General features: G+C 43.6%; 110 protein-coding genes, 1 tRNA gene and 1 pseudogene. 37 read left to right on the top strand and 75 right to left on the bottom strand.

Annotation, left to right across the window (positions count from 1 at the left end; translation table 11 throughout):
- Nucleotides 1-66: 66 nt before the first annotated feature.
- Nucleotides 67-156 (bottom strand) — tRNA-Ser (locus ACNQO6_RS10950).
- Nucleotides 157-416: 260 nt separating this feature from the next.
- Here ACNQO6_RS10950 and rnr point away from each other — a divergent pair.
- Nucleotides 417-2,855: a ribonuclease R gene (gene rnr / locus ACNQO6_RS10945; RefSeq protein WP_440208958.1), complete on the top strand. Its 2,439-nt coding sequence runs from the start codon at nt 417-419 to the stop codon at nt 2,853-2,855.
- A gap of 59 nt (nt 2,856-2,914) precedes the next feature.
- On the opposite strand, the gene ACNQO6_RS10940 is transcribed toward rnr, so the two are convergent.
- Nucleotides 2,915-3,328, bottom strand: a complete 414-nt coding sequence (locus tag ACNQO6_RS10940) for a putative four-helix membrane protein (protein WP_440208957.1) — start codon at nt 3,326-3,328, stop codon at nt 2,915-2,917.
- Nucleotides 3,329-3,640: 312 nt separating this feature from the next.
- Here ACNQO6_RS10940 and ACNQO6_RS10935 point away from each other — a divergent pair, with 312 nt between their 5' ends.
- The 3 genes from ACNQO6_RS10935 to ACNQO6_RS10925 are packed head-to-tail and all read left to right on the top strand — an operon-like array spanning nt 3,641 to nt 6,389.
- Nucleotides 3,641-5,680: a M3 family metallopeptidase gene (locus ACNQO6_RS10935; RefSeq protein ID WP_440208956.1), complete on the top strand. Its 2,040-nt coding sequence runs from the start codon at nt 3,641-3,643 to the stop codon at nt 5,678-5,680.
- 38 nt (nt 5,681-5,718) lie between these two features.
- Nucleotides 5,719-5,925 (top strand): YheV family putative metal-binding protein, encoded by a 207-nt coding sequence (locus ACNQO6_RS10930; protein ID WP_004775846.1) that lies wholly within the window; start codon nt 5,719-5,721, stop codon nt 5,923-5,925.
- Nucleotides 5,926-5,936: 11 nt separating this feature from the next.
- Nucleotides 5,937-6,389, top strand: coding sequence for a hypothetical protein (locus ACNQO6_RS10925; RefSeq protein ID WP_440208955.1), 453 nt, complete (start codon nt 5,937-5,939; stop codon nt 6,387-6,389).
- A gap of 50 nt (nt 6,390-6,439) precedes the next feature.
- On the opposite strand, the gene ACNQO6_RS10920 is transcribed toward ACNQO6_RS10925, so the two are convergent.
- On the bottom strand, nt 6,440-7,354 hold the full coding sequence (locus ACNQO6_RS10920) for a DMT family transporter (RefSeq protein WP_440208954.1): 915 nt from the start codon (nt 7,352-7,354) through the stop codon (nt 6,440-6,442).
- 112 nt (nt 7,355-7,466) lie between these two features.
- Between ACNQO6_RS10920 and ACNQO6_RS10915 the strand changes: the two genes are divergently transcribed.
- Nucleotides 7,467-8,246, top strand: coding sequence for an AraC family transcriptional regulator (locus ACNQO6_RS10915; RefSeq protein WP_440208970.1), 780 nt, complete (start codon nt 7,467-7,469; stop codon nt 8,244-8,246).
- Nucleotides 8,247-8,337: 91 nt separating this feature from the next.
- The gene (locus ACNQO6_RS10910) at nt 8,338-9,213 is read left to right on the top strand and encodes a DMT family transporter (protein WP_440208953.1); all 876 of its coding nucleotides are present in this window, start codon (nt 8,338-8,340) and stop codon (nt 9,211-9,213) included.
- 60 nt (nt 9,214-9,273) lie between these two features.
- On the opposite strand, the gene ACNQO6_RS10905 is transcribed toward ACNQO6_RS10910, so the two are convergent.
- The 6 genes from ACNQO6_RS10905 to ACNQO6_RS10880 all read right to left on the bottom strand — a co-directional run bounded on the left by ACNQO6_RS10905 (nt 9,274) and on the right by ACNQO6_RS10880 (nt 14,830).
- Nucleotides 9,274-11,478, bottom strand: coding sequence for a TRAP transporter large permease subunit (locus ACNQO6_RS10905; RefSeq protein ID WP_343580088.1), 2,205 nt, complete (start codon nt 11,476-11,478; stop codon nt 9,274-9,276).
- 183 nt (nt 11,479-11,661) lie between these two features.
- Nucleotides 11,662-12,240: a rhombosortase gene (rrtA, locus tag ACNQO6_RS10900; protein ID WP_440208952.1), complete on the bottom strand. Its 579-nt coding sequence runs from the start codon at nt 12,238-12,240 to the stop codon at nt 11,662-11,664.
- Between the two features lie 76 nt (nt 12,241-12,316).
- A complete protein-coding gene (locus ACNQO6_RS10895; protein ID WP_440208951.1) occupies nt 12,317-13,420 on the bottom strand; it encodes a hypothetical protein in 1,104 nt (367 codons plus the stop codon).
- A gap of 359 nt (nt 13,421-13,779) precedes the next feature.
- Complete coding sequence (locus ACNQO6_RS10890) at nt 13,780-13,983, bottom strand: hypothetical protein (RefSeq protein ID WP_343580085.1); 204 nt, start codon at nt 13,981-13,983, stop codon at nt 13,780-13,782.
- A 207-nt stretch (nt 13,984-14,190) separates the two neighbouring features.
- Nucleotides 14,191-14,586, bottom strand: a complete 396-nt coding sequence (locus ACNQO6_RS10885; RefSeq protein WP_343580084.1) for a hypothetical protein — start codon at nt 14,584-14,586, stop codon at nt 14,191-14,193.
- Nucleotides 14,573-14,830 (bottom strand): FAD assembly factor SdhE, encoded by a 258-nt coding sequence (locus ACNQO6_RS10880; protein ID WP_343580083.1) that lies wholly within the window; start codon nt 14,828-14,830, stop codon nt 14,573-14,575. Before ACNQO6_RS10880 ends, ACNQO6_RS10885 begins: the two co-directional genes overlap by 14 nt.
- A 188-nt stretch (nt 14,831-15,018) precedes the next feature.
- Here ACNQO6_RS10880 and ACNQO6_RS10875 point away from each other — a divergent pair, with 188 nt between their 5' ends.
- The gene (locus tag ACNQO6_RS10875) at nt 15,019-16,191 is read left to right on the top strand and encodes an acyl-CoA dehydrogenase family protein (RefSeq protein ID WP_005227399.1); all 1,173 of its coding nucleotides are present in this window, start codon (nt 15,019-15,021) and stop codon (nt 16,189-16,191) included.
- 90 nt (nt 16,192-16,281) lie between these two features.
- Here the strand turns inward: ACNQO6_RS10875 and ACNQO6_RS10870 are convergent, their stop codons facing one another.
- From ACNQO6_RS10870 to ACNQO6_RS10715, 32 genes and pseudogenes are all read right to left on the bottom strand, one after another.
- Nucleotides 16,282-16,746 carry a DUF2059 domain-containing protein gene (locus ACNQO6_RS10870; protein WP_440208950.1) on the bottom strand — a complete coding sequence of 155 codons (465 nt, stop codon included), beginning with the start codon at nt 16,744-16,746 and terminating at the stop codon, nt 16,282-16,284.
- 124 nt (nt 16,747-16,870) lie between these two features.
- Nucleotides 16,871-18,361 (bottom strand): flavin-containing monooxygenase, encoded by a 1,491-nt coding sequence (locus ACNQO6_RS10865; protein ID WP_343580081.1) that lies wholly within the window; start codon nt 18,359-18,361, stop codon nt 16,871-16,873.
- A 219-nt stretch (nt 18,362-18,580) separates the two neighbouring features.
- Nucleotides 18,581-19,078: an N-acetyltransferase family protein gene (locus ACNQO6_RS10860; protein ID WP_440208949.1), complete on the bottom strand. Its 498-nt coding sequence runs from the start codon at nt 19,076-19,078 to the stop codon at nt 18,581-18,583.
- Nucleotides 19,079-19,266: 188 nt separating this feature from the next.
- Entirely contained in the window at nt 19,267-19,632 is a 366-nt protein-coding gene (rplQ, locus tag ACNQO6_RS10855; protein WP_004641032.1) for a 50S ribosomal protein L17, read from the bottom strand.
- 18 nt (nt 19,633-19,650) lie between these two features.
- The gene (locus ACNQO6_RS10850) at nt 19,651-20,658 is read right to left on the bottom strand and encodes a DNA-directed RNA polymerase subunit alpha (protein WP_004660372.1); all 1,008 of its coding nucleotides are present in this window, start codon (nt 20,656-20,658) and stop codon (nt 19,651-19,653) included.
- Nucleotides 20,659-20,676: 18 nt separating this feature from the next.
- Nucleotides 20,677-21,303, bottom strand: a complete 627-nt coding sequence (rpsD, locus tag ACNQO6_RS10845) for a 30S ribosomal protein S4 (protein ID WP_005238565.1) — start codon at nt 21,301-21,303, stop codon at nt 20,677-20,679.
- A gap of 12 nt (nt 21,304-21,315) precedes the next feature.
- Nucleotides 21,316-21,702, bottom strand: coding sequence for a 30S ribosomal protein S11 (gene rpsK / locus ACNQO6_RS10840; RefSeq protein ID WP_004281491.1), 387 nt, complete (start codon nt 21,700-21,702; stop codon nt 21,316-21,318).
- Nucleotides 21,703-21,721: 19 nt separating this feature from the next.
- A complete protein-coding gene (gene rpsM / locus ACNQO6_RS10835; protein ID WP_000090816.1) occupies nt 21,722-22,078 on the bottom strand; it encodes a 30S ribosomal protein S13 in 357 nt (118 codons plus the stop codon).
- 107 nt (nt 22,079-22,185) lie between these two features.
- Complete coding sequence (rpmJ, locus tag ACNQO6_RS10830; RefSeq protein ID WP_000867907.1) at nt 22,186-22,302, bottom strand: 50S ribosomal protein L36; 117 nt, start codon at nt 22,300-22,302, stop codon at nt 22,186-22,188.
- 21 nt (nt 22,303-22,323) lie between these two features.
- The gene (secY, locus tag ACNQO6_RS10825; RefSeq protein ID WP_171067087.1) at nt 22,324-23,643 is read right to left on the bottom strand and encodes a preprotein translocase subunit SecY; all 1,320 of its coding nucleotides are present in this window, start codon (nt 23,641-23,643) and stop codon (nt 22,324-22,326) included.
- Nucleotides 23,644-23,688: 45 nt separating this feature from the next.
- Entirely contained in the window at nt 23,689-24,129 is a 441-nt protein-coding gene (gene rplO, locus ACNQO6_RS10820) for a 50S ribosomal protein L15 (RefSeq protein WP_005227407.1), read from the bottom strand.
- A gap of 3 nt (nt 24,130-24,132) precedes the next feature.
- On the bottom strand, nt 24,133-24,309 hold the full coding sequence (rpmD, locus tag ACNQO6_RS10815; RefSeq protein WP_000849088.1) for a 50S ribosomal protein L30: 177 nt from the start codon (nt 24,307-24,309) through the stop codon (nt 24,133-24,135).
- 6 nt (nt 24,310-24,315) lie between these two features.
- Nucleotides 24,316-24,813: a 30S ribosomal protein S5 gene (gene rpsE / locus ACNQO6_RS10810; RefSeq protein ID WP_004657688.1), complete on the bottom strand. Its 498-nt coding sequence runs from the start codon at nt 24,811-24,813 to the stop codon at nt 24,316-24,318.
- Between the two features lie 2 nt (nt 24,814-24,815).
- Complete coding sequence (gene rplR, locus ACNQO6_RS10805) at nt 24,816-25,166, bottom strand: 50S ribosomal protein L18 (protein ID WP_004775881.1); 351 nt, start codon at nt 25,164-25,166, stop codon at nt 24,816-24,818.
- A gap of 14 nt (nt 25,167-25,180) precedes the next feature.
- Nucleotides 25,181-25,714 carry a 50S ribosomal protein L6 gene (rplF, locus tag ACNQO6_RS10800; protein ID WP_004657685.1) on the bottom strand — a complete coding sequence of 178 codons (534 nt, stop codon included), beginning with the start codon at nt 25,712-25,714 and terminating at the stop codon, nt 25,181-25,183.
- Between the two features lie 13 nt (nt 25,715-25,727).
- A complete protein-coding gene (gene rpsH, locus ACNQO6_RS10795; RefSeq protein ID WP_343580079.1) occupies nt 25,728-26,123 on the bottom strand; it encodes a 30S ribosomal protein S8 in 396 nt (131 codons plus the stop codon).
- Between the two features lie 11 nt (nt 26,124-26,134).
- Nucleotides 26,135-26,440 (bottom strand): 30S ribosomal protein S14, encoded by a 306-nt coding sequence (rpsN, locus tag ACNQO6_RS10790; RefSeq protein ID WP_004877616.1) that lies wholly within the window; start codon nt 26,438-26,440, stop codon nt 26,135-26,137.
- A gap of 9 nt (nt 26,441-26,449) precedes the next feature.
- A complete protein-coding gene (gene rplE, locus ACNQO6_RS10785; RefSeq protein ID WP_004877617.1) occupies nt 26,450-26,986 on the bottom strand; it encodes a 50S ribosomal protein L5 in 537 nt (178 codons plus the stop codon).
- A gap of 15 nt (nt 26,987-27,001) precedes the next feature.
- Nucleotides 27,002-27,319 (bottom strand): 50S ribosomal protein L24, encoded by a 318-nt coding sequence (gene rplX, locus ACNQO6_RS10780; RefSeq protein ID WP_416689365.1) that lies wholly within the window; start codon nt 27,317-27,319, stop codon nt 27,002-27,004.
- A gap of 9 nt (nt 27,320-27,328) precedes the next feature.
- Nucleotides 27,329-27,697, bottom strand: a complete 369-nt coding sequence (gene rplN / locus ACNQO6_RS10775; RefSeq protein ID WP_004657680.1) for a 50S ribosomal protein L14 — start codon at nt 27,695-27,697, stop codon at nt 27,329-27,331.
- A 92-nt stretch (nt 27,698-27,789) separates the two neighbouring features.
- Nucleotides 27,790-28,047 carry a 30S ribosomal protein S17 gene (rpsQ, locus tag ACNQO6_RS10770; protein WP_004657679.1) on the bottom strand — a complete coding sequence of 86 codons (258 nt, stop codon included), beginning with the start codon at nt 28,045-28,047 and terminating at the stop codon, nt 27,790-27,792.
- The gene (rpmC, locus tag ACNQO6_RS10765; RefSeq protein ID WP_000849927.1) at nt 28,044-28,241 is read right to left on the bottom strand and encodes a 50S ribosomal protein L29; all 198 of its coding nucleotides are present in this window, start codon (nt 28,239-28,241) and stop codon (nt 28,044-28,046) included. Before rpmC ends, rpsQ begins: the two co-directional genes overlap by 4 nt.
- Complete coding sequence (gene rplP, locus ACNQO6_RS10760; RefSeq protein WP_440208948.1) at nt 28,241-28,654, bottom strand: 50S ribosomal protein L16; 414 nt, start codon at nt 28,652-28,654, stop codon at nt 28,241-28,243. Before rplP ends, rpmC begins: the two co-directional genes overlap by 1 nt.
- Nucleotides 28,594-29,410: pseudogene (rpsC, locus tag ACNQO6_RS10755) on the bottom strand (30S ribosomal protein S3). Before rpsC ends, rplP begins: the two are co-directional and overlap by 61 nt.
- A gap of 1 nt (nt 29,411) precedes the next feature.
- Nucleotides 29,412-29,741 (bottom strand): 50S ribosomal protein L22, encoded by a 330-nt coding sequence (rplV, locus tag ACNQO6_RS10750; protein ID WP_004657676.1) that lies wholly within the window; start codon nt 29,739-29,741, stop codon nt 29,412-29,414.
- Between the two features lie 11 nt (nt 29,742-29,752).
- Nucleotides 29,753-30,028, bottom strand: coding sequence for a 30S ribosomal protein S19 (gene rpsS, locus ACNQO6_RS10745; protein WP_004775885.1), 276 nt, complete (start codon nt 30,026-30,028; stop codon nt 29,753-29,755).
- Between the two features lie 13 nt (nt 30,029-30,041).
- Nucleotides 30,042-30,866: a 50S ribosomal protein L2 gene (rplB, locus tag ACNQO6_RS10740; protein WP_004660349.1), complete on the bottom strand. Its 825-nt coding sequence runs from the start codon at nt 30,864-30,866 to the stop codon at nt 30,042-30,044.
- An 11-nt stretch (nt 30,867-30,877) separates the two neighbouring features.
- The gene (gene rplW, locus ACNQO6_RS10735; RefSeq protein ID WP_004641070.1) at nt 30,878-31,198 is read right to left on the bottom strand and encodes a 50S ribosomal protein L23; all 321 of its coding nucleotides are present in this window, start codon (nt 31,196-31,198) and stop codon (nt 30,878-30,880) included.
- Entirely contained in the window at nt 31,195-31,797 is a 603-nt protein-coding gene (gene rplD, locus ACNQO6_RS10730; protein ID WP_004641072.1) for a 50S ribosomal protein L4, read from the bottom strand. The genes rplW and rplD overlap by 4 nt, the downstream gene beginning before the upstream one ends.
- Before the next feature lie 11 nt (nt 31,798-31,808).
- A complete protein-coding gene (gene rplC / locus ACNQO6_RS10725; RefSeq protein WP_004657674.1) occupies nt 31,809-32,447 on the bottom strand; it encodes a 50S ribosomal protein L3 in 639 nt (212 codons plus the stop codon).
- A gap of 58 nt (nt 32,448-32,505) precedes the next feature.
- Nucleotides 32,506-32,817, bottom strand: coding sequence for a 30S ribosomal protein S10 (gene rpsJ / locus ACNQO6_RS10720; protein ID WP_000070912.1), 312 nt, complete (start codon nt 32,815-32,817; stop codon nt 32,506-32,508).
- Nucleotides 32,818-33,043: 226 nt separating this feature from the next.
- Nucleotides 33,044-33,772, bottom strand: a complete 729-nt coding sequence (locus ACNQO6_RS10715) for a type 1 glutamine amidotransferase (protein WP_440208947.1) — start codon at nt 33,770-33,772, stop codon at nt 33,044-33,046.
- A gap of 169 nt (nt 33,773-33,941) precedes the next feature.
- Between ACNQO6_RS10715 and ACNQO6_RS10710 the strand changes: the two genes are divergently transcribed.
- From ACNQO6_RS10710 to ACNQO6_RS10685, 6 genes are all read left to right on the top strand, one after another.
- On the top strand, nt 33,942-35,135 hold the full coding sequence (locus tag ACNQO6_RS10710) for a PLP-dependent transferase (protein ID WP_440208946.1): 1,194 nt from the start codon (nt 33,942-33,944) through the stop codon (nt 35,133-35,135).
- Nucleotides 35,136-35,156: 21 nt separating this feature from the next.
- Nucleotides 35,157-36,707 (top strand): helicase HerA-like domain-containing protein, encoded by a 1,551-nt coding sequence (locus ACNQO6_RS10705; protein WP_440208945.1) that lies wholly within the window; start codon nt 35,157-35,159, stop codon nt 36,705-36,707.
- Between the two features lie 141 nt (nt 36,708-36,848).
- Nucleotides 36,849-38,060: an NO-inducible flavohemoprotein gene (hmpA, locus tag ACNQO6_RS10700; protein ID WP_440208944.1), complete on the top strand. Its 1,212-nt coding sequence runs from the start codon at nt 36,849-36,851 to the stop codon at nt 38,058-38,060.
- A 79-nt stretch (nt 38,061-38,139) separates the two neighbouring features.
- Nucleotides 38,140-38,592: an RrF2 family transcriptional regulator gene (locus ACNQO6_RS10695; RefSeq protein ID WP_440208943.1), complete on the top strand. Its 453-nt coding sequence runs from the start codon at nt 38,140-38,142 to the stop codon at nt 38,590-38,592.
- An 84-nt stretch (nt 38,593-38,676) separates the two neighbouring features.
- Nucleotides 38,677-39,453, top strand: coding sequence for a ribosome biogenesis GTP-binding protein YihA/YsxC (gene yihA / locus ACNQO6_RS10690; protein ID WP_440208942.1), 777 nt, complete (start codon nt 38,677-38,679; stop codon nt 39,451-39,453).
- A gap of 132 nt (nt 39,454-39,585) precedes the next feature.
- Complete coding sequence (locus ACNQO6_RS10685; protein ID WP_440208941.1) at nt 39,586-40,527, top strand: metal-dependent hydrolase; 942 nt, start codon at nt 39,586-39,588, stop codon at nt 40,525-40,527.
- Nucleotides 40,528-40,585: 58 nt separating this feature from the next.
- Here ACNQO6_RS10685 and ACNQO6_RS10680 read toward each other — a convergent pair whose 3' ends face one another.
- Both ACNQO6_RS10680 and ACNQO6_RS10675 read right to left on the bottom strand, forming a co-directional pair.
- The gene (locus tag ACNQO6_RS10680) at nt 40,586-41,827 is read right to left on the bottom strand and encodes a dicarboxylate/amino acid:cation symporter (RefSeq protein ID WP_440208940.1); all 1,242 of its coding nucleotides are present in this window, start codon (nt 41,825-41,827) and stop codon (nt 40,586-40,588) included.
- Between the two features lie 130 nt (nt 41,828-41,957).
- Nucleotides 41,958-42,830, bottom strand: coding sequence for an acyl-CoA thioesterase (locus tag ACNQO6_RS10675; protein WP_005282967.1), 873 nt, complete (start codon nt 42,828-42,830; stop codon nt 41,958-41,960).
- A 277-nt stretch (nt 42,831-43,107) separates the two neighbouring features.
- Here ACNQO6_RS10675 and plsB point away from each other — a divergent pair, with 277 nt between their 5' ends.
- Entirely contained in the window at nt 43,108-45,654 is a 2,547-nt protein-coding gene (plsB, locus tag ACNQO6_RS10670; RefSeq protein WP_440208939.1) for a glycerol-3-phosphate 1-O-acyltransferase PlsB, read from the top strand.
- Nucleotides 45,655-45,694: 40 nt separating this feature from the next.
- Here plsB and ACNQO6_RS10665 read toward each other — a convergent pair whose 3' ends face one another.
- Both ACNQO6_RS10665 and ACNQO6_RS10660 read right to left on the bottom strand, forming a co-directional pair.
- Entirely contained in the window at nt 45,695-46,675 is a 981-nt protein-coding gene (locus tag ACNQO6_RS10665) for a putative solute-binding protein (RefSeq protein ID WP_440208938.1), read from the bottom strand.
- Nucleotides 46,676-46,802: 127 nt separating this feature from the next.
- Entirely contained in the window at nt 46,803-47,621 is an 819-nt protein-coding gene (locus tag ACNQO6_RS10660) for an NAD-dependent epimerase/dehydratase family protein (RefSeq protein WP_440208937.1), read from the bottom strand.
- Nucleotides 47,622-47,639: 18 nt separating this feature from the next.
- On the opposite strand from ACNQO6_RS10660, the gene recG reads away from it, so the two are divergent.
- On the top strand, nt 47,640-49,685 hold the full coding sequence (gene recG / locus ACNQO6_RS10655; protein ID WP_440208936.1) for an ATP-dependent DNA helicase RecG: 2,046 nt from the start codon (nt 47,640-47,642) through the stop codon (nt 49,683-49,685).
- Entirely contained in the window at nt 49,678-50,361 is a 684-nt protein-coding gene (locus ACNQO6_RS10650; RefSeq protein ID WP_440208935.1) for a ComF family protein, read from the top strand. The genes recG and ACNQO6_RS10650 overlap by 8 nt, the downstream gene beginning before the upstream one ends.
- Here the strand turns inward: ACNQO6_RS10650 and ACNQO6_RS10645 are convergent.
- Both ACNQO6_RS10645 and ACNQO6_RS10640 read right to left on the bottom strand, forming a co-directional pair.
- The gene (locus ACNQO6_RS10645) at nt 50,315-50,710 is read right to left on the bottom strand and encodes an NUDIX hydrolase (protein ID WP_343579823.1); all 396 of its coding nucleotides are present in this window, start codon (nt 50,708-50,710) and stop codon (nt 50,315-50,317) included. The two genes, ACNQO6_RS10650 and ACNQO6_RS10645, sit on opposite strands and share 47 nt — an antisense overlap.
- Nucleotides 50,711-50,720: 10 nt before the next feature.
- Complete coding sequence (locus ACNQO6_RS10640; RefSeq protein ID WP_032868638.1) at nt 50,721-51,305, bottom strand: TIGR00730 family Rossman fold protein; 585 nt, start codon at nt 51,303-51,305, stop codon at nt 50,721-50,723.
- A gap of 172 nt (nt 51,306-51,477) precedes the next feature.
- Here ACNQO6_RS10640 and ACNQO6_RS10635 point away from each other — a divergent pair, with 172 nt between their 5' ends.
- Nucleotides 51,478-52,494 (top strand): CorA family divalent cation transporter, encoded by a 1,017-nt coding sequence (locus ACNQO6_RS10635; protein WP_005227453.1) that lies wholly within the window; start codon nt 51,478-51,480, stop codon nt 52,492-52,494.
- A gap of 44 nt (nt 52,495-52,538) precedes the next feature.
- On the opposite strand, the gene ACNQO6_RS10630 is transcribed toward ACNQO6_RS10635, so the two are convergent.
- The 8 genes from ACNQO6_RS10630 to dxs all read right to left on the bottom strand — a co-directional run bounded on the left by ACNQO6_RS10630 (nt 52,539) and on the right by dxs (nt 61,770).
- On the bottom strand, nt 52,539-52,826 hold the full coding sequence (locus ACNQO6_RS10630) for an STAS domain-containing protein (protein ID WP_440208934.1): 288 nt from the start codon (nt 52,824-52,826) through the stop codon (nt 52,539-52,541).
- 11 nt (nt 52,827-52,837) lie between these two features.
- Nucleotides 52,838-53,470 carry an MlaC/ttg2D family ABC transporter substrate-binding protein gene (locus tag ACNQO6_RS10625; protein ID WP_343579821.1) on the bottom strand — a complete coding sequence of 211 codons (633 nt, stop codon included), beginning with the start codon at nt 53,468-53,470 and terminating at the stop codon, nt 52,838-52,840.
- Between the two features lie 19 nt (nt 53,471-53,489).
- On the bottom strand, nt 53,490-54,164 hold the full coding sequence (gene mlaD, locus ACNQO6_RS10620; protein ID WP_009514011.1) for an outer membrane lipid asymmetry maintenance protein MlaD: 675 nt from the start codon (nt 54,162-54,164) through the stop codon (nt 53,490-53,492).
- Entirely contained in the window at nt 54,164-54,943 is a 780-nt protein-coding gene (mlaE, locus tag ACNQO6_RS10615) for a lipid asymmetry maintenance ABC transporter permease subunit MlaE (protein ID WP_005227460.1), read from the bottom strand. The genes mlaD and mlaE overlap by 1 nt, the downstream gene beginning before the upstream one ends.
- Nucleotides 54,940-55,758, bottom strand: a complete 819-nt coding sequence (locus ACNQO6_RS10610) for an ABC transporter ATP-binding protein (protein ID WP_005227462.1) — start codon at nt 55,756-55,758, stop codon at nt 54,940-54,942. Before ACNQO6_RS10610 ends, mlaE begins: the two co-directional genes overlap by 4 nt.
- Before the next feature lie 418 nt (nt 55,759-56,176).
- Nucleotides 56,177-58,063 (bottom strand): DEAD/DEAH box helicase, encoded by a 1,887-nt coding sequence (locus ACNQO6_RS10605; RefSeq protein WP_343579816.1) that lies wholly within the window; start codon nt 58,061-58,063, stop codon nt 56,177-56,179.
- An 847-nt stretch (nt 58,064-58,910) separates the two neighbouring features.
- Nucleotides 58,911-59,741, bottom strand: coding sequence for an inositol monophosphatase family protein (locus ACNQO6_RS10600; protein WP_005227466.1), 831 nt, complete (start codon nt 59,739-59,741; stop codon nt 58,911-58,913).
- A gap of 133 nt (nt 59,742-59,874) precedes the next feature.
- On the bottom strand, nt 59,875-61,770 hold the full coding sequence (gene dxs / locus ACNQO6_RS10595) for a 1-deoxy-D-xylulose-5-phosphate synthase (protein ID WP_440208933.1): 1,896 nt from the start codon (nt 61,768-61,770) through the stop codon (nt 59,875-59,877).
- Nucleotides 61,771-62,074: 304 nt separating this feature from the next.
- Here dxs and ribA point away from each other — a divergent pair, with 304 nt between their 5' ends.
- The 3 genes from ribA (at nt 62,075) to hemF (ending at nt 64,266) form a co-directional block, all read left to right on the top strand.
- Entirely contained in the window at nt 62,075-62,677 is a 603-nt protein-coding gene (ribA, locus tag ACNQO6_RS10590) for a GTP cyclohydrolase II (RefSeq protein WP_038346448.1), read from the top strand.
- Nucleotides 62,678-62,718: 41 nt separating this feature from the next.
- Nucleotides 62,719-63,204 carry a DUF4844 domain-containing protein gene (locus ACNQO6_RS10585; RefSeq protein ID WP_440208932.1) on the top strand — a complete coding sequence of 162 codons (486 nt, stop codon included), beginning with the start codon at nt 62,719-62,721 and terminating at the stop codon, nt 63,202-63,204.
- A 120-nt stretch (nt 63,205-63,324) separates the two neighbouring features.
- A complete protein-coding gene (gene hemF / locus ACNQO6_RS10580) occupies nt 63,325-64,266 on the top strand; it encodes an oxygen-dependent coproporphyrinogen oxidase (protein ID WP_005282929.1) in 942 nt (313 codons plus the stop codon).
- 54 nt (nt 64,267-64,320) lie between these two features.
- On the opposite strand, the gene ACNQO6_RS10575 is transcribed toward hemF, so the two are convergent.
- Nucleotides 64,321-64,902, bottom strand: a complete 582-nt coding sequence (locus ACNQO6_RS10575; RefSeq protein ID WP_440208931.1) for a histidine phosphatase family protein — start codon at nt 64,900-64,902, stop codon at nt 64,321-64,323.
- Nucleotides 64,903-65,059: 157 nt separating this feature from the next.
- On the opposite strand from ACNQO6_RS10575, the gene aroE reads away from it, so the two are divergent.
- Complete coding sequence (gene aroE / locus ACNQO6_RS10570) at nt 65,060-65,848, top strand: shikimate dehydrogenase (RefSeq protein WP_440208930.1); 789 nt, start codon at nt 65,060-65,062, stop codon at nt 65,846-65,848.
- Nucleotides 65,849-65,907: 59 nt separating this feature from the next.
- Here aroE and ACNQO6_RS10565 read toward each other — a convergent pair whose 3' ends face one another.
- On the bottom strand, nt 65,908-68,232 hold the full coding sequence (locus ACNQO6_RS10565; protein ID WP_440208929.1) for a hypothetical protein: 2,325 nt from the start codon (nt 68,230-68,232) through the stop codon (nt 65,908-65,910).
- A 239-nt stretch (nt 68,233-68,471) separates the two neighbouring features.
- Here ACNQO6_RS10565 and ACNQO6_RS10560 point away from each other — a divergent pair, with 239 nt between their 5' ends.
- Entirely contained in the window at nt 68,472-70,295 is a 1,824-nt protein-coding gene (locus tag ACNQO6_RS10560) for an acyl-CoA dehydrogenase C-terminal domain-containing protein (RefSeq protein WP_343579805.1), read from the top strand.
- 61 nt (nt 70,296-70,356) lie between these two features.
- Here the strand turns inward: ACNQO6_RS10560 and ACNQO6_RS10555 are convergent, their stop codons facing one another.
- Complete coding sequence (locus tag ACNQO6_RS10555; RefSeq protein WP_343579804.1) at nt 70,357-71,028, bottom strand: hypothetical protein; 672 nt, start codon at nt 71,026-71,028, stop codon at nt 70,357-70,359.
- A gap of 346 nt (nt 71,029-71,374) precedes the next feature.
- Between ACNQO6_RS10555 and ACNQO6_RS10550 the strand changes: the two genes are divergently transcribed.
- Nucleotides 71,375-71,644: a PspC domain-containing protein gene (locus ACNQO6_RS10550; RefSeq protein WP_343579803.1), complete on the top strand. Its 270-nt coding sequence runs from the start codon at nt 71,375-71,377 to the stop codon at nt 71,642-71,644.
- A 62-nt stretch (nt 71,645-71,706) separates the two neighbouring features.
- On the opposite strand, the gene ACNQO6_RS10545 is transcribed toward ACNQO6_RS10550, so the two are convergent.
- The 4 genes from ACNQO6_RS10545 to ACNQO6_RS10530 form a co-directional block, all read right to left on the bottom strand.
- A complete protein-coding gene (locus tag ACNQO6_RS10545; RefSeq protein WP_440208928.1) occupies nt 71,707-72,810 on the bottom strand; it encodes an HPP family protein in 1,104 nt (367 codons plus the stop codon).
- 120 nt (nt 72,811-72,930) lie between these two features.
- Complete coding sequence (locus tag ACNQO6_RS10540) at nt 72,931-73,347, bottom strand: lysozyme inhibitor LprI family protein (protein ID WP_440208927.1); 417 nt, start codon at nt 73,345-73,347, stop codon at nt 72,931-72,933.
- A 132-nt stretch (nt 73,348-73,479) separates the two neighbouring features.
- A complete protein-coding gene (locus tag ACNQO6_RS10535) occupies nt 73,480-74,271 on the bottom strand; it encodes a TIGR03915 family putative DNA repair protein (RefSeq protein WP_440208926.1) in 792 nt (263 codons plus the stop codon).
- A gap of 2 nt (nt 74,272-74,273) precedes the next feature.
- Nucleotides 74,274-75,536, bottom strand: coding sequence for a putative DNA modification/repair radical SAM protein (locus ACNQO6_RS10530; protein ID WP_440208925.1), 1,263 nt, complete (start codon nt 75,534-75,536; stop codon nt 74,274-74,276).
- A 294-nt stretch (nt 75,537-75,830) separates the two neighbouring features.
- Between ACNQO6_RS10530 and glyQ the strand changes: the two genes are divergently transcribed.
- Together glyQ and glyS are read left to right on the top strand one after the other, a co-directional pair.
- Entirely contained in the window at nt 75,831-76,820 is a 990-nt protein-coding gene (gene glyQ, locus ACNQO6_RS10525) for a glycine--tRNA ligase subunit alpha (protein WP_440208924.1), read from the top strand.
- Nucleotides 76,820-78,889 (top strand): glycine--tRNA ligase subunit beta, encoded by a 2,070-nt coding sequence (glyS, locus tag ACNQO6_RS10520; RefSeq protein WP_440208923.1) that lies wholly within the window; start codon nt 76,820-76,822, stop codon nt 78,887-78,889. Before glyQ ends, glyS begins: the two co-directional genes overlap by 1 nt.
- Before the next feature lie 211 nt (nt 78,890-79,100).
- Here glyS and ACNQO6_RS10515 read toward each other — a convergent pair whose 3' ends face one another.
- Nucleotides 79,101-79,631 carry a restriction endonuclease gene (locus ACNQO6_RS10515; protein ID WP_440208922.1) on the bottom strand — a complete coding sequence of 177 codons (531 nt, stop codon included), beginning with the start codon at nt 79,629-79,631 and terminating at the stop codon, nt 79,101-79,103.
- Nucleotides 79,632-79,633: 2 nt separating this feature from the next.
- Nucleotides 79,634-80,566, bottom strand: coding sequence for a hypothetical protein (locus ACNQO6_RS10510; RefSeq protein ID WP_440208921.1), 933 nt, complete (start codon nt 80,564-80,566; stop codon nt 79,634-79,636).
- Between the two features lie 374 nt (nt 80,567-80,940).
- Here ACNQO6_RS10510 and ACNQO6_RS10505 point away from each other — a divergent pair, with 374 nt between their 5' ends.
- Entirely contained in the window at nt 80,941-81,360 is a 420-nt protein-coding gene (locus ACNQO6_RS10505) for a hypothetical protein (RefSeq protein ID WP_199973276.1), read from the top strand.
- A gap of 41 nt (nt 81,361-81,401) precedes the next feature.
- Here the strand turns inward: ACNQO6_RS10505 and ACNQO6_RS10500 are convergent, their stop codons facing one another.
- Nucleotides 81,402-82,904, bottom strand: coding sequence for a flavin-containing monooxygenase (locus ACNQO6_RS10500; protein WP_440208920.1), 1,503 nt, complete (start codon nt 82,902-82,904; stop codon nt 81,402-81,404).
- 240 nt (nt 82,905-83,144) lie between these two features.
- Between ACNQO6_RS10500 and ACNQO6_RS10495 the strand changes: the two genes are divergently transcribed.
- Complete coding sequence (locus ACNQO6_RS10495) at nt 83,145-83,549, top strand: hypothetical protein (RefSeq protein WP_440208919.1); 405 nt, start codon at nt 83,145-83,147, stop codon at nt 83,547-83,549.
- A 94-nt stretch (nt 83,550-83,643) separates the two neighbouring features.
- Here ACNQO6_RS10495 and ACNQO6_RS10490 read toward each other — a convergent pair whose 3' ends face one another.
- A complete protein-coding gene (locus tag ACNQO6_RS10490; RefSeq protein ID WP_440208918.1) occupies nt 83,644-84,999 on the bottom strand; it encodes a S8 family serine peptidase in 1,356 nt (451 codons plus the stop codon).
- Nucleotides 85,000-85,073: 74 nt separating this feature from the next.
- Nucleotides 85,074-85,385 carry a hypothetical protein gene (locus tag ACNQO6_RS10485; RefSeq protein ID WP_440208917.1) on the bottom strand — a complete coding sequence of 104 codons (312 nt, stop codon included), beginning with the start codon at nt 85,383-85,385 and terminating at the stop codon, nt 85,074-85,076.
- 616 nt (nt 85,386-86,001) lie between these two features.
- Between ACNQO6_RS10485 and ACNQO6_RS10480 the strand changes: the two genes are divergently transcribed.
- Nucleotides 86,002-86,616 carry a hypothetical protein gene (locus ACNQO6_RS10480; protein ID WP_343580778.1) on the top strand — a complete coding sequence of 205 codons (615 nt, stop codon included), beginning with the start codon at nt 86,002-86,004 and terminating at the stop codon, nt 86,614-86,616.
- A 62-nt stretch (nt 86,617-86,678) separates the two neighbouring features.
- Here the strand turns inward: ACNQO6_RS10480 and ACNQO6_RS10475 are convergent, their stop codons facing one another.
- Nucleotides 86,679-87,953: a hypothetical protein gene (locus tag ACNQO6_RS10475; RefSeq protein WP_440208916.1), complete on the bottom strand. Its 1,275-nt coding sequence runs from the start codon at nt 87,951-87,953 to the stop codon at nt 86,679-86,681.
- 121 nt (nt 87,954-88,074) lie between these two features.
- Here ACNQO6_RS10475 and ACNQO6_RS10470 point away from each other — a divergent pair, with 121 nt between their 5' ends.
- Nucleotides 88,075-88,854, top strand: a complete 780-nt coding sequence (locus ACNQO6_RS10470) for a class I SAM-dependent methyltransferase (RefSeq protein WP_440208915.1) — start codon at nt 88,075-88,077, stop codon at nt 88,852-88,854.
- A gap of 19 nt (nt 88,855-88,873) precedes the next feature.
- The gene (locus tag ACNQO6_RS10465) at nt 88,874-89,434 is read left to right on the top strand and encodes a hypothetical protein (protein ID WP_343580775.1); all 561 of its coding nucleotides are present in this window, start codon (nt 88,874-88,876) and stop codon (nt 89,432-89,434) included.
- A gap of 61 nt (nt 89,435-89,495) precedes the next feature.
- On the opposite strand, the gene ACNQO6_RS10460 is transcribed toward ACNQO6_RS10465, so the two are convergent.
- Nucleotides 89,496-90,059, bottom strand: coding sequence for a hypothetical protein (locus ACNQO6_RS10460; protein WP_440208914.1), 564 nt, complete (start codon nt 90,057-90,059; stop codon nt 89,496-89,498).
- A 166-nt stretch (nt 90,060-90,225) separates the two neighbouring features.
- On the opposite strand from ACNQO6_RS10460, the gene ACNQO6_RS10455 reads away from it, so the two are divergent.
- Entirely contained in the window at nt 90,226-90,861 is a 636-nt protein-coding gene (locus tag ACNQO6_RS10455) for a class I SAM-dependent methyltransferase (protein WP_343580772.1), read from the top strand.
- Here the strand turns inward: ACNQO6_RS10455 and ACNQO6_RS10450 are convergent.
- Nucleotides 90,858-91,325 (bottom strand): Holliday junction resolvase-like protein, encoded by a 468-nt coding sequence (locus tag ACNQO6_RS10450; protein ID WP_032873739.1) that lies wholly within the window; start codon nt 91,323-91,325, stop codon nt 90,858-90,860. The genes ACNQO6_RS10455 and ACNQO6_RS10450 overlap by 4 nt on opposite strands.
- Nucleotides 91,326-91,455: 130 nt before the next feature.
- Here ACNQO6_RS10450 and ACNQO6_RS10445 point away from each other — a divergent pair, with 130 nt between their 5' ends.
- On the top strand, nt 91,456-92,100 hold the full coding sequence (locus tag ACNQO6_RS10445) for a ParA family protein (RefSeq protein WP_343580769.1): 645 nt from the start codon (nt 91,456-91,458) through the stop codon (nt 92,098-92,100).
- Between the two features lie 90 nt (nt 92,101-92,190).
- Here the strand turns inward: ACNQO6_RS10445 and ACNQO6_RS10440 are convergent, their stop codons facing one another.
- Nucleotides 92,191-92,541: a hypothetical protein gene (locus ACNQO6_RS10440; RefSeq protein ID WP_440208913.1), complete on the bottom strand. Its 351-nt coding sequence runs from the start codon at nt 92,539-92,541 to the stop codon at nt 92,191-92,193.
- Nucleotides 92,542-92,848: 307 nt separating this feature from the next.
- Here ACNQO6_RS10440 and ACNQO6_RS10435 point away from each other — a divergent pair, with 307 nt between their 5' ends.
- Complete coding sequence (locus tag ACNQO6_RS10435) at nt 92,849-93,943, top strand: AI-2E family transporter (RefSeq protein WP_262768919.1); 1,095 nt, start codon at nt 92,849-92,851, stop codon at nt 93,941-93,943.
- A 107-nt stretch (nt 93,944-94,050) separates the two neighbouring features.
- Entirely contained in the window at nt 94,051-94,632 is a 582-nt protein-coding gene (sodC, locus tag ACNQO6_RS10430) for a superoxide dismutase [Cu-Zn] SodC (RefSeq protein ID WP_440208912.1), read from the top strand.
- 94 nt (nt 94,633-94,726) lie between these two features.
- On the opposite strand, the gene ACNQO6_RS10425 is transcribed toward sodC, so the two are convergent.
- On the bottom strand, nt 94,727-95,962 hold the full coding sequence (locus ACNQO6_RS10425; RefSeq protein ID WP_440208969.1) for an MFS transporter: 1,236 nt from the start codon (nt 95,960-95,962) through the stop codon (nt 94,727-94,729).
- Between the two features lie 357 nt (nt 95,963-96,319).
- A complete protein-coding gene (locus tag ACNQO6_RS10420) occupies nt 96,320-96,691 on the bottom strand; it encodes a hypothetical protein (RefSeq protein ID WP_032873732.1) in 372 nt (123 codons plus the stop codon).
- Between the two features lie 180 nt (nt 96,692-96,871).
- Between ACNQO6_RS10420 and ACNQO6_RS10415 the strand changes: the two genes are divergently transcribed.
- From ACNQO6_RS10415 to ACNQO6_RS10405, 3 genes are all read left to right on the top strand, one after another.
- Nucleotides 96,872-97,747 carry a DUF4349 domain-containing protein gene (locus tag ACNQO6_RS10415; protein ID WP_440208911.1) on the top strand — a complete coding sequence of 292 codons (876 nt, stop codon included), beginning with the start codon at nt 96,872-96,874 and terminating at the stop codon, nt 97,745-97,747.
- A 110-nt stretch (nt 97,748-97,857) separates the two neighbouring features.
- On the top strand, nt 97,858-98,445 hold the full coding sequence (locus ACNQO6_RS10410) for an NAD(P)H-dependent oxidoreductase (protein ID WP_199949005.1): 588 nt from the start codon (nt 97,858-97,860) through the stop codon (nt 98,443-98,445).
- 13 nt (nt 98,446-98,458) lie between these two features.
- Entirely contained in the window at nt 98,459-98,773 is a 315-nt protein-coding gene (locus ACNQO6_RS10405; protein ID WP_440208910.1) for a putative quinol monooxygenase, read from the top strand.
- A gap of 126 nt (nt 98,774-98,899) precedes the next feature.
- Here the strand turns inward: ACNQO6_RS10405 and ACNQO6_RS10400 are convergent, their stop codons facing one another.
- Nucleotides 98,900-99,760, bottom strand: a complete 861-nt coding sequence (locus ACNQO6_RS10400) for a hypothetical protein (RefSeq protein WP_440208909.1) — start codon at nt 99,758-99,760, stop codon at nt 98,900-98,902.
- Between the two features lie 128 nt (nt 99,761-99,888).
- Nucleotides 99,889-101,298, bottom strand: a complete 1,410-nt coding sequence (locus ACNQO6_RS10395; RefSeq protein ID WP_440208908.1) for an FAD-binding oxidoreductase — start codon at nt 101,296-101,298, stop codon at nt 99,889-99,891.
- Nucleotides 101,299-101,637 lie beyond the last annotated feature (339 nt).

The raw sequence follows: 101,637 nt of genomic DNA, 5'->3' as shown, positions 1-101,637 counted from the left end.
ACTCCCGACCCCTTAGTTCGTAGCCAAGTGCTCTATCCAGCTGAGCTATGAGCGCCTTAAGTAAAGTGGCGGTGAGAGAGGGATTCGAACCCTCGATACAGTTACCCGTATGCATCCTTAGCAGGGATGTGGTTTCAGCCACTCACCCATCTCACCGTAACACGAGCGCAATAATACAAACTAAAACCACATTACACAAGGGATGTTCCTATTTTTTTCCATTATTTCATCTCAATCAAATACTTTTTAATCAATTTTCGTATTTTTTCAGCATTTTTTAGTTCTACGCTTGTTAATATAGCGTTATCTCCTTTATTTGGATCGGGCCAATAAACAGAATCTTGCAATCTTTGACGTGCAGTTAGAGTTTGAATGACTTATGCTAAACCGATCTGCCAGATGTGAAATGAAACGATATGACTAAAAATTGGGCCGATCCCGAAGCAAAAGCAGAAGCGCAACGTTACGATAATCCTATTCCTAGCCGAACTCTTATTTTAACTACATTAGAACAATTAAAAGCTGCCCAGTCTCATGCAGAACTGGTTGACCACTTCAATATCCCCGATCAGAAAAGTATTGATGCATTAAATCATCGTTTAAGTGCGATGGTGCGTGATGGGCAATTAATGAAGGATGGATTTAAATACCAGCCTGCAACCGATTTACCGAGCCATGAGGCCACGGTTTATATCAATAGTAAAGGTTTGGGGACTGCCAACATTGCAGGTCAGGATGATGTGCTCCTGCCTGAACGCGAATTACGTCTGGTCTTTAATGGCGATCGCGTTAAAGTCCGTCAGACCTCCGTTGACCGTAAAGGTAAAGCCTGGGGCTTTATTACCGAAGTGGTACAGCGCCGAGTTAAACAGATTATTGGTAAAGTGGCTGAGCATGAAGGTGAATATTTTATTCAACCGGGCAATCCCAATCAGCATCAACCGATTACCTTAGAAAAAGAATTGATTGAACATGCCAATGCCAAAGTGGGCGATATGCTACGTGTGGCTATTGATGACTACCCGACCCGTGAAGAACTGGCGACCGGGCATGTGGTGCAGTCGATGGCGGATAAAGCCGATACAGAAATCATTATTCCGCAGACCATTCTAGAATTTGGTTTGCCTTATGAATTTCCAGAAGCCGTGATTAAGGAAGCCGAAAGCTTTAAAGAACCTTCTGAACAAGATCGTAAAGGCCGTGTTGATTTACGTGATCTACCGCTCGTCACTATTGATGGTGAAGATGCCCGCGACTTCGATGATGCAGTATTTGCAGAAAAACGTGCAGGTGGTGGTTATCGTGTGGTGGTCGCGATCGCCGATGTGAGCCATTACGTCCGTTTAGATTCACCTTTAAATGAAGAAGCTGAAGAGCGTGGGACCTCGGTTTATTTCCCGCACTTCGTGTTGCCGATGCTGCCCGAAGCCTTATCCAATGGCCTATGCTCTTTAAATCCGCATGTAGACCGTCTGTGTATGGTCTGTGATTTAAAGCTGTCACGTGCAGGTAAAGTGACAGGTTATGAGTTCTACCCTGCGGTGATGCATTCCAAGGCACGGTTGACCTATACCCAAGTCGGCCAGTATTTTGAAGGTGCCACAGATGCCATCCCGGCAGATAAAACCATTCATAAATCATTAAACACTTTATTCCAGCTTTACCAAACGCTGAAAGAGTTACGTGCCAAACGTCATGCAATGGAGTTTGAAACCATTGAAACCTACATGACTTTTGATGAGCTAGGCGGAATCAAGGAAATCTTGCCACGTACCCGTAATGATGCGCATAAACTGATTGAAGAATGCATGTTGCTGGCCAATGTTGCCGCAGCAGAGTATTCATTAGAGCATGACATTCCGATGTTGTATCGTGTGCATGAAGCACCCGAGTTCTCCCGTATTCAAAAAGTGCGTGATTTCGTCAAATTACTGGGCTTACCGTTCCCTGAACAGCCAACTCAGGCCGACTACCAAGCCGTGATTGAAGCGACCAAAGATCGTCTGGATGCACCAAGTATTCATGCAGTGTTATTACGCTCAATGATGCAAGCCTATTATGGGGCAAACAATGCAGGACATTACGGTCTGGCTTATGAAGCCTATACGCATTTCACTTCGCCAATTCGCCGATATCCGGATTTATTGTTACACCGTGCGATTAAGGCTTATCTTGATAAGAAACCTTACCCGCTTTCAGGTGCAGCATTAGATGATGCGGGTGAGCATTTCTCACAAACTGAACGTCGTGCTGATGAAGCATCACGCAGCGTCACCACTTGGTTGAAATGCCATTATATGCAGCAGCATTTGGGCGACGAGTTTGTCGGTGTGATTAGTGCAGTAACCGAATTCGGTCTGTTCGTCACCCTGAAAGACCTGTATGTGGATGGCATGATTCATGTGAGTCAGCTCGGTGAAGACTTCTTCCTGTATGATCAGGCCAGCCAAAGCCTCATCGGTCAGAATCGTGGTCAATCATTTAGCCTTGGTGATGAAGTCAAGATTCAAGTGGCCGGCGTAAATCTGGAAGAACGTAAAATTGACTTCCAGTTGGTTCAGCAATTAACCCATCTCGGTCGTGTGATTCGCCAGAAAGCACCTCGCACTGCGAATCCTTCTAGCTCGAATCGTGCGTCAACAACGGAAGAAGTATTTGGCAAAGCACCTTCATCGACGAAAGCTAAAGTCAGTGAAGACGGCGAAAAACCTGTACGCAAGAAAAAAGATAAGAACAAACCAAGTTCTTATAGCAAAAAGCCGGCTAAGAAGGCTTCGGCTAAGCCTGATACGAAAGAGAAGGCCAAAAAGAAAGTGAAAAAGAAAAAGTCGAATGCGAAAGCAAAGGCTGAGTAATGGATAAAAGATAAGGGAGCTTCGGCTCTCTTATTTTTCCCGGTTTAAGTTTTTATCGATCAGGTTCGATGTAACAACAAAAGCAGCCCCAGAAAACCAGAATAAATAATGTACCAGGTTTGTTGTACCAGCTCCCTTCCCCCAAAAAGGCTGAGTATTACAAAGACCAGTCCAGAGGCAAACAATGCAAGTAGTCCAAATATTGCCAGCATGGTTGCCCAGTCCGTAAAACCATATAACCGTTCCGGTTCTTCACCACTTTTCTTACGTTTAAACCAGCTTAGGAATAATTTATAGTAGACATATAGTGCCCCAGCGCCACATACAAGAAAGAATAAGGTCGAGGCTGGACTATTGGCAGATGGACTTCCGATCCCCCTAGAGCCCACATATACCGCATTGTTTAATGTAGCACTGGCCTGAGCAGATACACAAAAAGTGAAGAAAAAAGCACTGATATTTTTTAATCTCATGATTACGGTTTAACCCATCTAGTTACGCATTGCGCTAGAAAATTTTCTTCGCTAGATTTTTCTTTGATCATGAGTTTAGCAAGAAATTGGTTTTCATCAAGACATTTGCACCGTAGATAAAATACCTTTCCATTCCCTGAACTTATCAAGCTTTTCAGCCGCCATGCAAACCACGCTGCTAAACAGCCTACAGGCGTTTATGAATAAAAAAATGAATCCAGATATAAGAGATGAAGCATAGTTACACTTGATTTCTCCCTCGCTAAGCCCTACATCTATAACTATGTTTAGAAATGATATGGCAAAAATACAATGACACTACAGCAAGCGACACTTCCCACTCCCCAGTTTGATCAGATTCAACTTGCCGACTTAAAACAACAGATCGAACAAACGATTCAAAACGGTCAAGACTTCCTCAATCAACTTAATGAGGTTCCACAAGGCACCGAAGCACAACTGGCAACATTGAGTGAAGTCGATCAGCTTGAAAATAATATGAGTGAGTCTTGGGGCATTTTGTCGCATCTCAATGCTGTGATGAACAATGCCGAAACCCGTGAGGTGTATCAGGCGCTTTTACCAAGTTTAAGCGAATACTACACCCAGCTTGGACAACACACGGCGCTATATCAAACCTATCAACAGATTCATGATAGCGCTGCATTTCAAACACTCAGTGAAGCCCAACAAAGTGCTATTAAGCTCGCACTTCGTGACTTTAAACTGTCTGGTGTGGCTCTCGAAGGCGAAGCCAAAAAACGTTATGCAGAAATTTCGGCACGTTTATCGCAGTTGTCTTCAGACTTCTCGAATCATGTGCTTGATGCAACCCAAGCCTACTTTAAGCCTTTAGCAGAAGCACAACTTAAAGGTCTACCGCAAAGCAGCGTTGAACTGTTAAAACAATACGGACAACAGCGCGAGCTTGAGCAGGCTGTAGCCACACTCGACTTCCCTGCCTATTTTGCAATTATGACCTATGCCGAGGATCGTGAATTAAGAGAAGAGCTGTATAAGGCCTATGTCACCCGCGCATCTGAGCAGTCTGACAAGACTGAATTTGATAACACCCCTGTGATGGAAGAAATCCTCAGCTTACGTCAGGAAATGGCGCAACTGCTAGGTTTCAATAATTTCGCTGAATATTCACTGGCCAGCAAAATGGCTCCAGATGTCGAAACGGTGGATAAATTTCTGGTTGATCTGGCAGAACATGCACGCACCCCAGCACTGGCTGAAATTGCAGAACTCAAGGCGATTGCACAGCAGGATGGTATTGATGAACTTAAACCATGGGATGCAACCTATTATTCTGAAAAGTTGAAACAACAACAATTCAACCTTTCTCAAGAAGCGCTTAAGCCATATTTCCCTGCACCAAAAGTGGTACAAGGTTTATTCCAGATCGTGCAACGCCTGTACGGTATCCAGATCATCGAACGTCAGGCACCCGTTTGGCAGGATGATGTGCGCTATTTTGAAATTGAAGATCAAGGTCAAGTGGTCGGTGGTTTCTACTTCGACCTGTATGCCCGCAATGGCAAACGTGGTGGCGCATGGATGAGCGGCTTCCGTTCCCGCGTACAAACCACCACTGGTCTGCAAAAACCGATTTGCTACATGGTGTGTAACTTTACTCCACCGATTGGCGATCAACCTGCCCTGCTAACCCACGATGAAGTCATTACCTTATTCCATGAGTTTGGACATGGCTTACATCACATGCTCACCGAAGTGGACAACATCTCGGTTGCAGGTACACACGGCGTGGCGTGGGATGCAGTGGAGCTGCCAAGTCAGTTCATGGAGTTCTGGGCGTGGGACAATGAAAGTCTGGACGTGCTGAGTGAACATACCGAAACCAAACAAACCCTGCCACAAGAACTGCTATCAGCCTTATTGAATGCACGTTTCTTCCAGTCGGGTATGCAAACGCTACGTCAGATTGAATTTGCGCTGTTCGACCTGACCATTCACCATCAAGCCCCGGCATTAAACAGCCAGCAGATTCAGGACACGCTGGATGAAATTCGCCATAAGTTTGCCGTTGCCCCAACTGTTCCATATAACCGTTTCCAGCACAGTTTCAGTCATATTTTCGCGGGTGGCTACGCTGCGGGCTACTACTCATATAAATGGGCAGAAGTTTTAGCCAGTGATGCCTTTGACCGTTTCGAAAGCGAAGGTATTTTTAATACCGAGACTGGAAAAGAGTTTAGAAAGTTTATTCTAGCAGTTGGCGGAAAAGATACAGCTCTTGATGCGTTTCGCAATTTCCGAAAAAGAGAGCCTAAAATAGATGCGTTATTACGTCATCAAGGTTGGACGAACACAGATAAAACCGCTTAAACTATGTCATTATTATTCACAGGGTGTAATGAACTGACATGAAAAGACAATTCATCGCGGGTGCAAAATGTCCCAAATGTGGAGCGTTAGATCGTGTGGTTAAGATCATCACTGTGGATGACGAGTGGATTGAATGTATCGACTGTGCTTATAGCGAGAAGCGCCCCACCCACGTGGAAGAGCAACAACCCGCTGAGCCAGATGAAATTGGGGTGATACAGTTCAAACCTCGTCATTTTGACTAGAAAGGTTAAAAATGATGTCCACATATCCAACTGAAAATTCCAGATTATTATGGATGATCATCGGTGGAATAAGTGTTGTTGTGGTTCTGTTCCTTGCTGTCCAATGGTTTTTAGCACAAAAAGATCAGCAATCGACAACAACACCAACTCAACCTGCTGCGGCTCAGACCGCTGTTACCACGTCTCAACCAGACCCTGCTGTCAGCAATGAAAACGTGACTGCGGAAAATGAGCCTGCGGCGCCAATTAAACTGGTTGAAGAGTCGATTATTAAAGCGCCGCTTCCAACCAATGACAGCCTGGCCAAGGAAGAAATTGCAAAACTGGATGATATTCACCTGCAACTTCAAGACCAGCAACATGAGCTTAAGCAGCAACATGAGGATGTTGATCAAATGCTTAAACTGAAGGAAGAGCAGATCAAGTTATTAGAAGCGCAACTTGCTGCCCAGAATCACTCTTAAAACATAAAAAGCTTTAACTTTCGTTAAAGCTTTTTTATTGCCGAACGTTTTTAATCTAAAATTTGTCCAGAACGCGATTTCAACTGAATTGGTTTCTGAATCGTTTGTGCAATCAAGATTCCCACCAAAGTCAAACCACCACCAATATAATGGAACATTTGCAAATGTTCTCCGAGTAGGGCCACTGCAATCAATGCGGTAAATAAAGGCAACAGGTTCATAAAGATACTGTTGCAATTCGGTCCTAAATGTCGGACCCCTTCAATCCATAAATAAGACAACAAGACCGATGAGAAAATACTGGCATAAACAATCAGTGGAATGGTTTGCTGATTTAACTGTATATCTTGGGCCGGTAAAAACACAAAGAATGGCAAGACATATAAAATCGCAAAGCTGGACTGGACGAAATTCGATTGCCAGGCAGGAATCGGCATTTTCCAGCGCTTTAATAACACCCCATATAAAGCATAGCCTGCTGCTGCAATCAGCATTAAACCATCACCGAGATGTACGCCCTGCCCCCATATATTGCGAATACTGCCATGACCCAATAAATATAAAATGCCATAAAAAGACAGTGCGCCACCGAATAACATGCCATAGCTGATCCGGTCTTTGAGCAACACACTACTCAAGATCATGGTGAGTAATGGAATCAAGGCAGTGACGATCGCCATATTGGTTGCCGTGGTCGTCGCTGCTGCCTGATAGGACAAAAACTGGAATAAAGACACGGAAAGAAAACCACCAAGTGCCAACTGTTTCCAATACTGCTTAATGGTCTGTCGATTTTTCCAGACCGGAATCAGCACAAACATACTCATCACAGTGAGCGCCAGTACCAAACGATAAAAAGTGATCGCAACTGGTGAAATTGCATGGCTGGCCATTTTAGACACCACCACATTCCCAGCCCAAAATAAAATGGCGAATAATGGATAAAAATAAGCTTTCTGAAACATAATCAAAACCTGTACATAGCCGTACCGATCATGCTAAAAAACAATCAATTTGCTTTTACTCGATAAAAAGACGATAACTGTTTTAAAAGAGACATTTTTGGCTGCGCACCGTATGGGAAAAAATTTTCAACATAGTTTTCTGGATTATCCGGTTTATGCCTTCTCGGAGAATTATCCCCATGGTCATATTGAAGACTGGCATAGTCATGATCGGATTCAGCTAATTCATACCCTGACAGGCGTGATCCGTGTCCAAACTCATGAAGGCATCTGGATTACACCGCCAGGAAGAGGCGTCTGGATACCAGCCCAAAAACCGCATGCGCTACTGAGCAGTGGTGAAGTTAAAGCAAGAGGCGTTTTTATTGAAAACTCAACTCAAAACGATCTGCCAGATCAATGTCGCGTGGTTGCAATTCCAGCGTTATTACGTGAATTGATCAGTAGTGCGATGCATATACAAAGCACGATTCAACCAGCAAGTCGCAATGAAAGGCTGCTACAGCTTATTCTGGACGAAGTTCGTCTTCTGCCCGCACTGGCTTTTAATTTGCCCGACCCACAAAGCCCCAAGCTTCAGCAGTTATGCCAGCGCATTAAAGAAAATCTGGCTTTGGAATGGAGTCTGGAAGAGAGCGCACAACAATTACATATCAGCACTAAAACGCTGGCACGTCATTTTCAAAAAGAAACTGGCCTACATTTTTCCCATTGGGTTCGACAGGCAAAACTGATGCAGGCCATGATTGATTTAGCCATGCATAAGCCGGTGCTGAATGTAGCCTTAGATTTGGGATACGATAGTCCCAGCGCCTTTAGTGCCATGTTTAAACGTGAAACCAGTATGACGCCCAGTGACTATCTGAAACAATTTTCTGATCACGCAGTTTAAAGGCATCACACATTCCTAACAGAAAAATACACATTCCCTTCACTTCCACACAGGCATAAAATAAGCCCAAATTCTCGATACTGCCCTGGTTATGGATACTTCCCAAACGAATCGCAATCTCTTTTTGGCGATTGGTTGCCTAACGATTTCTGCACTACTTTTCTCTGTGATGGGTATTTGTATTCGTTATGCTTCTCATACGGTCGATAATTACACCATTGTGTTTTTCCGTAATGTGGTGGGGCTGATCCTATTTCTGCCTTTTATTTTTAAACAAGGCATGGGATTTGTAAAAACAGAAAAACTCTGGATGCATACCTGGCGCAGTATCGTCGGGCTTGCAGCCATGTATGGCTTCTTCTATGCCATCGCACATCTGAAACTCTCCAATGCCATGGTATTTACCTATTCTTCTCCGATTTTTATTCCTTTAATTGCCTGGCTGTTCCTGAAAGAAAAAGTTACTACGGCGATGCTGTGCGCTGCAGGGCTGGGATTTATGGGCGTATTCTGTGTGGCAAAACCCGATCAAGGTTTATTAAACTGGATCTCCATTGTCGGCATCAGTTCAAGTCTATTGGCCTCTATGGCCTTTGTTACCGTTCGTGCCCTGACCCAAACCGAACCACCTGAACGGATCGTATTTTACTTCTGTCTGATTGGTTCCCTGCTTTCGGTGATTCCGATGTTCTGGGTATGGCGACCTTATCATCTACATGAATTATTTTTCCTGGTCGCGGCAGGCGTCTTAGCCAATGTCAGCCAGATCTTTATGTCTCATGCCTACCGTCTTGCCCCTGCTGGACAAATTGCCCCTGTGAATTATATTGCGATTATCTTCGCCGGAATTTGGGGCTTTTTACTCTGGAATGAAGTGCCAGATTTATACAGTGTGATTGGTTTCGGCATTATTTTATTGGCAATTCTATTATGCAGTCCACTAATCCAAAGGCAAAAGCAGACTTAATAAATAAAAATAAAGACGTTAAAAAAAAAGCACCCGTAGGTGCTTTTTTAATTTCAATTGTTAGTGCTTATACCAGCCAAACATCTGGAAGATATAAGGTGCATAGGTCACCAGCACCAACGATGAGAACAATACGATAATCGGCAATAACCAACGTTCATAACGGAAGTAGAAACTGGTGTATTTCTCTTTCGCTTCCCTGTCGGCGGCCGAGACCTCTTCATCCCCGACGGAGAGTCGCGTTAGCAAGTGGTTCAATGCAACCGGTGGCGTTACATAACCAAATTCGAAGGCGACTAGTACAATCATCCAGAAATGAATCGGATGAATACCATTCTCGTAGGCCACAGGTGCAACCGTTGCCGCTACCAGAATCACGGCGCCGAATGGATCGGTCGTCATACCAATAATCGCCAGTAACAGTGCAATAAAGGCAAGTGAAATATAGATATTGCCCAAGTGTGTTGGTAATAATTCCACCACTTCAGCACGTTCAATCAAGCCACCGACACTTGCAGACAAGGCCATCAGCAGAATCAACGCACCGATATGTCCAACTGTTTCTGAGGTTGCAAAACGTAATGCACCACCAAAACCAAAGTGCTTGCCCCCATGTGGATCATGAGACTTCAGGAACTCAGATTTTTTCTCGTGTTCACGGACCAGAGCTTCATGCTTAGGATCAATCACAGGCGCTGGCGCCATTTTTGATGCGAAGAGCTTGTCAAACAAGATCATTGCGATCAATACCAACGGTAAAATCATTGGTGCAGTGAATTCATTGATTGATGTATCTAAAGCCAACTTATAGAACATCACCACAGCAAAACCGATAATCACATAAGGAATGACAGGTACACAGGCACGTAACATGCCAGGCACTGCAACCTTAGGTGAATTCACGCGAAATTTTTCTTCGGCAAGAATTAATGAAACACCGAGGAAAATAAATGCAGTTAACCAGAAGACATAGATACCGTGATCAAATAATTCGGTAGAAGTCACATGACGGCTGTCGAGCATTGAGATCAGGATGACCAGTAAGCATGGGCGAATCACCACACCTAAAGAGCCTGACATTGCCGATACAGCCAATGCATATTGACGACGCGCACCCGAATTCCAGACTTCTTTATAAATGATTGCACCGGCTGCAATTACGAAAATCCCGGAAGCACCAGTATAAGCTGTTGGAATCGCTGCTGCGATCAGGATCAACCAGGTTAAAGTTTCTGGTGCCAGGTTCCATGGACGCAGGATATTTAAGAATAAATCCATCACACGGGTTTGAGTCAGTAACATACCGGCCCAAATAAACAGTGCAAGATTCAGGAAAATACCCGAGAACTCAACCAGAATACCCAAGTAGATCCCTTGCCCCATTGGATAATCCATGAAGAAGGTAAATACAATACCGGTTACCAGAGACATGAAGGCGTACAATGGCACACTGAGTAAAGCTAAACCAAAGTTGCCCTTCGGCTGAGCCGTCTTCGGTATAAAGATAAACTGGAAGATACTGATAATGGTCAGGGATACAAATAATGCAATCCACAACCAGTACAAGACCGCCGTTTTCCCTGCAACTTCAACCCCCGAATTCAGTACAGAATGATATTGGCTAACCACTGAATAGCTCAGTAAGGCATTCCCCGCCACCATCAAGGCTGAATAGACACGGAAGTCAATCTTGGTTTTTGGTGCACGTAAACCAATATGGTGGTAACGCAATGATGCTGTAATTGAAGCAAACAACACCATAACCAGTAAAATTACGGTCTGGTTTTCAGAACCTAATTTGAAAATTCCAAAGAACGTTGTCTCAACCTTTCGATAAGTACGAATACTTGGATGTGCTTCCAAATGCTTCATGGCCTTATCATAGAATTGATATTTTTCTTCACACTGCTGCTGTGCTGCCAGCAAAGAGGTACGCACATCAGACTCAGAAGCAGCCCCGAACATACTTGCAAATTCATCAGCAGCATTGGCCTTCATCTGCGCCTGAACTTGTGCATCAATATTCGGATGTCGATCACAAGATGGTTTTTCAGGCTCTGCCCGTAAAAACGAATATTGCATTCCTGTGGTCTGATCACCGTAAAGCCGCTCCCCCATACGGAGCATTTGACCGTGAATCATCTCGCCAGTACCAATAAGCAAAGTCATTAGCAACAAAGCAAGAATGATGAAGGTTGATATCCAATCATTCCAGATATAGCCTAACCGGGCTAATCCGGATTTTTTCTCTTGATCATTTTGCATGTCTATTCCAGTTTATTCTTATCAACATCCATCCAAAGATGTTGAATCATGCGCTGTCCATGGTTGATAGATAAATGAATTTACCCTCTTCTTAACCAATCCCTTTAAACCGCTTAAATTTGAATCAAATTTTTTCAAAAAAGAATGACTACAATCACTTTTTTGTTGGTTGTTTTTATCAATTTAGATGTTCTCTATTTTATTCCTTCTTATAAATAAATAACTTAATCCACATAGCACCCCACCGATTGCACCAATCAAATGTGCTTCAGTAAGCACCGGACTCCCAATCAACTGGGCCGTTCCAGTTTGTCCAAAAGTATTTTCCCAAATCAGTTTCGCTGCAATCAAGGCCAAGACCAGAATAGCGAACTTACGTTCTTTCTTATATTGCAAATATACCAGCCCAACAGCTGTGTACAGGCCATGCAGCACGCCGGAAAGCCCGGCATAGGCATCGATATAAGGTAGATAGAAATAGAAAACCAAACTAATAAATGGAGGCAGGAGCAACATTAATGCCCATAAATGCCAGTTGCGGACATGTGGAAAAATAAAAGGTAAACATGCAAATGCCAGCATATTTAACAGAAAATGTATCCAGCCAACATGTACCCAGTGCGCGGTCCATAACCGCCAGAACTCGGTAAGTAAACTGGGTCTCCAGTAAATGAAATGATCAGCAAAAACTTGCAGACATGCCGATATCGAAACACATATCGCGATCAAAATGACTTTTTCTATCCATATTTGATCTTTCATTAATTGATCACCTCTTGAAAAACAGACCTTTTACCCAGTGTAAGTACTTCTGAGATAAAAGGCCGTTTAATTCAGGTTACTTAGCTGGCGTTTCTTGCGCTGGAGCAGCCTCATCCTGTGCCGGTGCAGACGCACCTTCGCCTCCACCATCAAAGAGTGAGTCCAGCTCGGCTGAACTTTCCTGTTTATCATCCCAGAATGTGGTCATGCCTTCATCGCCTGCTCTGACACCGGTATTTTCAGTCCAGTAACGGTCTGCAATGCCACGAACCATCAAACCGGCCATTTTATCGATCAGTCTAAATTGAGGGTTTGCAGGCTTCTCATCCCCTGTTGCTGCGGCATAGGAACGGAGTGCATCTCTTAATTTTGCATCATCACCACTGGCCTGTGCTGCAACAGCATATAAAGCATGGGATAAGCGGACACCTTTCTTCTCACCAATCGCCATTGATTGTTTCATGGTGGCATACGGTTCAGGTTTACCGTCACCCGCACCTGGCAATAAAGTCCAGATCACGGCGCGAGTCGCCATTGGCGCACCCCAGAATTTTTCATTGTCCAGACAGGTCATGCCACGCTCAACAATCCCGGCGATATCCTTAGGTACATTAATTGCACCACCCGAATTAATGTCATTGGTCATGGCTTGCAAGCCACTGACCATACCCAGCAAATACACGGTCTGATCCAGATCATTGCGCATGGTTGGGCATGAATCGCCTAATTTATATTTGTATTTTGATTCCCAACGGTTTGCAAAAAGTTGATAACCCGCATATTGGCGCTCCGCTGCAATCCCGGCCCAACGTTTCTGCTCGATACGCGCGTCTTGCGCTTCCGAAACCTGACCTGCTTTAGATGCACGTAAATAACGTAATTCCGCTTCCAGCGCCTGATTCTCAGCACAAATCCCTGCTGCGGTATACAGCAGCACAGCCATACGTGTTGGATCGGCACCCATATCTTTGGTCGACATCACGGCAGGCGTTAATGCATTTCCTGAATTACACACCATTTCAGCATCATCCATCGCCAAAATCGGTGGAACAATATGCTTTTCACCAAAACCTAAGGCGACATTCGCTCCAGTTTTAACGACATATGAACATCCGGATAACATTGATGTTGTCAGCAAAGCAACCGCTACGCCTTGTCCCATTTTTTGGAGTTTAGACATACTTCCTGTCCCTCTAATAATTTGTTTTTTCCTTTTAGCTGTACATTATCAGATGCAATACTTGAGTTAAAGAGTAATTGCTCTAATTTTACGAGGACATTTTGACATACTTCACACATGAATAAATTGACAGATCTGCGGAAATACACAAATTTCAGGCAAAAAAAAGTAGCATTGCGACGGTTCAGCACATGCTACTTATTAACTGGTAAAATCGTGAAACTCTTAATCTTTTAGTTTTGTTGAAAATAATCCTTGAGTAATGTCCCGGCTCTTCCTACTACAATCGCCATAACGATCGCAATTACCAGAAACATCCACATTGAAATCTCCATAGAGACCTCCTACACTTTTCGTATCTACTTTTGATAGATACTAGATTGGCGTTCACCATCGACATTCACGGGAGCGTGATATATTGATGATACTTTCAATCTCTTTCTCTTGGTCGCAGCAACAGGTTGATGCGATTCAAGATATTCCCTGAGTAAAGTTCCTGCTCTTCCTACTACAATCGCAAAGACAATTGCGATCACCAGAAACGACCATGTTGGAATTTCCATTTTGGACCTCCACCATACTTTACGTTGGTGTTTGTACTTTAACGAAAATAAATCGGCCTTGACTGCCAGATTGTCTGACAATCATAATTTTCACTATTCTTTAGAGTATTTAACCTAACAATTTAAATAAAAATCGCGCTTTAAAAAAATATCTTATTGAAATTTATGAAATAATAAGTTTTGTATAGATGTAGAATTGTCAAACAATTATGCAAGTTTTGCCTGTAATTTTAAGTTTTTCCACTGTAAAAATGATAACTGATCCCACCAAATGATGAAGTTTTTGTGTTTTGGATCAGAAAAAGAAAGCACAATATACGCCTGATGATCAATTATTCTTGTGATGGATCGGGTCTGGATCGGAAGAGATGAATCGTAAAACTCAAATGACCATTCCTGCTGATCCAGATGCTCAAAACGCTTTAATCGCGGTTGTTTTAGAAATAGAAACCAGCTCAATGCCAATATGAAGCAACTGCCTAACCATACCGCCAATGAAAGCAAAGAATAAGTGAGTGTCACAATCAACAGCAATATAAACAGTTGCAATGCAATCGAAAAACGACTGTATTGCAACTCAAAAACACGATTAGCCGTGTACATAATGTTTTAGTTTGAGAATAAATGCTTTCAGTTCAGTCCTTGGCGGCTCCCCAACTTCCATGAACCAGTCCAGTAAATCTGGATCTTCCTGATCAACCAGCTCTGCAAACAAGGCCTTTTCAGCAGGATCGGCTGTGAGATAGTAGCTTTTAACATATGGGTCAAAATATACATCGATTTCTTTTAAACCACGACGTGCACGATACACAACCTTACGTTCTTCCAGTGTCATTTCATCAGACATTATCTGTTCCACTATGCAACAATTTTCCCCCATAGTGTACCCGATCCCTGTTTAACTTCGCAGCGTTTTTTCTCAAGTGACCAAATACATCAACCAAATTGAGCATTGATCACATTGTTCACTATTTTCCATTTCTTGTATGGTGAGGAGGATGATTTACATTCAACAAACCAGGGAAAATATAAAAAATGCAATCAGGTGCAATTCGTCCAGTTCCAAACATGCTCGCGCGTAAACTCTTTACTTCTGATCATGAAGCATTTCGTGAAACTGTACGTAAATTCTATGAAAAAGAAGTTGTTCCAAATATTGAAAAATATGAAAAACAACAACATGTTGATCGCGACTTATGGAATAAGGCAGGCGAACTGGGCTTGCTGTGTACCACCATGCCAGAGCAGTATGGCGGCTCAGGTGTTGATCGCCTCTATAGTATGATTCTGATTGAAGAACAAGCCTATGCCATGGATTCGAGCACCGGTTTTTCATTACATTCAGATATCGTCGCCAACTATATCAACAACTTTGGTAATGAAGCACAAAAGCAGCACTGGCTGCCAAAAATGGCAACGGGTGAAGCGGTCACTGCGATTGCCATGACTGAACCTGGGACAGGTTCAGACCTGCAGGCTGTTCGTACTACCGCGGTACTGGATGGTGATGACTATGTGATTAATGGCTCAAAAATCTTTATTACCAATGGCTATCTATGCGATATGGCCATCGTGGTGTGTAAGACGGGCAATAGTGAAAAAGGTTCTGCCAATCTGTCGTTAATTATTGTGGAAGCAGATCGTGCGGGTTTCAGTAAAGGCAAACCACTCAATAAAATCGGGATGAAAGGACAGGATACCTGTGAGCTGTTCTTTGACAATGTCCGCGTTCCGAAAGAAAACCTGCTCGGTATGGAAGGCATGGGTTTTATGATGCTGATGAAAGAATTGGCATGGGAACGCATGCTGGTTGCCATCATTTGTCAGGCGGGCGCTGAAGCCGCTTTTGCACATACGGTGCAATACACCAAAGATCGTAAAGCCTTCGGAAAAGCCATTAGTACCTTCCAGAACACCCGTTTTAAACTGGCTGAATTACGGACTGAAATTGATTTCTGCCGTACTTACCTCGATCGCTGCATGGAATTGCAACTTGAAGAAAGCTTAGGCGTTGATGCTGCTGCCGCTGCAAAATATAAAATTTCCGATATGTTCTCGAAAGTGGTCGATGAATGTTTACAGTTACATGGGGGTTATGGCTACATGCTGGAATATCCAATTGCACGTGCCTATATCGACAACCGTGCTAATCGTATTTATGCAGGCACCAATGAAATCATGAAAGAGTTGATTTCACGTACCCTCTAATAAATCTATAAAACCTAAGGGATCACGCTAGATGTATGATCCCTTTTTTATTTACTTAATTTCTGTTTTTTCATTGCCCGTCTGGACAGCTTACGGGTTCATCCGTTGCATTAACTGCTTCACCTTGGGATTTTCACTATATTGTTGCATGGTGGTATTCAGTGCATTGCGCGCATTTTGCGTGGTGAAATGTGCCACCTCACTGCCAACATCGCTGGCTTTCTTGGCCCAGGCCTTCCCTTCAGCAGATTGGTAGAAGTTCAAGGCAGCCTGTAATTCTTTTTCACTAAAACTCTCGACATAGCGCTGTACGATAAACTGCTTGCGTTGCTCACTATCCAGATTCTTAGTTAAATCGGTATAGAAGCTTTCTGGTAGATCCTTGGGTAAACGCATCCGGATTTGCTCTAGAATCATTTTATCGGTGTTTTGCAACCCCTGTTCCGTGCCATCGACCGATACCAGTTTCTGTGCAATCGCTGCCTTCTGTTTTGCATCATCTGCAAAAGCCAGACTGCTTGATAACATGATCCCCAAAATGATGAGTTTCTTCATCAAATTATCCCTATCTTAATTTTCTAATCTGCCCAATATACGTGATATTTTTAGAATTCAAAGCCTATTTCCAATAAAAAACCCCATGTATCGACATAGGGTTTTCAATGATCAGGTTACTAAATTACGAAACCAGTTTTGGTTTACGGTCAGCATGTTCATCACGTTTGTGAAACTGTAGAACGCCATCATTAAATTTAGCATCTTTCAATTCTTTACGGTCTGCCAGATAGTTATTGGTAATTTTCCAAGGCGCTTGCTTGCCTTGTTTCGGCATCACATCTGCGGCACGCGCAATATAGCCAGAAGACATTTTACCCATAATCGTGTCGTGTTCGAGTTGTGATGGGTCCGCATGCGCAATCACTTCATCAAAACCATTCTTGTCCATATGATTGAGTAAACGGCAAATATATTCAGCTGCAATATCGACTTTTAAGGTCCATGACGCGTTAATATAACCAATGATCATGGCCATATTCGGTACATCGCTGACCATCACCCCTTGATAGAGCATATGTTGCGAAGTATTCATCGGCTTACCGTCAATTGAACCTTTCACACCACCCAGAATCTGAATTTCCAGACCTGTTGCAGAAATAACGATATCCGCTTCAAGATGCTTACCAGATTTTAGCTGGATGCCATTGGCCGTGAACTTCTCAATTTGGTCTGTTTCTACGCTCGCCTGCCCCTGACGTAATGCTTTGAATAAATCGCCATCTGGTACCACACATAAACGTTGATCCCAAGGGTTATAGCTCGGGGTAAAGTGTTTCATGTCGACTTTACCTTTCAACTGCAATTCAATTCCTTTTAGCAATAAGCGACGCACTGTTTTTGGATATTTCTGCGCTAAAGCATAAATACCACGTTGCATGCCAATGTTACGTGCACGGGTAAATTTATAAGCCGTTTCTTCAGACATAAATTTACGGGTTTTTTCATAAATAAAGTCGATGGAAGGCACGGTTGCAATATAGGTTGGTGAACGCTGTAACATGGTCACATGACCTGCCCCACCTTTCACCATTGAAGGTACCAAGGTAATGGCGGTTGCACCGCTGCCAATGATTACGACTTTCTTACCCGTATAATCCAGATTCTCAGGCCAGTGTTGTGGATGAATGAACTGACCTTTAAAATCTTCCTGTTTCGGGAATTTCGGTGCATAGCCCTGATCATAATTATAATAACCGGTACAGCCCATCACAAAGTTTGCTGACCAAGTTTGCTTTTTCTTATTGCTATCTTCTACTTCAACAGACCATTTTTTCTTTGTTGAGTCATAATTTGCAGAAAGCACCCGATGACCAAAATGGATTTTCTCTTTCAACTGGTTTTCGCTAATGACATCACTCAAATAACTTTTGATTTCAGCACCACTCGCAAGTACTTTTTCTTTTGCCCATGGTTTGAAGTTAAAACCAAAGGTCGACATATCCGAATCAGAACGAATACCAGGATAACGGAATAAATCCCAAGTTCCACCAAAACTGTCACGACGTTCTAAGATTTCAAATTTACGTTGTGGACAGTTCTTAGAGAGATGTACAGCCAATCCGATTCCTGAGATCCCTGCACCAATAATTAATACATCAACTTGCTTTTCCATTTTTTTTATACCCTGTATAAACCATGTCTTTATTAAAGCACAAATTTGACAATACACAATGTCAAGTTTAGTCATTCATCGGTTTTTTCATATCACTTCGGGACATTTTGATAAAAACTTGCGCTAAAAAAAGCTGAGATTTTTGCTTGGATTTCTGAATTGAAAATCTTTAATTGAGTAAGAAGAAGGTATAACTCTTAAGGTTATTACAGCTGTACCCTAGCGCAGAAAAAGCTTCATCAAAAGCTCATCTGTATATTCATTATTATTTTTCAAGGCTTTTTTCTCCACTCCATACACCTCAAAGCCCATTTTTTGATATAGCTTGATGGCTGACTGATTATTTGCGGCAACGCTCAGCAAAACTTGTTCTACCTGTGCTTGACTATAGGCAATAACAGCATGAAGTAATGCGGTTGCTATGCCCTGGCTTTGAAATTCTGGTTCAATAAATACACTGGATAGAACAGCCTTATGAGCCAGCTTTATTCCACGCTCTTGTGTTAAGGTCGCCAAACCTATAATTTGATCTTGATGATAAACCCCAAAGATCACTGAACCGGACAAACAACTTTGAAAGAAGCTTGATGGCTTTATAACTTCTAACGCATAGGTTGAACCAAACATTGCCGGGGCTTTTGCTAAAGCTGAAAGTCGAATTGTTCTAAAATCATTCAGCTCATCTACACCTAAAATCTTAATCTCAATATCTAACATATGTATTTCAATTTTTTATAGTAGCTCAGCTTAATTTAGCACATTGGCCAAATACTCAAACAAATATGAATAAGCAGATTATTATTTAGATTTTTCTCTCAAAAAACTATTAAAAACAAACAATAAAAAAGGCCGGTTATTACACCGGCCTTTTTTTGGAACAACTGACTGTTCTACACGTAGAAGTATTATTTTACTTCACGGTCAACGAGTTCAACGTAAGCCATCGGTGCAGCATCACCTGCACGGAAGCCCGCTTTAAGAACACGAAGATAACCGCCGTTACGTTCTTTGTAACGAGGGCCAAGAACGGTAAATAATTTACCAACAGTTGCTGCAGAACGAGTACGAGCAAACGCTAAACGACGGTTTGCTACTGTATCGTTTTTTGCCAAAGTGATTAAAGGCTCAGCAACGCGGCGAAGTTCTTTCGCCTTAGGCAAAGTTGTTTTAATTAACTCGTGCTCAACTAAAGCATTTGTTAAGTTTTGGAACAACGCCTTACGGTGGCTGCTTGTACGGCCTAATTTCACACCACTATTACGATGACGCATGGTGATAGTCCTACTTAATTAACGGCTACGATAGGCAAAACGGTCATCCATACGGAGACTAGCTGGTGGCCAGTTCTCTAAACGCATGCCGAGTTGTAAACCTTTCGATGCCAAAACATCTTTGATCTCTGTTAACGATTTTTTACCTAGGTTAGGAGTTTTTAACAACTCAACTTCAGTACGTTGAACAAGATCACCAATGTAGTAAATATTTTCTGCCTTCAAACAGTTAGCAGAACGAACAGTTAGCTCGAGATCATCTACTGGACGAAGCAAAATTGGGTCAACTTCTTCGCGAGGTTCTTGAGCAACAGGAGTTTGATCTTTCTGAAGATCAACAAAAATTGCAATTTGTTGTTGCAAGATTGTTGCCGCTTTGCGGATTGCTTCTTCCGGATCAACAGTTCCGTTAGTCTCAAGATCGATCACTAACTTATCAAGATCGGTACGTTGTTCAACACGAGCATTTTCTACTGTGTAAGAAACACGCTTGATTGGGCTATAAGAAGCATCTAACTGTAAACGACCTACTGGACGTGTTTCACCTTCAGGGAAACGTGAGTCAGATGTTTCATAACCACGACCTTGAGCAACTTTCAGGCGCATTTTTAATGAACCAGAAGAACTCAAAGTACCGATTAAATGATCAGGGTTAACCACTTCAACATTATGAGGTAAACGAAGGTCAGCTGCAGTTACGTCACCTGCCCCTTGTTTCTCTAATGTTAAATATGCTTCATTTTGATCGAACAGCTTAATAGACAATCCTTTTAGGTTCAGCAAGAGCTCGACGATGTCCTGCTGCAAGCCTTCTAAAGTACTGTACTCGTGCTCGACACCTTCTATTTCTACTTCAACCACAGCAGCGCCAGGTAAAGAAGACAATAGAATGCGACGTAAAGCATTACCTAGAGTATGACCAAAGCCACGCTCCAAAGGTTCCAGAATCACTTTTGCCGAGGTCCCGCTCACCGCTTCGACCTTGATCGCTTGCGGAGTTAGAAACTCGTTTGCAGTACGCGTCATTTATTGCTACCTCAAGGATTATTTAGAATACAATTCTACAATCAAGCTTTCGTTGATTTCAGCAGGTAAATCAGAACGATCTGGCGCAGCTTTAAACGTACCTTCTAACTTAGAATGGTCAACTTCCATCCAAGCAGGGATACCACGTTGAGCAGCTAATTCAATTGCGTTTTTGATACGTAATTGTTGTTTAGCGCCTTCATGTACTGCAATTACATCACCAGCTTTAACTTGGATAGATGCAATGTTAACACGACGACCGTTCAAAGTGATGCTACGGTGAGATACTAACTGACGAGCTTCTGCACGTGTAGAACCAAAACCCATGCGATAAACAACGTTATCAAGACGGCTTTCAAGCAGTTTCAACAAGTTTTCACCTGTTGCGCCTTTAACACGAGCAGCTTCTTTATAGTAGTTACTAAATTGACGCTCTAACACACCGTACATACGACGTACTTTTTGTTTTTCACGTAATTGTAGTGAGTACTCAGATTGTTTGCTACCACGAGCTCCGCCATGTTGGCCAGGAGCTTTAGCATGTTTTTTAGTCTTAACGTCAAATGGTTTAACGCCAGATTTTAATTGCAGGTCTGTCCCTTCGCGGCGAGAGAGTTTGCATTTTGGACCAATATAACGAGCCATGAATGTTTCTCCTTACACGCGACGTTTTTTAGGTGGACGGCAACCGTTGTGCGGAATTGGAGTCACATCGGTAATGCTGTTAATTTTATAACCCACTGCACCTAATGCACGAACCGCAGACTCACGACCTGGACCAGGACCTTTTACAAGGACGTCCAAGTTTTTCAAACCGTAATCTAAAGCAGCTTTACCAGCAACTTCAGCAGCTACCTGAGCAGCGAACGGTGTTGATTTACGTGATCCACGGAAGCCTTGTCCACCTGAGGTAGCCCAAGCCAATGCATTACCTTGACGATCGGTAATCGTAACAATGGTGTTATTAAAAGAAGCGTGAATGTGTGCGACACCTTCAGAGACGGTACGAGTGACCTTCTTGCGTGCGCGAGTATCTTTAGCCATCTTTTAGCTTCCAGAAATCTTATTTCTTAATCGGTTTGCGCGGACCTTTACGGGTACGTGCGTTAGTTTTGGTGCGTTGTCCGCGAACAGGCAAGCTGCGACGATGACGAAGACCGCGGTAGCAGCCTAAATCCATTAAACGTTTAATGTTCATGGAAATTTCGCGACGTAAATCACCTTCGGTCGGAACCTTAGCAACTTCTGCACGAATCGCATCAAGCTGAGCATCATCTAATTCACGAATCTTTGTAGTTTCAGTGATACCTACAGTAGCCAAGATGTTCTTAGCAGTGTGGCGACCGATACCAAAAATATACGTGAGAGAGATAACAGCATGCTTGTTATCCGGAATGTTTACACCGGCAATACGAGCCATTCAATTTTCTCCAAAAAGGCAGTCAAGATAATCAACCGCCCCACAAAAATCTTGAGGGGCGGATAATAACCTAATTAGCCTACTGAAATCAACAGGTCTTAATTAAATTAACCTTGACGCTGCTTATGACGAGGTTCTGCGCTACAAATTACGCGAATAACCCCATTACGACGGATAACTTTACAGCTACCACAAATTTTCTTTACAGAAGCTTGTACTTTCATGATGAAACCTTCTAAGTGCGCTTATCCCTTAGGATGAGCAGTCGTTTTTCTCATTAACGTTTGATTATCATACTGATGCGAAGTAAGGTGCGCTTGGAGTTGCGCCATAAAGTCCATTACCACTACCACTACAATCAGCAACGATGTCCCACCCAGATGGAATGGAATACCGAACGAGCTTTGTAGCACCATAGGCATTAAACACACTACAGTGATGTAGATTGCACCGATGAAGGTCAAACGGTTAAGAATATGATCTAAATAACGAGCCGTTTGCTCACCTGGGCGGATACCAGGCACATATGCCCCGCTACGTTTTAAATTCTCTGAGACTTCTTTTGGACTAAATACTAGTGCCGTATAGAAATAACAGAAGAAAATGATCAACGCGCCGAAGAGCATTAAATACAACGGCTGTCCAGGCGATAACACCAATGCCAGATCTTGTAGGCTACGTTTGACAATCCCTGCATTTGGATCAGCACTTCCTAACCATTGTCCCAAGCTCGCTGGAAATAATAACAATGAGCTTGCAAAAATCGCTGGAATTACGCCTGCCATATTAATCTTTAATGGCAAATGTGTTTGCTGTGCAGTAAATACACGACGACCTTGTTGTTTTTGTGCGTAGTTCACTGGAATACGACGCTGTGCTTTTTCAATAAACACGATCGCAGCTAACACGGCTAATGAGAGTAAGCCGAATACCACCAAACCAATTAAACTACCCTGACCATTCTGAACAGACGTAAACGACTGAATCACAAGATTAGGCAAACCTGCCACAATACCTGCGAAAATGATCATCGAGATACCATTACCAACACCACGTTCGGTAATTTGCTCGCCCAACCACATCAAGAACATGGTTCCAGCAACTAACGAAGTTACTGCTGGAACATAGAATGCCAAGCCTGAAGTTAAGGTAATACCTTGACTAATCAAGCCTGCACACATCCCTACGCCTTGCACGAGTGCAAGAAATAAGGTGCCGTAACGTGTGTATTGATTGATCTTACGTTTGCCTTGCTCGCCTTCTTTTTTCAAAGCTTCTAGCGAAGGAACCACCGTAGACATTAACTGCACGATAATCGATGCAGAAATGTACGGCATGATACCCAACGCCAGAATCGACATGCGTTCCAATGCACCGCCAGAGAACATATTAAATAAACCTAAGAAGGTACCTTCATTAGCTTTAAAGAAATGTGCTAGCGCTACATTATCAATCCCCGGCAACGGAATATGCGCTCCTAGTCGAAAGACCAACAACGCGCCAATCAAGAACATTAATCGACGAATAATTTCACGGTATTTCACATGAAATGGTTGGCCTTTCATCATGTTGACATGACCTGAAGAACTAGGAGTCATAGACACTCGAGATTACTCCTCGACTTTACCGCCAGCAGCTTCAACAGCAGCTTTAGCGCCTTTAGTCAACACAACACCTTTAACAGTGAATGCGCGAGTGATTTCACCAGAAAGAACGATGCGAGCACGAATTTGGTCACGACGAACAACATTCGCAGCTTTCAAAGTTTCAAGGCTAACAACATCGCCTTCAACTTTGTTAAGCTCAGACAAACGTACTTCAGCAGTTTTCAAAGCGATTTGGCTAGTGAAACCGAATTTAGGCAAACGACGATATAACGCAGTTTGACCGCCTTCAAAGCCCGGACGAGTACCACCACTTTTACGTGAGTTTTGACCTTTGATACCACGACCACCAGTCTTACCTACGCCAGAACCGATACCACGGCCTAGACGACGGTTTTCACGTTTTGCACCTTCTGCAGGTGAAAGTTCATTTAAACGCAGAGTCATGGCTTATTCCTCTACACTAACCATATAGTAAACTTTGTTGATCATACCACGGTTAGAAGGCGTATCTTGCACTTCTACAGTATGACCAATACGACGCAGACCTAAACCTTGAAGGCAAAGTTTATGATTTTTTAAACGATGCGATGAAGATTTAGTCTGGGTAACTTTAATCGTTTTCATGATTGATTACCCTTGAATTTGTTCTACTGAAAGACCACGTTTCGCAGCGACTTTCTCAGGAGAAGTCATATCACGCAAACCTTTGAAAGTTGCGTTTACTACGTTAGCAGCATTTGTAGAACCATAACATTTAGCAAGTACGTTATGTACACCTGCAGCTTCAAGAACAGCACGCATAGCGCCACCAGCAATTACGCCAGTACCTTCTGAAGCAGGTTGCATGTATACACGGCTTGCGCCATGACGAGCATTCACAGGGTGTTGTAAAGTAGTACCCGCAAGGTCTACAGTGATCATGTTGCGACGAGCAGCTTCAAGTGCTTTAGAAATAGCAGCTGGAACTTCACGTGCTTTACCACGACCAAAACCTACACGACCGTTACCATCACCCACAACAGTTAATGCTGTGAAAGAGAAGATACGACCACCTTTAACAACCTTGGCTACACGATCAACGGCAACCAGCTTTTCAACGAGACCTTCGTTTTGTTCAACTTTCGCCATGATTAGAACTCCAAGCCGCCTTCACGAGCAGCATCAGCCAAGGCTTTGATACGACCATGATATTTAAAACCAGAACGGTCAAATGCAACTTTAGTAACACCAGCTGCTTTAGCACGTTCTGCGATCAAAGCACCAACTTTCGTAGCTGCATCTACGTTACCAGTAGTACCACTACGCAAAGATGCATCTAAAGTTGAAGCTTGCGCTAAAACTTTGCCACCATCTGCTGAAATAACTTGCGCATAGATGTGACGCGGAGTGCGGTTTACACACAAACGAGTCGCACCCAATGCACGAATGTGCAAGCGTGTGCTTTTCGCACGACGCAAACGGGTTTGTTTCTTTTCGTTCATAAGAACCTCGCGCCTTATTTCTTCTTAGCTTCTTTACGAAGAATAACTTCATCCGAATAACGAACACCTTTACCTTTATATGGTTCAGGAGCACGGTATGCACGGATTTCCGCTGCCACTTGACCTAACAACTGCTTGTTTGCTGATTTCAAGATGATTTCAGTCGCAGTTGGAGTTTCCGCTGTTACACCTTCAGGTAAAGCGTAGTCAATTGGGTGTGAGTAACCAAGGTTAAGGTTTACAGAAGTACCCTTAACCGCAGCTTTATAACCAACACCAACAAGCTGTAACTTACGTTCGAAGCCTTCGCTAACACCTTTTACAAGGTTGTTCAATACAGCGCGAGCAGTACCAGCTTGCATCCAAGCGTCTTTCGACTCTTTAGCTGGAGCAAGTTGAAGTTTACCTTCTTCCTGTTTTAGCTCGACCAGCGCATGCAGGTTGAAAGACAATGTACCTTTGCTGCCTTTCACTTCGACCTGCCGGCCGTTCTGAGTAACTGTTACACCATTAGGTACAGTTACTGGGGCTTTAGCCACACGAGACATGAGGAATCACCTATTAAGAAACAAAAGCAATAACTTCACCACCGATGCCCGCAGCACGTGCAGCGCGATCAGTCATGATGCCTTTGCTTGTAGAAACAATTGCAATACCCAAACCTTGCTTAACGCTAGGAATTTTATCTTTACCGCGGTATTGGCGAAGACCTGGACGGCTTACACGCTTAACGGTTTCGATAACAGGCTTGCCTTCGAAATATTTTAAAGTAATTGTCAGGGTAGCTTTTGACTCTTCTTGAGCAACTGCTACATCTGAAATATAACCTTCTTGTTGAAGTACGTTTGCAATTGCAACTTTCAACTTAGAAGAAGGCATAGAAACAGTTTGTTTCTTTGCCATTTGTGCGTTACGAACACGTGTTAACATGTCGGCAACGGTATCTTGCATACTCATTTAGTCGCTCCTTACCAGCTTGCCTTAACAACGCCTGGTACATCACCCTGCATTACTGTGTCACGTAATTTGTTACGGCTTAAACCGAACTTACGGAAGTAACCATGAGGACGACCAGTTAAACCACAGCGGTTACGAAGACGTACTGGAGATGCATTACGTGGCAATGCTTGTAACTTTAACATCGCTTCGAAACGTTCTTCGTCACTTGCGTTTACATTTGCAATAACAGCTTTTAATTCAGCACGTTTTGCAGCGTATTTAGCAACTGTCTTTTCGCGTTTCAATTCGCGATTAATCATACCTTTCTTAGCCATATCGACCTCTTATTTGAACGGGAAGCCGAATGCACGCATAAGCGCACGGCCTTCGTCATCGCTACGAGCAGTGGTCGTAATAGTGATATCTAAACCACGGATACGATCAATTTTGTCAAAATCGATTTCAGGGAAAACGATTTGCTCTTTTAAACCCATAGAGTAGTTACCACGACCATCGAATGATTTCGCAGAGAAACCACGGAAGTCACGGATACGAGGGATTGCGATCGAGATCAAACGATCCAAGAATTCGTACATTTGGTCGCCGCGTAAAGTAACTTTACAACCGATCGGCCAACCGTCACGGATTTTGAAACCAGCGATTGATTTACGAGCAAGAGTCACAACTGGTTTTTGACCAGCAATGAGTTGCATGTCAGCAACAGCGCCATCTAATAATTTCTTATCAGTTGCAGCTGCGCCTACACCCATGTTCAGGGTGATTTTTGTGATGCGTGGAATATCCATCACGTTCTTAACGCCAAGTTCTTCTTTTAACTTCGCTTTAAGTTCGTCATTGTAACGTGCTTTAAGTCTGGCCATTGCCTTTTCAACCTATTACTTCGCCGCCGCCACTGATTCACCATTTGATTTATAAACACGAGTTTTCGCGCCATCAATCACTTGGTAACCAACACGGTCAGCCTTTTGGGTTGTAGCATTAAAAATTGCCACGTTTGAGATATGAAGCGTAGCCTCTTGAGTAACGATACCGCCTTCAGCGCCAGTTACACGGTTTGGCTTTTGATGCTTCTTCACTAAGTTAAGACCTTCGACCTTAACTCGATCTTCAGAAACAGACAAAACAACACCTTGTTTGCCTTTTTCTTTACCTGCGATCACGATTACTTGATCGCCTTTTTTAATCTTAGCCATGATTGCCTCTTATAGAACTTCAGGAGCCAATGAAATGATTTTCATGAACTGTTCAGTACGAAGTTCACGAGTCACTGGTCCGAAGATACGAGTAGCAATCGGAGCTTTGTTGTTGTTCAAAATAACAGCTGCGTTATCGTCGAAACGAATCACTGAACCGTCTGGACGACGGATGCCGAACTTTGTACGAACAACTACAGCATTCATCACGTCACCTTTTTTAACACGTGCGCGTGGGATTGCTTCTTTTACAGTAACTTTAATAATGTCGCCAACTGAAGCATAACGACGGTGTGAACCACCAAGTACTTTAATACATTGTACGCGGCGTGCACCACTGTTGTCTGCTACGTCGAGCATACTTTCGGTTTGAATCATTGCCCTACTCCAAAACCGAGCATCACCGGTCACAATTTCGAAAGGCTCAAAGAGTACTCGAAATTGTCCGATGATGCAACAAGAACGTCTAATTACTCAGCAGCAGCTTCAACTACTTCCACTAAAGTCCAAGCTTTAGTTTTAGAAATTGGGCGGCTTTCTTTGATGGTTACCAAGTCGCCTAATTTAGCAACATTGTTCTCATCATGAGCGTGTAATTTAGTTGAACGGCGGATTGATTTGCCGTACAACGGGTGTTGAACGCGGCGTTCAATAAGCACAACAATAGACTTGTCCATTTTGTCGCTTACGACTTTGCCGGTTAACGTGCGGACTGTTTTTTCACTCATTGTCCGTTCCCCTGTTTTTCGGTAAGGAGTGTCTTGATACGAGCAATTGTCTTACGAGCAATTTGCACTTCATGCGATTTGCCTAGCTGACCAGTTGCTTTCGCCATACGAAGACGGAATTGGTTAAGCTGTTGCTCATCAAGCAAAGCTTTCAACTCTTCTACCGACTTTTCACGTAGATCTTTAGTTTTCATTACATCACCGTCCGAGTCACGATAGTGGTTTTAAACGGGAGTTTCGCAGCAGCTAAAGTAAAAGCTTCACGCGCTAACTCATCGCTAACACCTTCAATTTCGTACAGGATCTTACCTGGCTGGATCTGACAAACCCAGTATTCCACGCTACCTTTACCTTTACCCATACGAACTTCTAATGGTTTTTCGGTAATTGGTTTGTCTGGGAATACGCGGATGAAGATTTTACCACCACGTTTGATACGACGGCTAATGGTACGACGTGCAGCTTCAATCTGACGCGCAGTCATACGACCACGTTCAGTTGCTTTAATTGCAATCGAACCAAATGATACTGTACTACCACGATGCGCTAGACCAGTGTTACGGCCTTTGTGCACTTTACGGAATTTGGTACGTTTAGGTTGCAACATGGATTATTCTCCCTTGTCAGCAGCACGGTCACCGCGACGACCACGACGCTCTTGACCTTCACCACGACCACGACCGCGTTTAGCTGGACGCTCTTCAGCAGGAGCAGGGTTCATGACTTGTTTCATGCCACCTAAGATCTCACCACGGAAAATCCAAACTTTAACACCGATCGTACCGTATGTTGTTTCTGCGCGCATAGTTGCATAGTCGATGTCGGCACGAAGAGTATGCAAAGGTACACGACCTTCACGATACCACTCAGTACGAGCGATCTCTGCACCACCTAAACGGCCAGAAACTTCAACTTTGATACCTTTAGCGCCAGCACGCATTGTGTTTTGAACCGCACGCTTCATAGCACGACGGAACATAACACGCTTTTCTAATTGAGAAGCAATTGCTTCAGCAACTAGACGTGCGTCCAAGTCAGGGCGATCAATTTCATTGATGCTAACTTGAGCCGGAACACCCATGATGTTGGTGAGTTCGCGCTGTAATTTCTCAATATCTTCGCCTTTTTTACCGATAACGATACCAGGACGAGCAGTGCTAATAGTAACTTTAGCAGCGCCTGTAGGACGTTCGATAAGAATATTGCTGATCATCGCGTTTTTAAGTTTTTTGACTAAAAACTCACGAACTTGAAGATCTTTAAGCAAGTATTCAGCGTATTGTTTCGGATTCGCATACCAGTTAGCGTTATGGCGTTTCACAACACCTAGGCGGATACCGATTGGATGAACCTTCTGACCCATATCAAACCCCTACCTTAACGGTGATGTGACAAGTACGCTTAGTAATACGATCTGCACGGCCTTTAGCACGTGGCATGATACGTTTAAGGCTCATGCCTTCATCAACGTAAATCGTAGTTACTTTAAGGTCATCAACATCTAAGCTGTTGTTGTGTTCAGCATTCGCGATTGCAGATTCAAGTGCTTTTTTAACGAGCACAGCTGCTTTCTTGTTGCTGAAGTTTAAAATGTCTATCGCACGTGCAACCGACTTACCACGGATCAAATCAGCAACTAAACGTGCTTTTTGTGCCGAGATAGCGGCACCGCGTAATTTAGCAGTTACTTCCATCATAGCACCTATTAACGTTTAGACTTCTTATCAACACCGTGACCACGATAGGTACGAGTTGGCGCGAATTCACCCAATTTATGACCAACCATGTGTTCAGTAACAATTACTGGAACGTGGTTACGGCCATTGTGAACAGAAATTGTTAAACCAACAAAGTCTGGAAGGATCATTGAACGACGTGACCAAGTTTTGATCGGCTTACGGTTGTTAGCAGCTACAGCAGCTTCAACCTTAGCGAACAAATGTGCGTCGACGAATGGACCTTTTTTTAATGAACGAGGCATTATTCAGATTCCCTTACTTGACGCGACGGTCGCGAATAATCATCTTAGTCGTACGCTTGTTGGTACGTGTCTTGTACCCTTTAGCTTTTTGACCCCATGGGCTTACAGGTTGAATACCTTTACTACGCCCTTCACCACCACCGTGCGGGTGATCTACTGGGTTCATCGCCATACCACGAACGGTAGGACGAATACCACGCCAGCGCGCAGCACCAGCTTTACCCAATGAACGAAGGTTGCTTTCTTGGTTAGAAACTTCACCAATTACAGCGCGACATTCAACATGGACTTTACGCATTTCACCAGAACGTAAACGAACGATAGCGTAAGAACCATCACGACCCAATAACTGAACTGAAGTACCAGCAGAACGTGCTAATTGAGCACCTTTACCGATTTTAAGTTCAAGGTTATGAAGGGTAGAACCGATTGGCATGTTACGAAGTGGTAAGCAGTTACCTGGACGAATTGGAGCATCGTTACCAGATTGAACTTTATCACCAGCACGTAAGCCTTTAGGCGCAATGATGTAACGACGTTCACCGTCAGCATATTTCAATAAAGCAATATGGGCTGTACGGTTAGGATCGTATTCGATGCGCTCTACAGTCGCTGGAATACCATCTTTGTTACGTTTAAAGTCAACAATACGGTAGTTTTGCTTATGACCACCACCCACGTGACGTGTAGTGATGTGACCATTGTTATTACGACCACCAGTACGTTTTTTAGCTTCTACCAACGGTGCATAAGGCGCGCCTTTGTGAAGGTGGTCATGAACCACTTTCTCTACAAAGCGACGTCCTGGAGACGTTGGCTTACATTTTTGAATTGGCATAATTCTCGTCCTTATTCCGCTGCGTTTTCAGCGGTATCGCCCAAGTCAGCCATTTCTACATCTTGGCCGGCTTTCAGGGTGACGTATGCTTTTTTCACATCAGAACGACGTCCTAATGTTTTACCAAAGCGTTTTGTTTTACCTTTAGTGATCGTTGTATTGATTTTTACAACTTCAACACCGAAGAGTTGCTCAACTGCTTTCTTGATTTCAAGTTTGTTTGCATTTAATGCAACTTTGAACACTTGAACACCAGCAGTATCACCTAAAACTTGTGCTTTTTCTGAGAATACTGGTCCTAATAGGACTTGATAGATACGTTCGTTGTTCATCCGAGTTCTACCTCAATTTTCTTAGCAGCAGCTACAGACATTACAACTTTATCAAATGCGATCAAGCTAACAGGATCAATAGCAGTAGCATCAACCACATCAACGTGTGGAAGGTTGCGAGCTGCGAGATACAAGTTCTCATCTACAGCATCTGTAATGATCAATGCGCGAGTTGCATTCAAGTCAGTAAGCTTTGCAAGCAATTCTTTAGTTTTTGGAGCTGCAACAGCAAACTCTTCAACTAATACAAGACGATCTTGGCGAACAAGTTCAGCTAAGATACATTGCATTGCACCGCGGTACATCTTACGGTTTACTTTTTGAGACCAATCTTGTGGACGAGCAGCAAAAGTTTTACCACCACCAACCCAGATCGGGCTACGAATAGAACCCGCACGAGCGCGACCAGTACCTTTTTGACGGAATGGCTTTTTACCACCGCCAGAAACATCTGCACGTGATTTGTGAGCACGAGTACCTTGACGACCACCAGCTAAGTAAGCTGTAACAACTTGGTGTACAAGAGCTTCGTTAAATTCACGTCCGAAAGCAACTTCAGACAATTCAACAGCAGAGCCGGAAACAGTTTTTAAATTCACAGTATTTCCCCTCAGGCCTTGATGGTAGGACGTACGATAACGTCACCGCCAGTTGAACCAGGAATAGCACCCTTAACAACTAAAACAGAACGTTCAGCGTCAATAGATACGATTTCAAGACCTTGAACTGTTACGCGTTCGTCACCTAAGTGACCAGCCATTTTCTTGCCTTTGAACACGCGACCAGGAGTCTGGTTTTGACCTGTAGAACCTAATACACGGTGAGATACAGAGTTACCATGAGTAGCATCTTGCGTACGGAAATTCCAACGCTTAACACCACCTTGGAAACCTTTACCTTTTGATTGACCAGTTACGTCAACAATTTGACCAACTGTGAACAAATCAACACCGATAGAAGCACCAACTTCACGGCCTTCAAGCTCAGCTTCAGTAACACGGAACTCTTTAACCAAACGACCAGCAGCAACACCCGCTTTCGCGAAGTGACCTTTCTGAGCGTTAGTTACGCGCGATTCGCGACGTTCACCAGTAGTTACTTGAATTGCTTGATAACCATCAGTTTCAAGTGTTTTGATTTGCGTAATGCGGTTTGGATCGACTTCGATAACTGTAACAGGTACAGATACACCAGCATCTGTAAAGACGCGAGTCATACCACATTTGCGACCGACTAAACCAATAGCCATGTGCATAAACCTCTAATAAAGCGGCCTAATTAACTTAAAAGTTAATCAACCGAAAGCCTTAACCCAAAGCGATCTGAACATCAACACCAGCAGCAAGATCTAACTTCATCAATGCATCAACAGTTTTATCTGTTGGTTGAACGATGTCGATCAAACGTTTATAAGTGCGGATTTCGTACTGATCACGAGCGTCTTTGTTGACGTGTGGTGAAGTAAGAACGTTGAAGCGTTCGATGCGAGTAGGCATCGGAATTGGACCACACACTTGTGCGCCAGTACGCTTAGCGGTTTCTACGATCTCTTGAGCAGATTGATCAATCAGACGATGATCAAAAGACTTCAAACGGATACGAATTCTCTGGTTAGACATACCAGTAAACTCCAAGCCAAATATATAAAGAATCACCCATGACGCACCTCACCATTTGGTAAGTGTCAAGGGCAGTGAAAATCACTATGGTCGTGATCGATGCCACGACTGTAATGCGTTGACTACTTTATTCGTAGTAAACGCCCTCCATTTGAGGGTCGCCCATTATAACGATTGTTTAAGTCTTATGCAATTCTTCTTTTCATTTTTTAGGCATTTTGTCAGCTCAGGCACTCACCACATAATCAATCGCCTGATTCAGCAACAGATTTCCCTGCTCAAATTTACTTTTCAAGGTTTTTTTTAATTCAGCTATAGGTTGCACATAGGTGCCATTAAAAATTGCCATTTCCTCCTCTCCTTCAATCAACAGCGCCAAGGCATGAGGTGTCATTTCTGGATGAAACTGAAAACCCAGTACATTACGGCCAATTTGATACATCTGATTCAAGCAAACCTTGTTCTCGGCCAAACGCACGGCCCCCTTAGGGATTTCAAACGTTTCGCTATGCCACTGCAAAACATTCAACTGTTCAGGAATTTGAAAATAATCCTCAGGCACGTAAGCAGCTCGCCCGACATCCATCCAGCCCAACTCCTGATTTGGGTTGCGACTCACCGCTGCACCTAAAGCATTGGCAATCAGTTGCCCGCCCAGACACAACCCAATCGCAGGTTTTCCAGCCGCCAGATAACGTCTTAGCCATCTTTTTTCTAATTTTAACCACGGATAATTCGCTTCATCATTTACGCTCATGGTGCCTCCCATGATAATCAATAGATCCACTTCATCTACGCGTGGCAAAGCTTCCAGTTCCAAGGGCAAATCTACAGGTAAGGCAAAAAATTCGGTTGCGGTAATTTTTGCGTGATGTGCTTTTAAAAAGTCGTAGCAACTGCCAAAACCTTCGCCAGCGATGTGCTGAAAATAATGCACTCTTAAATGCGACTTCATGCGCGAAAACCTATTATCGTTAGAATGATGTTTAGTCTTAGCAAAAATAAAGCCAGTTTTTATTGGTCACCCGAATCTGTACCGATTCTGTACAAAAGCAGCGAAGTACTAGCAGCTTTCATGATTTTCTCTTAACCTGAGATGCATTATATCGATTTGATTTTGCCCTATGACATCTCACAATAAAGCACAAACTGATCTCATCCATGCACCACGCCAAGCCCCTCAATACATAGAAAGCATCCAGCCTCCCCTATTTCGTGCATCCACGATTATTTTTAAAAGCACAGCGCACCTTTTTGATCGCCACTGGACCGATGCCTATGACTATAGTTATGGTACACACGGTACCCCAACCACTTTTACCTTAGGCGACAATATTGCAAGAATAGAAGGCGGCAATTATTGCCTGCTTGCACCCAGCGGCTTATCTGCCATCAATCTGGTGAACAGTACATTTCTCAGCACAGGGGATGAGGTGTGGGTTGCCGACAATATTTATGGCCCCAACCTTGAACATTTGAATCATCTGCAAGACCGTTATGGCATCAGCATTAAAATTTATAATCCGGTTGATGCCGCCAGCTTTCAACCGACTGAAAAAGCCAAACTGATCTGGCTGGAAGCTGCAGGCTCGGTCACGCTAGAATTTCCCGATCTTAAAAATCTGGTCAAGAAAGCACAACAGGCCAATGTACTGACTGCATTAGACAATACCTGGGGCGCAGGACTGGCGTTTAATGCCTTCGATTTCTCTGACGAACATTTGGCAGTCGACATCACCGTGCATGCACTGACCAAATATCCAAGCGGCGGCGGCGACATTCTGATGGGTTCAGTGGTGACCCGTGATCAACAGTTACACCACAAGCTGTATCGCATGCATGCCATTCAAGGGATCTCTGTCTCAGGCGATGATACGGCCCAGATTCAACGTAGTCTGGCACACATGTCGCTCCGCTATGAACAGCAAGCACAAAGCGCCCTTGTCTTATTGGAATGGCTCAAGCAACAGCCTCAATTTAGTCAGGTTTTACACCCGAGTTCACCAGATTCAGCAGGTTACGCGTTCTGGTCAGAAACGTGTACTACAGGCAAAAGCGCAGGTCTGGTCAGTGTCATTTTTAAAGCCAGCTATGACTTGACCGCAGTGCGCCAATTCTGTGATAACTTAAAATTATTTAAACTTGGATTTAGCTGGGGTGGCCCTGTCAGCCTGGCCATGCTCTACGACTTAAAGCAGATGCGTTCGCTGGAAAATACACATTTACAACAAGGTTTATTGGTACGCTTCTGTATAGGACTAGAACATCCAGAAGATTTAATCCAAGATATTCAAAACGCATTAAAACAGCTCGATTGAGATCAAAACAACAGGTGAAGAATGAGTACACCAATCGTTATTGCTAAAAAAACCACTGATACAACACAAGATATAGTTTTGCATTCTAAATTCGCAAACCGACATGGTTTGATTGCCGGTGCAACAGGGACAGGGAAAACCGTTACTTTAAAAGTACTGGCAGAAAGCTTCTCCCGACTGGGTGTACCCGTTTTCCTCGCCGATGCCAAAGGCGATGTTTCCAGCCTTGCCAAGGCTGGCGAGAGTAATCCTAAATTTGATGAACGACTGAAAACCTTACAACTTGATCCCATCCCATTTGCCGCTTCACCTGTAGTTTTCTGGGATTTATTTGCTCAGCAAGGCCACCCGATCCGTACCACCATTTCAGAAATCGGCCCCTTACTTCTAGCACAAATGCTCAATCTGAATGACACCCAGGAAGGTGTCCTTTCAGCCGTGTTTCGTGTTGCAGATGACCAAGGCCTGCTCCTGATTGATTTTAAAGACCTGAAAGCCATGCTGACCTACGTCAGTGAAAATGCAGCCGAACTAAAAGCTGAATATGGCAATCTCTCTCCTGCCAGCCTCGGTGCCATTCAACGCAATTTACTGGCCTTAGGCGATCAAGGTGGAGAACAGTTCTTTGGCGAACCCAGTCTGAATATCCTCGACTTCATTCAGACGGATACCAATGGTCATGGCTACATCAATATTTTAGCGGCCGACAAGCTAATGAACACGCCAAAACTGTACGCCACCTTCTTACTGTGGATGATGTCAGAGCTATTCGAACAACTACCAGAAGTCGGCGATATGGACAAACCCAAACTGGTATTCTTCTTTGATGAAGCTCACCTGCTCTTTGACAATGCCAGCCCAGCTTTGCAACAGAAGATTGAACAAGTGGTGCGTCTGATCCGTTCTAAAGGGGTCGGGATTTACTTTATTACCCAGAACCCACTGGATCTACCGGAAAGCGTTTTAGGACAACTCGGCAATCGTATACAACATGCTTTACGTGCTTTTACCCCTAAAGACCAGAAAGCCGTTAAAACTGCCGCAGATACCTTCCGCGCCAATCCAGAATTTAAAGTGGATCAAGCCATTACCGAACTCGCAGTTGGTGAAGCATTGATTAGCTGTCTGGATGAACAAGGCACACCGCAAATCGTAGAGCGCGGCTGGGTGATGCCCCCTTACTCTTCCTTTACTCCAATTAGTCCCGAAGAACGTCAAGTGATCATTTCACAAAGCATCGTCGCGGGTGTTTATGATCAAGCGGTAGATCGTGATAGCGCCTATGAAATGCTGCAAAAGAAAGTATTGCAGCAATCCCAGCAAAAAGAGGCTGACGAACTGGCAAAACAACAAAGTAAAGAGCAGGAAGCGCTCGCCAAGCAACAAGCCAAAGAGCAAGAGCGTTTTGCCCGTGAACAGCAAAAAGCTGCTGAAAAAGCACAACGTGACCGTGAAAAACTGACACAGGATATCGTGGGAACATTTGCCAAAAGTGCCGCGCGTAGTCTAGGCGGTAGTACTGGACAGAAAATTGTGCGTGGTCTACTCGGCTCTCTCTTCGGCAAAAAATAAAACAATACTCAATTGAAAATTAAGGGATAATTTATTATCCCTTAATTTTTTTATGGCTTTTATTTAATTTAGCATTGCAAATCTAATTTTAAAGGTATATTTTAAATACATCTTATAAATGATAGCCAAGAGAGATCTCCTATGACTCCGCAGCAAATTGACCTTGTTAAAGCAACAGTTCCCGTTCTCCGTGAAAATGGCGTAGCGCTGACTGGATACTTTTATAACCGCATGTTGGGTAACAACCCTGATTTAAAAGAAACCTTTAACATGGGACATCAACGCAGCGGTGCTCAGGCACAGGCGCTTGCGGGGGCAGTTTTGGCTTATGCAGAGAACATTGAAGATCCTTCCGTGCTTTTACCTGTGATTGAACTGATTGCGCATAAACATGTCAGTCTAAACATCCAGTCACCAGATTACGGCATTGTGGGTGAAAACCTGCTGCATTCGATTAGTGAAGTACTGGATATTTCCATGGAAGATCCGCTAATTGGTGCATGGGCTGCGGCTTATGGTCAACTGGCCGATTTATTTATCAGCACTGAGAAAGCAATTTATGAGCAGCATCAACAAACCAAAGGTAGCTGGTTGGGCTGGCGCAATTTCAAAATCGCCAAAAAAGTTGTAGAAAGTGACGAAATCACCTCGTTCTATCTTGTACCTGTGGATGGGGGCGAATTACCCAAATATGAAGCAGGCCAATACATTTCGGTTCGCGTATTTGTGCCTGAGCTCAATCTAAGACAACCACGTCAGTACACTCTATCAACCAGCCCACAGGCAGATTACCTGCGTATCTCGGTGAAACGTGAGGATGAAAAAGGCGAACTTGCTGGTGGCTGGGTCTCAAGCACCTTACATGGTTTAGCGGAAGGCTCGGAAATTGAAGTATCTGCACCTACAGGAAACTTCTATTTAATTGATAGCAATAAACGCAATGTCTTTATCAGTGGGGGTGTCGGCTTAACTCCAATGATTGCCATGCTGAATCAACTGGTGACTTTAGATATGCCACAACCGGTGAGCTTTATTCATGCCTGCCGCAGCAGCCAGGTGCATGCCATGAAGCAGCATATTCAGGAACTGAAAAGCAAGTATCCACGCTTGAGTACATTCACTGCTTATGAGTTCCCGCATGAATCTGATGTGCTCGGTGCAGATTATGAGGTCGCTGGCCGTCTGGATCTAAGTACAATCGATGCTGCACTACTGCCAGTGAATGCCGATTACTATTTATGTGGGCCAATGCCATTTATGGCAGCGCAACATCAGGCGCTTGTAGCACGTGGTATTCCAGCTGAAAATATTCACAGCGAAGCCTTTGGTACTGGTGGTGTTAAACTCAGCTAATTTGCATCGCATTTTGTATAAGGCTAGCCTGTGATAGACTAGCCTTTTCCATTTATTGCGGCAGATTGAGTCAAACCCCATGCAACTCAATAAGTTTACAGATTATGCACTCAGAATCCTGATGTATGTCGCTCGTCCGAGTGATGTACCCTATACGATTGCAGATATCGCACAAGACTTGCATGTGTCGCAAAATCACCTGGTGAAGGTGGTTCACTTTATGGGCAAGCAGCAATGGATTGTCACCATTCGCGGCAAAGGGGGTGGTCTTCACCTAAACCCTGAAGCCAAAAGCCTGAAATTGGGCGAAATTGTCCGAACCCTGCAAGGCAACCAGCAAATTGTTGAATGCAATACCCCGCCTTGCGTATTACGTTCCCATTGCGGCCTGAAGGGTATTTTAGATCAGGCACTGGAAAGCTTTTATCAAAGCCTGAACCAATATACGCTCGGTGAAGTGGTTCAGCACGGTATTGTTCCTTCTTCAATCCATTCAGAGATCAACTTTTTAGAGTTGTCGCAGAAAGCCTAACAAGCGCTTCAACATCAAGATTCGCACGAAGCCGTCACATCCTTTATAATGGTCGTTGCTATTTCAATTCAAAAGTAAGCTTCTATGCGTCGCAGTGAAAAATCCAAAGACACCAAAGCCAGACTCGCTCCGAAACAAAAAATCAGTTATGAGAAAAAAGCTGACCCTGCAGTGACTGAATACGCAGTACAGTCTCTGACGTGGTTACGCCAAGCTGAATTTTTGATGAGTGCGCCAAAACTGTCTTTGTGCGTAGAAGATACAGGCTATGAAATTGCATTTGCTGGCCGTTCTAATGCCGGCAAGTCCAGTGCGATCAACACTTTAACCAATCAAAAGCAACTGGCGCGTGCTTCTAAAAAACCTGGTCGTACTCAAATGATCAACTTTTTCAGCTTGGGTAATCCTGATCAGCGTCTGGTCGATTTACCCGGTTATGGGTATGCTGCGGTTCCGGAAGCCATGAAAATCGTCTGGCAGAAAGAGCTGGAAAACTATCTGATCCACCGTAAGAGCTTACAAGGTCTAGTGCTATTAATGGATATTCGCCATCCCTTACAACACTTTGACCTGATGATGCTGGAATGGGCGCATTCACGCCATTTATTCGTGCATATCCTGCTGACTAAAGCCGACAAGCTGAACCGCGGCCCTGCCAATAAAGTGCTGTTAGAAGTTAAACAGCAATTGAAAAAGATGAAACTTGATTTCTCGATCCAGTTGTTCTCCTCCTTGAACCGGATCGGCCTAGAAGAACTGGCCAGTGTCATGGCGGGACGTTTGAATTTCACCCTCGATCAACCTGTTGAATTTGACCTTGATCAGATTCCTGAAGCCTCGGAAACAGACGTAGAACAATAAAACATGCATTTTATGCAACTTGATGCATTAAATAATTTTTAATTGTCCCGAATTGCTAATCACAAACACTAGGCAGTTTTCATATACTGCTTAGTGTTGGTTCATTGCACTATCGATTAGGACTAAACAACAATGAGATTACTATCATTTGTGAAGAACAAACTTGGTTCTTCGATTGACTATAAAATCCTCCCGCGCAAAGTCAAATTTGATTGGGAAAATACACCTGTAGATTGGATTCCAAACCAGCCATTTGCCAGCTATTTTATTAATGAAATTAACAACATTTTACCTGCTGGTGAGTTTTGGTTTTGCCGTTTATATAACAAAGTCCTGCCTGAAATTACCGATGAAAAACTAAAACAGGATGTGCAGGCGTTTATTCGTCAAGAAGCCATGCATGCTGTGGCCCACACCTCTGCCAACAAGGAATATCTCAGCCAGCGCAATATCGATATTCAGCGTAATCTCGACATTATGGACTTCTTATTTACCAAAGCTTTGGCAGATAAACCTTTCGGCAAAGAAATCCCGAAAGCGCTGGATCACCAATGGGATCTATTCCGTCTCGGTGTGATTGCCACCGTTGAGCACATGACCTGTGTATTAGGTAAATATGCGCTGTACAACAAACGCTGGGAAGAACTAGGTGCCGATCCTGAAATGCTTGACCTGATCAAATGGCATGGGTCGGAAGAAATTGAACACCGTACCGTTGCCTTTGATCTTTACCGTCATTTAGGTGGGGGCTATCTCGCACGTTACTACCTGAGTGTTGCAGTCATTGCGGGCGTTTTAGGACTCTGGGTCGACGGCGCAGCACATATCATGAGTCAGGATCCACGTTTCGCCGACAAGAAACCAAGTGTGTTCAAGCCATGGATCTGGATTGAATGGTCGAAGATTGCATTAAAAGATTCTAAAATTTTGCCGGGTCCAGCATGGTTAGTGGCACAGCAATTGGATTATTTAATGCCGTGGTACGACCCTGTTAAGGAAGGTAATACTCAAGATGCCGTGAATTACTTAAACAATTCACCAGCCGCAAAACGCGCTTTACAACAAGCCGCTTAAACCTTAACACCTAAAAAAGCAGGAATGATCTCCTGCTTTTTTTATGTTCCGATTCAGCTTAGCTTGTCTCAGCTTCTGCCTGTTTGGCATAACGATCCACCACGACACTGATCATCATGTCACCCTGTACATTCACTACGGTACGCACAGTATCAAGGACACGGTCAATCGGTAATAAGATGGCTATCGCTTCCGCAGGCAAACCGACCGATTGCAGCACCATAATCATGGTCACCATACCGGCACTTGGAATCCCCGGTGCGCCCAATGATGCAATCATGGCGGTTAAACAGACAATAATCTGTTGAGTCAGACTGAGATCCAGACCCATTAAATTGGCAATAAATAAAGCAGCAGCAGCTTCATACAGCGCCGTACCATCCATATTCAACTGCGTCCCAAGCGGGATGACAAAACCTGCCGTTTGTGGTCGAACCCCTAGGTTTTCTTGCGCACACTTCATGCTCAGAGGCATGGTGGCAGAACTGGAACTGGTGGCAAATGCGGTGACCAAGGCGGTTCTCGCCCCTCTGAAAAAGGTGATCGGATTCATGCGCCCAAAAATCCACAGTAAGGCAGGTAACACCACCACACCGTGGAAAATGGTGGTTCCCGTCACCACCGCCGCAAACTCGACCAAGCGGCTCAGTACCGACAGATCCTCGGTCGCAATCAACTTCGCCAAGAGTGCAAAAATACCAATTGGCGCCAGCTTCATTACCCAGCCGACCAGCATCATCATGATGTCAAAAAATTGCTGGCTGATATTGCGGACCAAAGTAAAACGTTCCCCGCCCTTGACCAAAGCCACACCCAGAAACAGGGCAAACACCACCACGGCCAGCACATTGCCTTCACTAAAGGCCTTAAATGGATTAATTAAGGTATTTTGAATAAAGGTGGTAAAGAAACTGGAGGGTGTTAAGGTATCGGGAGTTTGATGATTATCCATGGCAGCCTGAAACAGCTGGATATCCACGCCCTTACCTACATCAAATAAATGCGCACAACTGATTCCTAAAATCAAAGCTAAAGTCGTCGTGGTAAAACAGCTCAACGCGGTAATTTTCCAGACCCGACCGAATTGACCGCCCGCCTGCAAATTAGAAACACCCACCACAATCGAACTAAAGATCAGTGGAATCAGTAGCATTTTCAATAAGCCGATAAAAATGCTACTCAACACCCCAAGGCCATATAGACTGTAGTCAACAAATGCCGTTTGCGGATATGCAATCAGTAGAAAACCAAAGGCCACACCGAGCACGGCGGCAATTAAAATTTGTGTATTTAGATTCATTGGGAATGGATAAAATCTTTTAACTTAGCCGTACTATGGCATGCTCATGTTGAAGAATCGAGCAATTTTTTGTCACATCTTTATGATAAAAAAAGCCATCAGAATGATGGCCTTAATGTGGGTTTATTTTCTACTGGGTTTCGATTTCTCTGAGCCGAATCAAACCTTCCTGGACTGTACTACAGACCAGTTGACCATTTTGCCACATCCGCCCAAAGTTCAGACCACGCGAACTGGCACTCACGGTTGCTTCCATCTCATAGAGCATCCACTCGTCAGCCCGGAGCGGACGATGAAAATAAATGGTGTGATCAATACTGGCACATTGCAGATTTGGGGAAATCCAGGATAAACCATGCGGACGCAATGCCGTGGTCATCAGGGTAAAGTCGGAATAGAACGCGACGATGGCCTGATGTAAGGAAATTTCATCCAGATCTTGCGGAATCGTGCCATGAGTCCGGATGTAATGCGCATAAAACGGCGCCTCGGGCTGCGGCTGAAACGGATTGATCAACTGGGTTGGACGAATCTCGACATGGCGTTCACGCATAAAGCTGGCACGCACATTTTCAGGCACAAAATTAATCAGGCTTTCCTTCAGCTCATTTTCAGACTTTAAGCTCTCAGGCAACGGGTATTCTGGCTCTTTGTGCTGATAGTTCAGCCCCTCTTCGGGATTGGCAAAAGAAACCATCGCAGAAAAAATAATACGTCCATGCTGAATAGCCCGAACCTGCCGACTGGCAAAACTCTTGCCATCGCGAAGTGGATCAACTTCGTAGATAATCGGCGCATTCACATCGCCGCCGTACAGGAAATAGGCATGTAAAGAGTGTGCTGGACGATCTGTGGTATATGACGCTGCTCTCAAGGCTTGTCCAAGAACCTGTCCACCGAATACTCGTTTGCCAACCAGATTGCGGCTATTACCTCGGAAAATATGCTCTTCCAGCTTTTCCAGAGTCAACAGTTCAACCAGTTCTTGAGTTAACGCATTCATGTAATATTCTTCCAACATCAATGAGGAGAGATCAACCAATCCTTTCAGGGTTGATCATTGTGATTGTGCCACAAATTCAAATGACAATGGTCAGGATAAAATGATTCATCCGTCACGTTAATCGTATTTATAACTGCTAAAAATACGATTTTTAACGATAAAATCTACCAAATACGCTATATTTTGTCAGAAAATAACATACCGTTTTATGTCAGAATACCGCAGAATGTCGTGTTCATCATGAATCGATGCCAGGATTATGATTTAGGAGTTTGTAATGTCCAAGACTGGATTTGGTCAAATGTATCGCCAACTTTCGAGTAAGTTACTTGACCTGGTGGTCACCCCACATGTTCTTGGTGAAGTTCCTACAGAATCCACCACAACTGAGCAACAGACAACAGAATCAAATAAGCTAGTCTGCTATGTTTTACAGAATTATTCGCGTAGTAACGCCTTGGTGGTGGATGGAGAAACCCGTCGCCTCAATTTAAAACCCGCGCTGGATCCTTTGAGTTTTGGTGCTTATCAAGAAAAAAACTCCGTCCTGTTCTTACATCACAACGAAAATAATTTCTTTAACACCCAAACCTTTCCTCCTCGCCTATTACAACTGGTTGAAGCACTCGAACAGCACCCTGAAGTGGATATTCAACTGGTGCCTGTAACCGTACTTTGGGGACGTTCACCAGATAAAGAAGATTCCTGGTTCAAACTCTTATTCTCTGATACCTGGGCCACTCCAGGTACCGTCAAGCAGTTGATGAATATTGGCTTGCATGGCCGCCAGTCTTATTTAGAGTTTCATGAGCCGCAATCGTTGCGTGAACTGGTCGACTATGCCAAGAGCAATCACCCGAATGTTTCACCCGCGACCTATATTGCCAGCTCATTAGATACTTATCTCGATCAACAACGTGAAGTGGTGCTCGGCCCGGATTTATCGGATCGTCGTAACGTCATGCAATCGGTGATCAAATCTCCTGAAGTACAAGATGCGATTCGTCGTGAAAGCATCCAGCATAAAATCAGCATGCTTGAGGCAGAACGTCGTGCCATCGGTTATGTCAATGAGATTGTTTCGGATTATTCTGCCTCGGCAGTCCGTTTTGCCGATATGGCCCTGACCCGTCTATGGACACAGCTCTATGACGGTGTTGAAGTACATAACTTCAGTACGGTCCGTGAACTGGCAAAAGACTATGAAATCGTTTACACCCCGTGCCACCGCAGCCATATCGATTATTTGTTATTGTCATACGTCATTTATAAACGTGGCTTGATGATTCCCTATATCGCAGCCGGTGATAACCTCAACTTACCATTTGTCGGTCAGTTATTACGTGGTGGCGGTGCCTTCTTTATTCGCCGTTCTTTCCGCGGCAACGCGCTTTATACTTCTGTATTTAAAGAGTATTTATACAGCATCTTGTCGCGCAATACCCCGCTGGAATACTTCATTGAAGGTGGCCGTTCACGTACAGGGCGTTTACTCCCGCCGAAAACCGGTATGCTGGCAATGACCATTCAAGGGCATTTACGCGGCCCGGCCAAACCGATCGTATTCGTACCGACCTATATCGGTTATGAACGCCTGATGGAAGGTTCAACCTATGTCGGTGAAATGCAAGGTAAGCCGAAAGAAGCCGAATCCATTTTTGGTATTGTTAAAACCTTACGCAAAATTGAACGTATCTTCGGTAAAGTGCATGTGAATTTTGGCGAACCCGTATTCCTGAATGACATCCTGAAACAGAATAATGTAGAGCAAAACCCGGCCGATGTACCAAGCTCGACCGAGATTTCAAGCGTGGTAGCAGACTCAGCGCATCTGATTCTGGAAAATATCAACCGCGCTGTCGTGATTAATCCAGTTTCATTACTCTCGTTAATTTTATTGGCGACACCGAAACACACTTTGGATGAAGAGATCTGTGCGAAACAACTCGACATCTATCGTGATTTGGCCACCCAGCAACCTTATGATGAACGCACCCAAGTGACTTCATTATCAGGTAAAGAAATCGTTGCCTATGGTCTCAAGCTGAAGCTGATCAAACGTGTACAACACGTGCTGGGTGATATTATTGCGATTGAAGATAATCAGGCCGTGTTGCTGACTTACTTCCGTAATAATATTCTGCATGCCTTTGTGTTACCGTCATTGGTCGCATCTCTGGTTGAGCACAACGGAAAAATTCACAAGAATGACTTAAGTAACGTGATTCGCACCTTATATCCATTCTTGAAAGCTGAACTGTTCATGAAGTGGCAAGCAAGCGACTTACAGCAGCAGATTGATAGCTACATCGATGCTTTGGTAAAGATTGGCCTGATTTTCCAGGATCACGAAGGCAATCTGTTTAGTCCAACCCCAAATAGCGAAGAACATCAAAAACTGGTGACTTTGGCAATGCCAGTCAAACAGAGCCTGGAACGTTACTACATGACGCTAGCTCTGATCACCCAACGTGGTTCAGGCAATATCTCGACCAAGCAAGTTGAAGAGCTAAGCCATTTATTGGGTCAACGCCTCTCTGTACTTTATGAGTTCAACTCGCCAGAGTTCTTCGATAAAGCCCTTTTCCAGAGCTTTATTAAAGTGCTGACCCAGCAAAATTACATTCGTAACAATGAACAAGGCTTCATTGAATATGATGATAACTTCAGTGAAATGGCTGCAGGTGCGCAACTGGTGCTGGATGAAACCACCTTACAAATGCTACAGCACATCACGACCTTTAGCGATGAAGAGTTGGCTGAAGCATTGGAAGCAATGGCTTCACAACAAGCCAAACGTCGTTTAAAACGTAAGAAAGCATAAGTATCAAAAAGGCAACTTCGGTTGCCTTTTTCTTTCACTATTAACGACGACAGCCCAGATATTTAGGATCATCCTGACAACGTAGCCGATTAATCAACTCGACGAAGTACGCATCGTAATAGCCTGCATCGACATAACGTTTACTAATCTTCGCCACCAAAGCATCGTATCCCTGTTTTTCATAAGCCGAGATATCCGCCCAGTAATAAGCAGGTAAGTGATTTTCCCACTGGATCGCCTGTGCAGCCAGCACATGACTGTTATTAACAAACCACGAGCGCACCTGATGACCAAAACCGGCCGGATAAGCTTGCGGTCGTATCACGATATTCATGGCAAAATAGGCCACAGGGAAATTCACGACCTGTGTCGCTTCACCAAATTCCTTTTTCAAGTTATAGGGCAGTATGCCATAGGCAGGAGCCGCGAGAATATCAATCTTCTTGCGCTTAAACGAATCAACCGCATTCGAAAAATCGACATAAACCGGTTTAGATCCCACACTCTGTACCAAGGCCAGTTGCGGTGGATTATCTGCCAGAATCCCAATGGTTTTGTTCCTCAATTGGGAAACTTTATTGATCTGCTGGGTATTCATGATCATATAAGCCGTTCCAATTGGAATCATCCCAAGCACTTCAAAATCCGGACCAGTCATGCGCTTTTCAACATTCGGATGATTTAAAAGCTGCAGAAAAGTGCGTATCACTCGATTATTCGGGACTACTCCAATTCCTCCCGTTGTCCCCATAAAATGGTTATAGCGATGCGTATTAAAATTTGAAGCCACTAAACCAGAACACTGTTTTTGTTCAAAAGACTGGATCGCCTCTTTTTCATTTTTAAAGACTTTAAGCTTAAGCTGGACCTGATTTTGGGATGCATATACACGAATATCCTGTAAACGGCGGCTAATGTCCCCTTGTGTACCCAAGGGATCAAATACACACCAGCTTTGTTCCGCGGCCCAACTCGCGGTGCTCATTAATCCGAGTAGGCTCATGCACATTATTTTTCTCATTCATCACCCTTTTACACCCGACAGCAAACCTCGTGCTCAATTCAGGTAGTTCCTTTGCGGAATCTGTTGATCGTTATGATTCAAAATCCATACCAACTCTTTAAGCTTTCTTTACAGTGTAATTGAATTATTTTTCATTACCATGGACAGATAAAGCTGCAGCGTAGTCATTAAAGCAAATCAGGTGGTCAAATTGAAATCCGGTGTTAAGCAACCGAGTGGCATAAATTTGCTTGCCCGTCTGTCGGTCTGAAAGTAATTTTAAAGGCGCTAAATTTAATTGCTGTTGAAACCAAAACAGAATTTCATGCATCGGAATGGGTCGATTATTGGTCACAATATAGCTCTGTTCAACTTGGGCCATATCCACCAGTAACGCTAAAAACCTAGCCAGATCATCAATATGAATCCGGTTGCTAAAATGAACGACTGGATAAGTCGGGCTTTGCTCAGCCAGCTTTTTGAGCCGGGCAATTGAAGTCCCATAGATCCCCGTAGGGCGAACAATAATACTGTGTTGTGGGTAATGCTGCTGCCACAGCAACTCCATACGTCGCAATAGCTCACCTTGTGGATCAGCAGGATGGATCTCGCTCTCGTCATCAATGCGTTGCCCTGCATTTTCGCCATAGACACGGGTTGAGGATACAATCACAATACGTTGTACTGCATGGGGCTTTAGCGCCTGAACAATCGACTCAACACTATCGACATAGGTCTGCTGATAAGCCTCAATCCCACTTTCAGAAGGCGCCAGAATCACATACACCACATCCACAGGCGCCAGCTCGGTCAAATCAAGTTGATGAATGTCCTGAATATAATGGGTCGCGTAACAATCTGTTTTTGCACTGCGACTTATTGTGCTAATGTGGTGTCCTTGCTCAAATAAGTGTTTAGCGACACGCTGAGATGTTTTACCATAACCAATAAATAAAATATGCATACACACCTTTGACCAGAGATGACATCAGTTCAGCAATTACAAGGCGTTGGTGCTGCCGCAGCGACCCTCTTAGAAAAGCTTCATATTTTTAGCACGGATGATTTGTTATTCCATCTTCCCCGTGACTATGAAGATCGTAGCACTATTATTCCAATGAATCAGCTGGTCGTTGGACGAAGTTACTTGCTTGAAGGTGAAGTACGCTCTGTTGACTTCCCACCCGGAAAAAAGAAATCTCTTGCCGCATTGGTCCAGGACGATTTCGGCAAGGTTACCTTACGCTTCTATCATATTTATAAAGGTCTTACGGACCGTATCCAAATGGGACAACGGCTGCGCATTTTTGGCGAAGTGCGTGTCGGTGCACGTGGTCTGGAACTGTATCATCCTGAAATTCAGGTGATCCAGCAACATACGGCCCTGCCCAAGACCCAGCTGACCGCGATTTATCCCAGTACCGAAGGCCTGACCCAACCCAAATTACGTGAGTATGTCCGTCAGGCACTTACCCATCACAGTGATGATCTGCCCGAATTATTACCCAGTAAATATAGCAATGGCTATGAGCTGAAAGAGGCATTGCATTACATCCACGAGCCGCCCACTGATGCCAACATGTTGCAGCTCAACCAAGGTTCACATCCGGCACAGCAACGGCTGATTTTTGAAGAACTGGTGGCGCATCAAATCAGTTTACTCACACGTCGTGCCTATATTCGCCAGATTTCAGCACCACGCTTTAGTAGCAGCAAAGTACTGGCCAAGAAATTATTAGAAGGCCTGCCTTTTCAGATGACCAATGCGCAAAAGCGCGTTTCCAAGGAAATCTTGCAGGACCTTAAACAAGATCAACCCATGTTACGTCTGGTGCAAGGGGATGTTGGTGCCGGCAAAACCTTGGTGGCTGCGGTCGCTGCCTGTCATGCACTGGAAGCGGACTGGCAAGTGGCGCTGATGGCACCCACTGAAATTCTAGCCGAACAGCATTATTTAAACTTTAAACGCTGGTTTGAACCTTTGGGTATTCAGGTGGCATGGCTATCGGGTAAACAAAAAGGTAAAGCCAGAACACAAGCTGAACAGCAGATTAAAGAAGGTCATGCCCAGTTGATCGTGGGTACCCATGCGCTATTTCAGGATACGGTCGGTTTTTCCAAGCTCGGCTTGGTGATTATCGATGAACAGCACCGTTTCGGGGTTGATCAACGCCTCGCCTTGCGCAATAAAGGCGCGGACCAGTTCACTCCGCACCAACTGGTCATGACCGCAACCCCGATTCCCCGCACTCTCGCCATGAGTGCCTATGGTGATCTAGATACTTCAATTATTGATGAGCTGCCACCCGGTCGTACCCCGATCCAAACTGTCACCATCCCCCTGGAACGGCGGGAACAGGTCTTGCAACGCATTGCCAGCAATTGTCGTGAAGGTAAACAGGCTTACTGGGTGTGTACTTTAGTCGAGCAATCGGAAACGCTAGATGCCCAAGCTGCGGAAGCAACCTACCAAGAGATTAAAGAACGTTTTCCAGACATCAATATCGGGCTGGTACATGGCAAGATGAAAGCCGATGAAAAGCAAGCGGTCATGCAAGCCTTTAAAGACAATCAATCACAACTATTGATTGCCACCACGGTCATTGAAGTAGGGGTTGATGTCCCCAATGCCTCGATTATGGTGATTGAAAATGCAGAACGTTTAGGCCTGTCTCAACTGCATCAGCTGCGTGGCCGTGTAGGTCGTGGCGCCACCGCCAGTTTTTGTGCCTTACTCTATAAAACGCCGTTATCACAAAATGGGCAGGAACGGCTTTCTATTTTACGGGAAAGCAATGATGGCTTTGTGATTGCGGAAAAAGATCTGGAAATTCGTGGCCCCGGTGAATTACTCGGGACCAAGCAGACCGGTGATATGGGCTTTCGTGTGGCCCGTCTAGAACGGGATGACCACCTGCTGACTCAGGCACATTATGTCGCAGAGCAAATCCTGAAAGACTATCCACAACATGCAGAAGGTCTACTGAAACGCTGGTTACCCGAAGCACCAAGATATGCTTATGTTTAAATTATTGGGCAGATCAGCTCAGCAGCTATTTGATTATTTTACCCCATGTAGCCTGTGTGATATTGGCATGAAACGGCACTTCGGTGTCTGTCAAAGCTGTTGGCAACAATTGCCCTGGCTCAAGCAAACCATTGAACGCAATCAACAGCAAATCATGGTTGCCTGCCATTATCATTACCCGATTGACCGGATTATCCAACAGTTTAAATATGAGCAGAAACTGCATCATCAACGTCTATTAAATGGTTTGCTATTGCAACCCAGACTGCCCAAAGTACATGCCATTGTGCCCATGCCTATTTCAACAGATCGTCTGGTCGAGCGTGGTTTTAACCAGAGCCTGCTCTTGGCACAATCCTTAAGTGAGCACTTGAACATTCCCGTCTGGCAACCGGTCCAACGCTTGGCCCAGCATTCTCAAAAAGGGTTAAGCCGTCTGGAGCGGCTGGAAAATATTGAACGGCAATTTGTTGCTGCTGCACCGAACCAGATTCGCTATCGCAAGGTCCTCATTGTCGATGATGTGGTCACCACAGGCAGTTCGATTACTGCATTATCTCAGGTGCTGCAACAACTGGGCTGCCAACAAGTCTATAGTCTGTGTCTGGCAGCCGCACAGCATCAGGAAATTAATTCAAATGATGCTGCTGACACCACGGAATCACCACTTCTTTAGTCAGGGGGGCCAGTACCGTCGATTGATCATCCAGATCGATCCATTTCATCTCAGCAATCTCAGCCGCGATTTGTGGCTGCTGTTTTAACTCAACCGCATAGACATAGCTGATCAAGGCATGATCAGGTTCATTGGCTGCTGCTGTTTTAAATTCACCGACAAACTCTTTAAGCTCACACTCACAGCCTATTTCTTCCAGAATCTCACGCTGAATTGTCACTTCAGGTGCTTCATCCAGCTCAAGCTTACCACCGACCTGCATAAAGGCATGGGTATTTTGCTTACGCACCAACAGTAATTGATTGTGCTCGTTCAAGATAATGGCAGCAGCAACAGTAATGGTTTTCACAATCGTATCCTCAGGCCTGAATTTCAGTGCTAGATAGCCACTTCGGTGCCGCAGGCTGATAAGCCGCAAATGCAGCCAGAACCTCTTCAATCTGCTCGGCCACAATCAGCTTGTCCACAAAACGTGCTTGGGTAAAACCACTGTCAACCGAGGCTTGCAGCATTTTCAGCAAATCGGTATAGAAACCATTCACATTTAAAAAAGCACAAGGCTTTTGATGGATACCCAACTGACTCCAGGTCCATTGCTCAAAGATTTCTTCGAGTGTGCCTGCACCTCCGGGCAAAGCTACAAATGCATCAGATAGCTCAGCCATTTTGGTCTTGCGCTCATGCATATTGTTGACCCGATACAATTCGGTTAAACCAGTATGGGCCAGCTCTCGATCCACCAAGGCATGGGGAATCACACCAATCACACGACCGCCCGCCTGTAGTGCACTATCAGCCACCACACCCATCAGACCCGAACGTCCACCGCCATAGACCAAGGTTTTGCCTTGCGCTGCAATCACCTGCCCGGTTAACTGGGCCATTTGCTTGAAAACAGGATCATTCCCGAGAGAGGAACCACAGAAAACACATATAGAATTCATACAATTAAAACCGTTTTATAGAACTGTCATGCTGATAAAGTAGGCTGTGTAACAAGATTTTTTAAAAAATAACGTTTAGGCAAGTGTTTTTCGTTTCATCCTTGTCTAAAATACACCCTGCTTTTCGGAAAAACACCGGAAACTTTACCTCGACTGCGCAAGGAAAAAAGACATGCTTGAAGCCTTTTATGCCACTGAGCGCGGTAGTCTAGAAGATGCAACAATCAATGGCAGTTTCGACCTTCATCCTGAACTGGTCTGGATCGATCTCATCGCCCCATCCCAAGAAGAACAACAATGGATTCTGGATGCATATGAGCGAAACCTACCTACCTTAAAGTCACTTGAAGATATTTCCTCATCAGCACGATTCTACCGTGATGATGACGGAATTTTGCATATCAGCACCTATTTTTTAACAAAGAATAAAAATTTTCAATCGGATCGTGAACAAGAAGATCTCGAGAATACTCTGGCCGCTACCGTCCACACCGTTGCGTTTCTACTGGATAAAACACAACTGATCACGCTACGTGGCGAAAAACTGGTGGCTTTCCGGGCCTTTCGCGCCCGGGCAAGACGCAATGATTACAGCATCGATTATAAAGATCCCGTATGGATTTTATTAGGCTTGCTCGAATCTAAACTGGATGAGCTTTCAGATATTCTGGAAGATACGCATAAGTATCTGGAAGAATATTCAGCCGAGGTGTTAAACGATCACCATCGCGAACAGATCCTTGATCTGGATGACATGATCACACGGCTAGCGCATCAGGAAGACATGTTAGGGAAAGCTCAGCTCTGTCTGACCGACCTGCGCCGAGTTCTGTCTTTCCTTTCGCGCCCACGTGCCTTAGGCAGCCATATTTATGACCCCGATATCCGGGAGATGAGTGAGGATGTGCGTTCTTTACTGGAGCACAATACTTTCCTGTTTCAAAAACTAAAATTCTTACTGGATATTACCACCGGTTTTGCCAATACCGAGATGAATGAGACCTTCAAACGCTTCTCTATTCTTCCAAGCATGCTGGCACCTCCAATGCTGGTGGCCAGTATTTATGGCATGAATACCGAAGTATTACCGTTTTCACATGGCAGTACCAGTTTCTGGATTGTGATCACGCTGGTGTTAACCTTCCTGATTGGTCCGACCATCTACTTCCGCTGGAAGAAATGGATCTAATAAAAAAGCACCTGACGGTGCTTTTTTATTGCGACAAGTGATCTTTAAATTAATTTCAGATCATCCTGCAAATGACAGGCCTGGATGATTTTCAGCATTTTTTCAGTCACATTTTTGAAATGCAGCCCTTTACTGTCTGGTGTCTGACGCAACCATTGCACCAGTACCGCCAACGATAAAGTATTGCCCTGCTCAAGCTGGCGCAGATCAACAACCAGAGGAAAATTCTTATGCTGCTGAATATGCTTTAAGCCAGCTTGGTAGATCTGCTCTGCATTTGCAAAATTAATCGTTTTTGAAACGACCAATTGCTGATCAATATACTGAATCACCTGTCACCTACTTATTTTTTGCTAACTGCAGCATCTGCATCTGGTTTAAAGGTCGCAATCGCTTTATTAATATCGCCACCGTTACGTTGCACCGTTGCAGCGAACTGGTTACGGAACTGCAAGCCCAAATCGATGCCAGACACGTTGATGTTACGTACTTTCCACTGGTCGCCCTTATCCGCCAACTGGAACGAAACCGGGATTTTCTCGCCATTATGCAAGAAATCCAAAGTCACTACAGGCGTTTTGCTGTTGGTCGATTTGAACGGACGCATGGTGTAGCTTTCATTGGTATATTTTGCGAAAGCGCCGCCATAGTTCTCGATAATCACTTCACGGAAGTTCTTCTCGAACTGTGCACGTTGTGCAGCATTGGTATACTGGTTATTCGCATATGTCCCCAATACAATACGGGTAAACGCTTGAGAATCCACATATGGATCAAGGTTTTGACGAATAATGCTTTTCACCAGTGCCGGGTTATTCTGCAACTTGGCATGATCCGCTTTTAGACGCGTAATTAAGCCATCAGCTACACGTTTAACAAAGTCAGGCGGGGTTTCAGTTGGTGCCGCAAATGCCGCACTTGCAAGCATTGTCGATAATACGCTTGCGGTTAGCGTTTGTTTCAATAATGTATTCACTTCAATCTCCTAACCTGAATTACTCAACAAAAGAAGGTTCTGCTTCAGCAGCAGGCTGTGAAGCTGGGCTTTCTGTCGCTGTTGAGCTTGATGTGGCTTTACCAGCACCACCAGTAATAAATTTACTGATCAAATCTTCTAAATCCATGGTGCCCTGGGTATTTGAAACCACGTCACCCCGTTTGAGATAGTTCACACCACCGCCCGGAACAACTTTCAAATATTTCTCACCCAATAGACCATTGGTTGCTACCATTATATAAGCATCTTCATCGAGTGTGGTGATGGAGGTCATGTTACTGGTAAGTTGCTGTTCCATTTCTTTTTGTTTCGCAGCATTCGCTTGCTCATAGTCAGAACTATAGCGTAACTCTTCCAGCGCATTGTTCTGCACTTCTTTGAGCTGCTCTGGATTAAAGCTGGTCAGCTTACCATCCAGATCAAATTTAACGGTGGCCAGACGAGAAACCGGATCAAGCGTAATTGATTCAACACGACCAATGGTTACACCACTCATGGTCACTTTGGCACGTGGCTTCAAGCCATTCACATTGTCAAACTGTGCTGTCATGCTGTAGCTGTCGCGCAGATTAGTACCCACCAAGCCACTGACCTTCATCGCCAGAAAAAATAGAGCGACACCGAAGATAATGACAAAAATACCTACGGCCAGCTCACTAGTACGTGATTTCATTAAATCCCTCCGAACATGACCGCAGTCAACACGAAATCAAAACCTAATACACAAAGTGAAGAATATACGACCGTTCTGGTCATTGAAGTCGCGATACCTTCTGGGGTTGGTTCACAGGCATAGCCCTGATACACCGCCACCCATGTACAAATCAAAGCAAAGACAATGCTTTTAATAATGGTGCCATTAAAAATGTCATGCCAGAACTGGACGCTGCTTTGCATACCACTCCAGAACGAACCTTCATCAGCACCTAAAAAATCAACACCAACCAGCTTGCCGCCAATAATACCAATGCTTGCAAAAATGACCGTGAGCATGGGCAAACTGACAATACCGGCCCATAGACGAGGAGCCACAATCTGACGTAGTGGATCAACACCAATCATTTCCATGCTGGCAAGCTGTTCACTCTGTTTCATGGAACCAATTTCAGCTGTCAAGGCCGAGCCTGCACGTCCTGCAAATAATAAGGCAGCAACGACAGAAGCAAGTTCTCGCAGCAAGGTCAGTGAAATTGCAGTACCCAGCATTGCTTCACTACCAAAAGTGACCAGAATGCTATACATCTGCAAGCCCAGCACGGCACCAATAAACAAACCGGAAACCGCAATAATCAGCAGGGACATCACCCCCACACGATACATCTGGTAAACAAAGCGCCGAAAACCACCTTTCGATGGCATGGAAAATAAAACTTGCAGGAGCATCAGCGCGGCAGCACCGATGCCTTTTATTCGCTCAATAACGAGTCTACCTAGCCAGGCAATCGCATTCATGGACGAACCTCGTTATCTAAATATGCTTGATGAGTAAATTGATATTCCACAGGTCCCTCAGCCGAACCTGTTAAAAACTGACGGACAAAAGGTGAAGCATGGTTTTTTAGTTGTTCTGGTGAACCTTCACCCTGAATTTTACCTTCTGCAACCACATAAATATAATCCGCAATCGATAAGGTCTCGGCCACATCATGCGATACGATAATCGTAGTCAGATCCAAAGCATCGCGCAAGGAACGGATCAGACGGGTCAATACCCCCATCACAATTGGGTCCTGGCCTGCAAATGGCTCATCATACATGATTAGCTCAGGATCCAGTGCAATCGCTCGCGCCAAGGCAACACGACGGTTCATACCACCCGAAAGCTCGGTTGGCATCAACTGTTCAGCACCACGCAATCCAACCGATTCCAGTTTTAATGCCACCAGTTCTGCAATCAGATGTTCTGGCAATTTGGTATGTGCGCGGATTGGAAATGCGACATTCTCATAGACCGACATGTCGGTGAACAATGCACCACTCTGGAATAACATGCCCATACGCGCGCGCGCAGCGAACAACTCATGACGTGACATGGTGGCAATATTTTTACCGTCCAATAGCACTTCGCCATGATCTGGGCTTAACTGTCCACCAATCAAACGTAACAAGGTGGTTTTACCGGTACCGGACGGTCCCATAATTGCAGTAATCTGACCACGACGAATCTTAAGACTGATATCGTCATAAATGACGCGCTCTCCCCGATTAAAGCTTAAGTTTTTAACTTCAATTAAGGCTTCACGATCAAGAGGAGATGGATTATTCATAATGGCATTCTTTCCTGCACTTTTTATGCACGCATACTATACACTGAAACACTAAACGCTTGTTTCCATTTTGATAAGGGATGTATCAAGAGTATTTAATTTATGTAGTTATTCTTGGGAACAATTTGGCTGGTGGTTGGATGAGAATTAACATTAAATGATTCAGTATTAATCATATCAAATAACGCATAAGCAAAAAACAAACCGTTACACAGCATTAAAATGACGAATAGGCATGGCAGCCCTTCACTACACATGAAAGACCAAGCTTGACTCAAAAGGCTTTTATTTTGCTTCACCTTATTCATTTCTTATATAAAGTTTGAATTAGTACACATTTTTATAATTTTACATGACTAAACCGAAATAAAAAAGCCAGTTTTTCAACTGGCTTCTTCATTCTATCGGTTTTTAACGATTAAAAATCGTTTTTGCGACGACGGTCGCCACCGAAAGTTTCTTCACGTGAACCGCGTACTGGACGCTCATCGCTACCAAACTTACGCTTTGGACGGTCATCACCACCGAAGCTGCGTTTTGGACGGTCATCACCGAAGCTACGCTTTGGACGATCACCGAAACCACCTTCACGCTGTGGACGATCGCCAAAATCACGTTTAGGACGGTCACCGAAGCTACCTTCACGACGTGGTTTGTAATCTACACGGTTACCACGGTTGTCGTCATTTGAGTCAAAACGCGGTTTATCGTTGAAACCACCTTCACGACGTGGGCGATCAGAATTGAACTCGCGACGTGGACGGTCTTCACCACCAAAGCTACGTTTTGGACGATCATCAAAACCGCCTTCACGACGTGGACGATCTGAATTAAATTCGCGACGTGGACGGTCTTCAAAACCGCCTTCACGGCGTGGACGATCTGAATTGAACTCGCGACGTGGACGGTCAGAGTTAAACTCACGACGTGGACGATCTTCGCCACCAAACGATGGACGCTCACCACGTGGCTTGTCATCGAAGCTACGACGTGGACGATCATCACCGCCTTCACGACGTTTGAAGTTACCTTCACCTTCAAAACGACGACCACCGCCAAAACCACCGCGACCACGACCGCCGCCATCACGACCACCGCGACCACGACCGCCACCGTCACGACCTGAACGTGCAGGAGGTGGAGATGGTTCTAAACCTTCGATTTCAGATACATTTAAACGTGCGTCTAAATAATCTTCCAAAGCACGGATTTTGCCACGCTCACGGTAAGTTGCCAAAGTCACAGCTTGACCGGTACGACCCGCACGACCTGTACGACCAATACGGTGTACATAGTCTTCATTTTTCATCGGTAAACCGAAGTTAATGACGTGTGAAATGGTCGGTACGTCTAAACCACGCGCCGCAACATCGGTTGCAACCAGGATTTTTGCACGACCTTCACGAATGCTACGTAAACGACGGTTACGAACGGTTTGTGGCATCGCACCATGGAGTGCAACAACAGAGTGACCCGCTTCAGCTAATTCTTCAGCAAGCATATCAGTATCTTCTTGCGTGCTTGCGAATACAACCGCTTGATCTACAGACTCATCAGATAACCAGTGAGTTAATAATTTTTTCTTGTGTTCGAAGCCATCCGTCCAATGTAATGTTTGAGTTACATCAGTATTGGTGCTGTGACCAGTTTCGATGGCAATACGTTGCGGATCATTCATCATGCGTTCAGCAAGACGGATAATACGATCAGCAAAAGTTGCAGAGAACATTAATGTTTGATTACGGTTTGCAGCCAATTCACCAATTGCTTCTAAATCTTCAGAGAAGCCAAGATCAAGCATACGGTCTGCTTCATCAACAATTAATGATTCAACTTTATCAAGTTTAATTTGACGACGGTTTACAAGGTCAAGTAAACGACCTGGAGTCGCAACGACAACTTGTGCACCTTTAAGCTGCTGGATTTGCTTACCGAAAGGCATACCGCCCATAATTGCAGCAATACGAACACCTTTCATGTGACGTACAAATGCAATCGCATCTTGGCTTACTTGTTGAGCCAATTCACGCGTAGGAGAAATAACTAAAATCGATGGCTGAGTGACTGCTTTCATGCGCTCTTTGAATGGCACAAAAGTATCTTCACCCGCTAAAGCGTTTAATGTAGGAAGTAAAAATGCTGCTGTTTTACCAGAACCGGTCTGGCTTGAAACTAATAAATCTTTACCTTCTAATGCAGCTGGAATCGCTTGTTCTTGCACAGGAGTTGGTGTCGTAAAACCTAAACCTTCTAGGGCTTGTTGTAAGGTTTCGTGCAAAGAAAATTCGGCAAAAGTTTTGCTCATAGAGAGTTTCACCCTTGTGGGTGCTCCATTTTAATAAATACAAAAAATAGACATCGGCAACAAGCGGCAAAGCGACTCAAGCTGAAAATATATGAAATTCAGCGGCGATCCGAATAACGACGATGTGGACTAAACGCACGCTTGATTACTGCCTCAACCTGAAGAATCGCTAAGCGATTTGGGCGCAAGATGTGGTCCTCTCTATGGACAGCGTGCGCTAATATGAATAGAACTGAATGTTCAGGTAATGAACTGGAATTTAAGTGCGTGGGCGGATTATAGCAGAAACTTTAAGAAAGTCACGTTTTTTTAGAAAATACTGGGGCTGGCGATCACAAATAAGCGATACACTTCTATTAAATGTACAATTATTCTGTGTGACAACAACAGATTACTTTAAATAAAACATGGAAAATAAACTACAAAATAATTTTATGCTGATCAGATTATTACTGGGTTTATGGTTATTCGGGTGTTTGAATATTATTTATCATGGACAGCAGGAAAATCCCTACCCCTTTATTCACGATGCTGGATACGTCTTTGAATATCCGGTTAAAGGAGTCATTTTAACCTGTGTTCTTTTTTCAATTTATTTTATTGCCCGTGGCCTCTCAACCTTACTGAAACTGGATACAACCTATCCCATCCTTACCTACACAGCCTGCAGCTGCATCGTGATTGGACAATTCCTGATTGCCCTTTTCGGATCAATGCATGCTCCACCGTATTGGGCTGCCTATTTAATCAATACCATTATTTTACTTTTATCTCAGCTATTTATTATTCCCGCCCTATTACACAAAAAAAAGAGTAGCTAGATGCTACTCTTTTTTTAACCTACAAATTATTTTGCAGCATCGCCCCAAGCTGGAACAACGTTTTGCATCAATGGCTTTAACATCTTCAATGAACATGCAAGCACCTGACCATTATCAAATGATTCATTGCCACCGCGCGCATCAACAACAACACCGCCCGCTTCTTTCACGATTAATTCGCCCGCAGCGATATCCCAAGGTTTTAAGCCAAGTTCGAAGAAACCATCAAAACGACCTGCAGCAACATAGGCCAAATCCAAAGCAGCTGAACCACCGCGACGAATTTGCGCGCCAGATTTAGTCACTGCCAATAATGATGCAAAATGTTGCTCGGCATAAGAAACGATTTCACCATTACGCTTGGCACGGTACGGATGACCGACTGCAAGGAAAGTATTTTCAAGGTTTTCTTTAACATTGACACGGATACGGCGCTGGTTCATCACTGCACCACGACCGCGGCTCGCAGAAAATAGCTCATCACGTACCGGATCATAGATCACACCGTGTTGAGTCACACCTTTATGTTGTACTGCGATAGAAATACAGAAATGCGGGAAACCGTTGATAAAGTTTTGTGTACCGTCTAAAGGATCAATCACCCAGCACCAGTCTGCATCGTGACCTTTACCTTCTTGCATACCAAACTCTTCACCAAGGAAGCTGTGGTTTTTATAGCTTTTGCGAAGTGTATCAATTGTAAGTTGTTCCAAGTAACGATCAACACGTGTTACCGGACCATCAATGCCTTTTTCTTCAACTTGTAAATCGAGTTTATGACGATTTTGATGTGCCTTTAAAAGCTCTTGACCAACTGTTTGAGCCGCACGCGCAGCCATAACCACCATAGGTTCCATTGAACACCCACTACAAATTTGAAGATTTTGACAAAGAATAATGCATAAAAGCGCGTATATTCTAGCAAATATAAGCGCTTTTAGGGGAAAAATGTTGCGAAAAATTATTTTCGCGTTTACATCAACTTATAAGTTAGAACCAAGCTTGCTCAATTGAAGCTAAAATTCCCTGAGCATCCAAACCACAATCTTGCAACATTTGCTGATGTGTGGCTTGATGTAAGAATGTATCTGGCAACCCCAGATTCAGGATCGGTTTGACAATCTTGGCATGTGCCATGAATTCATTGACGGCACTGCCTGCGCCCGCCATTACGGCATGTTCTTCAACAGTGACAAACAGTTGTGTGCTTCCTGCCAAATCACGAATCATTTGTTCGTCCAATGGCTTTACAAAACGCATATTCACAACACGCACGCCAATAGCATGCTGATTTGCAAACTGTTCTGCAGCGTCAACCGATGGCGCAACGCGGCTACCAAAAGCCAGAATGCTGATGTGCTGTTCAGCATCAACATTAAATTCAGCCACGATTTCCGACTTGCCAATTGGCAAAGCTGTCATTTGCTGTTGAATTTCAACACCGGTACCTGCGCCACGCGGATAACGGACTGCTGTTGGTCCTTCATAGAGGTAAGCGGTATGTAGCATCTGACGACATTCATTTTCGTCTTTCGGCGCCATAATTACCATATTCGGCACAGTACGCATATAGGCGTAATCGTAAGCACCCGCATGGGTTGGGCCATCCTCACCGACCAAACCTGCACGATCGATCCCAAAAGTGACATCCAGATTTTGCAAGGCCACATCATGGATCAGCTGGTCGTAACCACGTTGCAAGAAGGTTGAATAAATCGCGACTACCGGTTTTAAACCCTCACATGCCATACCCGCAGCTAAAGTCACTGCATGTTGTTCCGCAATCGCCACATCAAAGAAACGTTCAGGATATTGCTGGGCGAACTTCACCATCCCCGAGCCTTCACACATTGCTGGTGTAATGGCAAGCAGGCGCTCATCTTGAGCGGCTTCATCACATAGCCATTGCCCAAATACATCTGAGTATTTAGGAGGTGATTTTTTTACCGGTGCAGCAGCTGTAGGCGCAATTTTAGTAATGGCATGATAGGTAATCGGATCTGCTTCCGCAGGTGCAAAACCTTTCCCTTTTTTAGTATAAATATGAACCAGACGGGGGCCTTTACGCTTTTTCAACGCATGGAACACTTGCGCCAGTTGCTCCACATCGTGCCCGTCAAATGGTCCGAAATAATCAAAACCAATTGCTTTAAATAAATTATCAGCGGCATCGGTCGCTGATTGATGTAAACGTGAATTATACGTCCACTTAGGATGCGGCTGAACATAGGCTTCACCCTGTTCATTCACATTAATCAACTGCCCTGTTTCCCAGATTGCAGCCAGATGTTTGGCAAAACCACCGGTACTACACGAGATCGACATATCGTTATCATTTAATACCACGATCAAGTCCGCATCATGCGCAACGGCATCATTCATCGCTTCGAATGCCATGCCCGCGGTCATTGCTCCATCACCGACGATTGCAACAACATCACATGGATCTTTTTGATAACGGCGTGCCAATGCCATACCCAGCCCTGCTGAAATGGCAGTTGAGGAATGACCTACACCAAAGGTATCAAATTCAGATTCATCACGTGCAGGGAAAGCTGCCAGGCCATCCTTGCTGCGAATGGTGGTAATACGTTCACGACGTCCTGTCAGCACTTTATGTGGATAAGCTTGATGACCGACATCCCAGACCAGACGATCATCTGGTGTGTTAAAGCTATAGTGCAAGGCTACGGTCAGTTCGACCACACCTAAATTTGCACCAAAGTGTCCGCCACTCTGCCCAGCTGCATACAAAATATATTGACGTAACTCATCCGCCACTTGAACGAGTTGGCTTTGCTCGAGCTGACGTAATTGTTGTGGATGATCAATTCCATCTAACAATGGCGTAACAGGGCGTTGAGTTGGAATTTCGGTATACAACATAATGTGGCAAAGCCTTTTTAAGCCTGGCAAGTCCGAAGCTGGGTTAAATGGGGGCAATCATACAATTAAATATGATCTACCTTCAATCAGCCACACGTGCGAATGATGTAGTGCTGAACATTCTTCTACAATTTTTAAAGAATGACCCGTAGATTATCCTGAATTATGTCACTGTTTATCAACCATTATTGTGTGCTTTGTATGAAAAAGAAAAACTTATATAAAAAATCAGAAATTCCGGTTCGCGCAATCTTCACACATTAAGCTATACTCAGACAGTTTTTATGATCATAGTGAGTTCTCTGTGCCGATTGAATTTATTGCAACATCAAAGCTGCCGACTGCCTTTGGTGACTTCAATATTTCCGTGTTTCAAGATCCGGAAACGGGTGAGGAACATGTGGCGCTTTCTAAAGGGCTAGAAACTGCTCCAGATAAGCCTGTGCTTGTGCGTATCCATTCTGAGTGCCTGACGGGTGATGCTTTCGCCTCGCTTAAATGCGATTGCGGCCCCCAGTTACAAGCCACCCAACGCCTGATTAATGAAGCGGGCCAAGGTGTCATTTTATATTTGCGCCAGGAAGGACGTGGTATTGGCTTGACCAACAAGATCCGCGCCTATGCCTTACAGGACCAAGGTCATGATACGGTTGATGCGAACCTGTTATTAAACCTGCCTGCCGATGCACGTCGTTATGATATGTGCAGTATCATGCTGGATCATCTTCAAGTCAAAGAAGTGAAACTGGTGACCAATAATCCCCTCAAACTCAAAGCATTGACTGATCTGGGGATTAATGTGGTTGAACGTGTTCCGCTTACGGTGGGCCGTAATCCATTCAATGAACAATATTTAAAAACCAAACGTGAACGTATGGATCATCTCTATAAAAAAGATGATTTCTGACTTTAGAGTCATCTTTTGCTGAGAGAAGAGAATTTATCAAAATGAAATTATTCAGTATTTTCTTAGCCGCAGCTGTTCTACTACTCTGTAGCTGTACGCAAGCAAAAGAGAATACAGATCATCCATTAAACGCTGGAATTATCAATCAATTGAATCAATTCCAGCAACAAGATCATTTTTTGACAGATGGCCGTCTATATTCAGGCGTTCAAGATCCTCAGTTAAAAAAATTATTGAATAAAAAGGTCGCTGAGACTGCTGAAGCGTATATCCAACTCTATCAGCATTCAGCTCAACCCAGTAAACAGCAACGGCTAAAAATACTTTCAGACGGTATCCATCAAATTGATCCCGATTCACTGGGTACTGATGATCGAGAGCAGGTTGCCGGTACATTTGAACATTTTTTAGATATAACTGGCCTGGAAAGTTCTGAAGGTATTTTAAATACTTGGCTATACAATGAAGAAATTAATGAGCTTATTGAAAAGAACCGTTCCAAAGGTCAAAGTAAAAACCAAGATTAACTGAACACGATTTTTCATCCTAAATCATGCATATTTCATATAGATTCAAAAATCCCTTACTTTTTTTATGGATTTATGTTTTGATATCAGTAATTCCTAGATCTTATCAAGAGGATCATCATGCAGCATCCAACTTCAGCTGATATTCAACGTGTTCGCGAGTTTTTACTCGATCTACAGGCACGCATTTGTGCAGGACTAGAGCAACAGGAACGTGCAGGCGGTGGAACCGCTGAGTTTATCATTGATGATTGGCAACGAACCGAAGGCGGCGGCGGTCGCTCTCGTGTTTTGCAAAATGGTGAAGTCATTGAAAAAGGGGGGGTCATGTTCTCCCATATCAATATCAGTAAACTCCCCGCCTCTGCCACTGAACGTCATCCGCAAATTGCAGGCGCGAAAGCACAAGCCTTGGGTGTCTCGTTGGTAATTCACCCGAAAAATCCGAATATCCCAACGTCTCATGCCAATGTTCGCCTATTTGTGGCTGAGCCTGAAGGTCAGGATCCGGTATGGTGGTTTGGTGGCGGTTTTGACTTAACCCCATTCTATCCAGATGATGAGGATGTGCTGAATTGGCATCAAAAAGCTTATGACCTGTGCCAGCCTTTTGGTGAACAGGTCTATGCGGAACATAAACAATGGTGTGATGATTATTTCTATTTAAAACATCGTGATGAACAGCGTGGTGTCGGTGGTTTATTCTTTGATGATTTGAACCAGTGGGATTTTGAAACCTGTTTTAAATATATGCAGGCCGTTGGAAATGGTTATTTAGACGCGATCTTGCCGATTTTTGAAAAGCATCGTGAACAGCCTTATACCGAGGCGCAACGTGAGTTCCAATTATACCGTCGTGGTCGTTATGTCGAATATAACCTGGTCTATGACCGTGGTACCTTATTTGGTCTACAGACAGGTGGGCGCATTGAATCAATCCTGGTGAGCTTGCCTAATCTGGCGGGTTGGTCATATCGTCCTGAATGGGATGCAGATTCGGCAGAGAAGCGTCTCACCGATTATTATCTAAAACCAAGAGACTGGTTAGGTCTAAATCAATAAATGAAAAAATTCATCCCTGACATATAATTCAGGGATGAGTTTTTTTGCAGATTCCTAAAATAAAAAGATTGCGGTATTTGGGATGGGTTGCTGGATTAAATTCTGTCTAAAATCTTGCATCAGTTCTCGACTTAAATGCTGTGGTGCATGTTTTAGTGTGAGCAATAATTGTAAAAACTGACCATGTGTAAATACGGCCAAATTCTTATGCACATATTGCTGCGCTAATTGATTTAATTTTTCATGAACACATTGCACTCGCCCATATAAGTCAGCAAAAGATTCAGCATCATCGGCATCACGATATTCATCATCCATTCTTTCCCAATACGCATTGACCCATTGCTTACGATCATCCAGATTGGTATTCACGCACCTTCTTTCCGAAAGATAACTAAACTCATGCAAGTTGTCGTCGATTTCTGCTGTGATCTGATACTTGAGTAAAATTGGTTGTGCGGTCTGATAAGTCCTGTGGTATTTAGAAATCATGACATGATCAATAGGTGGTAAGACTTCGCAAAGTTGTTTTGCCTGCTGCCACCCCTGCTCACTTAGTTCAATGGCAGCATGTGATCGTGTACGGCCATTCCTATTCGCTTCACTTTGTGCATGCCGAATTAAATAAATACTCATCCTTAAAACCAGTCTCAACGCTTACAACAATCTAAAAATATCAAATCATGTTCTTGTCCTGAAATCATGCCTTCTTGGCATATTCAGATGTAAATCAATATTGCAGCATCCCCCCCAACTTTATACACTTCAACTAACGTATAAGAATGATTCGCCCATGACCAAACAATTTGCTGTAATTGGAAACCCGATTGAACAATCACGCTCACCAGAGTTACATCATGCATTCGCAGCAAAAACCGGGGTCGACTTAAACTATAGAAAAATTCTTGCGCCACTGGATGGTTTTGAAAGTACCGCCAAAGACTTCTTTGCCCAGAATGGTGCGGGAATGAATGTCACCGTACCGTTTAAAGAACAAGCCTTTGCGCTATGTGATCAATTGACTGAACGTGCCAAGATTGCCAAAGCCGTGAATACGCTTTGGATGCAGGATGGCAAACTGTATGGCGATAATACCGATGGCCAGGGCCTGGTTGCAGCGATTCAAGCGCTCGGCTGGGAACTTAAAGATAGCCGCATTCTGATTTTAGGGGCTGGTGGTGCAACCCGTGGCGTGATTTATCCTCTAGTACAGGCAGGCGCAAAACAGATTGTGATTGCGAATCGCACCCTCGCCCGCGCACAACAACTGGTTGAAGATTTAAAAGATGCTGTCCCGCAAACTGAGCTAAAAGCGATCGGTCTCGAGCAACTGTCAGGTGAATTTGATTTCGTGATTAATGCAACTTCAGCAAGTTTAACGGGAGATGCCTTGCAGTTGCCTGAAAGCTTGATTTTCCATCATGCTTATGAAATGGCGTATGGCAAACCCTCCACTTTTCTCGATCAGGCCCAACAACGCCAAGTGCCTGCGACGGATGGTTTCGGCATGCTGGTCGGTCAGGCCATTGAAGCCTTCTCCATCTGGAACGGGGTTAAACCCGAGCTGAAAGATTTTTTATAATCAATTGAAAATTAGATAGAAAAAGAGCCTGTATATTACAGGCTCTTTTTTGTGGTGGATTACTTCAGATTTAACATCTTCTGATAGACCTGTTTAAAGATTTCATAATCAATAAATTCATTATGTTCAATCTTTAAAGCTTTAATCGATTGTTCAGACAGTCGGTTTTTACGTGCATCGACATATACTTGTCCCAAGATATTTGCCGTTTGCGCAAGTAAAACTTTTTCCTCAGTTGAAGCGCCATTTTCTTGTTCGAACTGGATTTGGTATTGCTTGGCAAATAACTGTTGCGGCTGCTTGTATTGAGCCTGTAGCTTTTTCCATGCCTGACGATCTTGTTCACCCTGTATCGCATCACTGACAATATGGTGAACTGAACGCCCTAAATCATCATCAAACTGGTCTTCATCTTGCAGATGATGTTTCTTTTGCAAAGTTTCGATCTTTTGTAGTGCTTTGCCTTCTGGATTATAAATATCCTCATCGGCATACCAATACGCATATACACTGGCAATCTCCTGCAACTCTTGGCTTGAGTAACGCTGGACAATTTGTGGTGCGCTTTCTGTCAATTTGGCAATGAACACCGCCTTATAGGTTGGCTCATAAGCACGTGTTGCATCGTAACGCTGCTCGGCAATAAGGTTGAGCTGATCATCTAAAGATAAGCGATATGGCTCGGCTGAGCGCTCCTGAATACCCGCCTGCCCCAACTTTTCCGAGAAGCTGTTCACTGCCTGCTCAAGCATTGAACCTTTGCTGGCTTCAGCCCATGTTTTCGCCTGCTTCAACTGAGCCTGGTCAATCGGTGTGCCTTGACCATAATTGGAAATCAGCATATCGGCCTTGATATTAAACCGTGATTTCAACTCAGGCAGACCATAATTTAAATCATAGTCAATCTTCACAGCACGTCCTTTAGCATCCAGTCCAACATCCATCACAAATGGATTACGTTTATCGACAGGCGGTAAAGCTTTCTCAATATCCGCCTGATGTTTCAGCCAAAGTGCTTTAAATGCCTGATCATCAATAAACTGGTTTTGATCGTAAACAGCGAAATCTTTTTCAACCGCTTGTAATTTCTGGATATAAGTCAAGAAACCAGGTTCTGCTGGCTGATCCGAGAACACATCAATGCCATAAACACTTTGACAATACTGTACATCGCCATAGGTGATTTTGGGGGTTGTTTGCAGGGCCGTACATTGTTGCTCAGATAAACCCGCCTGCTCATCTTCAGCTGCGTCTAGCTCATCAGCTCCTTCTGGATATTCAGATGCTTTATCGTCAGCCGCTGCTGCACGTGCCGCTGCAGCTTCCGCCGTATCTGCACTTTCATCAGCATCGGCTTCCCCGACATCCTCAACACCAAAATGCTGATTTACAAGACGGTAGAGCTGTTGGCTTACCAAGCTGGCATCATCTGCCGAATCTTTTGCATCGAGTAACGATGCTTTAGATTTTGCCTGCTCGGCATTCGCCACTTCATCTACAACCAGTTTTTCTAAATTCTGTGCGTTCAGATTTAAAACGCTTTGCATCAAATATTTTTCATTGACCTTGCTATATAAATTCGCTTGCAGGATCAGTTCTTCAACCGAGGTTTTTAAACGGATTTTTTCCACCACGCCTGCAGCCTGATCAGCAGAGGAAACGGATAAGGCCTGAATATTCTTTTGATCGGCAAGACGATAATAAACCGCACTGGATGCTTTCACATATTCAGCAAATTTCTTGTAATCCACTTGCTTGAAAGCATCCTGATATTTTGAAAAATCCAGATAGGCTAGCTTGTTCTGGTTCTCTTTATTGACCAGATAAGGCATCAAGGCGAAGTAGTTGATATAGAATTTATAATGATTCAGATCAAGCACCATCGGCACTTTGGCCTGCACCAGCAAGGTTGGCTTTTCATAACGCGCCGTCAGATTTAAGGAACCCATTTTCTGACGATAATGCACCGAACCCTCATATTCAAACTGCATCTCGTTCAGGATATTGGTCATGACCTGGGTAAACTTGTCGGCCTTGGAACGACCAGCACTTTTTTGTTCCTGCGCCAGTGCTGTATACAAAGCCTGCTTCTGTTTATTGTTTAAGTTGACCTTTTGCTCTTTTAAGTATTGTTCCACTTTTTGCTTAAGCGCTGGATCTAAAGAGGCAGGTTCAGCTTTTGCCTTATTTTTACTCGGCTCCTGATCAACATGAATATTGAATTTTCCACGGTAGTCATAGCTTGGATATTCGTAGATGGCATTCAGGCTATTCACTGCCTTCTGCTCGAGGTTCGCCGTAGCTGGATTGGTTTTAATGACATGTTGAGAACATGCAGAAAGACTGAGACCCATTAAACATAAAGTTAAATATTTTAGACGCATAGCTTTACCAAACACCCTTATATCATTATATTTTCAAGTATAGAATTAAGTATTTTTCACGTTTAATATAAGTTTAAACACCCACAGAAAAGTGATTTTTCCATCTTCATCGAATCTAGACGATTCGCTTTTCTGACATTCTTTTCCCCAGTGATTATCAATGTATTTTTATCACCATTGTGAATAATCAAAGTATCGAAACAGATAATCCAAAATGATTCAAATACAGGATTAAGATTATGCCAGCTTATAAAGCCCCGCTCCGTGATATTCGTTTCTTAATGAACGAAATGTTAGATTATCCAGCACATTACCAAACTTTGACAAGTGGTCAAAATGCGGATGCTGATACAGTTGATATGATTCTTGAAGGTGCGGCAGATTATTGCGAAAACGTGCTTTCTCCGCTCAACCAGTCAGGTGATGAAGAAGGTTGTACCTTTAATAACGGTGAGGTGACGACACCGAAAGGCTTTAAAGAAGCGTATGACCAATTTGTGATGGGTGGCTGGCAAGGTCTTTCGTATCCAGAAGAGTTTGGTGGTCAAGGCCTGCCAATGTCTTTAAACCTGATCAAATCAGAAATGATGGGAACCGCGAACTGGTCTTTCACCATGTACCCAGGTTTAAGTACAGGTTGTATGAACACCATCATGCAGTTCGGTACAGACGAGCAAAAAAATACCTATATGCCTAAACTGGTTGAAGGTACCTGGTCGGGCACCATGTGCTTAACCGAGCCTCAATGTGGTACAGACTTAGGTCAAGTCAAAACCAAAGCAGAGCCAAATGCAGACGGTACCTATAAAATTTCTGGCACCAAGATCTTCATCTCTGCGGGTGAACACGATTTAACCGAAAACATCATCCATATCGTTTTGGCTCGCCTTCCGGATGCACCTGCAGGTACACGTGGTATCTCTTTATTCATCGTACCTAAATTCATCCCGACTGCGGATGGTGGTGTAGGTGAACGTAATGCCGTGTCTTGTGGTTCTATCGAACACAAAATGGGGATCAAAGCATCTGCAACTGCCGTATTGAACTTTGACAATGCAACTGGTTATTTGATCGGTGAAGTGAACAAAGGCTTACATGCCATGTTTACCTTCATGAACACGGCACGTATCGGTACCGCAGTGCAAGGTATTGCGCATGCCGAGCTTTCTTTCCAGGGTGCTTTACCGTATGCCAAAGACCGTATGTCAATGCGTGCCCTTTCAGGTAAAAAAGAACCTGAACGTGTAGGTGATGCAATTATTCACCATGCCGATGTTCGTCGTATGTTGTTGACGCAAAAGGCGATTGCTGAAGGTGGCCGCTCAATGATCTATCATGCAGCCAAGCTTGCGGACAAAATGTCTGATGCGTTGGCAAATGGTGATCAGGCGAAATTTGAAGAATATGACGACAAACTTGGTTTCTATACGCCAATCCTAAAAGGTTTCTTGACTGAACTGGGTCTAGAAGCAGCTAACCATGGTATGCAGGTGTATGGCGGTCATGGCTATATCCGTGAATGGGGTATGGAACAAATCGCACGTGATGCACGTATCTCAACCTTGTACGAAGGTACTACAGGGATTCAGGCACTTGATTTGATTGGTCGTAAAGTCCTGTTAAGCTCAAAAGGTAAAGTGGTTCGTGATTACACAGCTGAAATCTTGAAATTCTGTGCAGCACACGCACGTAATAAATACTTACGCCGTTTCGCATGGGATTTAACCAAGCTTTGTGCACAATGGAACACTTTAACTGTTCGTATCATGCTAGCTGCACGTAAAGACCGTGACATCGTTTCTTCAGCTTCGGTTGATTTCTTGATGTTCTCTGGTTATGTGATGATGGCTTACTTCTGGGCACAACAAGCAGTGATTGCATCTGAGAAACTCGAAGCAGGTAACGGTATCGAAACCCCTGAATTCTATAAAGCAAAAATCAAGGTTGCTGATTTCTACTTCGACCGTTTATTACCACGTGCACAAGGCCATGCCGAGTCAATGGTAACAACATCTCGCACCTTGACTTCACTTGCACCAGAACACTTTAGCTTCGATTACTAATCCAAGCTGTAAAAAAAGAGCGCTTCATGCGCTCTTTTTTTGTTTTGCAAAAGATGGCCGTTTATTCCACCCTTTTAAAAACATAGGCTTGCTGCGGAAAAGGATATTCTTTAAAGAACTTCCGGTTATTGCCATTCCCTTCATTCCACATCTTGTCCAGATTTAAAACCAGATCCCGATTTGAGTTAATCTGGTAATACAGATTTAAATCGGCAGCATCACAACGTACCATAATTTCATTCAGTTCTTTATGCACATGCCAGTGTACCTGCTTACAGGTTTGCTCGATCTTGGCCACACTGCGTGAAGGATCGGAACCGAGACGTCCGAAACTGGTATTGGTCCAGTACACTGAACCATCGTTTAATAAATTCAGAATATATTCAGCTTCTTTTTCATTATTGACACAGCCTGCAAAAGGATCGGTGCAGGGAATGCGGGCATGATAACGGCCTGCATAAATCAAGTCCGCCCCGGAAGGCTGATGATGATCATGTTTACGTACCACAGGATGCGGCAAGGTGGCTTGTCCAGCAACCTGATTGAGTGACATGGCTTCAGTATCAGAGGAAGCTTGCTCTTGCTCGTCTGCAAGGACATGACTCGCCTCACGATCGGATTGCGTCTGAGGTTGTTGTCTTACCGGTTCAGCGTGATGGCTATCACACGCCATCAAACCTAGACTCAATAAAACTCCTACACTAACATGCTGTAAGAATAACCTGAACTGCATAACCATAAATCTCTAACATCAACATCGCGATTGCGTACTTTTCACTACATTCCCTAAAATTTTATAAAATATAGGGTTCAATTGGGTGCCCGTTCGTTGCCTAAAAAAGTCATCAAAACGGCCGCAACAAGATGGAAATAGCAAATTAAAAAGCAGTGTGCTTTAAGTCGGTGCATTTTAGGCGATACTGTTGTTTTTTCCAGCAACCATTTACACAACTTAACTAATCTCTCATCTGTTTAAACTTTAAAAAAAATCAATTGCCCCTATTTCTTAAATAACAGCAGCCATTCAATGAATATTTTACTTTTTGCTGCCGTTTCATGAATTTAAGGAGACAAACTCGATGACCAACTCTGGTTTATATCGCTCAAACCAACAAAGCATGATCGCTGGTGTAATGGGCGGTATTGCGGAACGATTTGGTTGGAATGCCAATTTATTACGCCTGATCTTTGTTGTGATCTCGATTATGAGTGCTGCCTTTCCAGGTATTTTGGTATATCTGATTTTGTGGTTAGTGATTCCAAAACGTGAGCAAGCGCGTGTTGACCATGTTCAAGGCTATAACCAGCCTGTGAAAACAGTCTATGAAGACCAAGGCATAAAACGTTAATCCTCTTTTCCCTTTTTGGTCGCTACGGTTGAAATTCCCCCTAATCCAACCGTAGCTTTTTTTTAACTTAATTTTTGATTCAGCTGCTGTTGCAAGGCCGCAATCATATCGGCACGGCTGATGATGCCGATCAAACGCTGATTTTCAACCACAGGAATATAGTTAAAAGACTTTTCAACAAAGTATGGCACCAGATCCTGAATCGGTTGTAACGGATCGACGGTTACCACTCTCCGGCTCATAATCTGGCGCACAAAATGCTGCCATGAATTACGTGGATCGGTCGCACCTTTAAACCATTCCACCACTTCATATAAAGCCAGCGTCCCGACCAGTTTTTCTTCTGCATCGACAACAGGCAAGCTCATCAGGTTAACCGCCTTGAATTTATCCAGCGCCTGATAAATATCATCATTTTCATGCAGTTTAATCACATCCCGACTCATAATATCCTGACAGACAAATGAATTGACCAGACGCTCATTGGCACGCTCCTGTGCTTCCAAAATGATTTTTTCCAGATCATATTGGCTAATGTCCAACAGCTCGGTGTGATGCTCTAAAGCATATTCAATATCTTTTGGCTGGATCGAGACCTTCTGCGTGGGTGTCGGGTCTTTAGAACGTTCATTTACATGTGCCGTCAAAGGATAATGCCGTCCAATCAAACGGTTAAATACCACTGCAAAAACCAGTAATAAAATCGAGTTCAAAAGCACTGGATATAATACAAAATGGAAACCCAGCCGATGTACCGCTTCTCCTCCTAACACAGCGGTAATCGCCACTGCTCCACTGGGTGGATGGAGGGAATCTGTGGTCATCATCAGGAATATTGCCAGACCGACGGCCACACTAAAAGCACTCGTCAGATCAGGTAAAAAATGAGTACAGGCAACGCCGATTAAACCAGCCAAGGTATTCCCGACCACGACATTCCACGGTTGCGCTAAGGGACTATTGGGTAGCGCAAATAACAATACCGAAGAAGCCCCCATGGGTGCAATATACCATGCATTCATGCCACCCAAGACGTACCAGCTAATGAGTGAAGAAATCGCCAAGCCACATAAAGCCCCGACACCGGAAAGCATCCTCTCCTTTAAAGGCAGGACTTTATAGTTAGGTTTGAGAAAATTTAGCCAGTCTGATTGGGTAGAGCTCACAATGCACCTTGCTGGAATAGTGTTGTTTTATTCGAGGCAGAAGTATACGCCTACTCAAGCTTAAGGTGTATTTAAATTATAGTTTTAGATTATGAGTAAAGCTGTTGAAAATAAATTTTATCAGTTCAGGTATTCCTTAAGCTGCTCGATTCGCTCTGCATATTTTTGCATCGGACAATACTCATACATCGGCGAGCCGATATACGCACCCGCATTACGACATTCCTGATCCACAAAACTTTTCCACAATTGTTGTGATTTCATAATGTCGTTGTAGCGTTCAGGCTGTTGATATTCTTTACTCTGCTTCTTGATTTGATCCAGTAATTGTACGATCTGCTTGCTATATAATGTTTTGGTTCTGCTACTGCAGATTTCCACCACTGCATTATTGATATTGCCCAGTCCCAATTCCTGAATGGTTTCATCCACACAAAGGCTATAAGTATCCTTAGATTTATCCGGCGTTTCAGCCATAACCTCCACAGTTAAGCAGGTCATTGCCAGGAATAGGCATTTAAAACTTAATTTCTTCATTTTCTAGCTCTTGGTTTTGTCATTTTTAGAATCATATTCAAGAAGTAAGGACAAGCTTGTTTTTTACTCAGATTTAATTAAAAGTGCAAGTGGCTCTCAAGCACACTTCTTTTCAGGTCCGTCGCCCAAGCATTAAAGATACTTTTCATTCAGATAACGCCAGTATCGTTTTGGCAAATATTGCACATGGAGTTTAATATTCTGACGTTCTTTGATGTTGACGCTATTGAAGTAATCTTTCCATAACTGATCATATAACGCTTCCTGCTCATCCAGTTCTAACTGGAAGCTTTGACTAAAACCCGTTTCGATATTAGGGTCGACCTCATTCACATCCATCGAGACTTCATGAATCTCATGCAGGTCATAATACAGGCCATATTGACGCTGCTCATCATAAATCAGCCAGCGTTGATCCTGATAACGACGTTTAAAATGCGGCTGAATCAGAGGCAATACATTAAAATCCGGTCGTACCAAACTGAGAAATAGCCCATCCGAGGTTTTCTTAAAACGTATAAATGCCTCCATCCGGTGTTTTTCACGCCCGACCTTTTTGGTCCATTGCGCAATTGCCAGCACACTCGGATGTGAATAGTCTTTTTCAACGGAAACTTGCTGCCGGAACACATAAATACAGTAATTGAATAAATGCTGATAGGCCTCCAGCGATTCTGATAAAGACGTAAAATAGAATTGTCTCAAGGCCGATTGCGATAGTTTCTGTTGCAGGCCTGCCCAGACCCGTTGCGCCTGCTGTTCATGCGTCGGCACCTCAATCAGACTGGCAAACAGGCCATGTTGGACCTGATTGTCCAGACACAGCTGCACCTCAAATTCTTTGAACTGAAAGGCCCGAAAAACACAACTCAGCAGTCCCGCCATGGAGCCATCAAAGCAATATGCCACTGGATCAGTGAACACGTTTAAAAGCCTAAACTTAGCTGCGGTGAAAGTTGTTGCACGTATTTTGAGGAACCCTGTGTCAGGATTTGCTGACGGATATAATGAGGAGAAAGTTCCTTCTGAAAACGTGGGCTGTCTTCACAGCGAATAAAAAACTTTGCCCGCGAATAGGCCACACCGAGCTGTTTCAATAAATCGATATGGATTTTGCCAAAACGTCTTGCCTGCACAATTTTCTTGGCTGATTTCACGCCGATGCCGGGCACACGCAATACCATCTGATAATCGGCACGGTTTAAATCCACCGGGAACTGTTCAGGATGGCGTAAGGCCCAGCTCAGTTTCGGGTCAATATCCAGATCAAGATGCGGAAAACGCTCATCTACAATTTCATTGACCTGAAAACCATAAAAACGCATCAACCAGTCACTCTGGTATAGTCGGTTTTCACGTAATAGCGGTGGCGCTGAACCCACAGCAGGTAAATAATGATTCTCGGTATTGATCGGAATATAACCCGAGAAATAAACCCGTTTAAGTTTAAATTCCTTGTAATGCCGATCCGCCATTAACAGTACATCCTGATCGGTTTCCTGATGCGCCCCCACCACCATTTGTGTGGTTTGTCCCGCAGGCACGTATTTTGGCACATGCTTGATCACCTGCCGCTCATCCTTCAACTGAATCAGGCGATCGCGAACCAGACCCAAATCTTTTTGTACTTCCTGATGCGATTTTTCAGGGGCAAAAGTTTTCAGTCCGGCTTCTGTCGGCATTTCCAGATTGATACTCATCCGGTCGGCATATAACCCTGCTTCATGGATCAGTTCCGGGGAAGCACCCGGAATGGTTTTGAGATGAATATAACCGTTAAAATTTTCTTCCAGACGCAGCTTCTTCACCACCTGTAGCATGCGTTCCATGGTGTAGTCTGCGGACTTGAAAATGCCCGAGCTGAGAAATAACCCTTCAATATAATTACGACGATAGAAATTGATGGTCAGGTCAACCACTTCCTGCACGGTAAAGGCCGCACGTTTTATGTCATTAGAACGGCGTGACACGCAATAAGCACAATCAAAAATACAGACATTACTGAACAGGATTTTCAGCAAGGAAACACAGCGCCCATCTTCGGTATAGCTATGGCAAATCCCTGAATGGCTGGCATCTCCAAGCCCCTTGCCTTTGTTTTTACGGTCACTGCCACTGGAAGAACAGGACACGTCATATTTGGCAGCGTCCGCTAAAATTTGCAGCTTTTCACGAATGCGATCAGACATTTCAAACGACCTGAAGAAAACAGAGAGGATCGTTTAAAAATTAACATGTCCACATTGTGAAATTAAGAGCATGAGAGATGCTATACGTCATGAGATGACGTGAGGATTTTTCCTGTTAAAAGCAGGCTTCCCATTTCAATCTGTTTTAATCGGTCTATAAATATAATTAAGAAGAGTTGCCCTATTTTTTATTTCTGATCAGAACTTGCGAGCGAAGTGCTAGAAGCCTTTGCCACCCACCACCAAAATCCTTATACTTAACCACAATTTTTGTTTGATTCCAGTGGATGCACCATGAGTCGTGCTATATCGCATATTGACACATTTCAGGGCTTGATTCTTGCCCTACAAAACTATTGGGCGGAGCAAGGCTGCGTCGTATTACAACCATATGATATGGAAATGGGCGCAGGGACATTCCACACTGCAACCTTCTTACGTGCGTTGGGGCCAGAAACCTGGAACGCGGCTTATGTTCAACCTTCACGTCGTCCGAAAGACGGTCGTTATGGTGAAAACCCGAACCGTTTACAACACTATTATCAGTTCCAGGTGGTGCTTAAACCAAACCCGGACAATATCCAGCAGCTTTATCTCGATTCCTTAAAAGCAATCGGGATTGATACGCTGACACACGACATCCGTTTCGTGGAAGACAACTGGGAATCTCCAACACTTGGCGCTTGGGGCTTAGGTTGGGAAGTCTGGTTAAATGGTATGGAAGTGACTCAGTTCACTTACTTCCAGCAAGTGGGTGGTATCGAATGTTATCCAGTCACAGGTGAGATCACTTACGGCTTAGAACGTCTGGCAATGTACCTGCAAGGCGTAGACTCAGTTTACGATCTGGTCTGGACTAAAGGTCAATTCGGTACAGTGACCTATGGTGATGTATTCCATCAAAACGAAGTTGAGCAATCCACCTATAACTTCGAATACGCACCTGTCGATAAAATGTTTGAATTGTTTGACTTCTATGAAGCTGAAGCCTCTCGTTTAATCGAAGCTGAATTGCCACTTCCTGCCTACGAACAAGTGATTAAAGCATCGCATTGCTTTAACTTGCTGGATGCACGTGGTGCGATTTCCGTGACTGAACGTCAACGTTATATTTTACGTGTTCGTACCTTGGCGCGTTCAATTGCACAAAGTTATGTGGTTGCCCGTGCCAAACTTGGTTTCCCGATGGCAGAACCGCATTTGCGTGATGAAGTATTGGCTCAGCTCAAAGCACAAGTTGAAGCAGAAGCAGCCCAAGCTGAAAAAGCGAAGGAGAATAAATAATGACCAAACATACAGTTTTATTCGAACTTGGCTGTGAAGAGCTTCCACCAAAAAGCTTAAAAACCTTACGTGATGCACTCAAAGCAGAAACTGAAAAAGGCTTAAAAGATGCAGGCTTAAATTTCGCCTCGATCGAAGCGTATGCTGCGCCACGTCGTTTAGCATTAAAAATTGTTGATATCGATGCAGCTCAGGCAGATACACAAAAACGTTTTGATGGCCCTGCGGTACAAGCTGCCTATGATGCTGAAGGCAAACCAACCAAAGCGCTTGAAGGCTTTATGCGCGGTCAAGGCATTACCGTTGACCAGCTTTCGACTTTCCAGGCCGGTAAAGTTGAAAAAGTGTGCTTCCTGAAAGATGTCAAAGGTCAAAGCCTAGACGTTTTACTGCCGCAAATTTTACAGACTGCACTGGATAACTTGCCAATCGCAAAACGCATGCGTTCAGCGGCAAGCCGTACAGAATTCGTTCGTCCAGTCAAATGGGTGGTATTGCTGAAAGATGCTCAAGTGATTGATGCAACCATTCAAGATCATAAAACAGGTAACGTGACCTATGGTCATCGCTTCCATGCACCTGAAGCTGTGACTTTGGCACATGCGAATGACTACTTGGCAACGTTAGAAAAAGCGTATGTGGTTGCTGATTTTGAAAAGCGTCAAACCACGATTCAAGCCCAAGTGAAGACATTGGCAGATGAAGTCAATGCGATCGCAATTGTGCCAGCAGACTTGCTTGATGAAGTGACCAGTCTGGTTGAATGGCCTGTGGCTTTACGTGCGACTTTTGAAGAACGCTATTTGGCGGTTCCGCAAGAAGCGTTGATTACCACCATGCAAGATAACCAGAAATATTTCTGCTTAATCAATGCCGAAGGTAAATTACAGCCTTACTTCATTACCGTTTCAAATATTGAGTCTAAAGACCCGACTCAAATTATTGAAGGCAATGAGAAAGTGGTTCGCCCGCGTTTGTCCGATGCGGAGTTCTTCTTCTTACAAGACCAGAAGCAACCGCTTGCGTCTCGTAAAGAAAAATTAGCCAACATGGTCTTTCAGGCACAGTTGGGTACCCTTTGGAATAAATCAGAACGTATTGCCAAACTGGCTGTGGCATTGTCACCGATTACCGGTGCAAATGCAGCCGATGCAGAAAAAGCAGCATTATTGGCTAAATGTGACTTAACCTCGGAGCTTGTGGGTGAATTCCCGGAACTTCAAGGGATTGCAGGCACGTACTATGCTCGTCTTGAAGGTGAAAATAACGAAGTTGCTGAAGCTTTAGGTGAGCAGTATTTACCTAAGTTTGCAGGCGATGTATTACCGCAAACCAAAACCGGTACAACCATTGCCCTTGCGGACCGTTTAGATACATTGGTTGGTATTTTCGGTATTGGTCAAGCACCAACAGGTTCGAAAGACCCATTTGCATTGCGTCGTTCTGCAATCGGTATCTTACGTTTAATCATTGAAAATGAATTAGACATTACGATTGAAGAATTGGTGAACTTTGCCTTGCAAGGTTATGGCGACATCATCAAAGATCATGACAAGACCCGTACCGATGCAGTTGCTTTCCTTGAAGGTCGTTACCGTGCCAAGTATGAAGACCAAGGCGTTGCGGTTGATGTGATTCAAGCAGTTCAAGCACTTGCACCAAAATCGCCACTTGATTTTGACAAGCGTGTGACTGCGGTCAATCATTTCCGCACATTGCCAGAAGCGGCTGCATTGGCTGCGGCAAATAAACGTGTTGCCAATATTCTTGCTAAAGAAGCAGCGCCTGAAGGTGCTGTGGTTGAAGCGAATCTGGTTGAAGCGGCTGAAAAAGCACTTTATGCAGAACTCCAAGCGTTAACACCTGTGGTTCAGCCATTGCTTGCTGCACGTAACTACACAGAAGCCTTGTCTAAGCTTGCTGCGCTTCGTGCGCCAATCGATGCCTTCTTTGAAGGTGTAATGGTGATGGCTGATGATGCTGAATTAAAAGCCAACCGTTTACGTCTACTGGCTCAGTTGCGTGATTTATTCACGGCAATTGCAGATGTAAGTGTGTTACAGGGTTAACTATTTATAATACTTGATCTTTTAAATAAACCCCACTATATATCTAGTGGGGTTTTGTTATAAATTGGAGTACCAAATTGATCGACAATTGTTGTCTTCTGTAACCTTCTTCCTTTATTTCTCCGAAAGTAAATTGAACGGCTAACGCCGTGCTCTATGGCAAAATTGGAGCACAGCGGAAATTTTGTCCGATAGCAGCGCCTTGTTATGCTCAAAGGACTTTGTGTACATAAAGCCCGCAGTATCGCTTCTTTATTAATGCCCTTATGTCATCTAGTGAAGTTAGAGAGCGGATATCATCCATAGTAATGACAATAACTCTGATTCCATCCTGCAAAGCACTTCTCAAAATACCAATCGCACCAGGTTCATTCCCATCGCCTCTCACAAATCCTCCTGTAACTCCATTTGCGGCAACAAATATTCCTGTAGTTAAGGCCCGACGTCGAACTTTATTTACAAAATTATCTAAGACTGGAGCACCAACGGTCGAGCTCCAATTTTTACACTCCACAAGAATCACAGAGTCCCATGGTCTGAGTATCTCCTCTGTCTGTGCGTTCCATAGTACGATGTCAATTTCTTCTGACGGCATTCTGATGTCGTGATCAGTAACATCCACTCCATTCAAATGCTCGAACATATAAATAGAAAGAAGTTCAAAAGACGCGCCCTTTTGGTGATTTGTTGTGGCTGCATCAACATTGTTGATTAATGTCTGAAAGTGGTTTATATCAAACATCTTTAGAACTCCTGACCATACAGGATTTCTCTTACCTTCGTCTTGACAAGATGTAGTAAATCGCTAGGAGCTCTTACGTTTACGAGATCATCTCGATCTAGTGCGATAGCATTAATGCCTTCTTCGGCTCTTAGCTTACTAAGCAGGTTTTTAGTTCTCTTATCGTTTAACCCAGTTGTCGCAAGTATTAGACCTTTAATTCCTGATTTCTTGCTCATCTGAAGAAAGTGGTGAAGCACTGACGAATTCATCGAGCCAATGGCTTTAATTTCAACTGCGATTGGATTTCCCAAAATAGCAAGTTCGGAATCTTCTTGAGAATTCCAGATAACCAAGTCGAAACCGCTGTCTCTACGATTTATGGATTCAGATGCAATTACTTCCCAGCCGTCAATTCCGCCTGCTATTTCTGCAAACCATTGTTCAAAAAGCCTACTCCGCCTAGGGCCCTCAGCAGCGAAAAGATCACGAAAATTTACAGAAGGTTGAAAGGTATCTGATACAACGTATTGCTTATGTTCGCCTCTGGGGCCTAGGTAGCCAGACTTTCTTCTTGTAGCATCTTCAATTGCCTCTGTTAGCTGAAACACGAAGTTATTATCAAAGAGACTTCGTTGAGAAATGCTCAGTATGCGCTGACCCCTTATCTCTGGTGGCAACGAGTATTCGTGATCAGTAACTATTATGACAGGCTTTCCCGCCCCGTGAGCCAGTCCTATTTGATAATATAAGCTTTCTGATTTGGCATTGACGAAGGCGACCAACACATCACATAAATTAATCAATCCCCATATGGCGCTTGAAACAGTCTCTTGCAGGTTGAAGTCTTCAATCGTTTCTACTTCGTAATCTTCCATTTGAGATATCCGCAATAGAGAACTCTTCAGCTCGTTTGCCTCATGCGAAAAGCTATTTAAGATACCGATTCTTTTCATCTTGATCTCATGGTTTGATGTCGTTCATAATGCATAACTACTCTTATGCGGCAGAAGTGACATATAAGATTCCAAATTCTACCTCAGAAGATACCTATTTTGATTAAAAGTAAAACGTGCAAATATTGATTTTTGTTGAATTAAAACTATCATGAGGAAAATGAGGCGTCAACGATCATAAAATGTCAGATTAACATCCCAATCTGCTTGATTTGATGAAGCATTGAATACGCTACAAACATATGAGCTCTAGAACTGAACAGGCATAATATTTACTTACCGTATCAATTTCATCTCATCCCCACTCTTTTCTTCAACTCAACGATAAGATATAAAATCTCGATTGCGACACGATCGCTGAAAGGACAGAAAAGATGATGAATAAAGTACAACTCTTATGTTTAACCACTGCACTTGCAGCCTCGTCTTCTCTCTGGGCAGCAGATACCACAAATGCCTCAACAGTATCAAATGCAGAGCCTGAAAAAGCTATGCCTTACGGCGATAACCCAAGCATCGGTCGTGTATTGCTGTATAAAACAGGCAAAGGTATACAGAATCTGGGCAACTCGATTCAGGGTGCTTCTGAAAACACATCTCAAAAGATCAGTGAAAGATGGCAAGACACCAAGAAATATACCGAGGAACAATCTGAAGTTGTTCAAACACAAGCAGAGAAAGCCAAACAATTTACCGCTAAAAAATGGCAAGACACCAAAGATGCAGTGGTCGGAACCAATGAAGGTAATGTTCCGATTGAACGTGCCGGACTCAGTCAGCCCTCATCGAATTAATCAAAAACCTCTAGCTTAAACTAGAGGTTTTTTTAACTTGATCAGGCAGAAACGGGGGCAATTTGTGGTTCGACCTGACGATCAATCAGATATTCATTTAAATTAAAATGACTGAGTTGCTGGCGCATCTTAAACGTCGTCCATGGCCATACTGTACTATTGCGCCCATTACGATCAATGAAATAGCTCTGACAACCGCCTTTATTCCAGACCGTGGTTTGTAAGGCTGCTTGTACACGCTGATTAAACCGGACCATGCGCACAGGATCAACTTCAATGGTTTGAATATTTTGCTGAATTGCCTGTTTGAGTGCATCGATAATATAGGCCAGCTGTGCTTCAATGATAATAAATGCCGAAGAACTCACCGCAATATTGGGTCCAAACATCAAGAAGCCATTTGGACAGTCCGCCACCATGGTTCCCATATAGCCTTCCGGACTACCCTGCCAGACTTCTGACATGCTTTGACCATGACGGTTAAACACTCGTTGGGCAATCGGCGGTTCAGCCACCTCAAAGCCCGTACCGAGAATAATCACATCTGCTTCGATGCAGCGACCATCACTGGTAAATAATTGATTGTCTTTGACTTCACTAAGAGCAGCAGCCACCACTTCAACATTCGGTTGTGCCAAAGCAGGATACCACTCGTTGGACTGGAGAATCCGCTTACAGCCAATCACATAATTGGGCGTCACTTTACGGCGTAATTCAGGATCTTTAATTCCCTGTTTAATATGAAATTCAGCAATACGCTGTACTTGTCGCATCGCTGCATTACTTTGTAAGCCACCATTTAAGCTCTCAAAAATACCGTATACCGAACCACGCATCAGCGATTGGGCAACAGGGAGATATTTAAAAACGGCCTGGATCGGAGCAGGTAAAGGCATATCCGACTTCGGTAAGACCCAGTGCGGTGTACGCTGAAATACCGTCAGTTGCTTTACCAAAGGTTGAATCTGGGGAATAAACTGGATCGCTGATGCACCCGTGCCAACAACGGCGACGCGTTTTCCGGTTAAATCCAGATCATGGCGCCAACGCGATGAATGGAAAATTTCCCCTTTAAAGTCTTTTAATCCTTTGACATCCGGTATTACAGGCTCATGCATCGGGCCACACGCCATAATCGCAAATTGTGAATGTAATTCGCCTTGATTAGTTTTAATGATCCAGCACTGTTTAGCATCTGACCACGTTGCGGCTAAGGCTTCATGATTGAAGTGAACATGCGGCATGACCTGATATTTCAGTGCAGTATTTTGCAAATATTGTTTGATTTCAGCCTGTCCAGCGAACACCCGACTCCACGCAGGATTCGGTTCAAAAGAATAAGAATACAAGGCAGAAGGCACATCACAGGCACAACCGGGATAGGTATTTTCACGCCATACCCCACCCAGCTCATCCGCTTTCTCAAGCAAGATAAAATCATGGATGCCAGCTTCTTTCAGTTTGATTGCAGCCCCTAATCCTGCAAAACCGCCACCAATGACGATGACCCGATGAAATGCTACAGCTTTCGACTTCGTATTCATGACCTCTTGTTCCCTGTACTTAAAGCCCAAAACACTATGGCATTAAGCTCTGAAACGGTCATTATCAAGACAGGCCGTTTATAGCATTATTTTTGACAGAATTTGCCAAATCATGTTGCTGTTGGATTCATTCAAAAAAATAAGCTTAAAATTTACAGTGTTATCTCAAAACATGCATTGAACTTCACGCCCCTAGACCACACACTGAGGTGATTAATTCACAGGACCGGAATTTTGCCCATGCTGCATCGCCCCTTCAAGATCATGTTAGTCTCAGTGCTGAGTGGAATGAGTTTCACCGCCTGTTCAACCTTGCAAAACCAGAGCCCAGCCACTCCCCAAGTATTAGAGCAGATTAAAAATATTGCTGCTTCTCCAACAACAGAAGGCAATATTGCGAAACTGATGAAACAGGATAAAAATTGCATTATTGAATTCATCGGCTACTTTGACGGCGGACAAGCCATAGAGCACTGGACGTTCAATCACTCTGGATTAATTTCAGCGAGTTCATCGACACAATATACCACCCGCGCCTCTGCAAACACCTCCACAGCATTTGATATTGAAGATCCTGCCGTGCAGGCAAATTTCAAGAAACTGCAAAGTAATTTTAGTGCCAGCACACTGGCGCAATGCCATTGAGGCCATAAAAAAACTCGTTGCTGCTATCTCTAGCTGCAACGAGTTATGGCTTTTAAACTATTTTCTGGATCAGTCTTGATCTTCTAAACCCAGCTTAATTCGCATTGAGTCCACTGGTGGCCGCAGCTAAATCAATACGCGGGAAGATCAAACCAGTACGTTTATCGTGAATCGGCTTACCTGTTGCCTTCAAACGGTTCACGGTCTGGTCTATCGTCTCGGATGGACTGACATCATTGGCACGTAATAAGGCAATCGCGCCTGCAACATGCGGGGCCGCCTGTGAAGTGCCGCCTTGAGTTTCACCGCCTGCGGTAATCATGGCACCCGGTGCCAGCAAGGTCACCAGTGAGCCGCCATTACTAAAGCAGGTCACCTGATCGGCTGCAGTAGTCGGATCTGAACACTTCACTGGATTACCCCAGGAAACACCCCCAATATTACTGTCATAAACAGCGCCTACCCGTACAGCTCCTGCAACACAGGCCGGTGAGGAAATACCATCGGCAAAGCCATCATTGCCGGACGCGACTACAGGCACAACACCTGCAGCACGTGCATTGGCAAAGGCAGTGCTATAACTGCTGTTGCTACATTCAGAGGTATATTTCACCCCTGGCACCCCTAAACTCAGGTTAACCGCTTTAATGTTATAGGTCTGGGCATTGTTCACGGTCCAGTTTAAGGCCGCCAGAATATCACTGTCATAGGCAGTACTGCCCCACTGACCATTGACACGAATTTTACGGAAGGTATCGATCCCTATAATTTTGGTTTGCGGTGCAACTTTGGCAATAATACCTGATACATTACTGCCATGCCCATCATCATCCAGACTGTTATCATCCGGAGCGCTGTCAAAGGCATATACCACACGACAACTCGATGCCGGGGTATTTACCGCGGTACAGCCAAAATCGGCATGCTTATAATTCACGCCCGTGTCGATCACCACCACACTGGTCCCCTCTCCGCTAAAGCCATTTGTAACTGCTTGCGGTTGGTTAATTAAGGGGAGACTTTCCATGGTGGTGGTTACATTTTTACGGTTCGGATACACCCCTTTGACGCTCGGATCATTTAACACTTGCGCCAAGGTTTCGCGGTTTTGAATCCGGTACAAGCCCAAAGGCAGGCCATTAAACTCACGTAAGGTTTGAAAGCCTGCGGCTTTGCTGTATTTACTTTTGAACTGATTTTTACCATCCGCAATCAGGCTGCGTTTTTCTCGCCCAAAAGTGGTGCTGGTTGCACTGTTATCATATTCGATCAATAAATCATTCGAATCATTGTCGATCAGGGCTGCAATATTAATTTTACCCTTTTCTACTTTGTTTAATGCCGCAGAACTGAGTCGTTGTTTGAGTTGGTCAGTTGTCAGTGTTGCAGCTGAGGTGGTAGTGGTTAAAAAAGCGGATAAGCTTAGTAATAATAAAATTTTATTGTTCACTGTGGATCTCCATCATTCTTGGATAAAGAACTTTTGAGTTTTTTGGTTTTCTTGGATAAAGAAATCCAGCTCATTTAAAGTTTTTTAATTTCATTTGCTGGGTCAGTTTCCGGATCAATCGGTTGTATCGAAGGATCACTTTTGGTGTCATAAAATTGAGCATCTTTTTGAGTTGTCTGCAATTTATTTAACATCGTGGATGTTGTATGGGTTGCTGTTTTGGCCTCCTCTTGATTTAAAATGGTTGAACTATTGCCTGATTGTTCAGGCCGCATCTGGTAAATCGCGGTATCATCCGATGAACTTGTCGGCTCTGCCGGTTCAAAATAGAACACCACCACGCCAAGTCCGATCAGGACAAATAAAAAAGCGGCTATCTGTTTCATTCATATTCTCCAGTGCCTGAGTTACTGGTCATTACCTGGTTATCAGTTGTTTTTCTATAAATAATGCGAATACAATTTAAAAATTCACTTTAAATTTCACATATACCCTTCAATTCAATACGATTAAAAATTTCATGGGACCTCAACCCCTTAAATCTTTTAACTCGATTTCATTTTTCAAAATGAAAAATGAGGTGGAATCGAAGTGGGTCCTAAAACTTTAAATGACTCAAAAAAATACAACTACGATTTCACCTATTTATACCAAGCAATAAAAATGCCATGATTTTGATTATTTTTAAACCGGTTTAATCCTATTTAAATATTCTAAATTTTCATATTTGGTTCGATAAAATATAACTCGAAATGATTAAAAACCGTTTTGCCCTAAAAATATAAAAATGATGATTTACAGGATTTTATATTAATTAAAAAACATCACTTTTCACGTGCTTATTATGACCACCAGTCTTCACAATTTCTCTCCAAAGTGTGTTTGAGCTGTAATCTGGATGTAATTTTTGATGAAAATCACACATTTTTTCTTTTTTGCTCGCTATGATGCACTTGCGTTAATGAAGTACCGCTTTACGGTACATCGCTTAAGGAAATCGCAATGAAAAAAATGATCAAAACAGCTATCGTGACAACAACTATCCTTGCTTCTGCCTCTGTTTTTGCACAGAGCGCTGAGGTCAATGCGAATGGCTCAGCTCAAGTCAACGTACAGTCTGGTGGCTTGCTTAAGGGTGTGACTGGCGCAGTGAAACATACTGCTCAAGGCGTTGGTCACGTGGCACAAGGCGTAGGTCATACAGCACATAATGTCGGTCACGCTGCTGTCAATACAGGCGTAAGCGCAACTCAAAAAACCGTTGGAACAGCAACTCATATCGGTTCAACTGTCGTGAACAAAACCGGTGAAGCCGTTAAAAACACCAAAGATTATGCAGTAGAGAAAACTGTTGATGGGAAAGAGTTTGCAGCGGAGACCACTGCAAATGTCAAAAAACGTATTGAAGACAAAAAGGCATCTAACCAACCTAAGTCATTAAATTTAGGTGCTCAAACCAATGCACAAGCACAGGTAAACGGTAAAACTACCGGTGTAAATGCTCAAACCGGCTTGAATGCAGATAAGAAAGGCCTGCAAACAGGTGCCAATGTCGGTGTTAAAGTGCTCGGCGTCAATGCCAATGTGAATACCAACGCAAAAATTGGTGCAAACTAATCCTTTAAGACCGTTCTAAAAAAAGCCCTTTGCAACGCAAAGGGCTTTTTTATGGCAAAGAATTAATTAAATAATTGCAGCTTGGTCTGCTCATCCACATTATTTTCAACAAAATGCGTGAAGCCTTGTTCATCACAGCTTAAGCTCAGTTGCTTATAACTGATGCTACAAAACTCGGCATACTGTTTAAACACCAGCGGTGACTGGTCTAAGGCCAAAGCCTCACCGACTTTGACCAGCTTGTGAATACCACGGTCATTCATGGTCAATAAATAAATTTCATCATTCAGTTCAAGTTCCACCAATGCAGTGGCAGTGACTTTTAACGGAACGAGATAGTTCGGATTGGCTGCAAGCATCTCAGCGCTATAACTTTCCAGTTTTAAACTCACCAGATTAAAAACCAGACAGCTCTGTTGAGCCGTTATGAGCGTTGGCTTCGACCGACCGGCCTGTTGTACGAAATGGGGCTGAATCCCTAGCTTATGCAGGTTCTGTTCGCTGCCATGTTTCAGCTTAAATAGCTGCTGTACCAGCTTCTGCTTGATGACCGCATCAAAATAGCGCTCATCCAGCTCAAACTCATTGTTTTCTAAAATCTTCAATAAGGCCTGATGATGTCTTGCCAATAAGGCATCCAGCACATGACGATAATAGAATTTGCTTTGCTTTTTAACTTCACGTACACGCTTGTAGAAATAAGTAATTTCAAAAGGTTTTTCGACAAAATCATTCAGCAATTGCGAACTTGCCAGCACCGAAAGCGCTTCATGACCGGTAAATGGCAAATGAATGACATGCATCTTCGGTAATAAAGGCTGAATTTTTAAGAAATGCTCTTTATCGTCTGCAAAATATGGGTCGTAAACAATAATATATTCACGTGATGCATCGACTTCATCGGCCTGAATCTGCATGTCTTGATGAATGCTGGCATCAAAAAACTCGGCATAACGGCGATCTTGTACCACATCGGGATCAATTGAATATTGTGGGACAAAAGCCACCACTTTTTGCATATTCAACAAGTTGGAATATTTAATTGCAGCATAGCCACCCATTGAGCCGCCATAGCCGACAATTTCGTTGAATTGCTGCAAAATAGGCAGAATCTGTTGCTGCATTTGCAGCATGCTGCTTTTAGGAAACCATGATTTTTGTTTTGGCATAATGCCAAGGACGTTGTATTGATATTTTATTAATGATTTTTCAGCATTAATGGACATTCCTTTGGCGCGACTAATCAAATCGCCGAACGAAACCACTAAAGTGTCACTTGAACCTTTTAAAAAAATAACGCGAATATGTTCATCTTCAAATACGATTTGCTTATCCATGCTCACACTGAAAAATTGATCCAAGGTTTGTAGCAAAAAGTCACCAAATGATGGCTTTGCCAAACCATAATTGCGGAGTATCTTATTTTATAGAGATAAGACAGATTAAAAAGCGCAAAAGATGACACAATCCTTACACCCAGCCGCTCAAAAAGGCTTTAGTTTAGGTGCCGAACTGTACCAGCAGGTTCGCCCCAGTTACCCGCAAGATATTGCCATTTGGCTGCAAGATCGGCTCAAAATAGGTGAAAAATCCACTGTTATTGACCTCGGTGCCGGGACTGGCAAATTCTTACCCTACCTGTTGCAAAGCAAGGCAAAAGTGATTGCGGTTGAGCCTGTCGCTGAAATGTTACAACAGCTTCAGCATAGCCATCCACAGGTGAAATGTATACAGGCATCCAGTGATCATTTGCCACTGGCAGATGGCGCAATTGATGCGATTCTATGTGCCCAGTCCTTCCACTGGTTTGCCAATCTCGAAACCTTGACGGAAATGTATCGGGTCCTGACACCAACAGGACAATTAGGACTGATCTGGAATCAACGCGACACCACGGTGGACTGGGTCAACGCACTGGCAGATGAAATTGCCCCTTTAGAAGGGGATACGCCACGTTATCACAGTGAGTTATGGAAACAGGTATTTGAGCATCAGCAACTGTTTCACTTTGTTGAATTGCAAACCTTCCAGCAGAAACATCATGGCACGGTTGAGCAAGTGGTGAGTAAGCGTCTGCTATCGACCAGCTTTATTGCCGCCATGCCAGTGGCAGAACAACAACAGTTAAAAGCAAAGTTCGAACAAATTGTATTTGATTTTACCGGTTTAACTGCGCAAGATCAGATTGATTTCCCCTATACCACCTTTGCATATCATTTTCAGAAAGTTGCAAACTAAATATTTGTCGAGTTGATCTATGTTGAGTATGAGAACCGCCTTTGCCCTGAGCTGTATGCTCAGTTCAGCCCTGCTCTTGAGCGCCTGTAATAAAGATAAAGAACCGACTGCCAAACAGGAGCAGCAAAGCAGTTCAGCCCATGATGAGATTGGTCAATTAAAGCAGCTACCGATCAAACAGTTCCCTGCAACCGCAGATGATGGTCATGATATTGCCATACTGGATGACTATGATCGTCGCTTTACCGACATGAGCGATAGCATGGAAATGGAATTGGCCAAGATGAAAGAAGCCAATACCTTAACCCCTGAATTTGAACAGCAGCGCCAAAAGGACAATGTCAAATCTGCGCTGTCGATGTTAAAAGAGCTGGAACTAAAAACCGAGCAAGGACGTTATATTCAAGGCTTGCTATATGATTATTGGGAACAGCAGGCAAAACTTCTGGATCAGGCCAATACTGCTAAAACAGAGACTCGCCAGCCAGTCGATCAGCTCAATGAATATCTACATGCTCAAAGCCAGTTACATCACTGGAGAAGTACTCAATCCGCTGAAACAAAAGCACAAGAAGAATAATTGACAAGCATAAAAAAAGAGGGATTTCGCGCCCTCTTTTTTATTTAAATACAGCATCAAGTTAAATATTCTGTTTTTCAATCCACTGAATTGAACTGACACGGAACAGTTCACAGGCCCCATCACCGACACCACCTGGAGTGAGCGATGATTTCCAGACCAGATCCTTATCACGAATCTCGACCAGCTCACCTTTTAACTGCACCAGATCACCACGTTTTACCTGTTTAATCTGTTTGGCAATCTCTGGATTGGCAGGAATAATGTGCATATTCGATACCATTTTGATGGCCTGATCGGGTGGGACCGGTAAGGTTTTCATTTTCCAGTTCAGGTAACGATCATATTGTTGCACATCAATGGTTCGCGCAATCTGAGGGTCAGCAAAAAGTCCTAAACTGACCGCATAATCAATCGGAGAAAATTTGGCTTGCTCATCATCATGATAGAGTTTTGAACCGAGAATACGGAAATTCCCATCAAACGGCTTGAGTACCGAAATCGACTGATATTTCACAACGGGCGCTAAACCATTGGCAATATTGTATTCTTCCCCACTGGTCGATGCATGTGTCTGCCCAATTGCAACAACCATGCATAAACTCATCAACAGACGTTTTTTCATGGCTCAATCATCCTCAAAATAACGAAAAACTTAGAAAAGCACATCTCTTCATAGTATGCTTAGATGGTGAAAAAAAGTGCTTTTTTTGGTAACAATCAAACTCACTTTAGTCATATTTTTGTGGTGCAGTGACCTTTTCTTATTTTGAATCAACGAATGGATTTGCATGATTTACCAATTTTATCAACGCCGTATATTCCCTCACTTGCTTAATCAGGTCATGCAAACCGCCAGCCTGATGGATCGACGTCGTGAATTATTGCTCCCGATCGAAGGCGAGGTTCTCGAGATTGGTTTTGGTACAGGTCTGAATATTCCCTTCTATGGCAATGTCGATACGCTCTATGCGCTGGAGCCAAATCCGGACATTTATCTGCTTGCGGTTGAACGGGTTCAACAAGCGCCATTCTTTATCAAGCATATCCAATCCAGTGCAGAGAAACTGCCTTTTGCAACAGCTTCTCTGGATCATGTGGTCTCAACCTGGACCTTGTGCAGTATTGCCCAGCTCGATCAGGCACTGGCAGAAATTTATCGCGTGCTCAAGCCGACAGGGACCTTTCATCTGGTTGAACATGTCAAACATCCAGACTCTGCGAAAATACAGTCCTTGCAAACTTTACTCACCCCGATCCAGAAACGTATTGCAGATGGTTGCCATCTTAATCGCGATATAGAGCGGCACCTGTTACAAGCCAAATTTAAACTGATCCAAAAACAATATTTTGATGCGGAAGGCATTCCGGCCATTGCCCAAAAGATGCTATTCGCGCGGGCACAGAAATTACAGATCCCGCATTAATCTTCAAAATCGATTCTTAAGGTCTCAAAACGGATCCGGCCTTCGCGTACCGCTTGGGCAATGGCCTGCTGTCCCTTGCTTAAGCGTGCCCCGCCACTTTTGATGTCGAGCAAGATCACTTCGATATCTTCGGCCGTTCCATCGCCATCGCGGAAATCGGTATAACCATCAAACACCACATAATCGACCGGATCACCGAGGAATTTGGCATCACTAGGCAGATACTGGAATTCAGGCAAGATCGGTGCAAACTGTTCCGCCATTTTGCCCTTCAACACCGCCCGACTGGTATTGACACTGCGCTTCTGCGCATCCAGCAAGGCTTGCTTGTGTTCCAGCTCCAGCTCGGCAATATATTTTTCATACTCAGCCTGTACACGACCATTACGGGTACTGGACAAAATAAGGGTGGTGATGACAACGCCAATACAGCCACCGATCAACATTGCAAGCCAAACCGACATAAAACCTTCCTTTTTCTGAATATCGCTATTTAACTGCAACATTAAACTTTTGTCATGTGTAACACACTCGCGCTAAAAAGATGCTAAGGTATGGTTGAATACGAGAGCCAAGTTAAATAAATCTAATTTCATGAAAACCATATTAATCGCAAATCAAAAAGGTGGCTGTGGCAAGACCATGACAGCGATCACGCTCGCTGCCGCACTCTCACAAAAAGGCTATAAGGTTGCGCTGGCCGATGCAGATAACCAGAAATCATCTTTGCAATGGTTAAAACAGCGTCCAGGTACCGTGACAGGCATTCAAAGTCTGGATTGGCGTCATGAAAAATCAATCGGAGAAGCACCGAAAAATCTGGACTATTTAATTATTGATGCGCCTGGTGCGCTGTCAGGCGAGCATGCAGAACAACTGGTCAGCGAAGCCCATGCCATTGTGACGCCACTGCAACCTTCGTTCTTTGACATTGATAGTACCCGTCGTTTCCTCAAGCATTTGCACGACATTAAGCGCATTCGTAAAGGAAAGGTACAAATCCTGCTGATTGCCAATCGGGTCAAACCGAACAGTTCCAGCTCTAAAGATATTCAGGACTTTTTTAACAAGATTGAACAGGAACCTGTAGCCTGGATTTCAGAGCGGAGTGCCTACGGCACATTGGCCATGCAGGGTCTCAGTATTTTCGATAAAACCCAGAAAAACTTTGTCAGTATCCAGAGCCAGTGGCAACCGGTGTTAAACCAGTTAGTCGACGATCCCAGTGAATGGTTTTAATTCAGCCAGATCCACGTGTTCCATTTCATGTGAATGGAACGCGTGAAAAGATTGGTTCTCGATATTGATCGATTCAGCAGGCATTGATCTTTATTCAGGCGTGATAAAGGGTGCAGGATTTTCACTCGGCCCATCTTTTTCAGCACTTTCATCTTTCAGATTATGCTTCATTTCATCACGATCCAGATTTTCTGCCGCTTTACGAATATTTTCATTACCATGACTTCCGTCAGGATTTTGCGAGGCCGCGCTCTGATCTAAGCTCTGTTGTAATTGATCTGTATCCGTCAGCCCTTCAACCTCTTGATAACTGACGTTATCGTTACTCAATAGCTTGGCGACGTTGTCATTGGAGTGGGAAGCCTCATTGGGATTTGCTTGTGCTTGATTATGCGGATCTGCTTTTTCAGGTGATTGATTCTGATTATTTGAATAAGCCATCAAACTACTCCTTAAAATTCATTCATGGATGCTGGATGGATTTAATCTAACAATACGCTTTGTAACTCGTTGCCGACTCCTGTATTAAACTCGATAGTAAATGTTGCCAGCGTGAGTTCATGTATTTTGTGCAGATCATTATTTCCAGTTTTTTACATATCTGACTATCGAACGCCGTGACATTTTAAATTTTATGCTGTGCTTGGAACAAAACATTTAAAAATGAAATTACCGAATGAAATTTTACTGGACACATTTTTCAGTTAATATGATTTTATTCAAATTTTACTTTTAGAGACGGACGCTTGTGCAACAATACGCTCCTATATTACAACGCGTTTTGCTATTTGGACTGTTCTTTGTCCTGCTCTTTTTGGGATTCAGTATTCTCAAATACTTTATTGTCCCTGTGCTTTGGGCGGCCATTATTGCATATATGACCTGGCCTGTTTATTTATGGGTTCAGCGTCGTTTCTTTGGTGAAAACCGCCCTACCCTAAATGCCACACTGATGATTACGCTAGTGATTTTAGTGATCGGGATTCCTTTTATTTTTGCAATCTTCATGTTGCAACTGGAAGGACGGAATTTATATTTTAATTTACAGCGTCAACTGTTCTCGGGTCATATCCAGCTTCCGGACTTTATCAAGAACCTGCCCATCATTGGTAAGGATATCAGCCGTACCGTAAATGAACTCAGCAATGATCCGAATAGCATTACCAAGAATATTGCGGAATGGATTCAAAGCCACTTGAGTTATGGACGTTTTGTCCTGAGTGAAATTAGCCGTAATCTGGTCAAACTGACTTTTGCCATCATGACCCTGTTTTTCTTCTATCGTGACGGACAAATGATTCTGGCTCAGGTGAGTCGTGCTCTGGAAATGGTGATTGGACCACGTGTGCATCATTATCTGGATACCATTTCAGAAACCACCCGCGCCGTAGTCTATGGCGTTGGCTTAACTGCAGTGGCACAAGCTCTGCTGGCAGGTTTGAGCTACTTTGTGGCGGGTGTACCGAATCCGATGCTACTCACCATGGTCACCTTTATCCTCGCGCTGATTCCTTTTGGTACACCGGTTTCCTATCTAGGTGTTGGCCTATGGCTCTTTGCGCAAGGCCAAACCATGGAAGCGATTGGGGTGGTGCTGTGGGGTGTATTGATTGTCAGTAGCTCAGATAATGTGATTCGTCCATTGGTGATTTCAGGCGCAACCCGGATTCCATTTATCCTGATCATGTTTGGGGTACTGGGTGGCATTGCCAGCTTTGGTTTAGTCGGTTTATTCATTGGCCCCGTCATTTTGGCGATTCTACTGGCGATCTGGCGTGAATGGCTGCATGAAAATGTGGATGAACCGGTTGCAACACTGGATGCTCCATCTGAAACCAAATAGGTTTATTTTGTTTAATTTTTTGTCACCAATTGATTAACTTGCTTGCGGGATATCCTAGACTTTGTTTGAATCGTCAAATAAAGATAATTTATAAGGATATCTGCGCAATGACTTTAACGATTCAAAAACTCTCTTTACTGGGCTGTCTGGGCCTGAGTATTGCTGCCTGTTCTTCTGCTGATTTAGATCACAATGCATCAAAAATCCAGACCCAATCAACCACGCAAGAACAAAAACAACTGGTACAGATCTATCAGGTCGATGCAAAAGGAATTGGTGCTTCGATTGGTACAGTGGCTTTTCAGGAAACAGCTAAAGGACTGCTCATTACGCCTGCACTCGGCAAGCTTTCGCCGGGTGAACATGGTTTCCACATCCATGAAAATGGCTCATGTGAAGCCGCAATCAAAGATGGTAAAATGGGTGCGGCACTTGCAGCTGGAAGTCATTTAAATCCCAATAATGCCCCTCATCACGGTACCCCGGAAAATGGTCATTTGGGTGACCTACCGGTTCTGGTTGTAGATGCAAAAGGCTTTGCCACCCAACCTGTGATTGCACCCCGTCTGAAACTGGCAGATATTCAAGGTCGGGCCATCATGGTCCATGTGGGTGGCGATAATTATTCTGACTCACCGAAACCTTTAGGTGGTGGCGGAGACCGTATTGCCTGTGGTGTGATCAAATAATTTGCGTACTGTGAGTAACTAAAAAGATATCCACAGTTTTGCTGTTGTTTTGAGCAGTATAAAAAAAGCTGAGACATTGATCTCAGCTTTTTTATTAATTGATGCCTTCAGCTTTTCGCTCCTGCATCACCTGTTTTAACACTTTTCGAGGTTGTGCAAACCAGAACGCAATCAGCACCACACTCGCCAGTGCAAAAGCCCAGATATGTACATGGGTATACAGCACCCGTACCAGTTCAATGATGACAAAATAACTCACCATCATCAGCATTGAAACTGCCGCAGCGACAGTTCCTTTTGACACTTCGGAAGACATCAAGGCGAAACGGTACATCACAGAGAAACTGATCCCCTCGCCTAAACTGACCAAGGTCATGCCAATCAATAAACATGGCACCAGATAAATGGGCCAGATCACCCCCAGCACAAGGAATAGCGTTCCCAGTAACATAATCGGCAAGCCCATTAAAATGGTTTTACCTAAAGGGAAACGGTCAATAATCTTGATTAGAATCACATTACCGATAATCAGGCCAAAGAACACCGGGAACTGGGCCAGGCCATATTGCACACTGCTGAGCTTTAACTCATCCACCAGAATGATGGGTGACAAGGCGATCCACAGCATTAACGGCATACCGACCAGAGGTAAAGCAATGCTTAAACCAAGAAAACGGCGATTGCTAAACACTTTTTTAAAGTCATCAAAAATATAACTAAATGGCTGTTTCGGCTGTTTACGACTTTCCTGTGTAGCAGGCATAAATTTCTTTAGGCCAAACCAGCTCATCAGCGACACAGCGGCAATCGCGACAAAACCCCAATGCCATGACACATAATCAATCAGGAAAGCACCCAGCACAGGTCCCAGCAAAGGGGCAAGCAAAGAGATATTGGCCATGAGTGCCATGACCTTGATGGCATCACGCTCTGCAAAGCTTTCCTGAATCGCAGCATAGCCCACTGCTGAAATCACCGATAAACCAATACCTTGCAGGAAGCGTAACGTTAAAAACTGCTCGATATTCTGGGTCAGCAAAATCAGTAAACAGCAAATCGTAAAGAAAGCCACACCTGCCAGTAATACTTTTTTACGTCCAAGCCGGTCTGAAAGCGGGCCAAGTAACCATGCCACACTGGCACCACCTAACAGGTAGAACGACATGGATGAGGGCGCCCAGGTTGCACTCACGGCAAACTGTTCGGTAATGGCCAGCATGGCTGGCTGAATCAGGTCATTACCGATATAAACCGAAAATTCAAATAGCACTAAAGCTAAAGGAAACATGAGCGTTATACGGTTTAACGTCATGTTCTGATTATTCGTCATCATGTTTTATTCACAAAAATAACCAACTAGTGCCCGTCCCATTTTCAAAAAAAGAAAACAGGATCACGACCACGAGATTTTATGGTTTAGAATTAAATTTTGATTTCATGCCCTAAAAAAGCATGTGATAAATGTGAAAACACCGTATTCACTAGGTGTATATAAGAAAAACAATCTATTTACGTGAGACTGGTAAATGTTTTACCTTCTGGCACAATCGCCAAGCGCAACTTTAGCACTTTTTTAAAATGACAGCAATTTGAATCCATCTTCCACAGCGATTGTGACAATGTGAATAACCTGAAAGTTATCCACATCTTTGAATAGATTTTAGACTGGACAATAGAGTCCCGATCATTATGGGCATAACTCAAACTGGAAGCTTTCGGTATTTTCACCTCTGGCACATTGGTAACTTTGCTTCTTATTCACAATTTTCCAGACGTCCTGATCGCGCTTTAACTGATATTCGGTACGCACTGCCACAACAGAATCATCTAATTGTGCCTGTTCCACCGTAATCTGTGCATCGGTAGGATTTTCTGCCGTATTAAACTGCTGATCTATCTTTAGATTATTTTCATCGTGAAATAAATTCGGCTGATCCAGTAGTACCGCATGCATCGCCGTACTTTTTTGAACTGCCGCCTGCTGTTGCGATTCGGTGACGGGTTGATTACATGCGCTGAGGAATAAAGCACATCCCAATATCATTACCGTTTTATACATTTTGCCCTCTGCACTTCATGTTGCTCATTTATGCTACTATACAAAACTGCATGGTCAGGCAACAAAATGTTATGCCGTGCTAGAGATTTGTTGGATTCAACAATCTGCTTATAAATAAACAAATAAATCGAAAATACTGATTTTACGACCTTCATATCACAACAATTTAGGCATGCAGAGATGTCAGATTTTACTAAAAAATTAACGATTATTTTAATACTCGGCAGCAGTCTGGTTGCTTGTTCAAAACATCCAGACCAGGCGGAAAATGAGGCTGCTGTTGCGACTGAAACTGCCGCTGCAGACAGTCAAGCGATTCAGGACAATGCCGCGAAAAATCCGGAACAACTGGTGAGTCAGCAACAAAATGCCTTGGAGCAGAATCGTCAACTGGTTAAAAGTGCCCAACTCCAGTTTGAAGTCAAAGATGTATTAAAAACGACATCGGCACTGGAACAGCAATTATCGCAATACCAAGGCTATATCGAAGAGAAAAAAATTAATTATCAAGTCAGTGACCGATCTGAACGGGATCGTATTGATGGCAGTGTCGATATTTATGAAAAAATCACCCCCACGGTACAACTCACGGTCCGTATCCCCAATCAACAGGTTACGCCTTTCCTGAATCAGCTATTGCCCTTGATGTTGAACTTTAATAGCCAAAGCTATGAAGCCAAACGTTATGAATTAAAACTGCTTGAAGAAAAACTGAATACCGCCAACCAAAGTAACAGTGCATCAAATGCGGTCAACAACCAGTTGCAGCAACTGACCAGTCTGGAAGTCAAAGACCGATTAGCCTATAGCACCATCCGACTGGAGTTTTTCCAGCAAGCGCAAGTGCGCAAGACCCGTGATCTCAATATCAGTCGCATTGCAACCTTAGACAGCGATCCTTTACTCAGCCGAATCTGGGAAGCGATTAAAATCGGGCTCTATGGCTTAAGAGAGACGATCATCTGGCTCGTGATGTTATGGCCCTTGTATCTCGCGATTGCAATTTTATGGGGTATTCGCCGTTGGTATAAGGCAAAAAAGTCAAAAGCTGAATAGTTTAATTGTTGACTTTTGATCAATAGTATTTTGCTCATTTATGCATTTTTACTCATGAATAGATTTTCTAAAATACGCTCAGTTTTTAGTATCTATTTTTGAGTAATCCCATGAGCAATATTTTAATTATTAACGGCGCGAAAAAGTTTGAACATTCCAATGGTGAATTGAATGACACCCTGACCGAGATGTCTCAAGCACATCTAAGCAGCTTAGGTCATCAGGTACAGGTGACGCGTACCGACAGTGACTATGACATTCAGGCCGAAATTGCCAAATATTTATGGGCAGATGTGGTGATTTACCAAATGCCAGGCTGGTGGATGGGTGCACCGTGGACCATGAAAAAATATATTGATGATATTTTTACTATTGGTCATGGCTCACTCTATGCCAGTGACGGTCGCAGCCGTTCAGATGCCTCTAAAAAATATGGTTCAGGTGGCTTAATCCAAGGTAAAAAATACATGTTGTCTTTAACCTGGAATGCACCGATGGAAGCCTTTACCGATCCTGACCAGTTCTTCCACGGTGTAGGTGTGGATGGTGTTTATCTCCCGTTCCACAAAGCCAATCAATTCTTGGGTATGGAATCGCTTCCAACCTTTATTGTCAATGATGTGATCAAGGCACCGAATGTGCCAAGCTATATCGAAGCGTACAAAGCACATTTAGATCAATTATTTGCAGCACATTAAGCGAGGACAGATCATGCTAATTATTATTGCTGAAATCCGTACCCATGCAGGCGCTGAGCATCGTCAAGCAGTCTTAGATGCATTTAAAAAAGTGACGCCAACCGTACTGGCAGAAGATGGCTGTCATGGTTATGAAGCCTTGATTGATCACCTGCCTGCGATTGAGATGCAGGCCACTGATGAGAATACCATTGTCATGTTAGAGAAATGGCAAAGTACTGCTCATTTGGAAGCTCACATGCAAACTGCCCATATGCAGCAACATTTTGAAGCGACCAAAGACCATGTGTCTGATGTGAACATTCGTATTCTGGAAAGCGGTATCTAAATTACAAGCGATCAGTAAGGTAGACTTACTGATCGTGATCTTATCCAATATATTCAATTAAATAAAAGGAAAAATCAGAATTAAAGAGTAACAAACAGGTTCATTTACTAAAGGACCTTAATGCTTCTATTCTTTACTCAAAATACTTTTTATAATTTTGTGAAACAAAGGCTCACTTCCTGAACTTTGTAGTTCGATTGGCTGTGTAATTAAAAAGGACCTTATCTCGCCATCAAAAATATAAGGATAAAATTTTGCATTCAAAAATGCAGGCTTCAGCTTTTGATATATCTTATCTGTCTCATCACTAAAATAAATATTTGGATACCCAACTTTTATAACATCACCACTTTCATTGACTAATAACTGAATTTCTAAAGTTCTTTTTTTCCAACCTAACTCGTGTGATTGGAAATTTGGTATTGATGGAAAAATAAGATATTTAGGGGACATTTCATCATTAGGTCTAAACCTCCTAGAACTTAAATCAATATAATTATATTGTTCCCAATCACATTCAGAGTTATTTTTCTGAACCTGTCCAATAAATGAGCCATCTTTCGCACTTAAAGAAACTTTCATCGTACTTGCATTTACTTTCGTAAATATATTTTGGCTTAGCTCATAACAATATATTGGAAATAAAATATTAGTAAACATGTCAACATATTTACTTATAGGATCTTCTAAATCTTTATTTGATTGAGCTTTTAATAAAGTTACATCAAAATTCATTTCTTGAAGTAACCCCGTAGAAGATAAAATTATTTTAAAAGCATTAGAGTCAGGATCTAGATTTCTTTTTTTATTTAATTTTTCAGTGGTTGTGGAAATATTTATAATTTTATAATTCGTATCTAAAAGTCCTGCTTTAATTAAAGCCAAGTCTAAGTCAGACGGCCTATCACCTTTACTCAAATTATCGTCAGCCCATCCGAGCTGAGTTCCAAATAAAATGAATAAACATAAAAGAGTATTCTTAAACATCAATTTCCCCAATAAATAGAATAATTACTTATGTAATTGTAAATTTTTACTTACAGCAATATATATTTTAATAAAAAAGCGCATCTTACGATACGCTTTTAGCAGAACTTCTTTTATTTAATCAAGTATTAAAGATCAAATAATTTACCCGGGTTCATAATCCCTTTCGGATCAAATGCTAACTTCAATGCTTTCATATATTCAATTTCTTCAGGCGAACGTGAATATTCCAAATATGGCTTTTTGGTCATACCCACACCATGCTCGGCAGAGATCGAACCATCATATTTTTTCACGGTATCAAACACATATTTATTCACTACCTGACACTTGGCAAAGAACTCATCTTTGGTCAGGTTTTCAGGTTTTAGAATATTTAAGTGCAAGTTGCCGTCACCAATATGACCAAACCAGCAGATTTCAAAGTCAGGATAGTTATCTTGAACAATTGTATCAATCTCACGAATAAATGCAGGTACGTGGGTAATTAATACTGAAATATCATTTTTGTATGGAATAAACGGCGCGATCGATTCCGAAATATCTTCACGTAAACGCCATAAGCTTTCGACCTGATCAAGGCTCTGGCTCATCACACCATCCAGCACCCAACCTTGTTCCATACAATGCTCAAAGATTTCCATGGCCTTGTCGACAATTGGCTCATACGGCGCTTCAAACTCAAGCAATACGTAGAATGGGCATTGTGTTTCAAATGGACGTTGTACATGTCCACGATCGAGCACCTTTTGCATCGCAAGTTCACCAAAGAACTCAAATGCGGTTAAGTCGATATCTTTCTGGAAAGCATGTAATACAGGCATCACCGCATCAAAATCAGGTACACCGAGCACCAATACTTGTAAGTTATGTGGCTGGCGCTCAAGCTTGATTTCAGCTTCAGTCACTAGACCCAATGTGCCTTCGCCACCAATAAACAGATGCTGAAGTGAATAGCCCGTTGCATTCTTAATCATGCCTTTGTTTAAACGCAAGATATCGCCTTTACCTGTTACCACGGTCAAGCCAAGCACCCAGTTACGGGTCATGCCGTATTTAATGACTTTAATACCGCCCGCATTGGTGCCGATATTACCGCCAATCTGGCTTGAGCCTGCTGAGGCAAAGTCTACTGGATAGTACATGCCCTGTTCTTCGGCATAATTCTGTAATTGCTCGGTCACCACACCTGCTTGTACGCGTACCATACGATCCGCTGGGTAGAACTCAAGAATCTGGTTCATCTTGTCAAAGCTAATCACGATCTCGCCATTGCTTGCGACCGCGCCCGCAGAAAGGCCGGTACGACCACCCGATGGGGTAATCGCTACATTAAACTGGTTGGCAAGTTTGACAATGGCCTGCACTTGTTCGGTGCTTGAAGGGAAAACGATGACTGATGGGTTCGGATCAAAATGTTTGGTATGATCACGTCCCCAATTTTCCAAACTGTCGGCATCGGTTTTAATACGGTTTTCACCCACAATTGCCGTTAATTGGGTCAATAACTCAGGTGTTAAAGCGACTGAAGCATTCATCGTTTACAGGCCTAGCAAGAAGTAAAGATAGAGCGTCTGGATAACAATACAATATTTTTCAATATATTAAACTGTAATATCCAACATATGGAAACTCGGCAGAACAGCGCAAACCTGAGGGTTTCAGGTTTGACTATCAGATACCTGCATTTTACATAGAAGCAGGCATGGGATAAAGCGCAGGATAAAGATACTGTAATAACAAAATGTGTTTAACCCATAAAATTCAGCTGCAACTGAAAAATTATCAGCAATTCTGCTGTGCTAATTTTAAACCAAATATTTATATCTCAAAGCTGTATGCTATAGTACTGCAACTAAATTTTGGCCTTTGTAGCG

The sequence above is a fragment of the Acinetobacter calcoaceticus genome, from assembly GCF_051947995.1.
GTDB lineage: Bacteria > Pseudomonadota > Gammaproteobacteria > Pseudomonadales > Moraxellaceae > Acinetobacter.
Note: the sequence above shows the minus strand (reverse complement) of the source record. Positions and strands in the feature narration are given on the sequence as shown.

Coding starts and splice junctions, on each gene's coding strand:
- rnr (WP_440208958.1), top strand. CDS start 417: ATGACTAAAAATTGGGCCGATCCCGAAGCAAAAGCAGAAGCGCAACGT.
- ACNQO6_RS10940 (WP_440208957.1), bottom strand. CDS start 3,328: ATGAGATTAAAAAATATCAGTGCTTTTTTCTTCACTTTTTGTGTATCT.
- ACNQO6_RS10935 (WP_440208956.1), top strand. CDS start 3,641: ATGACACTACAGCAAGCGACACTTCCCACTCCCCAGTTTGATCAGATT.
- ACNQO6_RS10930 (WP_004775846.1), top strand. CDS start 5,719: ATGAAAAGACAATTCATCGCGGGTGCAAAATGTCCCAAATGTGGAGCG.
- ACNQO6_RS10925 (WP_440208955.1), top strand. CDS start 5,937: ATGATGTCCACATATCCAACTGAAAATTCCAGATTATTATGGATGATC.
- ACNQO6_RS10920 (WP_440208954.1), bottom strand. CDS start 7,354: ATGTTTCAGAAAGCTTATTTTTATCCATTATTCGCCATTTTATTTTGG.
- ACNQO6_RS10915 (WP_440208970.1), top strand. CDS start 7,467: ATGGGAAAAAATTTTCAACATAGTTTTCTGGATTATCCGGTTTATGCC.
- ACNQO6_RS10910 (WP_440208953.1), top strand. CDS start 8,338: ATGGATACTTCCCAAACGAATCGCAATCTCTTTTTGGCGATTGGTTGC.
- ACNQO6_RS10905 (WP_343580088.1), bottom strand. CDS start 11,478: ATGCAAAATGATCAAGAGAAAAAATCCGGATTAGCCCGGTTAGGCTAT.
- rrtA (WP_440208952.1), bottom strand. CDS start 12,240: ATGAAAGATCAAATATGGATAGAAAAAGTCATTTTGATCGCGATATGT.
- ACNQO6_RS10895 (WP_440208951.1), bottom strand. CDS start 13,420: ATGTCTAAACTCCAAAAAATGGGACAAGGCGTAGCGGTTGCTTTGCTG.
- ACNQO6_RS10890 (WP_343580085.1), bottom strand. CDS start 13,983: ATGGAAATTCCAACATGGTCGTTTCTGGTGATCGCAATTGTCTTTGCG.
- ACNQO6_RS10885 (WP_343580084.1), bottom strand. CDS start 14,586: ATGTACACGGCTAATCGTGTTTTTGAGTTGCAATACAGTCGTTTTTCG.
- ACNQO6_RS10880 (WP_343580083.1), bottom strand. CDS start 14,830: ATGTCTGATGAAATGACACTGGAAGAACGTAAGGTTGTGTATCGTGCA.
- ACNQO6_RS10875 (WP_005227399.1), top strand. CDS start 15,019: ATGCAATCAGGTGCAATTCGTCCAGTTCCAAACATGCTCGCGCGTAAA.
- ACNQO6_RS10870 (WP_440208950.1), bottom strand. CDS start 16,746: ATGAAGAAACTCATCATTTTGGGGATCATGTTATCAAGCAGTCTGGCT.
- ACNQO6_RS10865 (WP_343580081.1), bottom strand. CDS start 18,361: ATGGAAAAGCAAGTTGATGTATTAATTATTGGTGCAGGGATCTCAGGA.
- ACNQO6_RS10860 (WP_440208949.1), bottom strand. CDS start 19,078: ATGTTAGATATTGAGATTAAGATTTTAGGTGTAGATGAGCTGAATGAT.
- rplQ (WP_004641032.1), bottom strand. CDS start 19,632: ATGCGTCATCGTAATAGTGGTGTGAAATTAGGCCGTACAAGCAGCCAC.
- ACNQO6_RS10850 (WP_004660372.1), bottom strand. CDS start 20,658: ATGACGCGTACTGCAAACGAGTTTCTAACTCCGCAAGCGATCAAGGTC.
- rpsD (WP_005238565.1), bottom strand. CDS start 21,303: ATGGCTCGTTATATTGGTCCAAAATGCAAACTCTCTCGCCGCGAAGGG.
- rpsK (WP_004281491.1), bottom strand. CDS start 21,702: ATGGCTAAAGATACTCGCGCACGCAAGAAGGTCACTCGTACCGTCTCT.
- rpsM (WP_000090816.1), bottom strand. CDS start 22,078: ATGGCTCGTATTGCCGGTGTAAACATTCCGGATAACAAGCATGCTGTT.
- rpmJ (WP_000867907.1), bottom strand. CDS start 22,302: ATGAAAGTACAAGCTTCTGTAAAGAAAATTTGTGGTAGCTGTAAAGTT.
- secY (WP_171067087.1), bottom strand. CDS start 23,643: ATGAAAGGCCAACCATTTCATGTGAAATACCGTGAAATTATTCGTCGA.
- rplO (WP_005227407.1), bottom strand. CDS start 24,129: ATGACTCTGCGTTTAAATGAACTTTCACCTGCAGAAGGTGCAAAACGT.
- rpmD (WP_000849088.1), bottom strand. CDS start 24,309: ATGAAAACGATTAAAGTTACCCAGACTAAATCTTCATCGCATCGTTTA.
- rpsE (WP_004657688.1), bottom strand. CDS start 24,813: ATGGCGAAAGTTGAACAAAACGAAGGTCTCGTTGAAAAGCTGGTTGCC.
- rplR (WP_004775881.1), bottom strand. CDS start 25,166: ATGAACGAAAAGAAACAAACCCGTTTGCGTCGTGCGAAAAGCACACGC.
- rplF (WP_004657685.1), bottom strand. CDS start 25,714: ATGTCTCGTGTGGCTAAAGCCCCAGTAACTGTACCTAATGGTGTAACA.
- rpsH (WP_343580079.1), bottom strand. CDS start 26,123: ATGAGTATGCAAGATACCGTTGCCGACATGTTAACACGTGTTCGTAAC.
- rpsN (WP_004877616.1), bottom strand. CDS start 26,440: ATGGCTAAGAAAGGTATGATTAATCGCGAATTGAAACGCGAAAAGACA.
- rplE (WP_004877617.1), bottom strand. CDS start 26,986: ATGGCCAGACTTAAAGCACGTTACAATGACGAACTTAAAGCGAAGTTA.
- rplX (WP_416689365.1), bottom strand. CDS start 27,319: ATGGCTAAGATTAAAAAAGGCGATCAAGTAATCGTGATCGCAGGTAAA.
- rplN (WP_004657680.1), bottom strand. CDS start 27,697: ATGATTCAAACCGAAAGTATGCTCGACGTAGCAGACAACAGTGGTGCA.
- rpsQ (WP_004657679.1), bottom strand. CDS start 28,047: ATGAGTGAAAAAACAGTCCGCACGTTAACCGGCAAAGTCGTAAGCGAC.
- rpmC (WP_000849927.1), bottom strand. CDS start 28,241: ATGAAAACTAAAGATCTACGTGAAAAGTCGGTAGAAGAGTTGAAAGCT.
- rplP (WP_440208948.1), bottom strand. CDS start 28,654: ATGTTGCAACCTAAACGTACCAAATTCCGTAAAGTGCACAAAGGCCGT.
- rplV (WP_004657676.1), bottom strand. CDS start 29,741: ATGGAAGTAACTGCTAAATTACGCGGTGCCGCTATCTCGGCACAAAAA.
- rpsS (WP_004775885.1), bottom strand. CDS start 30,028: ATGCCTCGTTCATTAAAAAAAGGTCCATTCGTCGACGCACATTTGTTC.
- rplB (WP_004660349.1), bottom strand. CDS start 30,866: ATGCCAATTCAAAAATGTAAGCCAACGTCTCCAGGACGTCGCTTTGTA.
- rplW (WP_004641070.1), bottom strand. CDS start 31,198: ATGAACAACGAACGTATCTATCAAGTCCTATTAGGACCAGTATTCTCA.
- rplC (WP_004657674.1), bottom strand. CDS start 32,447: ATGGCTATTGGTTTAGTCGGTCGCAAATGTGGTATGACTCGCGTCTTT.
- rpsJ (WP_000070912.1), bottom strand. CDS start 32,817: ATGTCTAACCAGAGAATTCGTATCCGTTTGAAGTCTTTTGATCATCGT.
- ACNQO6_RS10715 (WP_440208947.1), bottom strand. CDS start 33,772: ATGAAGTCGCATTTAAGAGTGCATTATTTTCAGCACATCGCTGGCGAA.
- ACNQO6_RS10710 (WP_440208946.1), top strand. CDS start 33,942: ATGACATCTCACAATAAAGCACAAACTGATCTCATCCATGCACCACGC.
- ACNQO6_RS10705 (WP_440208945.1), top strand. CDS start 35,157: ATGAGTACACCAATCGTTATTGCTAAAAAAACCACTGATACAACACAA.
- hmpA (WP_440208944.1), top strand. CDS start 36,849: ATGACTCCGCAGCAAATTGACCTTGTTAAAGCAACAGTTCCCGTTCTC.
- ACNQO6_RS10695 (WP_440208943.1), top strand. CDS start 38,140: ATGCAACTCAATAAGTTTACAGATTATGCACTCAGAATCCTGATGTAT.
- yihA (WP_440208942.1), top strand. CDS start 38,677: ATGCGTCGCAGTGAAAAATCCAAAGACACCAAAGCCAGACTCGCTCCG.
- ACNQO6_RS10685 (WP_440208941.1), top strand. CDS start 39,586: ATGAGATTACTATCATTTGTGAAGAACAAACTTGGTTCTTCGATTGAC.
- ACNQO6_RS10680 (WP_440208940.1), bottom strand. CDS start 41,827: ATGAATCTAAATACACAAATTTTAATTGCCGCCGTGCTCGGTGTGGCC.
- ACNQO6_RS10675 (WP_005282967.1), bottom strand. CDS start 42,830: ATGAATGCGTTAACTCAAGAACTGGTTGAACTGTTGACTCTGGAAAAG.
- plsB (WP_440208939.1), top strand. CDS start 43,108: ATGTCCAAGACTGGATTTGGTCAAATGTATCGCCAACTTTCGAGTAAG.
- ACNQO6_RS10665 (WP_440208938.1), bottom strand. CDS start 46,675: ATGAGAAAAATAATGTGCATGAGCCTACTCGGATTAATGAGCACCGCG.
- ACNQO6_RS10660 (WP_440208937.1), bottom strand. CDS start 47,621: ATGCATATTTTATTTATTGGTTATGGTAAAACATCTCAGCGTGTCGCT.
- recG (WP_440208936.1), top strand. CDS start 47,640: ATGACATCAGTTCAGCAATTACAAGGCGTTGGTGCTGCCGCAGCGACC.
- ACNQO6_RS10650 (WP_440208935.1), top strand. CDS start 49,678: ATGTTTAAATTATTGGGCAGATCAGCTCAGCAGCTATTTGATTATTTT.
- ACNQO6_RS10640 (WP_032868638.1), bottom strand. CDS start 51,305: ATGAATTCTATATGTGTTTTCTGTGGTTCCTCTCTCGGGAATGATCCT.
- ACNQO6_RS10635 (WP_005227453.1), top strand. CDS start 51,478: ATGCTTGAAGCCTTTTATGCCACTGAGCGCGGTAGTCTAGAAGATGCA.
- mlaD (WP_009514011.1), bottom strand. CDS start 54,164: ATGAAATCACGTACTAGTGAGCTGGCCGTAGGTATTTTTGTCATTATC.
- mlaE (WP_005227460.1), bottom strand. CDS start 54,943: ATGAATGCGATTGCCTGGCTAGGTAGACTCGTTATTGAGCGAATAAAA.
- ACNQO6_RS10610 (WP_005227462.1), bottom strand. CDS start 55,758: ATGAATAATCCATCTCCTCTTGATCGTGAAGCCTTAATTGAAGTTAAA.
- ACNQO6_RS10605 (WP_343579816.1), bottom strand. CDS start 58,063: ATGAGCAAAACTTTTGCCGAATTTTCTTTGCACGAAACCTTACAACAA.
- ACNQO6_RS10600 (WP_005227466.1), bottom strand. CDS start 59,741: ATGGAACCTATGGTGGTTATGGCTGCGCGTGCGGCTCAAACAGTTGGT.
- dxs (WP_440208933.1), bottom strand. CDS start 61,770: ATGTTGTATACCGAAATTCCAACTCAACGCCCTGTTACGCCATTGTTA.
- ACNQO6_RS10585 (WP_440208932.1), top strand. CDS start 62,719: ATGAAATTATTCAGTATTTTCTTAGCCGCAGCTGTTCTACTACTCTGT.
- hemF (WP_005282929.1), top strand. CDS start 63,325: ATGCAGCATCCAACTTCAGCTGATATTCAACGTGTTCGCGAGTTTTTA.
- ACNQO6_RS10575 (WP_440208931.1), bottom strand. CDS start 64,902: ATGAGTATTTATTTAATTCGGCATGCACAAAGTGAAGCGAATAGGAAT.
- aroE (WP_440208930.1), top strand. CDS start 65,060: ATGACCAAACAATTTGCTGTAATTGGAAACCCGATTGAACAATCACGC.
- ACNQO6_RS10565 (WP_440208929.1), bottom strand. CDS start 68,232: ATGCGTCTAAAATATTTAACTTTATGTTTAATGGGTCTCAGTCTTTCT.
- ACNQO6_RS10560 (WP_343579805.1), top strand. CDS start 68,472: ATGCCAGCTTATAAAGCCCCGCTCCGTGATATTCGTTTCTTAATGAAC.
- ACNQO6_RS10555 (WP_343579804.1), bottom strand. CDS start 71,028: ATGCAGTTCAGGTTATTCTTACAGCATGTTAGTGTAGGAGTTTTATTG.
- ACNQO6_RS10550 (WP_343579803.1), top strand. CDS start 71,375: ATGACCAACTCTGGTTTATATCGCTCAAACCAACAAAGCATGATCGCT.
- ACNQO6_RS10540 (WP_440208927.1), bottom strand. CDS start 73,347: ATGAAGAAATTAAGTTTTAAATGCCTATTCCTGGCAATGACCTGCTTA.
- ACNQO6_RS10530 (WP_440208925.1), bottom strand. CDS start 75,536: ATGTCTGATCGCATTCGTGAAAAGCTGCAAATTTTAGCGGACGCTGCC.
- glyQ (WP_440208924.1), top strand. CDS start 75,831: ATGAGTCGTGCTATATCGCATATTGACACATTTCAGGGCTTGATTCTT.
- glyS (WP_440208923.1), top strand. CDS start 76,820: ATGACCAAACATACAGTTTTATTCGAACTTGGCTGTGAAGAGCTTCCA.
- ACNQO6_RS10515 (WP_440208922.1), bottom strand. CDS start 79,631: ATGTTTGATATAAACCACTTTCAGACATTAATCAACAATGTTGATGCA.
- ACNQO6_RS10510 (WP_440208921.1), bottom strand. CDS start 80,566: ATGAAAAGAATCGGTATCTTAAATAGCTTTTCGCATGAGGCAAACGAG.
- ACNQO6_RS10505 (WP_199973276.1), top strand. CDS start 80,941: ATGATGAATAAAGTACAACTCTTATGTTTAACCACTGCACTTGCAGCC.
- ACNQO6_RS10500 (WP_440208920.1), bottom strand. CDS start 82,904: ATGAATACGAAGTCGAAAGCTGTAGCATTTCATCGGGTCATCGTCATT.
- ACNQO6_RS10495 (WP_440208919.1), top strand. CDS start 83,145: ATGCTGCATCGCCCCTTCAAGATCATGTTAGTCTCAGTGCTGAGTGGA.
- ACNQO6_RS10485 (WP_440208917.1), bottom strand. CDS start 85,385: ATGAAACAGATAGCCGCTTTTTTATTTGTCCTGATCGGACTTGGCGTG.
- ACNQO6_RS10480 (WP_343580778.1), top strand. CDS start 86,002: ATGAAAAAAATGATCAAAACAGCTATCGTGACAACAACTATCCTTGCT.
- ACNQO6_RS10475 (WP_440208916.1), bottom strand. CDS start 87,953: ATGGATAAGCAAATCGTATTTGAAGATGAACATATTCGCGTTATTTTT.
- ACNQO6_RS10470 (WP_440208915.1), top strand. CDS start 88,075: ATGACACAATCCTTACACCCAGCCGCTCAAAAAGGCTTTAGTTTAGGT.
- ACNQO6_RS10465 (WP_343580775.1), top strand. CDS start 88,874: ATGTTGAGTATGAGAACCGCCTTTGCCCTGAGCTGTATGCTCAGTTCA.
- ACNQO6_RS10460 (WP_440208914.1), bottom strand. CDS start 90,059: ATGAAAAAACGTCTGTTGATGAGTTTATGCATGGTTGTTGCAATTGGG.
- ACNQO6_RS10455 (WP_343580772.1), top strand. CDS start 90,226: ATGATTTACCAATTTTATCAACGCCGTATATTCCCTCACTTGCTTAAT.
- ACNQO6_RS10450 (WP_032873739.1), bottom strand. CDS start 91,325: ATGTCGGTTTGGCTTGCAATGTTGATCGGTGGCTGTATTGGCGTTGTC.
- ACNQO6_RS10445 (WP_343580769.1), top strand. CDS start 91,456: ATGAAAACCATATTAATCGCAAATCAAAAAGGTGGCTGTGGCAAGACC.
- ACNQO6_RS10440 (WP_440208913.1), bottom strand. CDS start 92,541: ATGGCTTATTCAAATAATCAGAATCAATCACCTGAAAAAGCAGATCCG.
- sodC (WP_440208912.1), top strand. CDS start 94,051: ATGACTTTAACGATTCAAAAACTCTCTTTACTGGGCTGTCTGGGCCTG.
- ACNQO6_RS10425 (WP_440208969.1), bottom strand. CDS start 95,962: ATGACGAATAATCAGAACATGACGTTAAACCGTATAACGCTCATGTTT.
- ACNQO6_RS10420 (WP_032873732.1), bottom strand. CDS start 96,691: ATGTATAAAACGGTAATGATATTGGGATGTGCTTTATTCCTCAGCGCA.
- ACNQO6_RS10415 (WP_440208911.1), top strand. CDS start 96,872: ATGTCAGATTTTACTAAAAAATTAACGATTATTTTAATACTCGGCAGC.
- ACNQO6_RS10410 (WP_199949005.1), top strand. CDS start 97,858: ATGAGCAATATTTTAATTATTAACGGCGCGAAAAAGTTTGAACATTCC.
- ACNQO6_RS10405 (WP_440208910.1), top strand. CDS start 98,459: ATGCTAATTATTATTGCTGAAATCCGTACCCATGCAGGCGCTGAGCAT.
- ACNQO6_RS10400 (WP_440208909.1), bottom strand. CDS start 99,760: ATGTTTAAGAATACTCTTTTATGTTTATTCATTTTATTTGGAACTCAG.
- ACNQO6_RS10395 (WP_440208908.1), bottom strand. CDS start 101,298: ATGAATGCTTCAGTCGCTTTAACACCTGAGTTATTGACCCAATTAACG.